The sequence below is a fragment of the Devosia sp. Micro-HW1 genome, assembly GCF_056341075.1.
Genome location: NZ_CP094375.1, coordinates 3,375,185 through 3,487,512, shown reverse-complemented (window position 1 = coordinate 3,487,512; position 112,328 = coordinate 3,375,185). Strand labels below are relative to the sequence as shown.

107 protein-coding genes, 3 tRNA genes and 1 other RNA gene (2 of these 111 running past the window's edge) are annotated in these 112,328 nt (G+C 63.3%); 50 read left to right on the top strand and 61 right to left on the bottom strand.

The window, feature by feature from the left end:
- Positions 1-35 carry the 5' portion of a hypothetical protein gene (locus MQW79_RS16795; RefSeq protein WP_476585607.1) on the bottom strand. 346 nt of this gene lie to the left of the window's left edge, so 35 of the gene's 381 nt are visible here — the first part of the coding sequence; it begins with the start codon at positions 33-35; its stop codon lies off the left edge, out of view.
- Positions 36-152: 117 nt separating this feature from the next.
- On the opposite strand from MQW79_RS16795, the gene MQW79_RS16790 reads away from it, so the two are divergent.
- Positions 153-689 (top strand): dihydrofolate reductase family protein, encoded by a 537-nt coding sequence (locus tag MQW79_RS16790; protein ID WP_476585606.1) that lies wholly within the window; start codon positions 153-155, stop codon positions 687-689.
- On the opposite strand, the gene MQW79_RS16785 is transcribed toward MQW79_RS16790, so the two are convergent.
- The 3 genes from MQW79_RS16785 to MQW79_RS16775 form a co-directional block, all read right to left on the bottom strand.
- On the bottom strand, positions 686-1,654 hold the full coding sequence (locus MQW79_RS16785) for a DMT family transporter (RefSeq protein WP_476585605.1): 969 nt from the start codon (positions 1,652-1,654) through the stop codon (positions 686-688). The genes MQW79_RS16790 and MQW79_RS16785 overlap by 4 nt on opposite strands.
- A 46-nt stretch (positions 1,655-1,700) precedes the next feature.
- Positions 1,701-1,892 carry a hypothetical protein gene (locus tag MQW79_RS16780; protein ID WP_476585604.1) on the bottom strand — a complete coding sequence of 64 codons (192 nt, stop codon included), beginning with the start codon at positions 1,890-1,892 and terminating at the stop codon, positions 1,701-1,703.
- A gap of 168 nt (positions 1,893-2,060) precedes the next feature.
- The gene (locus MQW79_RS16775; RefSeq protein WP_476585603.1) at positions 2,061-2,408 is read right to left on the bottom strand and encodes a DUF427 domain-containing protein; all 348 of its coding nucleotides are present in this window, start codon (positions 2,406-2,408) and stop codon (positions 2,061-2,063) included.
- A gap of 183 nt (positions 2,409-2,591) precedes the next feature.
- Between MQW79_RS16775 and MQW79_RS16770 the strand changes: the two genes are divergently transcribed.
- The 3 genes from MQW79_RS16770 (at position 2,592) to MQW79_RS16760 (ending at position 5,048) form a co-directional block, all read left to right on the top strand.
- Positions 2,592-2,882, top strand: a complete 291-nt coding sequence (locus MQW79_RS16770) for a co-chaperone GroES (protein ID WP_198876031.1) — start codon at positions 2,592-2,594, stop codon at positions 2,880-2,882.
- A gap of 48 nt (positions 2,883-2,930) precedes the next feature.
- The gene (gene groL, locus MQW79_RS16765) at positions 2,931-4,571 is read left to right on the top strand and encodes a chaperonin GroEL (protein WP_476585602.1); all 1,641 of its coding nucleotides are present in this window, start codon (positions 2,931-2,933) and stop codon (positions 4,569-4,571) included.
- Between the two features lie 231 nt (positions 4,572-4,802).
- Positions 4,803-5,048, top strand: a complete 246-nt coding sequence (locus MQW79_RS16760; RefSeq protein WP_476585601.1) for a BrnA antitoxin family protein — start codon at positions 4,803-4,805, stop codon at positions 5,046-5,048.
- 153 nt (positions 5,049-5,201) lie between these two features.
- Here the strand turns inward: MQW79_RS16760 and MQW79_RS16755 are convergent, their stop codons facing one another.
- From MQW79_RS16755 to MQW79_RS16725, 7 genes are all read right to left on the bottom strand, one after another.
- Positions 5,202-5,951, bottom strand: a complete 750-nt coding sequence (locus tag MQW79_RS16755; protein ID WP_476585600.1) for a TSUP family transporter — start codon at positions 5,949-5,951, stop codon at positions 5,202-5,204.
- Positions 5,952-5,978: 27 nt separating this feature from the next.
- Entirely contained in the window at positions 5,979-7,196 is a 1,218-nt protein-coding gene (locus tag MQW79_RS16750) for a glycosyltransferase family 2 protein (RefSeq protein WP_476585599.1), read from the bottom strand.
- An 85-nt stretch (positions 7,197-7,281) separates the two neighbouring features.
- A complete protein-coding gene (locus MQW79_RS16745; protein WP_476585598.1) occupies positions 7,282-7,461 on the bottom strand; it encodes a hypothetical protein in 180 nt (59 codons plus the stop codon).
- A gap of 1 nt (position 7,462) precedes the next feature.
- Positions 7,463-8,155, bottom strand: a complete 693-nt coding sequence (hisG, locus tag MQW79_RS16740) for an ATP phosphoribosyltransferase (RefSeq protein WP_476585597.1) — start codon at positions 8,153-8,155, stop codon at positions 7,463-7,465.
- Positions 8,156-8,309: 154 nt separating this feature from the next.
- Complete coding sequence (locus tag MQW79_RS16735) at positions 8,310-9,374, bottom strand: ATP phosphoribosyltransferase regulatory subunit (RefSeq protein WP_476585596.1); 1,065 nt, start codon at positions 9,372-9,374, stop codon at positions 8,310-8,312.
- 172 nt (positions 9,375-9,546) lie between these two features.
- Entirely contained in the window at positions 9,547-10,965 is a 1,419-nt protein-coding gene (gene hisS / locus MQW79_RS16730) for a histidine--tRNA ligase (RefSeq protein WP_476585595.1), read from the bottom strand.
- A gap of 157 nt (positions 10,966-11,122) precedes the next feature.
- Complete coding sequence (locus MQW79_RS16725) at positions 11,123-11,386, bottom strand: hypothetical protein (RefSeq protein ID WP_476585594.1); 264 nt, start codon at positions 11,384-11,386, stop codon at positions 11,123-11,125.
- A gap of 447 nt (positions 11,387-11,833) precedes the next feature.
- Between MQW79_RS16725 and MQW79_RS16720 the strand changes: the two genes are divergently transcribed.
- From MQW79_RS16720 to MQW79_RS16710, 3 genes are all read left to right on the top strand, one after another.
- Positions 11,834-12,241, top strand: coding sequence for a response regulator (locus MQW79_RS16720; protein ID WP_476585593.1), 408 nt, complete (start codon positions 11,834-11,836; stop codon positions 12,239-12,241).
- 117 nt (positions 12,242-12,358) lie between these two features.
- On the top strand, positions 12,359-13,054 hold the full coding sequence (locus tag MQW79_RS16715) for a L,D-transpeptidase (RefSeq protein WP_476585592.1): 696 nt from the start codon (positions 12,359-12,361) through the stop codon (positions 13,052-13,054).
- Positions 13,055-13,094: 40 nt separating this feature from the next.
- Positions 13,095-14,918, top strand: a complete 1,824-nt coding sequence (locus tag MQW79_RS16710; protein ID WP_476585591.1) for a ubiquitin-activating E1 FCCH domain-containing protein — start codon at positions 13,095-13,097, stop codon at positions 14,916-14,918.
- 19 nt (positions 14,919-14,937) lie between these two features.
- Here MQW79_RS16710 and MQW79_RS16705 read toward each other — a convergent pair.
- Positions 14,938-15,014: transfer RNA gene (locus MQW79_RS16705), tRNA-His, on the bottom strand.
- A 277-nt stretch (positions 15,015-15,291) separates the two neighbouring features.
- Here MQW79_RS16705 and MQW79_RS16700 point away from each other — a divergent pair.
- The 5 genes from MQW79_RS16700 to MQW79_RS16680 all read left to right on the top strand — a co-directional run bounded on the left by MQW79_RS16700 (position 15,292) and on the right by MQW79_RS16680 (position 22,962).
- On the top strand, positions 15,292-17,922 hold the full coding sequence (locus MQW79_RS16700; protein ID WP_476585590.1) for a sensor histidine kinase: 2,631 nt from the start codon (positions 15,292-15,294) through the stop codon (positions 17,920-17,922).
- A 75-nt stretch (positions 17,923-17,997) separates the two neighbouring features.
- On the top strand, positions 17,998-19,476 hold the full coding sequence (locus tag MQW79_RS16695) for an ABC transporter substrate-binding protein (RefSeq protein WP_476585589.1): 1,479 nt from the start codon (positions 17,998-18,000) through the stop codon (positions 19,474-19,476).
- 144 nt (positions 19,477-19,620) lie between these two features.
- Positions 19,621-20,571 (top strand): ABC transporter permease, encoded by a 951-nt coding sequence (locus MQW79_RS16690; protein ID WP_476585588.1) that lies wholly within the window; start codon positions 19,621-19,623, stop codon positions 20,569-20,571.
- A complete protein-coding gene (locus MQW79_RS16685; RefSeq protein WP_476585587.1) occupies positions 20,568-21,416 on the top strand; it encodes an ABC transporter permease in 849 nt (282 codons plus the stop codon). Before MQW79_RS16690 ends, MQW79_RS16685 begins: the two co-directional genes overlap by 4 nt.
- Complete coding sequence (locus MQW79_RS16680) at positions 21,403-22,962, top strand: dipeptide ABC transporter ATP-binding protein (protein WP_476585586.1); 1,560 nt, start codon at positions 21,403-21,405, stop codon at positions 22,960-22,962. Before MQW79_RS16685 ends, MQW79_RS16680 begins: the two co-directional genes overlap by 14 nt.
- 98 nt (positions 22,963-23,060) lie before the next feature.
- On the opposite strand, the gene MQW79_RS16675 is transcribed toward MQW79_RS16680, so the two are convergent.
- The 10 genes from MQW79_RS16675 to MQW79_RS16630 form a co-directional block, all read right to left on the bottom strand.
- On the bottom strand, positions 23,061-23,642 hold the full coding sequence (locus MQW79_RS16675) for a UPF0149 family protein (protein WP_476585585.1): 582 nt from the start codon (positions 23,640-23,642) through the stop codon (positions 23,061-23,063).
- A 45-nt stretch (positions 23,643-23,687) separates the two neighbouring features.
- Positions 23,688-25,001: a GH1 family beta-glucosidase gene (locus MQW79_RS16670; RefSeq protein WP_476585584.1), complete on the bottom strand. Its 1,314-nt coding sequence runs from the start codon at positions 24,999-25,001 to the stop codon at positions 23,688-23,690.
- Between the two features lie 113 nt (positions 25,002-25,114).
- Complete coding sequence (locus MQW79_RS16665) at positions 25,115-25,330, bottom strand: type II toxin-antitoxin system PrlF family antitoxin (RefSeq protein ID WP_476585583.1); 216 nt, start codon at positions 25,328-25,330, stop codon at positions 25,115-25,117.
- A gap of 33 nt (positions 25,331-25,363) precedes the next feature.
- A complete protein-coding gene (locus tag MQW79_RS16660) occupies positions 25,364-26,422 on the bottom strand; it encodes an Mrp/NBP35 family ATP-binding protein (RefSeq protein ID WP_476585582.1) in 1,059 nt (352 codons plus the stop codon).
- Between the two features lie 149 nt (positions 26,423-26,571).
- A complete protein-coding gene (fsa, locus tag MQW79_RS16655; protein ID WP_476585581.1) occupies positions 26,572-27,225 on the bottom strand; it encodes a fructose-6-phosphate aldolase in 654 nt (217 codons plus the stop codon).
- Between the two features lie 80 nt (positions 27,226-27,305).
- Positions 27,306-28,490: an amino acid aminotransferase gene (locus MQW79_RS16650; RefSeq protein ID WP_476585580.1), complete on the bottom strand. Its 1,185-nt coding sequence runs from the start codon at positions 28,488-28,490 to the stop codon at positions 27,306-27,308.
- Positions 28,491-28,568: 78 nt separating this feature from the next.
- Entirely contained in the window at positions 28,569-29,492 is a 924-nt protein-coding gene (locus MQW79_RS16645) for an electron transfer flavoprotein subunit alpha/FixB family protein (RefSeq protein WP_476585579.1), read from the bottom strand.
- Positions 29,492-30,250, bottom strand: coding sequence for an electron transfer flavoprotein subunit beta/FixA family protein (locus MQW79_RS16640; RefSeq protein WP_476585578.1), 759 nt, complete (start codon positions 30,248-30,250; stop codon positions 29,492-29,494). Before MQW79_RS16640 ends, MQW79_RS16645 begins: the two co-directional genes overlap by 1 nt.
- 219 nt (positions 30,251-30,469) lie before the next feature.
- The gene (locus MQW79_RS16635) at positions 30,470-31,432 is read right to left on the bottom strand and encodes a Tim44 domain-containing protein (RefSeq protein ID WP_476585577.1); all 963 of its coding nucleotides are present in this window, start codon (positions 31,430-31,432) and stop codon (positions 30,470-30,472) included.
- Positions 31,433-31,527: 95 nt separating this feature from the next.
- Positions 31,528-32,115, bottom strand: coding sequence for a DUF6969 family protein (locus tag MQW79_RS16630; protein WP_476585576.1), 588 nt, complete (start codon positions 32,113-32,115; stop codon positions 31,528-31,530).
- 186 nt (positions 32,116-32,301) lie between these two features.
- On the opposite strand from MQW79_RS16630, the gene MQW79_RS16625 reads away from it, so the two are divergent.
- Together MQW79_RS16625 and MQW79_RS16620 are read left to right on the top strand one after the other, a co-directional pair.
- Positions 32,302-33,468 (top strand): M20 aminoacylase family protein, encoded by a 1,167-nt coding sequence (locus MQW79_RS16625; protein WP_476585575.1) that lies wholly within the window; start codon positions 32,302-32,304, stop codon positions 33,466-33,468.
- Between the two features lie 204 nt (positions 33,469-33,672).
- On the top strand, positions 33,673-34,734 hold the full coding sequence (locus MQW79_RS16620; RefSeq protein WP_476585574.1) for an AbrB family transcriptional regulator: 1,062 nt from the start codon (positions 33,673-33,675) through the stop codon (positions 34,732-34,734).
- Positions 34,735-34,795: 61 nt separating this feature from the next.
- On the opposite strand, the gene MQW79_RS16615 is transcribed toward MQW79_RS16620, so the two are convergent.
- Positions 34,796-36,430: an alpha-glucosidase family protein gene (locus MQW79_RS16615; protein WP_476585573.1), complete on the bottom strand. Its 1,635-nt coding sequence runs from the start codon at positions 36,428-36,430 to the stop codon at positions 34,796-34,798.
- 200 nt (positions 36,431-36,630) lie between these two features.
- Here MQW79_RS16615 and MQW79_RS16610 point away from each other — a divergent pair, with 200 nt between their 5' ends.
- Positions 36,631-36,969: a cupin domain-containing protein gene (locus MQW79_RS16610; protein WP_476585572.1), complete on the top strand. Its 339-nt coding sequence runs from the start codon at positions 36,631-36,633 to the stop codon at positions 36,967-36,969.
- A gap of 178 nt (positions 36,970-37,147) precedes the next feature.
- Here the strand turns inward: MQW79_RS16610 and MQW79_RS16605 are convergent, their stop codons facing one another.
- Complete coding sequence (locus MQW79_RS16605) at positions 37,148-38,077, bottom strand: 2-hydroxyacid dehydrogenase (protein ID WP_476585571.1); 930 nt, start codon at positions 38,075-38,077, stop codon at positions 37,148-37,150.
- Positions 38,078-38,380: 303 nt separating this feature from the next.
- Between MQW79_RS16605 and MQW79_RS16600 the strand changes: the two genes are divergently transcribed.
- Positions 38,381-39,805 (top strand): circularly permuted type 2 ATP-grasp protein, encoded by a 1,425-nt coding sequence (locus tag MQW79_RS16600; protein ID WP_476585570.1) that lies wholly within the window; start codon positions 38,381-38,383, stop codon positions 39,803-39,805.
- A gap of 376 nt (positions 39,806-40,181) precedes the next feature.
- Positions 40,182-41,126, top strand: coding sequence for an alpha-E domain-containing protein (locus MQW79_RS16595; protein WP_476585569.1), 945 nt, complete (start codon positions 40,182-40,184; stop codon positions 41,124-41,126).
- A 72-nt stretch (positions 41,127-41,198) separates the two neighbouring features.
- Here MQW79_RS16595 and MQW79_RS16590 read toward each other — a convergent pair whose 3' ends face one another.
- The gene (locus tag MQW79_RS16590) at positions 41,199-42,134 is read right to left on the bottom strand and encodes an AEC family transporter (RefSeq protein WP_476585568.1); all 936 of its coding nucleotides are present in this window, start codon (positions 42,132-42,134) and stop codon (positions 41,199-41,201) included.
- 161 nt (positions 42,135-42,295) lie between these two features.
- Here MQW79_RS16590 and glpD point away from each other — a divergent pair, with 161 nt between their 5' ends.
- Together glpD and glpK are read left to right on the top strand one after the other, a co-directional pair.
- Positions 42,296-43,777, top strand: coding sequence for a glycerol-3-phosphate dehydrogenase (gene glpD / locus MQW79_RS16585; RefSeq protein ID WP_476585567.1), 1,482 nt, complete (start codon positions 42,296-42,298; stop codon positions 43,775-43,777).
- A 162-nt stretch (positions 43,778-43,939) separates the two neighbouring features.
- A complete protein-coding gene (gene glpK, locus MQW79_RS16580) occupies positions 43,940-45,430 on the top strand; it encodes a glycerol kinase GlpK (RefSeq protein ID WP_476585566.1) in 1,491 nt (496 codons plus the stop codon).
- Positions 45,431-45,584: 154 nt separating this feature from the next.
- Here glpK and MQW79_RS16575 read toward each other — a convergent pair whose 3' ends face one another.
- Together MQW79_RS16575 and pdxH are read right to left on the bottom strand one after the other, a co-directional pair.
- Positions 45,585-46,409 (bottom strand): DUF1499 domain-containing protein, encoded by an 825-nt coding sequence (locus tag MQW79_RS16575; protein WP_476585565.1) that lies wholly within the window; start codon positions 46,407-46,409, stop codon positions 45,585-45,587.
- 257 nt (positions 46,410-46,666) lie between these two features.
- The gene (gene pdxH / locus MQW79_RS16570; RefSeq protein WP_476585564.1) at positions 46,667-47,299 is read right to left on the bottom strand and encodes a pyridoxamine 5'-phosphate oxidase; all 633 of its coding nucleotides are present in this window, start codon (positions 47,297-47,299) and stop codon (positions 46,667-46,669) included.
- Between the two features lie 109 nt (positions 47,300-47,408).
- Here pdxH and MQW79_RS16565 point away from each other — a divergent pair, with 109 nt between their 5' ends.
- A complete protein-coding gene (locus MQW79_RS16565) occupies positions 47,409-48,368 on the top strand; it encodes a DnaJ C-terminal domain-containing protein (protein WP_476585563.1) in 960 nt (319 codons plus the stop codon).
- Positions 48,369-48,502: 134 nt separating this feature from the next.
- Here the strand turns inward: MQW79_RS16565 and MQW79_RS16560 are convergent, their stop codons facing one another.
- Positions 48,503-49,441, bottom strand: a complete 939-nt coding sequence (locus MQW79_RS16560) for an L-threonylcarbamoyladenylate synthase (RefSeq protein ID WP_476585562.1) — start codon at positions 49,439-49,441, stop codon at positions 48,503-48,505.
- A gap of 74 nt (positions 49,442-49,515) precedes the next feature.
- On the opposite strand from MQW79_RS16560, the gene MQW79_RS16555 reads away from it, so the two are divergent.
- The 4 genes from MQW79_RS16555 (at position 49,516) to MQW79_RS16540 (ending at position 52,195) form a co-directional block, all read left to right on the top strand.
- Positions 49,516-50,442: a histone deacetylase family protein gene (locus MQW79_RS16555; RefSeq protein WP_476585561.1), complete on the top strand. Its 927-nt coding sequence runs from the start codon at positions 49,516-49,518 to the stop codon at positions 50,440-50,442.
- 30 nt (positions 50,443-50,472) lie between these two features.
- Positions 50,473-50,724 carry an exodeoxyribonuclease VII small subunit gene (locus MQW79_RS16550; RefSeq protein ID WP_476585560.1) on the top strand — a complete coding sequence of 84 codons (252 nt, stop codon included), beginning with the start codon at positions 50,473-50,475 and terminating at the stop codon, positions 50,722-50,724.
- Positions 50,725-50,864: 140 nt separating this feature from the next.
- Entirely contained in the window at positions 50,865-51,464 is a 600-nt protein-coding gene (locus tag MQW79_RS16545) for an SCO family protein (protein WP_476585559.1), read from the top strand.
- A 41-nt stretch (positions 51,465-51,505) separates the two neighbouring features.
- Positions 51,506-52,195: a TlyA family RNA methyltransferase gene (locus tag MQW79_RS16540; protein WP_476588256.1), complete on the top strand. Its 690-nt coding sequence runs from the start codon at positions 51,506-51,508 to the stop codon at positions 52,193-52,195.
- A 108-nt stretch (positions 52,196-52,303) separates the two neighbouring features.
- Here the strand turns inward: MQW79_RS16540 and MQW79_RS16535 are convergent, their stop codons facing one another.
- The 4 genes from MQW79_RS16535 to uxaC all read right to left on the bottom strand — a co-directional run bounded on the left by MQW79_RS16535 (position 52,304) and on the right by uxaC (position 56,329).
- Positions 52,304-52,810 (bottom strand): CAP domain-containing protein, encoded by a 507-nt coding sequence (locus MQW79_RS16535; RefSeq protein WP_476585558.1) that lies wholly within the window; start codon positions 52,808-52,810, stop codon positions 52,304-52,306.
- 3 nt (positions 52,811-52,813) lie between these two features.
- Positions 52,814-53,662, bottom strand: coding sequence for an aminoglycoside phosphotransferase family protein (locus MQW79_RS16530; protein WP_476585557.1), 849 nt, complete (start codon positions 53,660-53,662; stop codon positions 52,814-52,816).
- A 107-nt stretch (positions 53,663-53,769) separates the two neighbouring features.
- Complete coding sequence (locus MQW79_RS16525) at positions 53,770-54,708, bottom strand: IS481 family transposase (RefSeq protein ID WP_476585556.1); 939 nt, start codon at positions 54,706-54,708, stop codon at positions 53,770-53,772.
- Positions 54,709-54,910: 202 nt separating this feature from the next.
- Positions 54,911-56,329: a glucuronate isomerase gene (gene uxaC / locus MQW79_RS16520; RefSeq protein ID WP_476585555.1), complete on the bottom strand. Its 1,419-nt coding sequence runs from the start codon at positions 56,327-56,329 to the stop codon at positions 54,911-54,913.
- Positions 56,330-56,547: 218 nt separating this feature from the next.
- Between uxaC and MQW79_RS16515 the strand changes: the two genes are divergently transcribed.
- Positions 56,548-56,706, top strand: coding sequence for a hypothetical protein (locus tag MQW79_RS16515; RefSeq protein WP_476585554.1), 159 nt, complete (start codon positions 56,548-56,550; stop codon positions 56,704-56,706).
- Between the two features lie 211 nt (positions 56,707-56,917).
- Here MQW79_RS16515 and MQW79_RS16510 read toward each other — a convergent pair whose 3' ends face one another.
- From MQW79_RS16510 to MQW79_RS16490, 5 genes are all read right to left on the bottom strand, one after another.
- Positions 56,918-58,711, bottom strand: a complete 1,794-nt coding sequence (locus tag MQW79_RS16510; RefSeq protein ID WP_476585553.1) for a bifunctional diguanylate cyclase/phosphodiesterase — start codon at positions 58,709-58,711, stop codon at positions 56,918-56,920.
- A gap of 212 nt (positions 58,712-58,923) precedes the next feature.
- Complete coding sequence (locus MQW79_RS16505; protein WP_476585552.1) at positions 58,924-59,904, bottom strand: sugar phosphate isomerase/epimerase family protein; 981 nt, start codon at positions 59,902-59,904, stop codon at positions 58,924-58,926.
- A complete protein-coding gene (locus tag MQW79_RS16500; RefSeq protein ID WP_476585551.1) occupies positions 59,901-61,394 on the bottom strand; it encodes an FGGY family carbohydrate kinase in 1,494 nt (497 codons plus the stop codon). Before MQW79_RS16500 ends, MQW79_RS16505 begins: the two co-directional genes overlap by 4 nt.
- Complete coding sequence (locus tag MQW79_RS16495; protein WP_476585550.1) at positions 61,391-62,350, bottom strand: transketolase family protein; 960 nt, start codon at positions 62,348-62,350, stop codon at positions 61,391-61,393. Before MQW79_RS16495 ends, MQW79_RS16500 begins: the two co-directional genes overlap by 4 nt.
- Positions 62,350-63,102 (bottom strand): transketolase, encoded by a 753-nt coding sequence (locus tag MQW79_RS16490; protein ID WP_476588255.1) that lies wholly within the window; start codon positions 63,100-63,102, stop codon positions 62,350-62,352. Before MQW79_RS16490 ends, MQW79_RS16495 begins: the two co-directional genes overlap by 1 nt.
- Positions 63,103-63,442: 340 nt before the next feature.
- Here MQW79_RS16490 and MQW79_RS16485 point away from each other — a divergent pair, with 340 nt between their 5' ends.
- The 6 genes from MQW79_RS16485 (at position 63,443) to MQW79_RS16460 (ending at position 70,816) form a co-directional block, all read left to right on the top strand.
- Entirely contained in the window at positions 63,443-64,075 is a 633-nt protein-coding gene (locus MQW79_RS16485; RefSeq protein ID WP_476585549.1) for a DUF2291 family protein, read from the top strand.
- The gene (locus MQW79_RS16480; protein WP_476585548.1) at positions 64,072-65,595 is read left to right on the top strand and encodes a sugar ABC transporter ATP-binding protein; all 1,524 of its coding nucleotides are present in this window, start codon (positions 64,072-64,074) and stop codon (positions 65,593-65,595) included. Before MQW79_RS16485 ends, MQW79_RS16480 begins: the two co-directional genes overlap by 4 nt.
- A 9-nt stretch (positions 65,596-65,604) precedes the next feature.
- Positions 65,605-66,654, top strand: a complete 1,050-nt coding sequence (locus tag MQW79_RS16475) for an ABC transporter permease (RefSeq protein ID WP_476585547.1) — start codon at positions 65,605-65,607, stop codon at positions 66,652-66,654.
- Positions 66,655-66,778: 124 nt separating this feature from the next.
- Complete coding sequence (locus MQW79_RS16470) at positions 66,779-67,603, top strand: DeoR/GlpR family DNA-binding transcription regulator (protein ID WP_476585546.1); 825 nt, start codon at positions 66,779-66,781, stop codon at positions 67,601-67,603.
- 429 nt (positions 67,604-68,032) lie between these two features.
- A complete protein-coding gene (locus tag MQW79_RS16465) occupies positions 68,033-68,974 on the top strand; it encodes a substrate-binding domain-containing protein (protein WP_476585545.1) in 942 nt (313 codons plus the stop codon).
- Between the two features lie 336 nt (positions 68,975-69,310).
- The gene (locus tag MQW79_RS16460; RefSeq protein ID WP_476585544.1) at positions 69,311-70,816 is read left to right on the top strand and encodes a DUF5060 domain-containing protein; all 1,506 of its coding nucleotides are present in this window, start codon (positions 69,311-69,313) and stop codon (positions 70,814-70,816) included.
- 105 nt (positions 70,817-70,921) lie between these two features.
- Here the strand turns inward: MQW79_RS16460 and MQW79_RS16455 are convergent, their stop codons facing one another.
- Positions 70,922-71,938 carry a LacI family DNA-binding transcriptional regulator gene (locus tag MQW79_RS16455; RefSeq protein ID WP_476585543.1) on the bottom strand — a complete coding sequence of 339 codons (1,017 nt, stop codon included), beginning with the start codon at positions 71,936-71,938 and terminating at the stop codon, positions 70,922-70,924.
- Between the two features lie 193 nt (positions 71,939-72,131).
- Here MQW79_RS16455 and MQW79_RS16450 point away from each other — a divergent pair, with 193 nt between their 5' ends.
- The 5 genes from MQW79_RS16450 to MQW79_RS16430 all read left to right on the top strand — a co-directional run bounded on the left by MQW79_RS16450 (position 72,132) and on the right by MQW79_RS16430 (position 78,698).
- Complete coding sequence (locus MQW79_RS16450; protein WP_476588254.1) at positions 72,132-74,447, top strand: alpha-L-rhamnosidase; 2,316 nt, start codon at positions 72,132-72,134, stop codon at positions 74,445-74,447.
- 61 nt (positions 74,448-74,508) lie between these two features.
- Positions 74,509-75,798, top strand: coding sequence for an ABC transporter substrate-binding protein (locus MQW79_RS16445; RefSeq protein ID WP_476585542.1), 1,290 nt, complete (start codon positions 74,509-74,511; stop codon positions 75,796-75,798).
- Between the two features lie 70 nt (positions 75,799-75,868).
- Positions 75,869-76,783, top strand: coding sequence for a carbohydrate ABC transporter permease (locus tag MQW79_RS16440; protein ID WP_476585541.1), 915 nt, complete (start codon positions 75,869-75,871; stop codon positions 76,781-76,783).
- Positions 76,780-77,607: a carbohydrate ABC transporter permease gene (locus MQW79_RS16435; RefSeq protein WP_476585540.1), complete on the top strand. Its 828-nt coding sequence runs from the start codon at positions 76,780-76,782 to the stop codon at positions 77,605-77,607. Before MQW79_RS16440 ends, MQW79_RS16435 begins: the two co-directional genes overlap by 4 nt.
- 5 nt (positions 77,608-77,612) lie before the next feature.
- Positions 77,613-78,698: an ABC transporter ATP-binding protein gene (locus MQW79_RS16430; RefSeq protein ID WP_476585539.1), complete on the top strand. Its 1,086-nt coding sequence runs from the start codon at positions 77,613-77,615 to the stop codon at positions 78,696-78,698.
- A gap of 104 nt (positions 78,699-78,802) precedes the next feature.
- On the opposite strand, the gene pcaF is transcribed toward MQW79_RS16430, so the two are convergent.
- From pcaF to MQW79_RS16415, 3 genes are read right to left on the bottom strand one after another with little or no spacing between them, the layout of a single operon-like run.
- Complete coding sequence (gene pcaF / locus MQW79_RS16425) at positions 78,803-80,005, bottom strand: 3-oxoadipyl-CoA thiolase (protein WP_476585538.1); 1,203 nt, start codon at positions 80,003-80,005, stop codon at positions 78,803-78,805.
- Between the two features lies 1 nt (position 80,006).
- Complete coding sequence (locus tag MQW79_RS16420; protein ID WP_476585537.1) at positions 80,007-80,678, bottom strand: 3-oxoacid CoA-transferase subunit B; 672 nt, start codon at positions 80,676-80,678, stop codon at positions 80,007-80,009.
- The gene (locus MQW79_RS16415; RefSeq protein ID WP_476585536.1) at positions 80,675-81,397 is read right to left on the bottom strand and encodes a 3-oxoacid CoA-transferase subunit A; all 723 of its coding nucleotides are present in this window, start codon (positions 81,395-81,397) and stop codon (positions 80,675-80,677) included. Before MQW79_RS16415 ends, MQW79_RS16420 begins: the two co-directional genes overlap by 4 nt.
- A 126-nt stretch (positions 81,398-81,523) precedes the next feature.
- On the opposite strand from MQW79_RS16415, the gene MQW79_RS16410 reads away from it, so the two are divergent.
- Positions 81,524-82,279, top strand: a complete 756-nt coding sequence (locus tag MQW79_RS16410) for an IclR family transcriptional regulator (protein ID WP_476585535.1) — start codon at positions 81,524-81,526, stop codon at positions 82,277-82,279.
- Positions 82,280-82,327: 48 nt separating this feature from the next.
- Here MQW79_RS16410 and MQW79_RS16405 read toward each other — a convergent pair.
- The 9 genes from MQW79_RS16405 to murA all read right to left on the bottom strand — a co-directional run bounded on the left by MQW79_RS16405 (position 82,328) and on the right by murA (position 88,848).
- Positions 82,328-82,403 (bottom strand) — tRNA-Phe (locus tag MQW79_RS16405).
- 236 nt (positions 82,404-82,639) lie between these two features.
- A complete protein-coding gene (yacG, locus tag MQW79_RS16400) occupies positions 82,640-82,819 on the bottom strand; it encodes a DNA gyrase inhibitor YacG (RefSeq protein WP_476585534.1) in 180 nt (59 codons plus the stop codon).
- Positions 82,819-83,457: a Maf-like protein gene (locus MQW79_RS16395; protein WP_476585533.1), complete on the bottom strand. Its 639-nt coding sequence runs from the start codon at positions 83,455-83,457 to the stop codon at positions 82,819-82,821. Before MQW79_RS16395 ends, yacG begins: the two co-directional genes overlap by 1 nt.
- Positions 83,458-83,561: 104 nt before the next feature.
- The gene (gene infA / locus MQW79_RS16390) at positions 83,562-83,780 is read right to left on the bottom strand and encodes a translation initiation factor IF-1 (protein ID WP_046103343.1); all 219 of its coding nucleotides are present in this window, start codon (positions 83,778-83,780) and stop codon (positions 83,562-83,564) included.
- A 172-nt stretch (positions 83,781-83,952) separates the two neighbouring features.
- A complete protein-coding gene (locus tag MQW79_RS16385) occupies positions 83,953-84,894 on the bottom strand; it encodes a UPF0262 family protein (RefSeq protein ID WP_476585532.1) in 942 nt (313 codons plus the stop codon).
- 8 nt (positions 84,895-84,902) lie between these two features.
- Positions 84,903-86,195 carry a histidinol dehydrogenase gene (hisD, locus tag MQW79_RS16380; RefSeq protein WP_476585531.1) on the bottom strand — a complete coding sequence of 431 codons (1,293 nt, stop codon included), beginning with the start codon at positions 86,193-86,195 and terminating at the stop codon, positions 84,903-84,905.
- 9 nt (positions 86,196-86,204) lie between these two features.
- The gene (locus MQW79_RS16375) at positions 86,205-86,636 is read right to left on the bottom strand and encodes a DUF2948 family protein (RefSeq protein ID WP_476585530.1); all 432 of its coding nucleotides are present in this window, start codon (positions 86,634-86,636) and stop codon (positions 86,205-86,207) included.
- 267 nt (positions 86,637-86,903) lie between these two features.
- Positions 86,904-87,284 (bottom strand): VOC family protein, encoded by a 381-nt coding sequence (locus tag MQW79_RS16370; RefSeq protein WP_476585529.1) that lies wholly within the window; start codon positions 87,282-87,284, stop codon positions 86,904-86,906.
- Positions 87,285-87,555: 271 nt separating this feature from the next.
- Positions 87,556-88,848, bottom strand: coding sequence for a UDP-N-acetylglucosamine 1-carboxyvinyltransferase (murA, locus tag MQW79_RS16365; protein ID WP_476585528.1), 1,293 nt, complete (start codon positions 88,846-88,848; stop codon positions 87,556-87,558).
- Between the two features lie 475 nt (positions 88,849-89,323).
- On the opposite strand from murA, the gene MQW79_RS16360 reads away from it, so the two are divergent.
- Positions 89,324-89,398, top strand: a tRNA-Thr gene (locus tag MQW79_RS16360).
- An 86-nt stretch (positions 89,399-89,484) separates the two neighbouring features.
- Here MQW79_RS16360 and MQW79_RS16355 read toward each other — a convergent pair.
- Positions 89,485-90,111, bottom strand: coding sequence for a hypothetical protein (locus tag MQW79_RS16355; RefSeq protein WP_476585527.1), 627 nt, complete (start codon positions 90,109-90,111; stop codon positions 89,485-89,487).
- Positions 90,112-90,536: 425 nt separating this feature from the next.
- Between MQW79_RS16355 and MQW79_RS16350 the strand changes: the two genes are divergently transcribed.
- A complete protein-coding gene (locus MQW79_RS16350) occupies positions 90,537-91,457 on the top strand; it encodes an SMP-30/gluconolactonase/LRE family protein (protein ID WP_476585526.1) in 921 nt (306 codons plus the stop codon).
- Between the two features lie 103 nt (positions 91,458-91,560).
- Here the strand turns inward: MQW79_RS16350 and MQW79_RS16345 are convergent, their stop codons facing one another.
- The gene (locus MQW79_RS16345) at positions 91,561-91,950 is read right to left on the bottom strand and encodes a PRC-barrel domain-containing protein (RefSeq protein ID WP_476585525.1); all 390 of its coding nucleotides are present in this window, start codon (positions 91,948-91,950) and stop codon (positions 91,561-91,563) included.
- A gap of 185 nt (positions 91,951-92,135) precedes the next feature.
- On the opposite strand from MQW79_RS16345, the gene MQW79_RS16340 reads away from it, so the two are divergent.
- Complete coding sequence (locus MQW79_RS16340; RefSeq protein WP_476585524.1) at positions 92,136-92,393, top strand: hypothetical protein; 258 nt, start codon at positions 92,136-92,138, stop codon at positions 92,391-92,393.
- Positions 92,393-92,719, top strand: coding sequence for a hypothetical protein (locus tag MQW79_RS16335; protein WP_476585523.1), 327 nt, complete (start codon positions 92,393-92,395; stop codon positions 92,717-92,719). Before MQW79_RS16340 ends, MQW79_RS16335 begins: the two co-directional genes overlap by 1 nt.
- 53 nt (positions 92,720-92,772) lie before the next feature.
- Here MQW79_RS16335 and MQW79_RS16330 read toward each other — a convergent pair whose 3' ends face one another.
- Together MQW79_RS16330 and MQW79_RS16325 are read right to left on the bottom strand one after the other, a co-directional pair.
- Positions 92,773-93,438, bottom strand: a complete 666-nt coding sequence (locus MQW79_RS16330) for a YiaD family glycine zipper/OmpA-like lipoprotein (protein WP_476585522.1) — start codon at positions 93,436-93,438, stop codon at positions 92,773-92,775.
- 98 nt (positions 93,439-93,536) lie between these two features.
- On the bottom strand, positions 93,537-94,307 hold the full coding sequence (locus MQW79_RS16325; RefSeq protein ID WP_476585521.1) for an SDR family NAD(P)-dependent oxidoreductase: 771 nt from the start codon (positions 94,305-94,307) through the stop codon (positions 93,537-93,539).
- Positions 94,308-94,511: 204 nt separating this feature from the next.
- Between MQW79_RS16325 and MQW79_RS16320 the strand changes: the two genes are divergently transcribed.
- The gene (locus MQW79_RS16320) at positions 94,512-95,072 is read left to right on the top strand and encodes a DUF4334 domain-containing protein (protein ID WP_476588253.1); all 561 of its coding nucleotides are present in this window, start codon (positions 94,512-94,514) and stop codon (positions 95,070-95,072) included.
- 19 nt (positions 95,073-95,091) lie between these two features.
- Here MQW79_RS16320 and MQW79_RS16315 read toward each other — a convergent pair whose 3' ends face one another.
- Entirely contained in the window at positions 95,092-96,417 is a 1,326-nt protein-coding gene (locus MQW79_RS16315; RefSeq protein ID WP_476585520.1) for a hypothetical protein, read from the bottom strand.
- 373 nt (positions 96,418-96,790) lie between these two features.
- Between MQW79_RS16315 and hemA the strand changes: the two genes are divergently transcribed.
- On the top strand, positions 96,791-98,071 hold the full coding sequence (gene hemA / locus MQW79_RS16310) for a 5-aminolevulinate synthase (protein ID WP_476585519.1): 1,281 nt from the start codon (positions 96,791-96,793) through the stop codon (positions 98,069-98,071).
- A gap of 295 nt (positions 98,072-98,366) precedes the next feature.
- Here hemA and MQW79_RS16305 read toward each other — a convergent pair whose 3' ends face one another.
- On the bottom strand, positions 98,367-99,089 hold the full coding sequence (locus MQW79_RS16305) for an alpha/beta fold hydrolase (RefSeq protein WP_476585518.1): 723 nt from the start codon (positions 99,087-99,089) through the stop codon (positions 98,367-98,369).
- A gap of 90 nt (positions 99,090-99,179) precedes the next feature.
- Here MQW79_RS16305 and MQW79_RS16300 point away from each other — a divergent pair, with 90 nt between their 5' ends.
- Positions 99,180-100,121 (top strand): LysR family transcriptional regulator, encoded by a 942-nt coding sequence (locus tag MQW79_RS16300; RefSeq protein ID WP_476585517.1) that lies wholly within the window; start codon positions 99,180-99,182, stop codon positions 100,119-100,121.
- A 236-nt stretch (positions 100,122-100,357) separates the two neighbouring features.
- Here the strand turns inward: MQW79_RS16300 and MQW79_RS16295 are convergent, their stop codons facing one another.
- Together MQW79_RS16295 and mscL are read right to left on the bottom strand one after the other, a co-directional pair.
- The gene (locus MQW79_RS16295; RefSeq protein ID WP_476585516.1) at positions 100,358-100,993 is read right to left on the bottom strand and encodes a response regulator transcription factor; all 636 of its coding nucleotides are present in this window, start codon (positions 100,991-100,993) and stop codon (positions 100,358-100,360) included.
- Between the two features lie 272 nt (positions 100,994-101,265).
- Positions 101,266-101,661: a large-conductance mechanosensitive channel protein MscL gene (mscL, locus tag MQW79_RS16290; RefSeq protein WP_476585515.1), complete on the bottom strand. Its 396-nt coding sequence runs from the start codon at positions 101,659-101,661 to the stop codon at positions 101,266-101,268.
- Between the two features lie 178 nt (positions 101,662-101,839).
- Here mscL and MQW79_RS16285 point away from each other — a divergent pair, with 178 nt between their 5' ends.
- Complete coding sequence (locus MQW79_RS16285) at positions 101,840-103,438, top strand: ATP-binding response regulator (RefSeq protein ID WP_476585514.1); 1,599 nt, start codon at positions 101,840-101,842, stop codon at positions 103,436-103,438.
- Positions 103,439-103,666: 228 nt separating this feature from the next.
- On the opposite strand, the gene sthA is transcribed toward MQW79_RS16285, so the two are convergent.
- Together sthA and MQW79_RS16275 are read right to left on the bottom strand one after the other, a co-directional pair.
- Positions 103,667-105,148: a Si-specific NAD(P)(+) transhydrogenase gene (sthA, locus tag MQW79_RS16280; protein WP_476585513.1), complete on the bottom strand. Its 1,482-nt coding sequence runs from the start codon at positions 105,146-105,148 to the stop codon at positions 103,667-103,669.
- Positions 105,149-105,266: 118 nt separating this feature from the next.
- On the bottom strand, positions 105,267-106,196 hold the full coding sequence (locus MQW79_RS16275) for an LOG family protein (protein ID WP_476585512.1): 930 nt from the start codon (positions 106,194-106,196) through the stop codon (positions 105,267-105,269).
- A gap of 24 nt (positions 106,197-106,220) precedes the next feature.
- Between MQW79_RS16275 and MQW79_RS16270 the strand changes: the two genes are divergently transcribed.
- Positions 106,221-107,078 (top strand): DUF817 domain-containing protein, encoded by an 858-nt coding sequence (locus tag MQW79_RS16270; protein WP_476585511.1) that lies wholly within the window; start codon positions 106,221-106,223, stop codon positions 107,076-107,078.
- Positions 107,079-107,218: 140 nt separating this feature from the next.
- Positions 107,219-108,250, top strand: coding sequence for an HD-GYP domain-containing protein (locus MQW79_RS16265; protein ID WP_476585510.1), 1,032 nt, complete (start codon positions 107,219-107,221; stop codon positions 108,248-108,250).
- A 98-nt stretch (positions 108,251-108,348) separates the two neighbouring features.
- Here the strand turns inward: MQW79_RS16265 and MQW79_RS16260 are convergent, their stop codons facing one another.
- Positions 108,349-109,884: a DUF6600 domain-containing protein gene (locus MQW79_RS16260; protein WP_476585509.1), complete on the bottom strand. Its 1,536-nt coding sequence runs from the start codon at positions 109,882-109,884 to the stop codon at positions 108,349-108,351.
- Positions 109,885-110,116: 232 nt separating this feature from the next.
- Between MQW79_RS16260 and ffs the strand changes: the two genes are divergently transcribed.
- The 3 genes from ffs to MQW79_RS16245 all read left to right on the top strand — a co-directional run.
- Positions 110,117-110,212, top strand: an RNA gene (gene ffs / locus MQW79_RS16255) — signal recognition particle sRNA small type.
- 122 nt (positions 110,213-110,334) lie between these two features.
- Entirely contained in the window at positions 110,335-112,095 is a 1,761-nt protein-coding gene (locus MQW79_RS16250; RefSeq protein ID WP_476585508.1) for a DNA polymerase III subunit gamma/tau, read from the top strand.
- Positions 112,092-112,328: the 5' portion of a YbaB/EbfC family nucleoid-associated protein gene (locus MQW79_RS16245; RefSeq protein WP_476585507.1), read on the top strand. 87 nt of this gene lie beyond the right edge of the window; 237 of the gene's 324 nt are visible here — the first part of the coding sequence; it begins with the start codon at positions 112,092-112,094; its stop codon lies beyond the right edge, outside the window. The genes MQW79_RS16250 and MQW79_RS16245 overlap by 4 nt, the downstream gene beginning before the upstream one ends.

Genomic DNA, 112,328 nt, shown 5'->3' with positions numbered 1-112,328 from the left:
AGAATGGTGAAGATGATTGCGGCCGTCGCTGCCATGTTGCCCCCCTGACGCCGCCCTCAGATTGGGTAGAACCGACCCGTCTTCAACCCTGCTGCCAGGGGCTGACGCAGGATCAGGCGATCAGAAAATCCATTCACTGACGGAGAATTGCCATGACCACCGGCCACGTTTTCATCGGTACCAGCCTTGATGGTTTCATCGCGCGCAAGAACGACGACATTGCCTGGCTGACCGAATATCCGACCCTTGGCGAGGACCATGGCTTCAACGCCCATATGGACCGCGTCGATGGCGTCATCATGGGTCGCGGCACCTATGAAGTCATCAAAGACATGCGGCCCTGGTATTATTCCAAGCCGGTCGTGGTGCTGAGCCGTTCGCTCGGCCAGACAGACATCCCCGTTGAAATTGCCGACAAGGTCGAGGTGATGAATGCCGGGCCGGAAGAGGCCATGCGGATTGTCGGTGAGCGCGGCTGGAAGGCGGCCTATGTCGATGGCGGGACGGTCATCCAGTCCTTCCTGCGCGCGGGGCTGATCGAGGACCTGGTCATCAGCCGCATCCCGGTGCTGATCGGCGAGGGCATTCCGCTCTTCGGGCCGTTGGAACGCGACCTCATGCTGGAGCATGTGCGCAGCCAGGCCTTTCCCTCGGGCTTGGTGCAGTCCGTGTACCGCGTCAAACGCTAGGGCGTGTTGGCTTCGCGAGCTCTGGCGCGGTCGAGACCCAGCCAGCGCTCGCGCAGGATGACGGCAATGCCGGAGCCAACGATGATGATGGCGCCGACGACCATGGTCAGGGTTGGCACGTCGCCAAAGATGGCGAGGCCGATGACGATGGTGAGGATCAGCGAGACATATTCGAAAGGCGCGATGACCGACATGTCGGCATGACGATAGCAGTTGGTCAGCAGCAGCTGGCCGATGCCGCCGAAAAAGCCGGCACCAACCAGCAGCGCCGCCTGCTCGGGCGTAGGCCAATGCCAGCCCAGCGGCAGCGTCATCAGGCTCAGTAGGCTGGCGCTGATGAAAAAGTAGGTGACGATGGCCTCGCTGCGCTCGGTCTGCACGAGGGTACGGACCTGCAGCATGGCAAAGGCGGAGAGGATGGCGCCGAACAGGGCCGCCACTGCGCCGATGGCCTCGGCATCGCCCAGCCCGGTATCGCTCGAAAAGACCGTGAGGCGCGGCCAGAGGATGATCATGACCCCGACCAGGCCGACGAGAACGGTGGTCCAGCGGAAAATTTGGACCCGCTCCTGCAGCAGCACGGCCGAGAGGATGACGATGATCAGCGGCGAGGCATAGCCGATGGCGGTGGCTTCGGGCAGCGGCAGGCGCGTCAGGGCAAAGAACCCCAGGCTCATCGAGGTGACGCCGATCAGCCCGCGCAGCACGTGACCAAGAGGACGTTTCGTCCTGAAGGCATGGCCGAGATTGCCGCGCCAGGCAAGCCAGGCGAGAACTGGCAACAAGGCAAAGAAAGAGCGGAAGAACACCATCTGCCCCGAGGGGATGGTTTGCGTGGCCTTGAGCATCGTCGCCATGATGACAAAGCAGAAGACCGAAGCGACCTTGAGCGTGATACCGCGAAGCGGGCCGCCGGAAGGTCCGGCGGCGGGCTTGGTTTCGGGCGCAGCGGCAGGCGCGGTCACGTCAGGTCCTGTTCCGGGGCCGGCTGGCGGCCCCGTCGTTCAAGGCTTACTTGCCGGAAGCTTCCAGCTTTTCCCGGGCGATACGCGCGGTGGCGAAAGCCTTGTGCTCTTCCCCGACGGCGCTGCCGGTCTTGACGACCTTGCCATCGGCATCCTGGATGACCCAGTGCCAGTTGGTGTTGGGACCGACGCCGCCCTTCCGGGTCAGCTTGATTTCGTAGTTCGATTTTTCGCTCATGAGGGTGCTTATGGCCCAGAGTTGGGGGTGGGGGAAGGGGTAAATTGCGGTCGCCATCGGCGAACTGTCGTGAAGCGTCCGTGTCGATAATCCCTACGGGGCCGCCATCCACGACCGACGCAACCCGCCTTGGCACATGGCCCTCAGGTCAAGCCCGAGGGCGGAGCACTAGACTTCTGTCACGCTCAGTTTCACCCGCTCGCCACCAAAGGTCAGCAGATCGCGGATGGGTTCGTATTCACCATCGGCAAAGGGATAGTACCAAGCTTCGTCGACGCCGTCGGCGGTGAGCGTCTTGATGGTGTAGTAGTGAGCTGCCCCCAGGCCATCGTCGTCGCGCTTGGTATCGGACGCTTCCAGGATCTGGGGATGAACGTCCTCGAGGGGCAGGAAGATGCGCGGTTCGCGGTCCGGCCGTTCCAGACGCATGGCCTTGACCGAACTGGCGATCTCGGCGTCATCGAAATAGACGTGGACCCTGCCCGGGACAGGCGTGACGGTGGCGGTTTCGGCCATTGAGCGGCTCCTTTGACCCAATCATCGTTCTGTCTTTAACGCATGAGAAAAAACATAGGTTCACGCGCCTTGACTCTGCTCCTGCGCGATCCCTATATCCCGGACAGCCTGTTAGCACTCATGCTTTGCGAGTGCTAACAGGTCCGAAATTGCATTCAGAAATGATGCCAAGAGGAAAAAATCATGGGCTTCCGTCCCCTGCATGACCGCGTGGTCGTCCGTCGCGTCGACAGTGAAGAAAAGACCAAGGGTGGGATCATCATTCCCGATACCGCCAAGGAAAAGCCCTCCGAGGGCGTGATCGTTTCCGTGGGCCCCGGCGCCCGCGACGAGAATGGCAAGGTTGCCGCTCTCGACGTCAAGGCCGGTGATCGCGTGCTCTTCGGCAAGTGGAGCGGCACCGAGGTCAAGCTCAATGGCGAAGACCTGATCATCATGAAGGAAAGCGACATCATGGGCGTGATCGAGGCCTGAGGCTTCGCTCTCCCCTTGTCGTTCAACTCATTCTAAGGAGCGCCTCACATGGCCGCTAAAGAAGTAAAGTTCTCGACCGACGCCCGCGAAAAGATGCTGCGCGGCGTTAACATCCTCGCCAATGCGGTGAAGGTCACCCTTGGCCCCAAGGGTCGTAACGTCGTCATCGAAAAGTCCTTCGGCGCCCCGCGCATCACCAAGGACGGCGTCTCGGTGGCCAAGGAAATCGAACTCGAAGACAAGTTCGAGAACCTCGGCGCGCAGCTGCTGCGCTCGGTCGCTTCCAAGACCAACGACATTGCCGGTGACGGCACCACCACTGCGACCGTCCTGGGTCAGGCCATCGTGGTCGAAGGCGTCAAGGCCGTCGCCGCCGGCTTCAACCCGATGGATCTCAAGCGCGGTATCGACCTGGCCGTTGCCGACGTGATCGGCTCGCTCAAGGGCTCCGCCAAGAAGATCACCTCGTCGTCCGAAGTTGCCCAGGTCGGCACCATTTCGGCCAATGGCGAAGCCTCGATCGGCGACATGATCGCCGAAGCCATGCAGAAGGTCGGCAACGAGGGTGTGATCACCGTCGAAGAAGCCAAGACCGCTGAAACCGAACTCGATGTCGTTGAAGGCATGCAGTTCGACCGTGGCTACCTCTCGCCCTACTTCGTGACCAATGCTGAGAAGATGACGGCGACCCTCGAGGACCCGTACATCCTGCTGCACGAAAAGAAGCTCTCGAACCTGCAGGCCATCCTGCCGATCCTCGAAGCCGTTGTGCAGTCGCAGCGCCCGCTGCTGATCATCGCCGAAGACGTCGATGGCGAAGCCCTGCCGACCCTGGTCGTCAACCGCCTGCGCGCCGGCCTCAAGGTCGCTGCCGTCAAGGCCCCGGGCTTTGGTGACCGCCGCAAGGCCATGCTGGAAGACATCGCCGTCCTGACCGGCGGCCAGGTGATCTCGGAAGACCTCGGCATCAAGCTCGAGAACGTGACCCTCGACATGCTCGGCACTGCCAAGCGCGTTGAAATCACCAAGGAAAACACCACCATCGTCGATGGCGCCGGCACCCAGGAAGATATCCAGGCCCGCGTCGGCCAGATCAAGGCCCAGATCGAAGAGACTTCTTCGGACTACGACCGCGAGAAGCTGCAGGAGCGCCTGGCCAAGCTCGCCGGTGGCGTTGCCGTGATCAAGGTCGGCGGCTCGACCGAAGTGGAAGTCAAGGAACGCAAGGACCGCGTCGATGACGCGCTCAACGCGACCCGCGCTGCCGTTGAAGAAGGCATCGTGCCGGGTGGTGGCGTTGCCCTGCTCCGCGCTGCTGCCGCCATCAAGGCCAAGGGCGCCAATGCCGACCAGGAAGCCGGTATCGCCATCGTGCGCCGCGCTCTCCAGGAACCGGTGCGCACCATTGCCAATAATGCCGGCGCCGAAGGCTCCGTCGTCGTGGGCAAGATCCTCGAGAACAATTCGGCCACGTTCGGCTACAATGCCGCAACCGGCGAATATGGTGACCTGGTTGCCACCGGCGTCATCGACCCGGTCAAGGTTGTCCGCACCGCGCTCGAAGACGCTGCTTCGGTCGCATCGCTCCTGATCACCACCGAGGCCACCATTGTGGAAGCCCCGAAGGCTGACGCTCCGGCAATGCCGGGCGGCGGCGGCATGGGCGGCATGGGCGGCATGGATTTCTAAGGCTGACGCCTTAGATCCTTCTCGCTCACGGGCCGTATCGTGGTCGGCGCACTGCCGACCACTGGCCCTCCGCGTGGGCGGCCGACGGCCGGGCGACCTTGTCGCCTGGAGAACAAGACTTCGAGGTTCGTCTCTTCCCAGTCACGAACTTCGTGGAAGGCCCCGGTGGAAACACCGGGGCTTTTTCGTATTCGTGCGCTAGAATGGCCCGCAACAACGCCAGAGGATTTCATGCGTACACCCCGGCGCGGAAGCGCTATCGATCAGGCTGAAGCCGCCTTCAAGGCCGCAACAACCCGCCCTGCGGAACAGTCTGCCGAAAAACCTGAAAGCAAGCCGGCCACACCGCCCCCGTCCAGGGAAATGGTATCGCTGCGGCTCGACCGCGCCGTGCTCGAATATTTCCAGGACGATGGCCCGGGCTGGCAGGACCGGATCAATGCCGCCTTGCGCGTGGCGGCGGGACTGGACGAGTAGCTGAAAGCGCGATCCACCCCCACCCGGCCTCCCCCTGAAACAGGGGGAGGGGCCGGCCGGCGTGCGCTCCTCTATCGAAGCAAACTCGATACATCCCTCCCCCTTCTTCAGGGGGAGGTTAGGTGGGGGTGACTGCGCAGGCGGCCTTCTCGCCTAAGGGAAAAACAGCAGTTTTACAGCCAGCGCGATGGACACCACCACCACGAGTGGCCGGATCACCCTGGCGCCGTAGCGAATGCCTGTGCGCGCGCCGGCATAGCCGCCGATGATCTGGCCCAGGGCCATGACGAGCGCCACCGGCCAGACGACATTGCCCTGCGGAATGAACACCGCCAGCGCCGCGAGGTTGGAGGTGAAGTTGAGCACCTTGGTGCTGCCGGTGGCGCGCGTCAGCCCGAGGCCGAAGAGCAGCACGAAGCCGATGGTGAAGAAGGAGCCGGTGCCCGGCCCGAAAATGCCATCGTAAAAGCCGATGACAAAGCCCATGGCCGGCACGAAGGGCTTGAAGGGCAGGCGCGCCGCGCTGTCGGCGTCACTGAGCTTGGGCGCGAACAGAAAATAGAGCGCGATGGCAATCAGCGCGACCGGCACGGCCACGGTGAGCAGGCTGGTGTCAATCTTGCTCACAATCATGGCGCCGATGAAGCTGCCTGCAAAGGTGAGCGCGATGGCCGGAACAAGGCTTGGCAGGTCGACGAAACCGCGCCGCCAATAAGTGAGCACGGCCATGCCCGTGCCGACAATGGACTGCATCTTGTTGGTGCCCAGGGCCGCCACGGGCGGCAGGCCCGCCGCCAGCAGGGCCGGCACCGTGATCATCCCGCCGCCGCCGGCAATGGCGTCGACAAAGCCGGCAAGCATGCCGACTGCCATGAGGGCGAGCAGAATGAGGGGGTCAAGCATTGGCTTGTCTTTTCTTGGCGATTGCCGTCAGGCGTCGGTATGGCGGCGATGGAACCGGTCGTCGGGCGCAGGCTGATCGACCAGGCGCCGTTCGTCGATGGGAATATTGATCATGGACGACATGAAGGCACTCATCATCAACTGGAAGCCGGTGACAAGGGCCGTCATGGCCAGGATCACCGCACGCAGGGTGGCGGTGGAGTTGAGCGGCCCGAAATCGCGCCTTGCCCATTCCAGCACGCCCCAGCCCATGGCGACAAAACCCGCCAGCATGAGCAGCAGGGCCACCAGCAGGATGCGTTCAAGGCTCAGGCTTTCGAGCAGCCGGTCATAGGAACCGGATCGGGGAATGAAGCCATAGCGCGAGGCAAAGCGCCGCCCGATAATGGCAAAGGCAATGGCCTGAGTACCGGTGATGACACAGAGCGCAGCAACCAGGAGGGTGTGGACGCCGAAGGTCACATTGCCGATCTGGAGCGGACCGCGGAGCAATTGCGTGCCCACGAGAAGGCCCGCACAGAGCAGAACCAGGCCGGGATAGAGAAACAGCCAGCGCGGCGAAAACAGCAGCAGGAAGCGCAGATGCCGCCAGCCGTCGCGGAAGGACCGCAGATGCGGTGGGCGCGAGCGGCCGTCCTTTTTCAGCGTCGTCGGCACTTCGCGCACGTCCAGCTGGCCCAGCGTCGCCTTGACCACCATCTCCGAGGCGAATTCCATGCCCGTGGTGCGCAGGTTGAGATCGCGGATGGCGTCGCGCCGAAAACCGCGCAGACCGCAATGGAAGTCGCGGATCCGGGTCTTGAAGAATAGCCGCCCGAGAAAGCTCAGGACCGGATTACCGATATAGCGATGGTGCCAGGGCATGGCCCCGGGGGCAACGCCCCCGGCAAACCGGTTGCCCATGACGAGGTCGGCGCCGTCGCGCAGGGCCGCGATGAAGGCATCGAGATTTGCGAAGTCATAGCTGTCATCGGCATCGCCCATGATGACGAACCGGCCGCGGGCATCGGCAATGCCGGCGGCAAGCGCCGCCCCATAGCCGCGCTGCGCCGCCGGGACGACACGTGCACCATGCTCTTCGGCAATGGCCTGGGACCCGTCGGTGGAGCCGTTGTCCGCGACCAGCACTTCGCCGGAAATGCCTGATCGCGCTAGAAAGCTGCGTGCCTTCTCGACGCAGACGGCCAGCGTCTCCGCCTCGTTGAGACACGGCATCAGAATAGTCAGTTCAAGCTCTTCGGCCACGACGCCCCTCGCCGCATGATTGGGCCCTTGTGCCGTGATTTGGGCACGCGAGGCAATGGCTTGCCCCCGGGGAGCAATGGCCGTGTCAGTCGCCGCCGCCGCCGTCGCCATCGTCGCCGCCAACAGCCTCGGGGCGGGGATCGGTCGCGACGACGGGCTGGCCGTCATCGACAGCCGTGGGTTTGGCAGCGGGCCTGTGCATACCGGCATAGACGATGGCACCGGTGCCCAGCAGCACGAACAGCAGGACGAAGGCCAGTTCCATTTTACTGCCCCAGCCTGGCGAGCAGGTCGTCGAGCACGGCCTTGCGCCCGGCAGACCAATCGGCGGTCCTGGACACGATCAGATTGGCCTCGCTCTTGAGCATCACGCCATCTTCGAGCACACGCAGGCCATTGGCTGCCAGCGTCGAGCCTGTCGAGGTAATGTCCACCACGATGTCTGCCACACCCGAGGCCGGTGCCGCTTCGGTGGCGCCGAGACTTTCGACAATCCGGTATTCGGCAATGCCGGCATTGGCGAAATGCTGACGGGTGATGGTGATATATTTGGTGGCGATGCGCAGCCAGCGGCCATGGCGCGAGCGGAAATCCGAGGCGACGTCGGCCAGGTCGTGCATATGGGTCACGTCGATCCAGGCTTCGGGCACCGCGATGACCACGTCGGCATGACCGAATTCGAGGTCACGCGCAAAAGTGACGGAGGCCGGCCCCGCCTCGCTGGTCTCGTGGATAAGGTCGCGCCCGGTAACGCCCAGATCGATGCTGCCGCGGATCAGTTCGCGGGCAATTTCCGAAGCCGGGAAGAAGCGCACCGTCACCTCGGGCAGGCCTTCAACGGCCCCCAGATAGGACCGGGCGCCGCCCGGGCGCGTAATGGTGAGTCCACGCTGGGCGAACCATTCGCGGGTCAGTTCTTCAAGGCGCCCCTTGGAGGGTACGGCAAGGGTAATGGTCATGGCGCCGCTCCTCGATAGGCTTGACAAACCCCCACCCAACCTCCCCCTGAAGGAGGGGGAGGGGCGGACCGGTGCAAGGCCGCTGGCTCTGTCAGAGACTCGATGGGGCTCCTCCCCCGTCTTCCGGGGGAGGCTGGGTGGGGGTCTTGTATCTTCATTTCGGCCACTCCGCTTCCAGGCGATCGACCCAGAGGGCGCAGCCCGAGGCCGCGATGGGGGCCTTGGCACCGAGGCGTTCGAGCAGACGGTCATACTGCCCGCCCGAGACCAGGACCGTATCGCCCTGCCCTCGCATCTCGAAGACGATGCCGGTGTAATAGTCGAGGCGCGGCGAAAAGCTCGCGTCGAACGTGACCCGCGCTTCGCCCAGGACATCGAGATGGCGGCGAATGGCCTTCATCGGCGGCCCGAGGAAAAGGCGGTGCTTTTCGGCCAAAGTCTCGATCTGGCGCAATGCCGAGAGTGCATCGCCCTTGATGGCGAGATAGTCGCGCAGCAGTTTCAGCGTCGCGGCCGGAACATGCGCTGCGTCGAGCGCCTGTTGCTCCAGATAGCGGTCGGCAATCTCGTCGGGCGTGCGACCATCGGAAAGGCTGAGGCCCGCCGACACCATGCGGGCGGTGACGTCCTCGACCAGTTCCTCGCGCGAAGGCTGCTCGCTACGCGGCAGGTCCGGCGCCTGTTCGAGGCGTACCAGCAACCGGTCCATGGCCTCGGTGTGGCCGAAGCGATGGCGGATGCGCGAGCGCCAGGCATCGGGCATGTCGGCCTGCGCCAGCAGGGTCTCGAACATGCCGACACCGCCGAGCTTGACCTGCGGGGTGATGCCGTAAAGCGAGAGCGCGGCGCGGGCGAAGGTCAGCACCTGATCGAGGGCAATATCGCCGTCAGGCTGGGCCAGAAGCTCGATGCCGGCCTGATCGAACTCCGCCGGCCCATTGTCGCGCTGGCGGAAGATGGGGCCGAGATAGGAAAAAGCGGCCGGCTCACCCGCGCCCTGCTCGATATAATCGGCCACGATGGGCAGTGTGAAATCGGGCCTGAGGCAATATTCGGCCCCGGTCAGGTCCGTGGTCAGCAGCAGCCGGCGACCGAACTCTTCACCCGCCAGATCGAAATAGGGGTCGGCATCGAGCAGCAGCGGCGGGGTGGCGCGGCAGCCTCCCTGGGCCTCCACCAGCGCTTCGAGCTGGGAGCGGCGATAGGCGGCATTGGTCATGCGAACCCCCTCTTCACCTCTCCCTGGGGGGAGAGGTCGACCCTCTTGGGTCGGGTGAGGGGGCCTTCAGAAGTACCAGCGATTGCCAAAGGCCCCCTCACCCGGCGCAATGCGTCGACCTCTCCCCCAAAGGGAGAGGTGAAGGGGGTGCCCATTGCCGAGGTCTGTCGCATCATTGCTCGCTCAGCAGTTTCTTGACAGCAAAAACCAGATCTTCGCGCTTGATCTCGAACTGGCCGGGGCGCGCGGCTTTCCATTCGGCATTGTCGGTAATGGCCTGGGCGGCCTCTTTGCCGGCGATCAGGTCCTTGATCTGCAAGATGCCCTGCTCGCGCTCCTGCGATCCTTCAATGATGACCACGGGCGAGTTGCGCTTGTCGGCATAGGCGACCTGCTTGCCGAAATTCTTGGTGGAGCCCAGGAACATCTCGGCGCGGATGCCGGCCTGGCGCAGCTCGGAGACCATGGCCTGGTAGCGGGCGGTCTGGTCCTTGTCCATGACGAGGACCACGACAGGCCCGGCGGGCTCGGTGGCACCCAGATTGCCAGTGAGCTTGAGCGCATTGGCGAGGCGCGAAACGCCGATGGAAAAGCCGGTGGCCGGCACCGGTTCGCGGCGAAAGCGGGAGACGAGGCCGTCATAGCGGCCACCGCCACCGACCGAACCGAAGACCACGTCCTGGCCCTTTTCGTTCTGCACCTTGAAGGTCAGTTCAATCTCAAAGACCGGGCCGGTGTAATATTCGAGGCCGCGGACGACCGAGGGGTCGATCTTGATTTTCTCGGGGCCGTAGCCGGCGGCGTCAAAGAGCGACTGCATCGCCGCCAGTTCGGCCACGCCAGCATTGTCGGCCGGCGGCTTGCCTGAGACATAGTCGAGCACCACGGCGGCCTGCGCGTCGGTCAGCCCTGCGCCTTTGGTGAAGTCGCCGCTCTCGTCCTTGCGGCCGGCGCCGAGCAGGAGCTTGACGCCTTCAGGACCAAACTTGTCGAGCTTGTCGACAGCACGCAGCACGGTGAGCTTCTGTTCGTCCGAGGTGACACCGGCGGCTTCGAGCACGCCGTCGAGCACCTTGCGGTTGTTGACGCGGACGACGTATTTGCCCTGCAAACCCAGCGCATCCATGACGTCGGCCATCATCATGCACATTTCGGCGTCGGCCTCGGGGCCGGGCGCGCCGACCGTGTCGGCGTCGAACTGCATGAACTGGCGGAAGCGGCCGGGGCCGGGCTTTTCGTTGCGGAACACATAGCCCTGACGATAGGACCGGTAGGGCTTTGGCAGGGTTTCGAAATTCTCGGCGAAAAAGCGGGCGAGCGGCGCGGTCAGGTCGTAGCGCAGGCTCATCCACTGCTCGTCATCGTCCTGCAGAGAAAACACGCCGGCATTGGGCCGGTCGGTGTCGGGCAGGAACTTTCCGAGCGTCTCGGTATATTCGAACAGCGGCGTCTCGACCGGATCGAAGCCATAGCGCTCATACACATGCTTGATCTTGTTGATCATGGCGCCGACGGCGGCGATTTCGCCCGGCGTGCGATCTTCAAAGCCGCGCGGCAGGCGGGGCGTGATGAGCTTGGTCTTTTCGGTCATTTTTCTGCCCTGGAAAGTCGGCCCGTTGTTAGACGATCAGGGCCGGGGAGACAATGGCGGATGGCGGTGCTGCCCCCGGATCAGGTCCGAGGGCAGCACGCTGGGATGTGGTGCCTGGGTCAGGCAACCGGGGGCGGACCCCGGTTGCCTCTCTCAGTCACGGACTGCTCCGGTCGGGGGCGTGCAACCGATAGGCGTGCAGATCAACGCCAGCCCATCGAAAGCGGTCTTCTGCTTCAGGCAGACCGACGTCCTTGCGGAGGTAGGCAGGTACGGGGGCATAGCGGACCGGCCGCTGCGCCCACCAGGCGCCGATGGCACTCATCAGCACCGATCCGAGGCCGCGCTGCCGCACAGCATCGGCGATGGAGAATTCAAGACGCAGCACAATGCTGCGCTCATCGAGCACGTTCGAAGACATTGCATTATCCGGCGGACAGCTCCGCCGGCCTCTAATGACGATTCAGGAAGGGAGAAAAACGGAATCCGGACGCAATACGGGCCGGTTCAGAATTTCAGTTTGGGGGTTGATCGTTCGCGGCCATATGTCGGCCGGAGAGCATCAGCGGTCCGAAATCAGGTTCGGACGAGATGATTGAGTTTTGGCCCCGAGTGGCGGACGGATACAGCAATCATGAAACGCCTCCCTCGGTTGGCTTTGCGAACGAGAGGCTGGATAACTCACGAAGCCGTGAGCCGCAAGCGCTGATGTGGCAGCGTGTCGCAGGAAGCGCCGTCCTGTTGCATCCATGCCACTGTCAGCACTGGGAAAAGACGTCCGCACGTAGTTACCCCAAATTGACCGGCCGCAGACCGCCGCACCAGCATGGGGTGCCTTGGAGCGGTGAATGGGGGAGCAGCATGGCCTATGGGGCTGCGGGCGCTTGTTGTCGATGACAATGCCTATGCGCGCGCCATCTGCCTGTTGTGCCTGCGCAAGCTTGGCCTTCCCCATGGCGAGGAAGCGGCCGGCGGCGCGGAAGCGATCCTTCGGCTGATGAGCCGGCCCTATGATCTGGTGATGATTGATTGGTACATGCCCGAGATCAGCGGCGCGGGCGTCATGCAGGTGCTGCGCGATCCCCGCTTCGGCGCTGCGGCAGTGACGCCGGTCATCCTGATGACGGCCTATCCGTCCGAAGACAATCTGCTCCGGGCGCGGGAACTGGGCATCAGCGAGGTGCTACCCAAGCCCTTCTCGGTCGCCCATCTGGGCGCCGTCCTCACCCGCGTGCTGACCGTCCCCGCGCCGCTTGACCAGGTGGTGCTGCTGTAGCTGCGTGAAAGGAATTGTTATCCTTTGCAGGCGACCGGGGGTTAACCACGCGGCTTGACCTCTCTTTTCCGCTTCTACGGGACAATACGGGGAACAGCATTTTGGGAAATGCAGGCCATGAACATCCGTATAGTCCGCGTACTGGTTGCGAGCCTCGCAATCGCGTCAATCTTGCCCATGCCCATCCAGGCACAGGAGCCCTTCTGGAAATCCGACCGTCCGGCCTGGAATTTCGGCTCTTCGCCGCGCATCGGCGTGACCGAGAGTCGCCCGCGCCCCATGGTGGTGCAGCAGGGCTTTCCCCGCGCCGTAGCAACGCAGCAAGCCGCCCCGCGTCCTGCCCTCGTCCAGCACAACCAGGCGATATCGCCGATCTACCAGCGCCAGGAAGTGGCCTATGCCTCCTCCGAGCGCAGCGGCACCATTGTCGTCGATACCCGCCAGCATTTCCTCTATCTCGTGCTCGGAAATGGCCGCGCCCTGCGCTACGGCATCGGCGTCGCCCGCTCGGGATTTGAATGGAGCGGCACGCATCGGGTCACCCGCAAGGCCGAATGGCCAAGCTGGACACCGCCGGCCGAGATGCGCAAACGCCAGCCGGGCCTGCCCACCTTCATGCCCGGTGGTCCGGGCAATCCCATGGGCGCGCGCGCCCTCTATCTCGGCTCCACGCTCTATCGCATCCACGGTACCGTTGAACCCTGGACCATCGGCCAGAACGTCTCCTCGGGCTGTATTCGCATGGTCAACGAAGACGTCATCGACCTCTACGAACGCGTGCAATTGAACGCAAAGGTGGTTGTCCTTTCCTAACGAGTTTGCGCGACAGTCCGCCGACTTGAGGGTGCCGGTGATGTTTGAGTTCAAGACACTTCTGAAGCGTTTCGCGACGGACGAGAGCGGCGTATTCGCCGTTCTTTTCGGGTTGATTGCCGTGGTGCTGGTCGCGCTCGGGGGCGCCACCGTGGACTATGTGTCCCTCGAACAGGCCCGGCAACGCGCCCAGGTGGCGCTCGATGCCGCAGCGCTCGCCCTGCACCCGGATATGTACACGCCCGGCATGACCGACGCGCTGCTGCTCGAAAGGGCACAAGCCATGGTGCTTGAACGGATTGGCGATCCTGATCGTATCGAGGCCACGGTCGATCGCATCACGATGGATTCCGTCAACGGTCGCCTGTTCCTGGGCGGCGACCTGAAAATGCCCACCATGTTCGTCCGTCTCGTCGGCGTGAACGAGCTGGGTTCGGGGTTTTCGGCCGAGGCGACGCGCGGTTCGGTGGACATCGAGGTGGCCGTCGCGCTCGACGTGACTGGCTCGATGGGTGGCGCACGCATCGCTGCCCTCAAGGATGCGGTGGCAGACCTTGTTGACGTGATCGTCCAGGACGTGCAGGTGCCCACCTATTCCAAGGTCGCGCTCGTGCCCTATTCGCAGGCGGTCAATGCCGGCCCCTATGCCGAGGCCCTGCGGGGGCCGGTGCGTGGTCCCAAGGCCATCAGCTCGATGAGCTGGGCCACAGGCTCAACCAAAACCGTCACGGCAGCTTCCAAAACCAATACTGTCGTCCTCACGTCGGGGAATCACGGCTTTTCCACCAATGACTGGGTCTTTGTCTTCGAGGTCGACGGCATGACGCAGATCAACGAGAAGGCCTACAGAATTACCAGGGTAGATAAGGACCGCTTCAGCCTCAATGGAGCGGACGGACGTTATTACTCCACGTTCACCTACGACGCCAAAGTGGTGAAGTGTCATGTGGCCAATTGCGACACGGTCTTTACTTCCGACGGTCACGGCTACGCCAATGGCGACTATGTCCACGTTACCGATGTTGGGGGTACAACCCTGGGCGATGGTATCAACAATGGGACCTACCAGGTTACCGCAAGGACCACCAATACCCTGCAGTTGTCCGGCTACACGACCAACCACAAGGCCAGCTACACTGCAAATTCCGGCAAACTGCACTGCACCTGGCAAAATGCTACCGAGGGCTGCACCTATTTCCGCTATCAAAATCCGTCGAACAACTGGCGAACCTTTGCGCTCACCGACTGCGTCACGGAACGCGTAACCCCGATCAATGACCGGGCGCCCAATGTTACCTATGTTGGTCGCAACTACCCGCCCACCGGCGCATGCCCCAATACTCAGATTGTGCCGCTCACCGACAATCGCGACACGCTGCATGCCACGATCGATAACCTGCCCGCAGCCGGCAATACGGCCGGCAGCCTTGGCTTTCTCTACGCATGGTACATGCTCGCGCCCAATTTTGGATACATCTGGCCCGAGATCAGCCGGCCCGCCCCTTATCGCCAGGCCAATTTGATGAAGGCCGCGATCATCATGACCGACGGCGAATTCAACACCGTACACTACGAGGGCACGATCTCGCGCGAATCCAGCGGTGGCAATGACCGGAACAAGCAATATGCCCATAACAACGAGCCATATACGCAGTCGCGTGCCTATTGCGACGCCATGAAGGCCGAGGGCATCATCGTCTACACAGTGGGCTTTGGCATCACCACGGGCAGCGCCGCTGCCAATGTGCTGAGCTATTGCGCCACCAGCAGCAGCCACTATTTCCTGGCACAGAATGCCTCTGGCCTGTCGCAGGCCTTCGACCGGATCGCGCGCGACATCGCAGCGCTGCGCCTGACACTGTGACAATGGCGGGATGGGTGGGTGGTACCGCCTCTCCGGATTGAACGGAGGACCTCTAGATCCACAATCTAGCGCTCTAACCAACTGAGCTAAGGCGGCAAGCCCCGCATCGGAGCCCGGCGCAGGACCGGCTTCCGAAAGCGGGCGGAACATAGGTCGAGAAGGTCCGTATGACAAGCACCGATTTTCAGCTGTGGACAGAGGTCATTTTCGGGCCCGTCAGCCGCAAGTTTGGCGCCCTCTGTGACCAATCCTTAGGAAAGCCGACTTAACCATCGAACGCAAAGCTGCGCCCACAACAGGTGGTTGGACTGGATTCGCCCAACGCCGCACGATATTGAAGAACACTTAAGGAACTTCGGACGTTTGTGCCGATATGGCACAGACCAACGCAGTCACGACCACACAAAGGCAGTCCATGAATGACCGCTGGAACAAATTGCCGGATGCGCGCCGCGTGCAGCAGCACGAGGACGATTCACGCCCGGCATGGCTGTGGTCGCAAGACGGGCAGACCCTGATCTGGTCCAACCCGGCCGCCGACCTGTTCGGCGCCAAGCTCAAGAAGCATGGCCTCAAGCGCGCGGCCCCGGCCGTGCCGATCAAGGGACAGGTTTCCCGCATCATCCGGCTCGGCTCGGCCGGCCGCTCCAGCCTGGCGCGCATCCAGTTCCTTGCCGGCGAGAAGCCGGTTTCGGCCACCTGCGCGACCACGCCCCTCCTGCAGGAGGACGGCGAGGCGGTGCTGCTGATCGTTGGGGTCGACGCCATCGCCCAGGAGGTGCTCGACGCCAACAGGGAAGTAGAGGCCATCGCGCCGGCCAGCGACACCCCGACCTCCGAGCCGCTGGTGAGCGACGCCGAAGCGCCGGCGAAGGAGCCAGAGGCAGAAGGCGGGGCTTCGCCTGAGGACAAGGCGCCCGAGCCAGATGCTCACCCCATCGCGGCTGATGACGCCTATGCGCATGAGCTACAGAGCTGGCGCGATACCGACGCCGAGGCGGCCTATGAGCCGGTGCAGGTCGATCATGCGGATCCTGCCGATACGGATCATCCCGATGCTTGGATGGAAGCGCTCGGCGATGCGCCCATGGAGGTTATCGAAGAGACCGAGGCCGCGGCACGTCCCGAGAGCGACAGCGATGCCTCGGGTGTCCCTGCGGAAACGAGTGATACCGACCTCGCTGACGTCTCGCACCGGTTGAGCAATCTCGTGGATCGACTTGCCGCGGATGACGCCCTGTTCGCGCCGCTCACTGAAGAAGACGACCTGATGCCTGCCCCGGCGGAGCCGTCGCCGGACGCTCTGGCGGCCGAGGACGACACCGAAACCCAGGCTATTGCGCCGTCTCTCTACAAGGTCACCGGTCGCGGTTTCCGTGCCTTTGCAGGAGAGGCCAGCACCAGCCAAGAGCCGCCTGCCCTGTCCGAGCCGGCGCCCGATGCGGAAGCGGTGGAACGCGTCTCGCGCTACAATTTTGATGAACTCTCCCGCATCCTCAATGATCGCGTGGGTGACCGCCGTCCGGCGGTGGAGAGTTCAGGCAGTTCCGGCGAGGCTCCGGTCCCGGCGACAGTCGCGTCCGGCGCGCTGATCAATCTTGGCGGGGAAACACTCGTTCTCAACCGGCTGCCGCTGGGCATCATGGTGTTCCGCGACCAGCAGGTTCTCTTCGCCAACCGGGCCATTACCGAAATGGTCGGCTATGACTCGGTTGAAAGCCTGCGGCAGGCTGGTCTTGCCGCGATCTTCCCCGTCATGGGTGACGATGGCCGCGAGGCCGGTCCGGTCAATCACCTGGTGCAACGCGATGGTACGCTGGTGCCGGTGACGGCGCGGCTGCAATCCATTTCCTGGCATGGGCGCCCTGCCCTCATGCTCTCGGCCAGCACGACCGAAGTGCGCACCGGCCATGAGGACGCGGTCAAGGCTTTTGCCCAGACCTTTGCCGATGTGCGCGGCGATGGCTTCATCGAGGCGACCCGCAACGGCATGGTCAGCGCCGCCAACGCGCCGGCCCTGACCCTGCTTGGCGGTGGCAAATCGCTGATCGGCCGGACACTGGCTTCAATTGTTGGCGAAGACGATGCCGTGGCCCTGCGCGCCTTCCTCGAGCGCCCGGCACGCTTTGCTGAAACGGCACGTCCCTGCCTGACGCTGCGCGCCACCGATGGCAAGGCCGACGTGCAGCTCTTTGCGCTCGGGCAGGCCGGCGTGATCTCGGGTTATTTTGGCCTCGTCAATGCGCGCCAGACGACGCCAGTGCGGCTGAGTGGCCCTGAGGCCGATCCCGCCTTGCTGGGCCGCATCAGCCGTGGCGTGCGCCGCCCGCTCAATACGGTCATCGGCTTTTCCGACATTATCCGCTCCAAGGCATTTGGCGCGCTCGACAATGAGCGCTATGCCGCCTATGCGGACGACATTGCCCAGGCCGGACAGGAAATCGCGGCCCTGGTCGACGAGCTCGACGATTATGCGCGCCTGCGTGATGGTCGCTACCTGCCGCAACGCGCCAGCCTCGACCTCACGGACCTGCTCGAGCAATGTGTCCTGCGCATCCGCAATCAGGCAAATGCCGCGCGGGTCATCGTCCGCAACGCCATTTCCGAGCGCCTGCCGCGCGTCACCGCCGATCGGGCCTCCCTGGCGCAGGCGGTGCTGAACCTGCTCGCCAGCGCCATCGACCAGACACCCGTGGGCGGAGCCGTCGTCATTTCGGCCCAGCGCCATGACGACGGGTCCATCGCCATTCAGGTGCGCGACAGCTCGGCCCATGCCGTGGACATGGCAGAACGCTTTGTCGTCTTCCGCGATGGTGTCGGAAGAGACGGTCGCGTGCTGGCGCCGGTGCGCTCCAGCGTCGGGCTGGCGCTGACAAGGTCACTGCTCGCCGTCAATGCGGTTTCCCTGGCGGTCGACCCTGCCGGCGCCGAGGGCCTGCTGTTTACGCTGCGCATCCCGGCCGACCTCGTCGATGAGCGCCCGACGGTGCAGGAAGCCGACTAATTCGGCTACTGCGCTTTGCCGCAGCATTTTCTATATATGATCGCAGGGCGTGTGGCGCGCCGCGGAGGAAATACGATGCATTCTCGCAAGTCCCTTGTCCTGGCCCTTGCCGGCCTCATGCTGGCCACTGCAACGGCGCTGGCGCAGCCGACCGAAATCCGCATCGGCGTCGCTCTGGAGCCACCGGCTCTCGATCCGACGGCCGGGGCAGCCGAGGCCATCGACGTCGTGGTCTATCAGAACATTTTCGAGGGGCTCACCCGTATCGACCAGACAGGCGCGGTACAGCCGGGCCTCGCCTCCAGCTGGACGATTTCCGAGGACGGCCTCAGCTACACCTTCACCCTCAACGAGGGCGTCACCTTTCACGACGGCACGACCTTTGACGCCGAGGACGTGAAATTCACCTTCGATCGCCTGTTGGCGGAAGACAGCGTCAATGCCCAGAAGGCTCTCTATGAGCCGATCAGCGCCGTAACCGTTGTCGACCCGGCCACTGTTGAATTCACCCTGTCCCGGCCGGATGGCCTCTTCCTCTTCAATCTCGGACGCGGCGACGCCGTTATCGTGGCGCCGGAAAGTGCCGACAACAACGCGTCCGAGCCGATCGGCACCGGTCCCTTCGCCTTCGTGCAGTGGGATCGCGGCAGCCGTGTCGTGCTTGAGCAGTTCGCGCCCTATTGGGGCGAGAAGCCTGCTCTCACCAAGGCGACCTATCTCTTCATCGGTGACACCGCGACCATGACCAATGCGCTCCTGGCCGGGGATGTCGATGGCACCAACAATTTTGCACCCGAGGCGCTGGCGGTGTTCGAGGGCAATCCGCAGTTCACCGTCCTGGTGGGGTCGACCGAGGGCGAGACGATCCTTTCGACCAACAACAAAAAGGCGCCGTTCGACAATCTCAAGGTCCGGCAGGCCATGGCCCATGCCCTTGACCGGCAGGAAGTGATCGACGGTGCGACCTATGGCTATGGCGTGCCGATCGGCACCCATTTCGCCCCGCATCATCCCTATTATCTCGACCTCACCGGCACCTATCCGCATGACCTGGAGAAGGCCAAGGCGCTGCTGGCCGAGGCCGGCTATCCCGATGGCTTCTCCGCAACGCTGAAGCTGCCACCGGTGGCGTATGCCCGTCTTTCCGGCCAGATCATCGCCAGCCAGTTTGCCGAGGCCGGGATCGAGCTCGAACTGATCAACATGGAATGGGCGCAATGGCTGGAAGACGTCTTTGCCAACAAGGACTTCGACCTGACGATCATCAGCCATGTGGAGCCGTTCGATATTGGCATCTATGCCAACCCCGACTACTACTTCGGCTATGACAATGCGGAAGTGCAGTCGCTCAACGAGACGCTCAATGCCACGACGGACGAGGCCGAGCGACTGGCGCTCGCACAGCAGATCCAGACCATTATCGCCCAGGATGCGGTCAACGGCTATCTCTTCGAGCTGGCCCAGACTGGCGTGTGGAACGCCAAGCTCGAGGGCATGTGGCAGAACGCCCCCGTCGAAGGCGTGGTGCTGCGCGATATTCACTGGGTGGAGTGAACCCGTTCGTCGAGGCCCTGCGTCAGTTACATACACTGCTCCGTCCTCGGGCTTGACCCGAGGACCACTTGAGGCTGGCGCTAGCAGTGAGTGGCCCTCGTATCAGGTCCGAGGGCGGTATCGTGTTTATGCGGACCTCAACTCATGACCCTTTATCTCCTCCGCCGCTTTGCCGGGTTCGCGCTAACCCTGTTCGCGGCGGCGCTGATCATCTTCCTGCTGCTCGACCTGCTGCCGGGCGACCCGGCGCGGTTCATCCTGGGCATCAATGCCTCGCCCGAGGCCGTCGCCGCGCTGCGGGTGCAGATGGGGCTCGACGCGCCCGCTCATGAGCGGTTCATCCGATGGGTCCTGGACATGGTCCGGGGAGATTTCGGCATTTCCCAGACCCAGCGCCTGCCGGTCGCCCAGCTCATTGCCGAGCGCATGGCGGTCACGCTCCCGCTCTCAGTGTTCGCCATGATCGTGTCAGTCGCGGTGGGCCTGCCTATCGGCATATTCGCGGCCATGCACCGTGGCAAGGCGACCGATACGGCCTTGATGGTACTGGTACAAATCGGCGTGGCGATCCCCAATTTCTGGTTCGGCATGCTGCTGACGCTGCTGTTTTCGGTCACCCTGCACTGGCTTCCCACCGGCGGTTTCGTCCCCTGGCATGAGGACCCCATCGCGGCTCTGAAAAGCTTGATACTGCCCGGGCTTGCCCTGGCCCTGCCCCAGGCATCGATCCTCGCCCGCGTCATGCGCACCGCCCTCGTCGACGTCACCGAACAGGATTTCATCCGAACCGCCCGAGCCAAAGGGCTCACCAAATCTGAGGCGGTCTGGCGGCACGGCGTGCGCAATGCCCTCCTGCCGGTCCTGACCATTCTCGGACTGCAATTTGCCTATCTGATCGCCGGCACGATCATCGTCGAAAACGTCTTCTACCTGCCCGGCCTGGGCAGGCTGATCTTCACGGCAATATCCGAGCGCGACCTTGTGCTGGTGGCCGGCGCGACCATGGTGCTGGTTCTGGTCACCACGATCACCATGCTGGTCGTCGACCTCGCCTATGCCCTTGTCGACCCACGTCTGAGGGGGCGAAACGCATGACCTGGCAGACCCTCAAGCACAATCCCAGCCTCGTCATCGGGCTCGCCGCCACTCTGGCTTTCGCCTGTCTTGGGCTCGTTTCAATCTGGTGGACACCCTATCCCATCGATCAGATCGCCATCGCCCAGCGCTTCCAGGGACCTTCGCCAGCGCACTGGCTGGGCACGGACCATCTCGGGCGCGACATGCTCTCGCTGGTGATGAGCGGTACGTTGACCAGTTTTGTGGTGGCGTCGCTCGGCGTGCTGATCGGCGTGGGAATCGGCGTACCCATGGGCCTGGCCGCCGTGGCCTGGGGCGGGACGGTGGAATGGCTGGTGCTGCGCTTCTCCGATCTCACTTTCGCTTTTCCGGCTGTCATCGTGGCCATTCTCATCGCCGCCCTGGCAGGGCCGGGCGAGACCAACGCCATCATTGCCATCGGCATTTTCAACATTCCGGTCTTTGCCCGCGTGGCCCGCGGCGGTGCGCTGGCCGTGGCCACGCAGGACTATGTGGCGGCCGCACGCCTTGCTGGCCTCGGGAACGGGGCTATCGCCTATCGCCACCTGCTTCCCAACATCATGAGCCTCCTCATCGTCCAGGGCACGATCCAGCTTTCGCTCGGCATACTGGCGGAAGCGGGTCTGAGCTATATCGGTCTCGGCACCCAGCCTCCCGCGACCAGCCTCGGCCTGATGCTGCGCGATGCGCAAAGCCTGTTCCTCATTCACCCCTGGCTCAGCGTCGTGCCTGGCCTCACCATCGTCCTCATCGTCATTGCGCTCAATCTTGCGGGCGACGGGTTGCGCGACGCCATGGACCCGCGCCTCAGGCATGAAGGATTGAACCATGGCGCTGGTTGATATTGACGACCTGACCATCGCCTTTGGCGGCCGTCCGGCTGTATCGGGCCTGTCGCTCAGCATCGAGCGTGGCGATCGGTTCGGCATCATTGGCGAGAGCGGTTCGGGCAAGTCACTTACTGCGCTGGCGATCGCCGGCCTGCTGCCGGAGACAGCGACGGTTTCGGGCGAGGTTCAGTTCGATGGCGTGTCCCTGCCAGAGAGCGAAAGGGAGCTGGCGCGACTGCGCGGCAAGCGCATCGGCATGGTGTTCCAGGAACCGATGACGGCGCTCAACCCGCTGATGACCGTGGGCGAGCAGATCGAGGAGGCCATCGGGCTGGCCGAGGTCGCTGACGCCGTGTCCCTGGCCGTGCCAGGCCTGCTCGAGGAAGTTGGCCTGTCTGCTGGCCATGCAGGGCGCTTTCCTCATCAGCTGTCGGGGGGGCAGAGGCAGCGGGCGATGATCGCCATGGCGCTGGCCAGCCGTCCCGAACTGATGATTGCCGACGAGCCAACGTCCGCGCTGGATGTGATCACCCAGCGCACTGTGCTCGATCTCATTGCCGAGGTTTGCGAGCGCCGGCAGATGACCCTGTTGTTCATCAGCCACGATATCAGGGCCGTCGCCGCACTGTGTTCACGCCTCGGGGTCATGCGCGGCGGTGTTCTGATCGAGAGTGGCGATACCGAGACGGTGCTCCGCGCGCCGCGGACGGACTATACGCGCAAGCTCCTTGCAGCCAGCCGAATGGACCGGCGGCCTTCTCCACCGGCGATACAGGACGCGACCTTGCTCGAGGTGGATGGCATCAGCCGCGTTTACGAACACGGCGGGTTCTGGCTGTGGCGCGACCCGCCGCTGAGGGCCGTCGACGCGGTCAGCCTGACCATCGGGGCCGGGGAATGCGTGGCACTGGTCGGCCCGTCGGGCTGTGGCAAGACCACGCTGGCCCGCATGATTGTCGGGCTCGACAGCGCCAGTGGCGGGCAGATGCGCTTTGACGGCGCGCCCTATCGCGGGCGTGACCTGCCGCCGCTGTTGCGGGCAGGCATGTCGCTGGTCTTCCAGGACCCGTTCAGCAGTTTTGACCCGCGCATGCGCATCCGGGCTTCGCTGGGAGAGCCCTTGCACCTGCTGGGGGCGATGGCGCCAGCGGACCGCGAGGCGCGGCTCACCGAAGCAATCAAGGCGGTCGGACTTGAGGTCGGCATGCTGGACCGGTATCCGCATGAATTTTCGGGCGGGCAGCGGCAGCGCCTGGCCATTGCCCGCGCCCTCGTCACGCGGCCCCGGCTGGTGGTGCTGGACGAGCCGGTGTCGGCGCTCGACGTGTCTCTCCGCGGCGAGGTCCTCAACCTTCTCGCGCGCCTCAGGGCGGAGCATGGCCTCAGCTACCTCATCATCAGCCACGACCTCGACATGGTCGCCGCCATGGCCGATCGCGTCCTGGTGATGGAAGCAGGCAAGATCGTCGAACAGGGTACGCCGGAGAGCCTGTTTACCCACCCCGAACACCGCCTCACCCGCGCCCTGATGGACGCCAGATTGCCCGACGTCGCCTAGATCATTTCCCCGTTTAGTAGAAACGGCAAAATGATCTAAGTCTTTTTTTGGTCGCGCTTCCGAACCGCAAAACCGTCGCCAATTTTGCTGGAAGCGCTCTAGTCCTGGCGATGCAGCCTATAGAGCAGCACCGCGACCTGAGCCAGGATTTCCGGCATGGCGGCAACGGCCGCGTCATATTGCGCCCAATCCTCGTCGCTGGCGGTATCGTCGGGATGATTTGACGGATCGGACAGCATCAGGCCGGTCGCGAGGCCCATAGCTGCCTCGCCGCGGGGGTCATCGCCGGTATCGCGCAGCAATTCGTCCCAGGCATCGAACCGCAGCAGCATCCCCTCCTGGAAGCCGGAGACCCAGGCCTGCCAGATGATTTCGTCGGTATCGTCATCTACCTCATAGAGCGGGCCATATTCGCCATCCGCCAGTTCCCGGACGATGTCGGTGAGGCGCGCATCGACCAGCGCTTCCAGTTCCTCATAACCGGGCTTGATCACACCGCGCTCGTCCGCGGCCCAGTCGAAGGGCCAGTATTCCGCCTTGGCAACCGGGGTCGGGCTTACTGCAATGGCGCAGAGGAAGCCGTCGAGTTCAGTGAGCAACATGGCTTCGTCGCCACCATCGGCCAGGACGTCATCAAGGCGCAGCAGGGATTCTGGCAGTTCGCTGAATTCTGAGGTCATGGCAGGTCGGGCTCCGTGGTCACGAAAACCCGACCTTACACCCGATCAGCGGCTGTTATGCAACAGGCCCTGGAAGGCACGGAAGCTGGCCTTGGGCGTCCGCTTCTGGGTCTTGTAGTCGACATGCACCAGACCAAAACGCTTGTTGTAGCCTTCGGCCCATTCGTAATTGTCGAGCAGCGACCAAGCGAAATACCCGCGGACATCAGCACCCGCGGCCTTGGCGGCGAGCACGGCCTTGAGGTGATCTTCGTAATATTTCACGCGGCGCGGGTCGTCATCGCCTTCGACCTCGGCCATGCCATTCTCGGTCACGAAAATCGGCTTCCTGGTGTATTCGTTGGAGACGCGCACCAGGAGGTCCGACAGTCCCTTGGGGTAGATTTCCCAGCCAATATCGGTGCGTTCGAGATCGCCCTTGACCTGCTCGACCGGACGGCCGGGCTCGCTCGCTGCCTTGTAGAGGCCGCGGGTGTAGTAGTTGATGCCCAGCCAGTCGAGCGGACGGGACACCACGTCCATGTCGGCCTGATAGTTGGCCGGCAGGTAGGGTTCGAGCCACTTGGTGAGCACTTCGGGATATTCGCCCTTGAAGACGCCGCCCAGATACCAGCGATTGAACAGCGCATCGCCGAAATCGCAGGCCTGCTTGTCGGCATCGCTATCGGTGGCCGGCTCGGACTTTTCGAGATTGAGCACGATGCCAAGATTCTTCGCGCCATTGGCGCGCAGGGCATCGATGGCCGTGCCATGGGCGAAGAGCACGTGGTGCATGGCTCGGGCAGCGGCGCGCAGGTCGCGATAGCCTGGCGCATGGATGCCGAGGAAATGGCTGAGGAAGGCGACGCACCAGGGTTCGTTGATGGTGGCGGTCGCTTCAAGACGGTCGCCGAACTTGTTGGCGACGAGGGTCGCATAGTCGGCGAACCAGCTGGCGATGTCGCGGTTCATCCAGCCGCCGCGATCCTGCAGGGTCGACGGCAGGTCCCAGTGATAGAGCGTGGCATAGGGCTTGATGCCGCGCTCGAGCATGCCGTCGATCAGACGATCATAGAAGTCCACGCCCGCCTGGTTGACGGCGCCAGTGCCCTCGGGGATGAGGCGTGGCCAGGCGAAGGAGAAGCGATAGGCATCGAAGCCGCCGTCGCGGATCAGGTCAAGATCCTGCGGCCAGAGCTCGTAGTGATTGCAGGCATCGATACCGGTATCGCCATTGTGGACATTGCCCGGCGTGGCCGAAAACGTGTCCCAGATGCACGAGCCGCGGCCATCGCCCTGCCCGCCTTCGATCTGATAGGCGGCGGTGGCGACGCCGAAGGTAAAGTCGGAACCGAAGTCCCGGCGATCAAATGAGAACATGTCCCCTCCAAGTGGCCTTAAGGCTCAATGGGGAAGGCGGATAACAAGGCCGGAAATGTTATGCAATCGATTTCAGCAATCGATTTAAATGGTGTACGTGCGTCAAAGGCTTCTCACAGATGCGCGTATGCACGCCGATCTGCGTCGCTGTCCCACTCAACAAACACACCAAGAGTGTCCTCATGAGGCCCTGGCGACTGTCGCGTAAGAACTGCACGACCATCTTCGATTGCATAGGCGAGCGTGTCGCCCTGGCGCAGGTGCAGCGCATTTCGGACAGCAAGAGGAATCGTTGTCTTTCCCATCTTGTTCAGCTTGCTCGTAGTCATATTGAGACCTCCTGCTCTCGGTGGGGGTTCCAATCACGCCAAGGTGGCTATCAGCTTTCGCGCAATCAGCCGATATGCAGCGGCCTCCTGCCCATCCGGCGCCAGTGCAACAGGCGGAGTACCTGCATCTGACCCTTCGCGGATCGACATGACCAGGGGAATGGGGCCGAGGAAGGCAATATCGAGCCGTTCCGCTGCCTTCTCAGCGCCGCCGCTACCAAAGATGTCGTAACGGTGGCCGGTATCGGGAGCGATGAAATAGCTCATGTTTTCGACCAGCCCGAGCACGGGCACGGACATGCGGCGGAGCATGTCGATGGCCTTTTGCGCGTCGATCAGGGCGAGGTCCTGTGGGGTGGAAACGATGACCACGCCGTCTACAACTGTCTGCTGGAAGAGGGCGATGTGAATGTCGCCGGTGCCGGGCGGCAGATCAATGATGAGCACGTCGAGCCCACCCCAATCGGTCTCGCGCAGCAACTGGCGGAGGCCTGACGTGGCCATGGGGCCGCGCCAGACTACGGCCTGGCCGGGCACGAGCATGGAGCCGATGGACATGGCTCTAAGGCCGAAGGCCTCGTGCGGCGTGAAGATGCCGTCGTCGCGGATGGCCGGACGACCCTCGATGCCGAGCAGTTTGGGAACGGAGGGGCCGTAGAGGTCGGCGTCGAGGATGCCGACCTTCAAACCCTCGGCCGCCAGCGACAGGGCGATGTTTACGGCGGTGGTGGACTTGCCCACTCCGCCCTTGCCCGAGCCGACGGCGATGATGCGCTTGACGCCATTGACGCGGGACTTGCCTTGCGGCTGGGCGCCGCCATGGCCGAATTTTGGACTGTTGGACTTTTCGGCGGTCAGCGAGACCATGACTTTGCGGGCACCACCAAGCGCCTGGGCGCGCTTCTGGGCGTCCTCACGAGCCGGACCGAAGGCGGCCTCCATACCGGGGGCGACGGCGATGGCGAAGGCGATGGCGCCGGGCGTGACGATGATTTCGGAGAGCCCGCCATAAGTCGCCAGATCGCCACCGCCGGGAATTTCCACATCGGCGAGGGCAGTTTTTATCTGGGCGGCGAGATCTGTGTCGGCCATGCGGCATGTTGAGCGCCGGAAGCGCAACAACTCCAATGTCATGCCGGCGCAGGCCGGCATCCATCCTGAGTTCTATCCCCGCGGGCGCATCTCAGGATGGACCCCGGCCTGCGCCGGGGTGACATCGCGTTTGCGGGAACTGTCGAGAGCTAGAGAATGCTCTGGCCGGTGCCGGCCCAATCCTTGAGGAAGCCTTCAATACCCTTGTCGGTCAGCGGGTGCTGGGCCAGCTTCTTGATCACGTCGGGCGGAATGGTCGCCACGTCGGCACCGGCCAGCGCGGCCTGAGTGACGTGATTGGCCGAACGGATCGAGGCGGCCAGGATCTGGGTTTCGAACTGGTAGTTGTCGTAGATCTGGCGGATGTTCTCGATCAGCTCCATGCCATCGAGATTGATGTCATCGAGGCGGCCGATGAAGGGCGAGATATAGGTCGCGCCGGCCTTGGCGGCCAGCAGGGCCTGATTGGCCGAGAAGCACAGGGTAACGTTGGTCGGAATACCCTTGTCCTTGAAGTACTTGGTTGCCTTCAGGCCATTGAGCGTCAGCGGCAGCTTGATGACGACGTTCTTGGCGATCTTGGAGAGCAGCTCACCCTCGGCGACCATGCCGTCGTATTCGAGGCTGGCGACTTCGGCGGAAACCGGATCAGGCGTGATGCCGCAGATTTCCTTGATGACTTCCTTGAAGTCACGGCCGGACTTGGCAATCAGCGACGGGTTGGTGGTGACGCCATTGATGAGCCCGGCATCGTTGAGCTCCTTGATGGCGGCGGTATCTGCAGTGTCGACGAAGAACTTCATCGTTCCCTCCTAAAACTCTAATTTTGTCTGGCGTTTACACCAGATGTAGCCATGGCGGCGCGCTGCCGCAAGGCGTCGGATCAGCGGATGGCGCCCAAAAACGCGTCCGCCAGATCACCCACGCGATCTTCCGGAATGCCGGCGACATTGATGCGGCTATCCCCGGTCATATAGACCCCGTTTTCGGCCTTAAGATGTTCCACGGCATCGTTGCTGAGCCCGAGCAGCGAAAACATGCCGCGGTGATCGGCGACGAAATCGAAATCGGTGGAATTGGACCGCTCACGGATCGCGTCGGCAAGCTTTTTGCGCAGCGAGATCATACGGTTACGCATTTCCGCCAGTTCCGTCTCCCATTCGGCGCGCAGGGCGGCGTCCTCGAGGATGGTGCGGATAATCTCGGCACCGTGATCGGGGGGCTGCGAATAGGCGCCGCGGATGATATTGAGCAGCTGCGAATTGGTGACCTCGGCTTCCTCGCCATTGCGGGCGACGAGGATGGCGGCGCCGACGCGCTCGCGATAGAGGCCGAAATTCTTCGAGCCCGAAAAGGCGATCAGCGCTTCGGGAACCGAGGCCAGAATCTTGCGGGTGCCGTAGGCGTCCGGTTCGATGCCATCGCCAAAGCCGAGATAGGCGAGGTCGATGAAGGGGAGCGCGCCGGTGCGTGCAAGCGAGGCGGCGACCTGGTCCCACTGGGCGTTCGAGAGGTTGGCGCCGGTGGGGTTGTGGCAGCAGCCATGCAGGAGCACGACGTCGCCCGCGCCCAGTTTATCAAGCGCGGCAAGCATTTGCGCGAACTTTACGCCACGCGTTTCAGCGTCGAAATAGGGGTAGGTCGCGACTTTGAGGCCGGAATTTATGGCGATCGGGTTGTGGTTGGCCCAGGTTGGATCGGAGACATAGACCGTCGCGCCAGGACGGGCACGGTTGATGAGCTGCATCAGCACCCAGAGCGAACCGGTCCCGCCCGGAGCCTGGGCGATGCGGACGCGGGCGCGGTCGATGGTATCGGCCAAGACCAGGTCGAGCACGGCATTGCCGAAGCCCTTGTTGCCGGCGATGCCGAGGTAAGTCTTTGTTTTCTCGTTCGAAAGAATGCGCTCTTCGGCCTTGCGCACCGAAGTCATGACCGGGGTCACGCCCTTCTCATCCTTGTAGACACCGACGCCGAGGTCGATCTTGGTGGAACGGGGGTCGGCCGCATACTCGCCCATGAGCGCAAGAATCTTGTCGCCAGGGGCCTTGGTGAGGGTTTCGAACATTTTCGGGAGGTCCGGTGGGAAGGCGCCGTCTTTATAGGACGGCAGGGGATTTTTGCAATTGAAAGAAGGGACGTGGCCTCAGCGTTTGAGGCCCAGTTTTTCCAGCTCTGTTGTCAATTGCGGAACGATTTCAAAGAGATCGCCGATGATTGCGACATCTGCGATCTTGACGATGGGCGCCTCGGGATCGGAATTGATGGCAATGATCTTCTTGGCGCCCTGAATGCCGGCGAGGTGCTGGAGAGCACCGGAAATGCCGATGGCAATATAGAGGTCGGGGGCGATGATCTTGCCGGTCTGGCCCACCTGCCAGTCATTGGGGGCATAGCCGGCATCGACCGCAGCGCGGGTCGCGCCAACCGCAGCACCCAAGGTTTTCCCAAGCTTTTCAATCAGCTGGAAGCCATCCGCAGAGCCGACCGACACACCGCCACCAACGACGATCTGTGCCGTAGCAAGATCGGGAACATCGCTTTCAGTGCGATGGGTGGCGATGAGGCGGGCAGCAGATTGTGCTGGCGTTTCAATCACTTCGACCGGGGCGGCATTGCCCGGGGCGGCGGGACGGAAAGCCGAGGCGCGGAAGGTCAGGACGTGCCTTGCCTGAGAATCCGTAACAGTTTCAAGGGCATTGCCGGCATAGATGGGCCGGACGAAACGGTTCGGCCCCTCGATGGCGACGATGTCGGTCACCGGCTGGATGTCGAGCTTGGCCGCAAGACGCGGCATGACATCCTTGCCAAGAGTGGAGGCCGCTGAAGCGACAATTTGATAACGGACTGCTAGCGCGAGCAGTAGCCTGGTGACGGAATCGGCCAGCAGATTGCCATCGGCCACGAGCACTTTGGTGACGCCAGCGATCGCGGCCGCGGAATCGGCAGCCGAACGCGGGCCGACGACCAGCACATCGACCGGCCCCAGTTGCGACGCAGCGGCGACGACGCGGGCGGTGGCGGGCGAGAGGATGCCGTTGTCGACTTCGGCGAGAACCAGGACGCTCATCAAATCGCCTCCATCGCGTTGACGTCGGCCGCAATGACGGCGACCAGTTCGGACACCGAGCCGACTGTTTTGCCCGCGACGCGCTCGGGCGGTGGGGATACTTTTTCGACGGTCAGGCGCGGGGAGAGGTCGACGCCGAATTCGGATGCCGGGCGGACGGCCAGCGGCTTGGATCGGGCCTTCATGACCATGGGGAGCGCGGCATTGCGCGGGGTGTTGAGGCGGAGGTCGGCGGTGACGATGGCTGGGAGCGGAAGGGAGACGGTTTCGCGGCCGTAATCGACCTCCCGGACAACTTCGAGCTCAGCGCCGGCGAGATTGATCTCGGAAGCGAAGGTGGCCTGCGGGCGATCGGTCAGCGCGGCCAGCATCTGGCCGACATGGTTGCTGTCATCGTCGACGGCCTGCTTGCCGAGAAGGACCAGGTCCGGCTTTTCCTCTTCGACCACCTTGGCCAGGAGCTTGGCAATGGCGAGGGTTTCGAGGGCGGCATCGGTCTCGATCAGGATGCCGCGATGGGCGCCGATGGCGAGAGCAGTGAGGATGACGTCATTGCTGGCCTTGGGGCCAATGGAAACAACCACGATCTCGCTGGCCTGCCCCGCTTCCGCCAGCTGCACGGCGGCTTCCACCGCGTGCTTGCAGAAGGGGTTCATCGACATGCGCACGCCATTGGTCTCGACGCCGGTGCCATCGGGACGGACCCGGATGCGGACGTTGTGATCGACCACGCGCTTGACCGCGACGAGGATTTTCATGAGCAGCTCCGTCAGGTTGGCGCTTCAATGGCAAAAAGGGCCGGAACGGGCAAGGCGAGAAGAGGGTATTTTGGTCTAGTTCGGGACGATATGTTGGAATGGTGTGGCATTCAGCGTGAGCCGCACCCCCACCCTCAATCCCTCCCCACAAGGGGGAGGGAGGCGATGAACACCGGCGACCCAGTCCTTTGCATCCCCCCTTGCGGGGAGGGTGAGTATCTACGCTTCCTGAATGGCCGACAGGCGCCAGTCGCTGTCGCCGCGATTGCGGACAAAAGTCCAGATCTCGGTGGACTGGCCGGGATTTTCTGCGTCGCCTTCCACCACGGCGCCGGTCTGGCGATTGACCATGTAGTCAACGGCCGAATAGCGCATGGCGACGGTGGCGTATTCAACCTGACCCTCGCGCCAGCTTTCGGCGAGATCACCCTGGAGCAGGGTGACGTCGGAGACCTGGTTCTTGACGCCATTGGTGGCGTTGGTCGCCAGTTCCTCGGAGAGGTAGCCCATGACTTCGGGCGTGGTCAGGGTGCGGAGAGCCGCATAATTCTCGCTGGCGAAGGCCGCCTGAACGCGGGTGAGCATGGACTCGAACTTTTCGAGATCCTCCATGCCGATACCGAGCTGGTTGCGGTCGGCCGGACGCGCGGGGGATGGGCGAGCGGTGCCGGCACTGCCAAACATGCCACTGAAATCCGGCTTGTGGCTGGACGGGCGCTCATAGGCGGCCATATCGGGGCCGCCGGCTGGGGCCGGACGCGGACGGAAGAGGCGCAGGGCCAGCCAGATAATGCCGCCGATGATGGCGATCTGCGCCAGCAGGGCGAAGACGCCGCCAATGCCGCCAAAACCGCCACCGAGCAGCAGGCCGAAGAGGCCGCCGATGAAGAGGCCGCGCATCAGCGAACCTCCAAAGCCATTCATGAAGCCACCCCGCGGCTGGGTGGCCTGAGCCGACGGCGACGGCGCGGTCTGCTGCTGGTTCGGCGTCATGGTGCGCTGGATCGGCGCGGCCGGGGCCGGGGCCGTCTGGGTGGGCGCAGGGCTGTTGAAGGTGTTCATGCCGCGGCTGCCGAAGCTGCCGCCCTTGCGGGCCTCGGCATCGCCGACGGACACGAAGGAGAATGCGACGATGAGGCAGGCCATGAGACTGGTGAAACGGAAGCCGCGAGAGGCGAACATTGAAAGGACCCGATTGAACTTTATCGGGACCGATATAGGGAGCCCTGGCCCCGCCGTGTAGATGGCAGCGGCGGAATTGGCTGCGACCGATGCGCCTAGCCTGACACGGACGGCCGAAATTCGGAGGTGACTTCCAGCGTACGATCCTCAAGGGTCTGCGCAAGATCACCCGATGCATGGGCCGCGAGCACTGAATCGCGCTGGCGGATCAGGTCGGCGATCTCGGCTTCGTAGCGTACGAAAATGGCGGTGAGCCAGCGGTTGACGAGATAGGATGGCCGCGCCATCTGCATGTCGAATTTTTCGAGCAGCGGCACAGTGGCAGCGGCATCGAGCCAGTCATCCCCAACCACCCAGTGATTGACGGTGAAGATGCGCAGCAGTTTCCCCTGCGGCGTGACCCCAATGGCAGCGAGGTGATGCACGGGCCCTTCTCGCCCTTCGGGGCGGACGAAGCAGTGGAAATGGCCGTGCTCCTCTTCATCGCCTGCGGGAGCATGGCAGTGATAGTACCATTGCGCGCCGCTATCGGGGTCGAAGACATCGCCCTCGGGATAATGGGACCAGGCGGAGACGTCGGGGGCGTCGCGCAGGGTTTCGAGCAGTATTGTGGTTCCGCTCTTGGCGAGGACGGCTTCGCAGAAGGCAATCTCCTGATCAGCGCGGTCGGTGGCTTCGCTCATGATATGCCTTTCCTGCCGGAGGACCGTTCTGGGCTAGCGCAGCGACGGGGGCGAAGCAAGGGCACGTGCTGGGATGGTGGGACCGCGTGCGGCCCTTCCAGCATGGCTGCCGTGGCTCCATTGCCTTGACGCGGGCGCCGGGGGCGGAGACATTGCCGCTTTCTTGTTCCTGCTTCGGTCCTCTATATGCCTGTTCTCAACCGCGTCGCCGAATTCCAGCCCGAAATCGCAGCCTGGCGGCGCGATTTCCACGCGCATCCCGAAGTGCTGTTCGATGTGCACCGGACGGCGGGCATCGTGGCGGACAAGCTGCGGGAATTCGGCTGCGACGAAGTGGTCAGCGGCATCGGACGCACCGGGGTCGTCGGTATCATCAAGGGCCGCGGTACCAGCACGCGCCGGATCGGTCTTCGAGCCGACATGGACGCCCTGCCGATGACCGAGAAGACCGGCCTGCCGCATGCCTCGACCACTGATGGCAAGATGCATGCCTGCGGCCATGACGGACACACGGCCATGCTGCTGGGTGCGGCGAAATACCTGGCCGAGACGCGCAATTTCGACGGCGAGGTGGCGCTGATCTTCCAGCCCGCCGAGGAAGGCGGCGGCGGCGGCCGCGTCATGCTCGAGGACGGGCTGTTCGAAAAATTCGACGTGGCCGAAGTCTATGGCATGCACAACTGGCCCGGCATGCCTGTGGGCACATTCGGTATCCGCGCCGGCGGCATCATGGCGGCCACGGATCGCTTCTATATCGACATTACCGGCAAGGGCGGCCATGCGGCGCGCCCGCAGCAGACGATCGACCCGATCATCGTCGCCGCGCAGATGGTGACGGCGCTGCAGACCATCGTCTCGCGCAATCTCGACCCGCTCTCCAGCGCCGTATTGAGCGTGACCATGGTGGAGGCCGGCGAGGCCGACAATGTGATCTCGCGCACCGCCAAGATCACCGGCACGGTGCGCACGCTGGATGGCGACGTGCAGGATTTCATCGAGGCACGACTGGCGGAATTCGTTCCCGCCTTTGCCCTCAGCTTCGGGGCCGAGGCGAGCGTGCGCTATGCACGGGGCTATCCGGTGACCGTCAATGCCGAGGACCAGACCCGCTTTGCGGCGGACGTGGCGCGCGATGTGGTGGGCGCCGCCAATGTCGATGACGACACGGCCCCCTCCATGGGCGGGGAAGACTTTTCCTTCCTGCTCAACCAGCGGCCAGGCGCCTATATCTTCATCGGCAATGGCGACAGCACCGAGCTCCATACCGATACTTATGATTTCAACGACGAAGCCATTCCCGTCGGCGTGAGCTATTGGGTGCGGCTGGTGGAGAAGGCACTTCCTTTGGGGTAAGGCCGCAGGCCCCCTCACCCGGCCTTCGGCCGACCTCTCCCCCAGAGGGAGAGGTGCCGCTGCGCGGCCTTCCTTCTTCACCTCGCCCTTGGGGGAGAGGTCGGATTGCGCAGCAATCCGGGTGAGGGGGCCTTGAGCCATGCCACATTGATCCTTCCCATCAACCTTTCGCCCGGGCGATGCATGGGGTAAGGCTCTGGCATAATGCCTGCCCTGTTCTCCCGATCCGATATTTTGCCCGTTGCGCTGACCCTCTGCATTGCTGCCGTGGGCGGGGGACTTGCCACACTGATCGGCCTGCCGGCCGGGTGGCTGATGGGTGGGGCGCTGGCGGTGACCATTGCGGCCATGCTGGGCGCGCCGGTGAAAATGCCGGACGGACTGCGCAATGTGGCCTTCGTGCTGATCGGCATGTCGATGGGCGCGAGTGTTGCGCCCGATAGCCTGACACTTCTCGCCAGCTGGCCAATATCGCTGGCGGCGCTGGCGCTGGAACTGGTGATCATCGTTGCCACCACCGGCTGGATGCTGACCAAGGTGTTCAAGCTCGATGCCGGCACGGCCTATCTCAGCTCGTTTCCTGGGCATTTGAGCTTTGTCATGGGCATTGCGGCAACGGGCGTGGGCAATTCGCGGCAGATCGTCATCATCCAGGTCATTCGCATATTGATGCTCACCATTGCCGTGCCCATCGGCTCGGTCTTCCTGCCCATCGACCATTTTGCTCCACCGGTGGTAAGCGACGTCCTGAGCCCGCTGCAGCTGGTGCTGCTGGCGGCAGGCTGCGTGGCGGCCGGGCTCGTCTTCATCAAGCTCAAGGTGCCTGCCGGCATGGTGCTGGGGGCCATGGCCGCAGCGACCGCCGCCAAGCTGGGCGGGCTCTATACCGAGGCCATGCCGGCCCCGCTGGTGGTGGGCACATTCATCCTGACCGGGGCGCTGATCGGTTCGCGCTTCGTGGGCATCACCCGAACGGAATTCATGGCAGCGGCCAAGGGCGGTCTGATTGCCACGGCCATGACGGTGAGCATTGTCACGGTCATGGCCTTGGTCGTGGCGCAGCTGGTGGACATGCCGTTTGGGCAGATCTGGCTGGGCCTGTCGCCGGGGGCCCTAGAGGGCATGGGCGCGCTGGGCATTGCGCTGGGCTATGACACGGCATTCATCGCCGCGCATCACGTCATCCGGCTGCTGATGCTGAGTTTTGCGATCCCGGCGGTGGTGGTGCTGATCCGATGGTCGGAGCGGCGGGTGGGCCTTCAATAAGGCCCCCTCACTCGGCCGACCCCTCCCCCAAGGGAGAGGTGGCACGGACCGCGTTGAAAATTCAGAGCGCCTTGAAGCTGACCTTGCCCTCGCCGGCCGGGGCGGGAAGGATGGCGAAGCCGTTGGGGCCGAGCTTGAGCGACGAGCCTTCGAGCTCGGCATTGTTGCTGACCGGTTCGAGCGCCAGTTCCACCTTTGACAACTTGACCGTCAGCGGGGAGCCCGAGAGGTTGAAGACGCAGATCAGGTCCTTGTTGCCGGCGGAGCGGCGATAGGCCAGCACGGGTTCGGATGTGTTGAAGAACGTAATGTCGCCGGTCACCAGCTGCGGGTGGCTTTTGCGCCAGGCGAGGATCGCCCGGTAATAGTTGAGCGTGGAATTGGGATCGGCATTCTGCTGGTCGACGCTCAGCGCGGTGTGGGCCGGCTTGACCGGCAGCCAGGGCTTGCCGGTCGTGAAGCCGGCATGGGCGAGATCGTGCTGCCAGGGCATGGGCGTGCGGCAGCCATCGCGGCCCTTGTCGCCCGGCCAGAAGCGGATGCCGCGCGGATCGGTCAGTTCCTCATAGAGAATATCGGCTTCGGGCAGACCCAGTTCCTCGCCCTGATAGAGGCCGACCGAGCCCTTGAGCGTGAGGCCAAGGGCCGCCGACTGGCGCGCCAGATCGGCGGGGGTGACGCTATGGGGCGCCCAGCGGGTCATGGGGCGGATGACGTCGTGATTGGAAAAACTCCAGCAGGGCCAGCCCGTCTCGCCACCGGAAAAGAAGGCTTCCACCTTGGAGCGGAAGTGTTTGGCGGTGAATCTGGGCCCAAGAAAATCGAAGGAATAGCACATGTGGAGCAAGGACTTGCCCGACGTATAGGCCTTCATCAGCTCCAGGCCGCGCTCGTCATCGCCCACTTCGCCAACGCTGGTGGCGCCGGGATACTTGTCGAGCATCTTGCGCACGCGCCTGAGCCAGCCGACATTTTCGGGCTGGCTCTTGGAATATTTGTGGCTCTGCATGTCATAAGGGTTGGTGGCCGGCAGGCCCTTCAATGACTTGAGCGGCGGGTTGGACCGGAGCTGCGCGTCGTGGAAGTAGTAGTTGACGGTATCGAGGCGGAAGCCATCGAGGCCGCGATCGAGCCAGAAGCGCATGACCTCTAGCACCGCATCCTGCACCGCAGGATTGTGAAAGTTGAGATCGGGCTGGGAGGTGAGGAAGTTGTGGAGGTAATACTGCTTGCGGGCAGTGTGCCATTCCCATGCCGAGCCACCAAAGACCGAGAGCCAGTTATTGGGCGGGGAACCATCGGGCCTGGCATCGGCCCAGACATACCAGTCGGCCTTGGCATTATCGCGGGAAAAGCTGGATTCGCCGAACCAGGGGTGCTGGTCGGAGGTGTGGGACACGACCTGATCCATGATGACCTTGAGGCCCAGTGCATGAGCCTTTTCGATCAGCTGGTCGAAATCCTGCAGCGAACCGAAGAGCGGATCGACGGCCATGTAGTCGGAAACGTCATAGCCCATATCGGCCTGGGGCGACCTGGTCAGCGGCGAGAGCCAGATGCAATCGACGCCAAGGCTGGCAATGTGATCGAGCCGGTCGATAATGCCGGGCAGATCGCCGACCCCATCGCCATTGCTGTCCTGAAACGAGCGGGGATAGACCTGATAGATCACTCCGCCACGCCACCATTCGGTCATTCAATACGCTCCAAGATCGGTCCAAATCACCGCGAGGCTAGCGGGTTCAGACCTTGGTGTTAATGGGGACTTTGTGCGTGGAAGCTATGTCGGGGCATAGCAAAGTGCAGCTGCCCGGGTCGAGCCCGAGGGTGACTATCACGAGGTACTGTCGAAACGCGGCGCCCCTAATCGTCGCATTGGCAATGAGGAGAAAAGACATGGCCCATATCCTGCGCGCCACTGACCGGCCGCCGAGCAAAAGCCGGACTATCCGTTTCGAGGGCGAGGCCTATGGCACGCCGATCTCGTTCTTTGCCGTGGACAATGAGCCGGGCCAGGGGCCTGGGCTGCATACCCATCCCTATGCCGAGACCTGGGTGGTGCGGCGGGGCCGCGCCGAAGTGGTGATCGGCGACGAGCGGTTCGAAGTGGGGCCGGGCGACATTGCGGTGGCACCGGCCAACACGCCGCACAAGTTCACTAATCTGGGGCCGGAGCGGCTCGATATCGTGTGCATTCATGCGGCGGGTGTGATGGAGCAGGTGGATCTGGAGTAGCGTTTAGCTGGTGATGTTCATCGTCACCACCCGGCTTGACCGGGTGGTCCAAACAGGCTGGATGGATTGCCGGGCCAAGCCCGGCAATGACGAAGGGTGGCGGGGCTCGTGCAGGGCCCCCTCACCGACTCGGCTTCGCCGAGCCACCTCTCCCTGATGGGGAGAGGAATAGAGGGGCCTACACCACCGCTGAAATCAGCGGCTCGCCGGCAAAATGCTTTTCGAGGTTGGCGACCAGCAGGGCGCCCATGGCGTCGCGGGTCTGGTGGGTGGCGCTGCCCTGGTGGGGGGAGAGGACGACATTGTCGAGGGCGAAGAGCGCCTCGGGAACCTGAGGTTCCTTCTCGAAGACGTCGAGCGCTGCGCCGCCGAGGCCGCCGTTGAGCAAAAGTTCGACCATGGCCTGTTCATCGATCAGGGTGCCGCGGGCGACATTGACGATGCGGCCTTCGGGGCCGAGGGCTTCGAGCACTTTTCGCGACACAATGCCTTCCGTGCCCTTGCCGCCGGGGGCGATGACGACGAGCCAGTCGCTGTCGCGGGCCATGTCTTCGAGCTTGTCGTAGTAGATATAGGGCGAGGCCGGCTGCTGGTGGCGGCCGTGATAGACGACGCGCATCTTCATGGCCTGGGCGCGGGTGGCGATTTCCTTGCCGATGCGGCCCAGGCCGAGAATGCCGACGGTCTTGCCGGTCAACTCGGAAAAAAGGCCGAAATTGCCATTGGACCATTTGCCCTGGCGCACGAACTGGTCGGACTGGGGGATGCGGCGGGCCAGCGAAATCATCAGGCCGATGGTGAGTTCAGCGACGGCATCATTGAGCACGTCGGGCGTATTGGTGACGCGGATGTTGCGGGCCTTGGCGGCGCCCACGTCGATATTGTCGTAACCGACCCCGAAGCTGGCGATGATTTCGAGATTGGGGAGCCTGTCCATGAGATCGGCCTGCACGCCGGAGCCGGCATGGGCGCGGATGCGCGCGCCGTTTTCCCTGAGCCAAGCGTCCTTGTCGGTCTGCTCGTGCAGCTTGTGCACGGTATAGCGCGTGGCCAGCGCCGCTTCGCAGGAGGCGAGAAGGGGATGGGTCTGAAGGATTTCGATGGTCATGGGAGTGCAGTTTCCTCGTCTGCGGGACCAGAGGCATTTACCGCCGCCTCCGCCTCGTCACCACCGGGTGGTCCAGTGGATGGCCCAGCATCGCATGGATTGCCCGGTCAAGCCGGGCAATGACCAAGTATGGTGAGGACCACTTGTTTGATTGCGCGCGAAGCTTAGCGAACGAGGCGCGATGTGCAAGCCAGACCTGCATCAAAAAGCGGCAGGGGTCGGTTTTGAGTGTCTGGACGGCAGATTTCAAATGTGTAGCAATGGCATGGCGATGGGAACGCCGTATCACTCGAGCGGAGAAGCATGGGCGACAAGACGCCGTTTGATGAAATGTACAATCCGGACGGGTCCGTTCGCGAACCTTACCGCGCGCTGGCCGGCTGGCTCAGCGAGCAGCCGGACAAGGCCCTGGCGCTGATGCAGGCGGATGCGGAAGCGATTTTCCGCAAGCTGGGCATCACCTTTGCCGTCTATGGATCGGAAGAAGGCGCCGAGAAGGTCATTCCCTTCGACGTCATTCCGCGGATCATCGCCGCCAATGAATGGCGCAGGCTCTCCAAAGGGATCGAGCAGCGCGTCAGGGCGCTCAATGCCTTTCTGCATGACGTCTATCACGACCAGGAAATTCTCAAGGCCGGGCGGGTGCCGGAAAAGCTGATCCTCAAGAATGCGGCCTTCTGCCCGCAGATGATGGGGATCAATCCGGCAAAAAATGTCTATGCCCATATCATCGGCGTCGACATTGTCCGCGTCGGGCCCGACGATTTCTACGTGCTGGAAGACAATCTGCGCACGCCGAGCGGGGTCAGCTACATGCTGGAAGACCGCGAAGCGATGATGCTGCTGGCGCCGGACCTGTTCCACCGCAGCAAGGTGGCGCCGGTGGAGACCTATCCCGAAAACCTGCGGCGGACCCTGGAAAGCGTGGCGCCGGACGGGTTCAAGGGCAGCAACCCCAATATAGCGGTGCTGACGCCGGGGATCTACAACTCGGCCTATTTCGAACACTCGTTCCTCGCCGACCAGATGGGCGCGCAGCTCTGCGAGGGACCCGACCTCTTCGTCGAGGACGGCAAGGTCTATATGCGGACCACTGTCGGCCCCAAACAGGTGGACGTGATCTACCGCAGGATCGACGACGAATATCTCGACCCTCTGACTTTCCGCCCCGACAGCATGCTGGGTGTGCCGGGCCTTTTCGACGCCTATCGCGCCGGCAATGTGACCCTGGTCAATGCGCCCGGTACCGGGATTGCCGATGACAAGGCCGTCTATACCTATGTGCCTGATATCATCGAATTCTATCTCGGCGAAAAGGCGCTGCTGGCCAATGTGCCGACCTATAACTGCACCGACGAGGACCAGCGCGCCTGGGTGCTCGAGAACATCGCGGACCTGGTGGTCAAGGAAGTGCATGGCTCGGGCGGCTACGGCATGATGGTCGGGCCCACGGCCACCAAGACGCAGCACGAGGAATTCAAGCAGAAAATCATGGCGCGGCCGGACAATTACATCGTCCAGCCGACGCTCGATCTGTCGACCTGTCCCACGCATATCGACGGCGACGTGGCACCGCGACATGTCGATCTGAGGCCCTATGTGCTGGTGGGCGACGAGGTGCGGATCACCCCGGGTGGGCTGACGCGCGTGGCGCTGAAGAAGGGCTCGCTGGTGGTGAACTCGTCGCAGGGCGGCGGCACCAAGGATACGTGGGTGCTGGAAGATTGATGATTTCGTTTTTCGTTCAGCCCGCTTCCGGGCACCGCGCACGTGGCTTCACCCCACCCTCATTCCCTCCCCCTCGAGGGGAGGAATGCAATGGACAGGAACGCCACTGCTCATCGCCTCCCTCCCCCTTGTGGGGAGGGAATGAGGATGGGAATGTCGAGGTCTCGGCAGGCTCCGGCTCAGGTCGAAAGGCCGACACCCCCACCCTAGTTTCGCCAGGCCTTCGGCCAAGCTCCACTACCCTCCCCTCAGGGGGGAGGGTGAAGGGGACTGCGTGCGCGGGATTGTCGTGCCATTCGAGCATAGCTCTCATGGCCTTCTCGCCTCAAAACGCTCCACTGGAGCGTTTTGCCCTCCGGGAGGGCTCGAAGTGAGAATGCTCGGACGCACCGCACAGAACCTGTTCTGGCTTTCCCGCTATGTCGAGCGGGCCGAGAACATGGCCCGCCTGCTCGATGTCGGCTATCGCATGTCGCTCACCAGCCACCGCGAAGGCGGGGCGAGCGAACACCTGATGTCGATGATGCAGGCCGCCGAAGTCGATGAAGGTTTTACCGCCAAATATGACGTGGCCGATGTCGACACAGTCGCCCATTACATGATGTTCGACCCGGACAATCCCAGCTCGGTCTATTCGTGCCTGCAGGCCGCCCGTACCAATGCCCGCTCGGTTCGCACCGCCATCACCAGCGACATGTGGCAGAGCATGAACGGGGCCTGGCTCGAATATGCGCAGATCAAGCCGCGGGACGTGCGCGGCGCCAAACTCCTGGGCCTCCTGCAATGGGTCAAGCAGCGCAGCCACGAATTTCGCGGCGCCCTGCTCGGCACGATCCTGCGCGATGATGGCTTCAACTTCCTGCAGGCGGGCAATTTCGTCGAGCGGGCGGACAATACGGCGCGCATCCTCGACATGAAATATTACGTGCTGCTGCCGCAGGCGACGCAGGTGGGTGGCGATCTCGATATCCAGCAATGGACGCTGATCCTGCGCGCAGCATCGGCGCACCGGGCCTATCGGCATGTCTATCACGAAAGCTACAAGGCCAAGAACGTTGCCGATTTCCTGATCCTGCGGCCAGAAATGCCGCGGAGCCTGGTCTATTGCGCCAGCTTCGTGCAGCAGAATCTCGATAATCTGGCCAAGCTCTATGGCCGCCAGGAAAAGTGCCACGAGGCAGCGGCGAACCTGATGGCCATGGTGGAAGGGACCAGCATGGACGAAATATTCGCGCGGGGCCTGCACGAATTCCTCGAGGACTTCATCGCCCGCAACAACCACGTCACCGACACGCTTTCGGAGAGCTACAACTTTTTCTGATCGGGCATGTCCAAGGCCCCCTCACCCGGCCCTTCAGGCCGCCTCTTCCCCAAGGGAGAGGTGCGCTTCGCGCTAAAGGCTGAGCACGAACAGCCAGCCGGAAATCGTCACCGCCGAGAGCACCGTGGAGATCAGGATCGTGTTGGCGGCGACGCTGACGCCGCGATCGTAGAAGGTGGCAAAGACATAGATGTTGATGCCCGCCGGCATGGACGACAGCAGGATACCGTAGCGGGCAATATCCATGGGCACATGGAAGACCCAGATCATCAGCGCATAGGCGATGGCCGGGTGGATGACGAGTTTTATCAGCGAGGCGACCAGCGCCTGTTTCCAGTTGTCTGAGAGCTTGAACTCGTTGAGCGCGCCCCCGATGCCGAACAGGGCGGCGGGGACCACCGCCTGGCCCAGCATGGAAAAGAAGGCGGCGACCGGCTCGGCCAGGGTAATGCCCGACAGCGAGAGGGCAATGCCTCCCAGAATGCCCCAGATCAGCGGATTGGAGCCGACGCGCTTGATGGCGAGGACCAGGGTGCGGCCCAGAGGCTGGCCGTCGCGGCGGGTCAGTTCCATGGTGACCATGCCCAGGGTGAGAAGGATGGCCCCATGCAGGCCGATGATGGAGAGCGTCACCGGCAGCGCGCCGTCGCCATAGGCGCGGGACATGATCGGCAGGCCGACCAGCACGGTATTGGTGAAGGTGCCGGCAAAGCCCACCGAAACGCTTTCGCCGGGACGGTTGGCAAAGATCCTGCGCGCCACGACGATGCCGATGGCAAAGCAGGCGAAGGCGCCCAGGTAGAAGGGCGCGATGATGCCGATATTGAAGGCGGAGCGGAAATCGCTGCTGCCGATGGAATAGAATAGAAGGCAGGGCGTCGCGAAATTGTTGACGAAGGCGATCAGCGCCTTCACCCCCTCGGCCGGATAGAGACGATAGCGCACAGCCAGATAGCCCAGCGCGATGAGCGCGAAGATGGGCGCGATAACGGCAAGAATGGAGAGCATCGGCCAGCGATCCGGGCCAGGAGAAGGGATGATGCAGCCCTAGACCTCATCGCGCGGGAGGTCAATCACGATCTTGTATGGTAGAACAAACGAAACAAATATCCTCCACAAACGAAAGGCAATGGCGTATAAACGAACCATACTGACAACGGGGTGGCGGGATGCTGGACATTTTCGTGATTGGTGGCGGCATCAACGGCGCGAGCGTGGCGCGCGACGCGGTGGGACGCGGCTATTCGGTGGCGCTGGCGGAAATGAACGACCTGGCCTCGGGCACCAGTTCGGCCGCGACCAAGCTGATCCATGGCGGACTGCGCTATCTCGAACATTACGAATTCCGGCTGGTGCATGAGGCCCTGGCCGAGCGCGAAGTGCTCTGGGCGGCGGCGCCGCATATCATCTGGCCGCTGCGTTTCGTGCTGCCGCACCACAAGGGCTTGCGGCCCGCCGCCGTATTGCGGGCCGGGCTGGCACTTTATGACTATATGGGCGGGCGCCGTCTCTTGCCGCCGACCAAGACGCTCGACCTCAAGCATGACGAGGCGGGCAAGCCGCTGAAGCCGGGCTATGGCCTCGCCTTCGAATATTCGGACTGCTGGGTCAATGACGCGCGCTTCGTGGTGCTCAATGCCCGCGACGCCGCCGATCGCGGCGCCAATGTGCATGTGCGCACCAAGGTGGTTTCGGCCCGGCGCGAGGATGGTGGCTGGACGGTCGACCTCGATGGCGAGGGCGGCCGGCAGAGCGTGCGGGCAAAGATGCTGGTCAATGCATCCGGGCCATGGGTGGACCAGGTGATCGGCGACACGCTGGGCAAGACCGGCGCGCACAATGTGCGGCTGGTCCAGGGCAGCCATATCGTGGTGAGAAAGCTCTACGACCACGACCGCTGCTATTTCTTCCAGAACAGCGACGGCCGCATCTTCTTTGCCATTCCCTATGAGGGCGAGTTCACCCTGATCGGCACCACCGACCGGGATTATCATGGCGACCCCAAGGACGTGAAAATCACGCCCGAGGAGACCGATTATCTGCTCAAGGCGGCGAACGAGTATTTCGCCCGGCAGGTGGGCCGCGATGACATCGTCTGGTCCTATTCGGGCGTGCGGCCGCTCTACGACGACGGCGCCAGCGCCGCGCAGGAAGCGACGCGCGACTATGTGCTCAAGGTCGATGACGACGCGACCACGGGCGCCGTGGTCAATGTGTTCGGCGGCAAGCTCACCACGTCGCGGCGACTGGCGGAATCGGTGCTCGAAAAAATCGAGGACGTGCTGGGCAAGAAGGGGCCTGCCTGGACCAAGGGCAGCACCCTGCCCGGCGGCGATTTCGGACCCAAGAGCTTTGACGCGGAAGTGCGCCGGCTGGGCCTCGACTATCCAGGCTTGCCGCCGAGTCTGCTCAGGCGGCTGATGCGGCTCTATGGCACCCGGGCACGCATGGTTCTGGGCGACGCAAAAGGCGTGGACGCGCTGGGACAGAATTTCGGCGCGGATTTGTATGCGGCCGAAGTCGTGTATCTTGCCGAGCACGAATGGGCGCGGACGGCACAGGATGTGCTGTGGCGGCGCACCAAGCTGGGGCTGAAGGTCGGCGCGGAGGATGTGGCGCGGCTGGAGGCGTTCTTGCGTGCGCGGAAGTAGGCATCGTCACACCGGCTGACAGCCCCGGTTGATGGTCTCGCCGTCACCACCGGGCTTGTCCCGGTGGTCCACGACTGCAGCAAGATGGATTGCCGGGACAAGCCCGGCAATGACGATGGGTCGGAAAAATCGAGGAACCGACGAGTTCCGGAGGACAATGCGTTGACCAAGTATATTCTCGCCATCGACCAGGGCACCACTTCGAGCCGGGCCATTGTGTTCGATGGCGACCGGAAGATCGCCGGGTCCGGGCAGAAGGAATTTACCCAGCACTTTCCGCAGGACGGCTGGGTGGAGCATGAACCGGAGGAAATCTGGGAGAGCGTGGTCTGGTCGGTGAAGACGGCGCTGGACAAGGCGGGCGTTGGCGCGGCGGATATTGCCGCCATCGGCATTACCAACCAGCGCGAAACCGTCGTCATCTGGGACCGCAAGAGCGGCAAGCCTATCCACAACGCCATTGTCTGGCAGGACCGGCGGACATCTGCCTTCTGCGCTGAGCTGAAAAAGGCCGGGCACGAGGACGACGTCACCGCACGGACCGGACTGCTGCTCGACCCATATTTTTCCGGCACCAAGGTCAAGTGGCTGCTCGATCATGTCGAGGGTGCACGGGAGCGGGCCAACAAGGGCGAGCTGGCTTTCGGGACGGTGGACAGTTTCCTCATCTGGCGGCTGACCGGGGGCGAGGTGCACGCCACCGACGCCACCAATGCGGCGCGGACCCTGCTCTACAATATCGGCACCAACATGTGGGACGACGACCTCTGCAAGCTGCTCGAAGTGCCCCAGGCGCTGCTGCCTGAGGTGAAGGATTGCGCCGATGATTTCGGCGTGGCGGAAGCAGGCCTGTTCGGGGCGGCCATTCCCATTCTCGGAGTGGCAGGCGACCAGCATGCGGCCACTATCGGCCAGGCCTGTTTTGAGCCGGGCATGCTCAAATCCACCTATGGCACGGGGTGCTTTGCGCTGCTCAATACCGGAACGGAAATGGTGGCGTCGAAAAACCGGCTGCTCACCACCATCGCCTACCGGCTCGATGGCAAGACCACCTATGCGCTGGAAGGCTCGATCTTCATTGCCGGGGCAGCCGTGCAGTGGATCCGCGACGGATTGAAACTGGTCAAGCATGCCAGCGAGACCGGCCCCCTCGCGCAATCGGCGGACCCGAGCCAGAATGTCTATATGGTGCCCGCCTTTGTGGGCCTGGGTGCGCCCTGGTGGGATGCCGAAGCACGCGGCGCCATTTTTGGCATTACCCGCAATACCGGTCCGGCCGAGATCGCCAAGGCGGCGCTGGAAGCGGTGAGCTACCAGACGCGCGATCTGCTCGAAGCCATGCGCAAGGACTGGCAGGGCGGCGCCGGGGACACGGTGCTGCGGGTCGATGGCGGCATGGTAGCCTCTGACTGGACCATGCAGTTCCTGGCCGACATTCTCGATGCGCCGGTGGACCGGCCGACCATCCTCGAAACCACGGCGCTTGGCGCGGCCTGGCTGGCGGGCATGAAGGCGGGCGTATGGCCTGACATGGCTGAATTCGCCGCGGGATGGGCGCGGGACCAGCGATTTGAGCCGAAGATGGACGGGCAGACGCGTGAGGCGAAAGTGGCCGGCTGGGACGATGCCGTGCGGCGGACGCTGACACAGTAGGGGCTAAAAGCCCCCACCCTTGATCCAGCCATTCGAGCACAGCTCTCATGGCCTTCTCGGCGACGATGAACACAGCTCCAGCCCCCGCGCCTCCCTCCCCTCGATGGAGAGGGACTGAGGGTGGGGTGTTGCCGGAGTACCAAGTCCAGCCGCTCTATCCGCCCGTCTCGACTTCCGGCGCGGGTTCTTCGCGTTCGGTAGGGATGGGCTGGTTGGTGTTGGGATTATCGCGGAGGAAGGCGGTGACCTCGTCATCGAGGGTGACGAGAAAGCTGGAAATGCGCTCACCGTTGGAGCCCAGATCGTGTGGCGCGCCGATGGAGGCAGAGCGCATGTCGACGGCGCTGCCGCCCGGGGTCGAAGACACACGCAGCACGGCCTCTTCGCGCCAGCCCGGAATGGTCACGATGCGTGCATTGATGCGGCCCGGCCTGCCGTCGATATCGGGCTCGCTGCTCTGGCGGATGTCCCAGCCCTGTTCCTCGACCAGGTGCTGGACAATGGCAAAGAGCTGCAGCGGATCCATGGGATAGGTGCGGGTAGTGGCATTGGGAAAATAGAGCTGCTGTTCTTCCGGCGTGAGCATGCGGGAGGCGGGCATGACCGCCGTATCCGGCTCAAAGATCAGCGGCAGTTCACCGCGCGACACGGTCGAAATGTCGGTGACGACGGGATTGCGCAGGGCGAGCGAGCCATACCAGGCGAAAGGCGTGAGACAGAGAAGACCGAGAAACATGCCGGTCAGCGCCCTGCCCCAGCCCTGATCCCCGGTATGCCAGAGTCGCACCAGCCCGACGAAGCCGACAAGCACCGCCAAGGCGGCGACGGCACAGGCGAAGAAGGCGACAACCAGAAAGGTGCGCGAATCGAGAAAGCTCTCGCGGTGCATGAACACCGGAATGATGGTGAGCGGCACGGCCAACCAGCCCAGCCGCCGCGACAGGGTCGCCCATTTCGAGGTTCTGACCAGTATACGCACGAAGACTCATTCCCCAAACCGGGGCCGACAATAGCGGCAAGGTGTTTCGCTAGGTTGAATAAAATGCGGGGTCGGGTGGATAACGGCGGCCCTCATGGCACCGCCCATCTAACGCCACTGGACCGCCCTCGGGCCTGACCCGAGGGCCAGCCGGCGCGCCTGCCGACATTTCGGTTTGGCGGAGAGTGGCCCTCGGGTCGAGCCCGAGGGCGGCACTGAGCGTCGTACGGGTCCGTGGACAATGACTGGCGGCAGTCCTACGGATACAAGCGGTCGCTCGACCAGGGGCTGCCCTCGCCCGCGCGGGTGAAGCGGACGCGGTCGTGGAGGCGGAATTCGCCATCCTTCCAGAACTCAATGCTTGTGGGCACAAGCCGGAAGCCGGACCAGTGGGCGGGGCGCGCCATGTCGCCATCGCCCACCATGGCGGTGAGGGTCGCCACTTCGTCCATCATCTGCTGGCGGCTGGCGAGGGGGCGGGACTGTCTGGACGTAGCCGAGGCAATGCGACTGCCCCTGGCGCGTGAGGCGAAATAGGCATCGGCCTCATCTGGCGTCACCTGCTCGACAGGACCGCGCATGCGCACCTGGCGGCGGAGGCTCTTCCAGTGCATGACCGTGGCGGCCTGCGGATTGGCCAGCAATTGCTGGCCCTTGGCACTCTCGAAATTGGTGAAGAAGCAGAAGCCGCGCTCATCCCGCCGATTGAGCAGCACCATGCGCACATCGGGCAGGCCCGACGCATCAGCGGTAGCCAGCGCCATGGCATGGGGGTCGTTGGGCTCGCTCTCCTCGGCGAGGGCAAACCACTCCTCGAAAAGGGCGAATGGATCAAGTTCGGTGCGATCGCTGTCATCGAAGAGGCGTTCGGTGAGGGTCTGCAGCATCATGATTATTCCTGCGCACGAACCCCGCCGCAACTGGACAAGGGCGGGGGTCGTGGCCATATAGGACTTCAAATGCGGGACAAACAATGTCCCATTTCAAAGATTGGACCCAATGCGCGATCCTTACACCGTCCTTGGGGTGACGCGGTCCGCAAGCGAGAAGGACATCAAGTCCGCCTATCGCAAGCTGGCCAAGAAATTCCACCCCGATCAAAATCCCGACGACCCGAGCGCCCACGGCAAATTCGCCGAGGCGACGCATGCCTATGACCTGCTCAGTGACGCCGAAAAGCGCGGCCAGTTCGACCGTGGCGAAATCGACGCCGATGGCAATCCGCGCTTTGCCGGCTTCGGCAATGGCGGCTTTGGCGGTGCCCGTCCAGGCGCACGCCCTGGCGCCGGGCCCGGCGCAGGCGGCTTTTCAGCCGAGGATATTCTGAAAGAGTTCATGAGCGGCTTTGGTGGCCAGCCGCGCGGTGGCGCCGGTGGCCGTGGACCGGCCGGTGGCGCCCAATGGGACCCCTTCGCCGGTGCGGCGGGCGGCGGCGCCGGCGCGCGCATGGGCAAGGGCGACGATGTGGTCGTCAACGTTGCCATCTCGCTCGAGGACGCCCACAAGGCGGCTTCGGTGCCGGTGCGCATGCCCTCGGGCAAGGTGCTGTCGGTCAAGCTCCCCGACAAGGTCGAGGAAGGCCAGCAGATCCGCCTCAAGGGCCAGGGTTCGCCCAGCCCCTATGGCGAGCCGGGCGACGCGCTGGTGACGGTGAAATTCGAGAAGTCGAAGACCTTCCGCAAGGACGGCCACGACGTTCGCACCGACGTGCCGGTGACACTTTATGAAGCGGTGCTGGGCGCCAAGGTGCGGGTGCCGACGCTGGATGGTTCGGTTGAACTCACCCTGCCGCCGGGCGTCGACACGTCCAAGGCGCTGCGCCTCAAGGGCAAGGGCCTTTATGGCGACGGCGACCTCTATGTGAATATCCGCGTCGTGCTGCCGCCGGGCGGAGACGCGGATCTTGAAGCGCTGGCCCGCTTCATGCGCGACCAGAAGCCTTACAAGGTCAGGGACTAACAGGCGAACCGCCCATACCTGACCTTACACGAAGCCGTCCTCGGGCTCGACCCGAGGACCCGCCGCAGCTCACTCGTGCGTCGCGAGTGGCCCTCGGATCAAGCCCGAGGGCGGCACAGTGGACTTTGACGGCTTCAGCTCCGCGGAGCGGCTGCCCGCCTCAAGCGGTCGTTGATGGCCTCGCCCAGGCCGTGTTCGGGAATGGGCGAGACGGCAATGCTCGGCGCGCCGGTCGCGTCGAGTTCATGCAGCATGGCGAAGAGATTGCGCGCGGCTTCGTGGAGATCCGCAGCTTCCGAGAGATTGCGCATTGGACCGGCAAAAGGCGGAGTGGGTCCGAAAGCAAGCCAGGCTTCGCCGGCTTGCGGGGTCGTGTCGAGGCGGATCTGCGCCTCGGGCGCATAGTGACTCAGCATCATGCCCGGGGCGGAAATGGCCGCGCCTTTTTTGGCACGTTCGAGGGGGCGAACCATGCGGCGCTCGATTTCGTCCAACGCCAGGGCGCCGGCGCGCAGCTGGATGAGCCGTTCACCGTCGACCGCGACAATGGTGGATTCCACACCCGACTTGCACGGACCGCCGTCGAGCACGGGCACCTTGCCTAAAAAGCCCTTGCGGACCTGCTCGGCGCTGGTGGGCGAAAGCTTTCCCGATGGATTGGCTGATGGAGCGGCCAGTGGCCGATCGGCGGCGCGCAGCAGAGCGAGCGCGACCGGATGATCGGGCACGCGCAGGGCCACCGTATCGAGGCCCGCCGTGACGATGTCGGAAAGGCCGTGGCCCGGCCGCAGCGGCAGGACCAGGCTCAGGGGCCCAGGCCAGAAGGCTTCGGCCAGCTGCCGGGCCAGGGGCGAGAAGAGCGCATAGCGTTCGGCCATATCCAGATGGGCGCAGTGCACGATCAGCGGATTAAAGCGCGGACGGCCCTTGGTTTCGTAGATCGAGAGCACCGCATCGGCATTGGTGGCATCTGCCCCCAGACCATACACCGTCTCGGTTGGGAAGGCGCAAAGCCTGCCTTCGCGCAGCAGCGCGGCGGCCTCGGCAATGGCGTTCTGGTCGAGCTTGGTCATGAGCGGTGTTTGACAACAGGCCTTGCCCGCGTCAAGACGGAGCATGCCTGGCGCAGTGCCGCGCGGAGAGCGAAGTGACAACACTTCTGGTCAGCCAGCCCAATTTTGCCGATCACCTGACGCCGCAGGGGCATCCCGAGCGCGCCGACCGCATCCGTGCCGTGGAGGACGCGCTGTCAGGACCCGATTTCGCCGCGCTGGTGCGCCGCAACGCGCCCTATGCCGACCTGATGCTGGCCGAGCTGGTGCATGACGGGGACTATCTCGGGCGGCTGCGCGATGCGCGCCCGGCCGAGGGAATCGGGCAGATCGATACCGATACGTTCATTTCGGACGGGTCGATGGATGTCATTGCCACCGGGCTGGGCGGCGCGCTGGCAGGGCTCGATGCGGTATTGCTGGGCGAGGTGGACAATGCCTTTTGCGCCATCCGCCCGCCCGGCCATCATGCGGAAATCTCCATGCCCATGGGCTTTTGCCTGATCAATACCGTGGCCATCGCGGCGCGGGAGGCGCAGCGCAAATATGGGGCGGAGCGGATCGCCATTGTCGATTTCGACGTGCATCACGGCAATGGCACTCAGGATATTTTCAAGGACGATCCCAGCGTCTTCTACGCCTCGAGCCACCAGATGCCGCTTTATCCCGGCACGGGGCGACCGGATGAAACCGGGGTGGGCAATATCGTGAATGTCGCCCTGCCCGGCCATTCGGGCGGCGAGGCAATGCGCGCGGCCTATACTGACAAGATCTTGCCGGCGCTGCATAATTTCGCGCCGGACCTGCTTCTGATCTCGGCCGGATTCGATGCGCATATCCGCGATCCGCTGGCGCAGCTTGAATGGGTGGACGCGGATTTTGCCTGGGTCACGGGAAAGTTGATGGAGGTCGCCGAGCGGCGCTGCGGCAACCGCATTGTATCGCTGCTCGAAGGTGGCTATGACCTCAAGGGCCTCGCCGGGGGCGTGCGCCAACACCTGGCCACCCTCCAGGGCAGGTAAGATGAACGTGTTTTGAATGGGCGGGACCAGATGGCCGAAACGGCACATGACGATGTGAAAACGCTGAGCTTCGAGGCCGCGCTGGAACAGCTCGAGCAGATTGTGCAGAAGCTCGAAAGCGGCCGCGCGCCGCTGGCCGAGAGCATCGCCATCTATGAACGCGGCGAAGCGCTGAAGGCGCATTGCGAGACCCTGCTCAAGACCGCCGAGGCGCGGATCGAGAAGATTACGCTCAATCGCGACGGCAGGGCCGTGGGCACCGAGCCGCTCGACGCGAACTGAGTTTGCGACTGCCACCCGTCGTCACCACCGGGCCTGGCCCCGGTGGGCCATGCCTTCCTCAAGATGGATTGCCCGGACAAGCCGGGCAATGACGGCGTGGATAGAGTGTGGTCCACCACGGACACCCAGAGACCTGACGAATGACCACCAACAACACTCTCCGCAATTTTCGCATCGTGCTTTGGGTACTGGTGGCCGTGGCGGCGATCGGGGCGACGATGCTCTATGTGTTCCGGCCGCCACAGCGGCCGCTGGGCGTGACGGGGCAGGAATTTGCGCTCAATTCCACCCAGGGCGGTACTTTCACGCAGAATGACCTGCGCGGCAAACCGAGCCTGGTCTTCTTCGGCTTTACCTTCTGCCCGGATGTGTGTCCGACAACTCTTGCGCAGACGACGGCTTGGCGCGAGCAGCTTGGCCTTACCGCCGATGACCTCCGGATCATCTTCGTGACCGTGGACCCCGAGCGCGACACGCCTGAAATGGTCAAGAGCTATGTGGAAGGCTATGACCCCAGCATTATCGGCCTCGTGGGCAGCCTCGAAGAGACCGAAAGGGCCAAGGCGGCCTTCGGGGTCTTCTCGGAAAAGGCGGGAGATGTCGAGAGCGAGTTCTACCTCGTCAACCACACGGCACTGACCTTCCTCATTGACGACGATGGAACGTTCGAGGGCACGATTGCCTATGAGGAGGCCAGCGAGACGGCCCGCGCCAAGATCGAGCGGCTGGTCAAGGGGTGAGCCGCATCCGGCTCGACCTGGCACTCGAGGCGCGCGGGCTGATGCCCAGCCGGGCCAGGGCGCGCGACGCCATTCTGCGCGGCACGGTGACGGTGAATGGCGAGGCGGCCAAAAAGCCCAACCAGATGGTGGGCGAGAGCGATGTGCTGGCGATTGACGATCCAGCTGCCGGCTATGTGTCGCGTGCGGCGCTGAAGCTGATTGCCGGGCTCGATGCCGGTGGGATCGATGTGACGGACACGGTGTGTCTCGACGTGGGATCATCCACCGGCGGCTTCACCCAGGTGCTGCTGGAGCGCGGCGCGGCAAAGGTGTTTGCCGTGGATGTGGGGCACGACCAATTGCATGCGAGCCTGCGCGGTGATCGGCGGGTGGTGAGCCTTGAGGGTTTTAACGCGCGGGAACTCGGCCGCGAGACAATCCCTGGTGTCATCGACCTGCTGGTCTCGGATGTGAGCTTTGTGTCGGTGACGAAAGTGCTGGCCGCGCCCCTGGGGCTCTGCGGCCCGAATGCGCAAGCCGTGATCCTCTTCAAGCCGCAGTTTGAAGTGGGACGCGATTTCGTCGGCAAGGGCGGGATTGTCACGGATGCCGAAGCAAGCGAGCGGGCACTGGGCGAAGTGGTGGCGTTTGTCCAGGGCGCGGGTTTCGCGCTGCAGACAAGGGTGACCTCGCCGATTGCCGGGGGCGACGGGAATGTCGAGACGGTGCTGGTGTTCGGGCGGGGATAGCTCTCCCCTCACCATCGTCACCACCGGGCCTGTCCCGGTGGTCCATGTCTTCCCGGGATGGATTGCCGGGACAAGCCCGGCAATGACGAAGGAATTACTAAGGCTGAGCTACGCCTGCTTCCACGCCTCATACGGTCCACCCGCGATGAGGGTCCAGTAAACCTTGCCGGAACTGGTGCGGGCGAAGGCGAGGCCGAATTCGGTGAAACGATCAGACAGGAGGGTGTTACGGTGGCCTGAGGAGGCCAACCAGCCCTCGATCGTGGCCGGGAGGGTCTTGTAGCCCTTGGCGACATTTTCGCCCACGGCCAGGACATAGCCCGCCTCGGTCACCCGCTGGCGCAGGGTGACGCCGAGATCGTGGCTGAGCGTGTCCTTGCTGGCCATGAGGCGGGACTGCGAGCGGGCGGCGGATTCCAGCGCCGGATTATAGGTCCAGGGGCCGGCGCCATTGGCGCGGCGCACGGCATTGATGGTGGCCACGATCTGATCGCGCGTCAGGTCCTCGGGCTGGTCGGAGACCTTGGCGGGCAATGGCGGAATGGTCGATGCGCAGGCCGAGAGCAGCGAGGCCGAGCCCAGCACAAGGACAGCGCGGCGGGAGATTTTCAGCATGGATCAGGCCTGGTCGTATGCACTGAGGAGATTGGGGAGACAGGCCAAAAGGCCCGTTATGGGCTGGCCATCGGCCAGGTCCCAGCAGGCGGACAGCGCGGCGTGGGCGGCGGCCCAGCCCAGGATGCGCTTGCGCGGATAATTCAGCCGCTGTGACAGGATGTCGGCGCGGGCAGCGATGCGCTGCGGATCGGCCGCCATATTGTTGGCATTGATGGGATTGATGAAGACATTGGCGAGCTCGTAGGCCGGATCGCCCAGCACGCCCTTGGGGTCGATGGCGAGCCAGCCCCGGCCGGACGACATGATATTGTCGTGATGCAGGTCGCCATGGAGCGGCACCAGTGCGGTCGGGCGGTCGAAGAGGCGCAGGGCAATGCCGCTGGAGCGCGCATAAAGATCGCGCGCGGTATGCGGCCAGGCCCGCACGTCGGATTTGAACAGAGGCTCGAAGCGCTCCCGCAGCGGCTGCAAGTCGGGCAGCTCGCCATCGCGCGGGCGATGCAGCTGGCCGACCAGGGTGGCGATGGCAATGGTCGCCTCGTCGTCGCGGCCAGCGCGGACGGCGTCGCCCAGCGTGCCGCCATCGAGCCATTCCATGAAGATGGTATTGCCGTGCATGTCGAACACGGTTGCAGCGCCCTCGCCGGCATACCATTGCAGCAGGCGCGACCCCCTGCCCTCTTCCTCGGCCACGACGGGTTTTAGAATCTTGAGGGCGGCCAGGTTGCGGCCGTTCTGCTCGACCCGGAAGATCCAGCTGCGCGGCGTTTCGGCCACGGGCGTGGACTTGGTCAGCGACCAGCGGATCATGGCGCGGCTAAGAGCCGTTTCGGCGGGAGACTGATTCATCATGTCGCCATTAGAGCAGAAGCGGGCGGTCGATTCGACGGGGCAATCGCTCTTGGCGCGAGAAGGTGATCGAAGTGAGGCGGGGGCGGGTTCGAGAAGACCCCCAGCTAGCTGTCGTTTCCAAGTAGGTTGTTCAGTCTTTGGAACGGAGTTTTTCCGCCGATGGCGGAGTGAGGTCTGTTCAGATTGTAGTCGTCGGTCCAAGGGCCGATGGCCTGTTTGCGATGTTCTGAGGTCTCGTATGGCTGTGCATAGGCCCACTCCCTCAGAGAAGTCTGGATGAAGCGCTCGGCCTTGCCATTGGTTTGGGGACGGTAGGGTCGGGTGCGGATATGGCGGATGCCGGCAGCCTGGATGGCGTTGGCAAAGAGCTTTGAGCTATAGGCCGAGCCATTGTCGGTCATGATGCGCTCGACGGTCACGCCGAGCCGCTCGAACCAGCGCACAGCCCGGTTGAGAAAGGCGGTGGCGTCCTCCTTGCCCAGGCTGGGCAGCACCTCGGTATAGGCCAGCCGGCTCGCATCATCGATTGCCACATGCAGATGTTCCCAGCCAATGCCTCGCCCCCTGTTGTGCTCGATCCGCGCGCCCGTGATGCGGTGCCCCGTGCGTTTGAAGCGTCCCAGGGTCTTGATATCAATATGCACCAACTCGCCGGGACGCTCGCGTTCGTAGCGGACGGCCACTGGCTTGGGGTCCAGCCGGTCCAGGCGGTTCAGTCCAAGCCGACGCAGAACCAGCCCCACCGTTGAGCGGGCCAGCCCCAGGGCCTGGGCGATCATTGGACCGGTTTGACGCTGGTGGCGCAGCTGTGCGATCGCGGCAACATGCTCCTGAGCCAGGCGATGCGGACAATAACGGGGAGCCGAGCTGCGGTCACGCAACTGCCGGTCGCCAGAACGATACCGCGCCAGCCAGCGATGCGCCGTTCGAGACGACACACCGGCGGCCTCGGCGGCACGTTTGGCTGGCCAGCCTGCTTGCATACGGTTGACCAAAAGCACTCGACCTGAGGGCGTCAGGCGCGCATTCTTGTGCACGTTCATTCGGGGAGCTCCGAGACAGATGGATTGGTTTCGCAACCCCAGCTTCTCAGTCCTTCTCCGAATGAACAACCTTCATAGCTTCGACAGCTAGCCTCCCCCTGTAGAAGGGGGAGGGACCATCGTGGTTGCTTCAACATTGCGGCAAGCACCGGAGCAGCTCCTCCTCTGTTTCAGGGGGAGGTCGGGTGGGGGTGCATCAGGCTTACTTGATCTTGTAGGCGTCCTTGGCGGCCTGGTAGCTCAGATGCACCGCGATGTCCCGGGCGGTGGATTTGCTGATGCGGTTTTCGCCGACCCACGTCCCCAAGAAGCCGCAGACTTCGCGGCGCCAGACATCGTGGCGGGCGGGAATGGAGAGCAGCGCGCGGGTGTCGTCGTTGAAACCGGCGAGATTGTAGAAGCCCGCGGTTTCAACGACCTGATCGAGATAGCGGCGGATGCCCTGCGGGCTGTCGTGGAACCACCAGGGCGGGCCGATCATCAGTGAAGGCCAGTAGCCGGCCATGGGCGCCAGTTCGCGCGCATAGGTGGTTTCGTCGAGGACGAACATGATGAGGCGCAGGTTCGGCTCGTTGCCGCAGCGGCTCAAAAGCGCGCGCAGGCCACCGACATAGTCGGTGGGGCCGGGAATATCGGCGCCGAGATCGGCACCGCGTTCGCCGAAGAGCAGTGGATCGGTATTGCGGCGGGAGCCGGCATGGATCTGCATGACCATGCCGTCCTCGACCGAGAGCAGCGCCATTTCGGTCATCATCTGGGCGCGGAACAATTCCGCGTCATTGGCGTCGTGCTTGCCGGAGAGGACCCTGTCGAGCAGAGCCTGCTTTTCCGGAGCCGAGAGATCGGCGGTACTGGCGGTGGGCACGCCATGGTCGGTGGCGACGGCGCCGAAGCGGCGGAAATATTCGCGGCGGTTGCGATGGGCGTTGATGAGGCCGGCCCAGTTGGACACATTCTCGCCGGTCAGTTCGCCGAACGTATTGAGGTTCTCGACAATGGCGGCGCGGCTGGGGTCGCAGACGTCATCGGGGCGATAGGTGGTGCGGACCTGGCCGATGAGACCCTGGTCGAGCATGGACTGGTGATGGGTCAGGGGATCGAGCGCGAATTCGGTCGTGGCGATCACCTCGACCTTGAAGCGATCGAGAATGGCGCGCGGCAGCAGATCCGGCGAGGCCAGCCTTGCGTCGATGGCATCATAGATGCTGTCGGCAGTGGCGCCGGACAATTCCTCGGTGATGCCGAAGACGGCATGAAGGGAATGATCGATCCAGGTCTTCGAGGGGGTGCCGGCAAAGAGATAGTAGTTGTCGGCAAAGAGCTTCCACGCCTTGTGCCCATCGGCCTCGACGGGCTTGCCATCCTTGCGGGGAATGCCCAGCGCGTCATAGGAAATGCCGCGACTCTTGAGCATGCGCAGCACATAGTGATCGGGCGTCAGGAACAGCGCCGTGGGGCTGGCAAAGCGCCCGTTCTGGGCGAACCAGGACGGATCGGTATGGCCATGCGGGCTGACGATGGGAAGATCCCGGACCGAAGGATAAAGATCGCGCGCATGGGACTGCGCCGGCTCGGAAGCAGGAAAAAGACGATCAGGATGGAGATGGCTTGGCTGGGTCATGGCAGGGTTTTGCCATGTTCGCCGGCTGTTTTCAATATCTTCCATACAAGATGAACATAGATCGTGTTTGAAACAAATTAACCGCGTTCCAAGGCTTTGGTTCGGTCACGGGACGGCGCGTCGTAGGCTCACGCGAAGAGGGTGAGAACAGCCCAGCAAGGCGGCGACCCGGCAGGACTTCAGGCGTTCGGAAGAACGCGCAAGCGGCGGGACGGAACATGGCCAACCTTGAGACCCATGGCGATCTAGACAGTATCAGACGCGCGGTGCGGCGCAGCGCGCACGCGCAACAGGCCCGCATCATGCTGGTGGCGGCCGGGCTCTGCGCCTTCGGGCTGGTGGCAGTAGCCGCGACCCTGCTGACCAACCTGATCTAGTCCCCGCTGCGCCCCTCTTGAACGCGGGGGAATCGCACCTATCTCATTGGGCAAGGAAGCAGGCGCCCTAGCCGGCGCGCTTCCCAAGTGCTCGGCCAAGAACTGCATGCGGGGCGCGGTCCCCTCCCCCAGCGACCCGTGGCGCAGCCGCCAGAGCCAAAGGCCCGGATTCCTCCCCAGGAATCCGGGCCTTGTTTTTTGCGCTGGCGGATCAGCTGGCCTGGGCGCGGCGGCGGACGGGCTGCTTCTGGCCGAACAGGCGCAGCAACTGGGTAATGTCTTCTGCCGGCACCGGACGGGAGAACAGATAGCCCTGCCCCATCAGGCAGCCGAACTGGCGCAGGGCCGAGACCTGCTGGCTGGTCTCGATGCCCTCGGCGATCACCCGCATGTCGAGGCGCCGGGCAATTTCGAGAATGGCGCGGACCACAACTTCGCTGGGCTGATCGCTGCCCAGCCTGTCGACAAAGCTGCGATCGATCTTGATGACGTCGACCGGGAAGCTGAGGAGGTGGGTCAGCGAGGCAAAGCCGGTGCCGAAGTCATCGAGCGCGACAAGGATGCCCTGGTCACGCAACGCCTCGACGGCGCGAGCCACGGACTGGTCCGCACCACCCATGAAAACGGACTCGTTGACCTCGAGCACGATATGGCTGAGCGGCACTTTGCGGGCCGCAAAGAGCGTGGTGAGGCGCTCGGCCAGATCGCCGCGCAGGAAATCGCCGGTGGTGACATTGACGCCCACATGCTGGAAGGGAATGCCTTCATCGAGCCAGAAGCGCACGTCGCGGGCGACCTGTTCGAACATCTGTCCGGTCAATTGATAGGCGATGCGCGGATCGCTGAGCGCGGCCGAAAAGGCCCCGGCTGACACAACCGTGCCATCGGGCATGACCAGACGCGCGAGGGCCTCGAGCCCGACGATCTCGGCCGTTTCGAGCCGCACGATGGGTTGGTAATGCGGAATGAGCCGGCCTTCGGCCATGGCGCTGCTCACCTGGCGGACGCTGGCAATGCGCTCGACAATGGCGGTGCGCAGATCGGGACGGAACCCGACATAGCCGCCGCGATGGGTCTGCTTGGCCTGATAGAGCGCAAAATCGGCATTCTGACAGATCGTATCGGGGTCGGCCCCATCGACGCCGAACAGGGCACCACCCATGGTGACATGGGCATCGACGCTCTGGTCGCCGACGCTGACCATGCCGGAGACAGCGGCAAGGACGCGCTCGGCCACGGCTTCGAGCGCGGCATGGCTGGAACAGCCATCGACCAGCATGGCCATTTCATCGCCACCCAAACGGCAGGGCAGGATTTCCGGCCGGCAGGCGCAAAGGCGCTCGGCAATGGCGCGAATGAGCGCATCGCCGGCGGCGTGGCCGATACTATCGTTGACCAGCTTGAGGTGATCGATGTCGAGAAGCAGCAGGCCAAAGGGCTTGCCGAGCCGCGTATGGGCCGCGAGCTGATCGTTGAAAAGGGCGCGGTTGGGCAGGTCGGTTAGGGCGTCGTAGAAGGCGAGATGCCGGTTGCGGGCGTGGACGCGATCATGCTCGATGGCCAGGGCGCACAGATGCAGGCAGGTCTCCACGATCTGCCGCTCGAAGTCCGTAGGGCCGCGGCATGTGTCGTAATAAAAGGCGAAGGTGGCCATGGCCTGCCCCTGCGCATCGAGAATGGGGCTCGACCAGCTGGCGACGAGGCCAAGCGGCAGCGCCAGCCCCTTGTAATCGGCCCAGAGCGGATCGTTGGCAATATCGGTGACGATGACGGGTTCCCTGCGCCAGGCGGCGGTGCCGCAGGAGCCGGCACTTGGACCGATAGGCGCGCCATCCACGGCGGCGGAGAATGCGTGCGGCAGGCTTGGCGCCGCCAGCGGATGCACCTTGCCCTGTTCATCGACAAGCAGAATGGAACAGGTGACGCCTGACGTGATGGCCTCGATCTGCCGGCACAGAATGGTGCCGACATCGCCCAGTGGCCTGCCCCGCGCAACAGCCTCCAAGACTTCTGTCTGTATACGGAGCAATAATTCTGTATCGCCCGCCAGCATGATCCATCCCCTGATGCAGAGGAGATCAATCTAGTCACACCGATGTAAAGGGAGCGTTTGCGGGTGGCTAAAAATCGAATCAATTGAGCAGGCAATATAGCCATGAGAAAGGGGCCGCGAACTGGTGTTCGCGACCCCCAAATGGGTCGAGCGCGGGCGGGGCGTCACATGGCGCCGAAGAGCGCCTTCTGGGCAATCTTCAATGCGCCGATGGCGTCGTGACGGCTCTGGGCTTCCTGGAGGGCATGGATGTCGAGGGCGTCGAGGCCCCTGGCGGCGGCCTTGAGGAAGTCGATGGCATGGGTGGCCGTGGCGACGGAGTCTTCGCGGAACGGGAACTGGTCGAGCTGCCAGACGCCTTCCCACTTGTTCTTCTTGAGCACGTAGAAGAACTCGAACAGCTCGATGGGGTGAAGGCTGCCGGCGACAAGGTCGTCGTCCCAGGAGCGGTAATTGTCGTTGACGTCCATGCCGAAGAGCCGGCCGTGGTCGATGGCGAGCTGGGCGCTGTCGGCGGCGGATTCACCGCCCATGATGGCGTGGCCGAAATCGAGCAGGATGCCGACATTGGGCAGGCCGATCTTCTCGATGCCGAGAATGGTGCGGGCGACCGAACCAAAGCTCATGCGCACACGCGGCTCGCGCGGCTTGTATTCGATGACAAACTTCAGGTCCGGATTTTCGGATGCGAGCTGGCCGACGCCGTCGAGCGAGCGCTGCCACTGGGTCGAGTAGTCGACCTGGAAGGGATAGTCCCAGCCGTCCTGGCCGGGCCAGAGCTTGACATAGTCGGCCTTGTGGAAGCGGACCACGTCGCAGGCGGCGGTGACGAGTTCGTGGGCCTTGCGGCGGATGCCGGCATCGGGATTGGTGAAGGCGCCCTTGACGAAGTCGCGGGTGTAAATCTCGGGCGTGATGCCGATGACGGAGAGATTGTTCCGGTCGAGCGCGGTCTTGATCTCGGCGTTGGAGAACTCGCCGCCGAAATAGGGCCAGTTGAGGTCGACGACCGAGAGGTCCCTGACCTGGCCGGCGAGATCGATGGCGTCGATGATGGTGCGTGGCGTGCCATAACCATCGGTGGCATAGCGATCGAGATAGGTGGCGAAGTGCCAGATGCCGGCGCCGAAGCGTGGGGTGGTCATGTTGTTCCTCCGGAAGTCTGCTTATCGTTGATGGCGAGCGTCTGGGTCACGGCGGATGCCCAGCGCTGGCGATGATTTTTGCGGGTCGGCTCGTCCATCTGCGGGGCGAAATGACCGGCTGCCGGCACGCCGGGCATGGCCATGCCGAGAGACGCAAAGGCCAGAGCGGCAGCGCCAAGGGCACTGACTTCGGGCGCGGCGGCAGCGGCGACCGGGCGGTCGAGAATGTCGGACTGGAACTGCATCACGACAGGGTTTCGCGAGGCGCCCCCATCGGCACGGAGTTCCCCGAGATCAGACCCCATATCGGCTTCCATGGCCAAATAGACATCGGCGACCTGGAAGGCGATGGCTTCCAGCGCGGCACGGGCGAGATGCGCCGGCCTGGTGCCCAGCGTCATGCCGGTGATGGTCCCCCGAGCGTCGCTGCGCCAATAGGGTGCGCCGAGACCGACAAGGGCCGGAACGAAGGCGACGCCATTGCTGTCGGGGACGGTTTCGGCGAGGGCCGAAAGTGCGGCGGCGTCGGGCAGGCCCAGCAGTTCGGCGACGAAGGCGGCGGTCTGGCCGGAGACGGAAATATTGCCCTCAAGCGCGTGCTGCACGACCCCGTTCTGGCTCCAGGCGATGGTGCTGGACATGCCGTGGCGCGAGCGCACCCGCTGTGGCGTCAGCGCCATCAGCGAGGTGCCCGTGCCATAGGTGGCTTTGACCGTGCCCGGCGCGCGAACGCCATGACCGAAAAGGGCTGCGTGGGAATCCCCGATCATGGCACGTACCGGCGTACCAGGAGGCAGGGCACAGACCCCGGCGGCGACACGGCCAAACTCGGAATCGGAGGAGCGCACGTCGGGCAGCATGGAGAGCGGCACATCGAAGAGGGCGCAGAGATCGGCGTCCCAGCTCAGCGTCCCGGTATTGAAGAGCTGCGTGCGGGAGGCGTTGGAGTGGTCGGTGGCATGGACTGCGCCGCCGGTGAGCATCCAGAGGAGCCAGGAATCGACCGTGCCGACGCGGAGTTCACCGGCCTTGGCGCGGCTGCGGGCGCCGGAGACATTGTCGAGCAGCCAGGCAATCTTGGCGGCGGGGAAGAGCGGATCGAGGGCGAGACCGGTTTTTCCCTCGATGGCGTCGGCGTGTCCGGCGGCACGGAGGGCATCGCATTTGGGCGCGGAGCGGCGGCACTGCCAGATGATGCAGGGGCCGATGGGCTCGCCCGTCGCGGCATCCCAGACGACAATGGATTCGCGCTGGTTGGAGATGCCGATGCCAAGGATTTCGGCGTTACCGGCCCTGGCCACGACGTCTGATATCACCTGCTTTACACCATCGACCAGCGCAGTGGCCGATTGCTCGGCCCAGCCGGGCTGGGGATAGGTGACGACGTTCGGCACCGAGGCCTGGTGATGCACGCGACCCGAGGCATCCACCAGCAAAGCCTTGGTGTTGGTCGTGCCCTGGTCGATGGCGAGGATCAGGCCTGAGGTCATTTCTTGCGGGCGATGGTCTGGCGAACGGCGTCGGCGATACCTGATGCGTTGAGGCCGAAGTGGTCAAAGAGCCATTCGGCCGAGCCTGTCGGCACGAAGCCGGGGAAGCCGAGAATGCGCATGGGTACGGGATTAGTGCCGATGACGACTTCGGCCACGGCGCCCCCGAGCCCGCCGCGCACGGAATGTTCTTCCACGGTGACGATGGCGCCGGTTTCGGCGGCAGAGGCGATGACGGCTTCGTCGAGGGGATTGACCGTGGCCATGTTGACGACGCGGGCGGAGATACCTTCGGCGGCGAGCGCCCTGGCGGCGGCGACGGCGCGGTGCACCATGGTGCCATTGGCGATGATGGTCGCTTCACTGCCTTCCACCAGCGTCTCGGCCTTGCCGATCTCGAAGACGGCGCCCGCCGGGCGCTCCAGTGCGGGCACGGCCATACGGCTGACGCGGACGAAGACCGGACCATCATAAGCAGCCGCAGCCTTGATGGCTTCGGCGGTCTGCCAGGGATCGGCCGGAACGATGAGTTTGAGATTGTTGAAGAGACGCAGCCAGGCGAGATCTTCGATGGAGTGGTGGGTCGGGCCCAGCTCGCCATAGGCGACGCCCGAGGACTGGCCGATGAGCTTCACGTTGACATTGGAATAGGCGATGTCGGCCTTGACCTGCTCAAGGGCGCGGCCGGTGATGAAGCAGGAGGCGGCAGAGACGAAGGGCACCTTGCCGCCATTGGCGAGGCCGGCGCCGACGGCGACCAGGGTCTGTTCGGCAATGCCGACATTGACCATGCGATCGGGGAATTTTTTGCGGAAATTGCCGAGCTTGGATGAGCCGACGCTGTCGCTGACCACGGTGACGATGCGCGGATCGGCTTCGGCCAGTTCCTCGATGGTTGAGGCAAAGCTGTCGCGGCAATCGAAGAAACCGGACTTGGAGGGGGCGGCAGCGCTCATCAGACCAGTTCCCGCATGGCTTGTTCGTATTGTTCCTTGTTGGGCACGCCATGATGCCAGGCGACATTGTCATGCATGTAGCTGACGCCCTTGCCCTTGACCGTATTGGCGATGACGCAGAGCGGCTTGCCGCGCCCCTTGGGCGAGGCGGAGAGGACCTCGAGCAGCGCGGCATGATCGTGGCCATCGACCACTTCCACATGCCAGCCGAAGGCGCGCCACTTGTCGTCGAGCGGGTCGAGCGAGGCGGTGTCCTCGGTGCGGGCGCCCTGCTGCAGACGATTGCGGTCGATGATGAGGGTCAGGTTTTCCAATCTGCGATGGGCGCAGGTGAGCGCCGCTTCCCAATTGCTGCCTTCCTGCAATTCGCCATCGCCTGTGAGGACGAAGGTGCGGAAATCGGCATTGTCGATCTGGCCGGCAATGGCAATACCGGTCGCGACGGGCAAGCCATGGCCGAGCGGACCAGTATTGGTTTCGACGCCGGGCAGATAGTTGCGGTTGGGGTGGCCGTTGAGCTTGCTCAACGGCTCCATATAGGTCGAGAGGTCGGCCTCGGGGAAATAGCCGGCGCGGGCGAGCACCGAATAGAAGGCACCGGTGCAGTGGCCCTTGCTCATGACGAAGCGGTCGCGCCGGGGATCGCGCGGATTGGCCGGGTCGTAGCGCATGACCCCGAAATAGAGCGTGGCGAGGATGTCGGTGGCGCTGAAATCCCCACCGGGATGGCCCTGCTGGGCCTCATAGACCATCTGGAAGCTGCGGCGACGAATCCACAGCGCCTGAGCGGCAATGGGAGCAACCAGGTCGTTGCTGAAATCTGGGGCGGTTGAGGTCACGAAAAACTTTCCTGTCGCGGCACTTCGGCCGGCCTGACATGTGCCGTAAACGTACCGCCCGGCCAGCGGTCCTGGCAATGAGAAAATTCGCGATTTTTTGCGTTTTGTATTTTGCCATTTTGATCCAGTGACTTAACAACAATATTGGGCCCATTCCTTGCTGGGCACAGCATTGACAGGGGCGGTGTTGCGTGTTGGTCATGGGCAAAACGAAAATAATCGCAATGTGAAGTTGCGAATGAGGAGTGCCACAATGGGAAAACAGTGGCTGGCCCGCATGGCCGTGACGCTGGCCCTTGCCCTGCCCCTTTCGGGCTGCAAGATCGTGCAGATCGCTGACCAGGAGGCCGCGGCGCCCGCTGGTTTCAATGCTGCCGCCTATGCCGAAGGGCTCTGGAGCGAGCAGGCGCTGCCGCATTTTGCGCAATCGGCACGACCGGTGACGGAGGTGGTGCCGGCCATAGTGGCAGACCTGCCGGCGGCGGGGGCGGAATTTGGCTATCGGCCGGGTGAGGGTTCGCCATGGGCCTTCGTGGTGACCGGCACGGGCGTCGTCGCGGCCAAGAATACCGAATCGCGGGCCGGCACGCTGGACGTGACCGTCGAGGGACTGCCCGAGCCGGTGGTGCTGCAGATCGGGCCGGTCATTCGCGGCAATGCGGTGCGTGACGCCCTGCCCTTCGTGTCGTTCCAGGATTTTACCAACCAGCTTGAATTTGCCGATGCCGGCAAGGCGCTGACGGCGATTGCGCTGTCCGGGGTCGCGCCAATCTCCGAAACCCTCGCCGTTGGCGATGGCGTGACCTTTACCGGCTCGATCAGCATGGCCAATGCGTCGGACCGGTTGCAGATCACCCCGGTCATCCTGGAAAAGGCCGCGCCATGAGCGACGTGGTCCTTTCGGCGCGCCGCATCACCAAGGCCTTTCCGGGCACGCTGGCGCTCAACGAGGTGGATTTCGACGTCCATGCCGGGGCAGTCAATGTGCTGATCGGGGAGAATGGCGCAGGCAAATCGACGCTGATGAAGATCCTCGCCGGGGTGGAGCAGCCGACGCTGGGCACGATCACCATGGATGGCGGGACGGTGAGTTTCGGCTCGATCCGCGATGCCGCCAAGCATGGGATCGGCATCGTCTTCCAGGAGCTCAATCTCTGCCTCAATCTCAGCGTTACCGAGAACATTTTCCTCGGTCGTGACATTACCAGAGCCGGTTTTCATATCGACCGGGCGGCGCAGAAGGCGCGGGCGAGCGAACTGATCGGGCGGCTCGAGCACGATATCGACCCCGACGCGCTGGTGGGCGACCTGATGATCGGCGAACAGCAGATCGTCGAAATCGCCAAGGCGCTGGCCGAGGATGCGCGCATCCTGATCATGGATGAACCCACTTCGGCGCTTTCCGCATCGGAAGTGGAAGTGCTGTTCAAGGTGATCGGCGAACTCAAGCGCTCGGGTGTCGCCATCATCTACATCTCCCACCGCCTGGAAGAGTTGATCCGCATCGGCGACCATTTCACCGTGTTGCGCGACGGCAAGTTGGCCGCCACCGCCGGGCGCGCGGAAGTGACCATTCCTTGGATCATCGAAAAGATGCTGGGCGCCGGCGAGGTGGTGGCCAAGCGCCCTGCGGCCGTTGCGGTGGGGGCGGCCATTCTCGAAGTGAACGCCCTGTCCCTGCCCGGGCGCGGCCAGGGCCTCGCACTCGACGATGTGTCGGTGTCGTTTCGATCAGGGGAAATCACCGCCATCTATGGCCTGCTCGGCGCCGGACGCACGGAGCTGTTCGAGAGCCTCTATGGCCTCCGGCGCAATGCCAGGGGCTCGGTGCGGCTCCACGGGATCGAGCTGGGCGGACATTCGATCACCAGCCGCATGAAGGCCGGACTGGTGCTGGTGCCAGAGGACCGGCAACGCGACGGCCTGCTGCAGAACCTTTCGGTGGGCGGCAATCTGGGCATTGCCAGCCTCAAGCGTTTCACGAAATTCTTCTCGATTTCCAAGGCCGAGGAAGCGCCGCTCCTCAGGCAGGTGATCGAGCAGCTGCGGATCAAGACGGCCGGGCCGGATGCGCCCATCACCTCGCTGTCGGGCGGCAACCAGCAAAAGGTTGTCATCGGCAAATCGCTGCTCACTGAACCACGCGTGCTGCTGCTCGACGAGCCCAGCCGTGGCATCGATATCGGCGCCAAGGCCGAGGTGTTCTCGACCATGCGGGACCTGGCCGACCAGGGGCTCTGCGTCGTTTACACGACCTCGGATCTGAAAGAGACCCATGCCGTGGCCGACCGGATCCTGGTGATGGCCTATGGCCGGATCACCGCCGACCTGCGGGCCGAAGAGGCCACCGACGAGGCGCTGGTGCGCGCTTCAACACTCAAAACCGAAGAACCGGCTTTTGCCTGAGGAGCCATGATGTCCACTGCTACCGTTCCCGCAAAATCCGGCGCCAATGGCACTCAGTCGGCCCTGCTGCTGGTGCTCAAACTGCGCACCTTCATCGCGCTGATCGCGGTGACGCTGTTCTTCGCGCTGATGGCGCCGAACTTCGTCTCGGTGGCCAATGCCATCATCATTTCCAAGCATGTGGCGATCAACGCGATCCTGGCCATCGGCATGACCTACGTCATCCTGACCGGAGGCATCGACCTCAGCGTGGGCTCGATCGTGGGCCTGACCGGCATGGTGGCCGGGGGCCTGCTCGCTCATGGGCTGCAACTGCCGATGCTGGACATCATCATCTATCCCAATGTGCTGGAGGTGATCTGCATCGCCCTGCTGGTGGGTACGGCGATCGGAGCGATAAACGGGCTCCTTGTCACCAAACTGGGGGTGGCACCCTTCATCGCCACGCTGGGCACGCTCTATGTGGCGCGCGGCGCGGCGCTGCTACTGTCGGGCGGGTCGACCTTCTCCAACCTCGTGGGCAAGGAAGAACTGGGCAATCAGGGCTATCCGATCATCGGCTCGGGCAATGTTCTGGGCATTCCGGTATCGGTGCTCATCCTCATCGTGCTGGCGCTGGTGGCCGCCTATGTTGCGCAGCGCACGCCCTTTGGCCGCAAGGTCTATGCGGTGGGCGGCAATGAACGGGCGGCGGCCCTTTCGGGCGTGCGCGTCGACCGCATCAAGATCGCCGTCTACATGATTTCCGGCTTCTGCGCCGCGGTGGTGGGGCTGATTGTCTCGTCGCAGCTGGTGGCCAGCCACCCGGCGAGCGGGGAGACCTTCGAACTCAACGCCATTGCTGCAGCAGTGCTGGGCGGGACGTCGCTCTCGGGCGGGCGCGGTCTGATCGGCGGGACCATCATCGGCGCCTTCGTCATTGGCGTGCTCAGCGACGGACTGGTGATGATGGGGGTGTCGGAGTTCTGGCAGATGGTGATCAAGGGCCTGGTCATCATTGCTGCGGTCGTGCTGGACCAGTTGCAGCGACGCCTGGCCGCCAACACCCGCCAGGGCTGAGGTTTTCGGGGAGTTTTGGACCTCCGGGCTTTCGGTGGCGGCGTCGCTGACATAGGTTGCGCCGACGACCGTGTAACTGGCATCCGACTCAGCAGAGCCGGATCCAATCATGCAGGAGCCGAGATTGGCCGAGACCAGGGCAAGCAGGGGCCGCAAGGCGGCGGCGGAGACCACGCGCCAGAACCTGCTGGCCGAACCGCGCCGCATGAAAATTCTTGAATGGCTGCAAGAGGAAGGCAGCGCCCGCGTGCGCGACCTCAGCGTGGCTTTTGCCGTCTCGGAAGCCACGATCCGCCAGGACCTCGAAAGGCTCGACAATGACGGCTATGTGGTGCGCGAGCATGGCGGGGCGTATCTGAAATCGGTGCCGCAGCAGGTGCAGTCGATGTCGCTGCAGCACCTGACCAATATGGATGCCAAGAAGCGGATCGGCCGGGCCGCCGCCGCCCTGGTGGGCAATGGCGACACAATCATTCTCGACTCCGGCTCGACCACGACCGAGATCGCCAACGCGCTGGTCGGGCACCAGAACCTCAACGTCATCACCAATGCCATCAATATCGCGTTGACCCTGGGCGCCCTGCCTTCGATGTCTGTGCATCTGTCGGGTGGGCTGTTCAAGGCGCCAACGCTCTCGGTGACGGGCGAGAAATCGGGTGATTTCTTCACCGGCATCTTTGCCGAAAAACTGTTTCTCGCCACGGCTGCCGTGTCGTTCGAAGCGGGGCTGACTTTTCCCGCCATGGCCGACCTCTATGTCAAGCGGGCGATGATCAAGGCGGCCTCAAAGGTGTATCTGGTGGCCGACAGTTCCAAAATCGGGCGGACCTCGTTTTCCTCGCTGGGTCCGATCAACCTGATTGGCGGCTTCATCACTGATGAAGGCATTTCCGATGCGGACCGGGCCGAGTTTGAACGGCGCGGCATCGAGGTCATCATCGCCAGGTAGGCGGCACCTAAAGACACCCCCACCCTAGCGCCGCCAGGCTCCTTCGTCGCCAAGCTTTGCTTGCCCTCCCCACATGTGGGAGGGAGGGATGAACATTGACGTTTCGGTCCTGCGTCTCCCTCCCCTTGATGGGGAGGGACCGAGGGCGGGTGATCGGCGCATGCATTGCCGCTGACAACTGGTTTCAAATCCCCGCGATTTCTGCGGATGACCGCACCGGCCCCTTTCACCCAATTTGCTAGCACGCTGTTAGCGCGTGGCATCACCTCGCTATGGGCAGAGCGTGAGAGAATCGTGGCTGGCCCCAATTCGATCTCATTGACTCCTTCGCATTTGATTTGTAACCATCAACAAACGCAAAAAATACGAAGTAGCCGAAAAGGCAACGTTTGCGAAACCGACCCTGACAGGGTCAACCGGAGGACCACAATGAAACTGCACAAGACACTTGCTGCGCTGGCTCTGGCTGCGATGGCTGGCGTGGCGATGGCCATGCCCGCTGCGGCGCAGGACCTGATCGTGATCATCACGCCCAGCCACGACAATCCGTTCTTCAAGGCAGAGGCCGACGGCGCCAAAGCCAAGGCGGAAGAGCTGGGCTACACGACCCAGGTCTATTCGCATGACGACGACGCCAACAAGCAGAACGAGCTGATCGACTCGGCCATTGCCGCAGGCGCCAAGGCCATCATCCTCGACAATGCCGGGGCCGACGCTTCGGTGGCCGCCGTGCAGAAGGCCAAGGATGCGGGCATTCCAAGCTTCCTGATCGACCGCGAAATCAACGCCACCGGCGTCGCCGCCGCACAGATCGTGTCCAACAACTACCAAGGCGCCACGCTGGGCGCGGAAGCCTTCGTCGAAGCCATGGGCGAGGCCGGCAACTATGTCGAACTCGTGGGCAAGGAGTCCGACACCAATGCCGGCATCCGCTCCTCGGGCTATCACGACGTGATCGACCAGTATCCTGACATGGTGATGGTTGCCCAGCAGTCGGCCAACTGGAGCCAGACCGAGGCCTTCACCAAGATGGAATCGATCCTGCAGGCCAATCCGGACATCAAGGGCGTGATCGCCGGCAATGACACGATGGCCATGGGTGCGCTCGCCGCGCTGGAAGCGGCCGGCCGCAACGACGTGATCGTGGTGGGCTTTGACGGCTCCAACGACGTCCGCGACGCCATTACCGCGGGCAAGATCCACGCCACCGTCTTGCAGCCGGCTTACCGCCAGGCCCAGTGGGCCGTGGAACTGGCCGACAAGTATCTCAAGGAAGGCTCGACCGGCGAAGACGAGAAGATCTCGATGGACTGCGTGCTCATCGACGCGAGCAATGCAGGCAGCCTCGAGACTTTCGCACTGGCCAGCTAATCGTCCTCCCCGACGTGTAGGGGCCGGGCCGCAGGGTCCGGCCTTTTTTTGGGGGTGATGAGTCTCCTGCAACACAAGCAGCGTCGCTTTTCTTCATTTCCCGGCTTGACCGGGCAATCCAGTGCGGTGCGAGGTGGACCACCGGGTCAAGCCCGGTGGTGACGATGGAACCAGAGATTGGGGATGTCGAGGAGATGATGGCGATGTCATCCCGGCGAAGGCCGGATCCATGCGCGGTACAATTCCAACGCTGGATGCATGTGGCCACCTACGGATATGGATTCCGGCCTTCGCCGGAATGACGCTGTGGGTGGCGCAAATGGAGTGGACTACCAAATGACCCAAACCATTGCCCAGTGGGACATGTTTGAAGCTGAGCTTGCCGGGCCGAGCGCCGGCAATCCTTTCATGGACGTGAGCCTGGAGGCAGAGTTTCGGCAGCGTGGGCGCGTGGTGCGGGTCCCCGGTTTTTATGATGGCGAGGGGGTCTACAAGGTCCGCTTCATGCCCGACAATCCGGGCAGCTGGGAGTTTGTAACCAAGTCCAATGTTGCGGAGCTGGACGGACGGACGGGCGCAGTGGAAGTGACGGGGCCGCGAACGGGCAATCATGGGCCGGTGCAGGTGGCCAACCGCTTTCACTTCGCCCATGCCGATGGCACGCCGTTCCTGAGTTTTGGCACGACCTGCTATGCCTGGACGCATCAGCCGCTCAGCGAGCAGCACAAGACGCTGGCGACGCTGGAAAGGGCGCGGTTCAACAAGATCCGCATGGGCATTTTTCCAAAGGACTACCCATACAATACCAATGAGCCGCTGCATGACGTCTATCAGCGCGACGCGGCGGGCAATCTCGATTTCGACCGGCCCAATCCGGAGGCCTTCCGGCATTTCGAAAGCCAAGTCGCGGCGCTGGGCGCATTGGGCATCCAGGCGGACATCATCATGCTCCACCCCTATGACCGCTGGGGCTATGCCGGCATGAGCGAAGAGCAGGACTACCGCTATTTCGCCTATGCGACGGCGCGGCTGGCGGCCTATCACAATGTGTGGTGGGCGCTGGCCAATGAATATGACTTCATGCTCGACACCAAGCCGATGCGGCAATGGGATCGATACTTCCACATCATCGAGGAAAACGACCCCTATGGGCATTTGCGCTCGATCCACAACGGCGACCCCAAGGCCAATTACGATCACCGCAAGGCCTGGGTGAGCCATGTGTGCATCCAGCACTGGGATGTGAAGCGGACCGGTGAATGGCGCGCCGCCTATGGCAAGCCGGTCGTCAATGACGAGCCCGAATATGAGGGCAATATCACCGAGGCCTGGGGCAATATCTCGGCAGAAGAGCTGGTAGGCCGGTTCTGGACCACGGTGCTGCGCGGGGGCTATGCCGGGCATGGCGAAACCTATCGCCACCCCGAGGATCTCATCTGGTGGGCCAAGGGCGGCGAATTGCGCGGCGAGGCATGGAAGCGCATCGGCTTCATGCGCGACCTGCTCGAAGAGGATGCGCGCAACGGCTTCGAGCCGATCGAGACCGGGATGCGTTTTGCCGGACGGGTCTCGGCGGCGCGCGATGGCGACACAACCATCATCTATCTCGGCGAGCACCAGCCGGAAATCTGGCCCTATGGCCTGCCCAAGGATGATGGGACCTACCAGGTAGACGTGATCGACACCTGGGCCATGACGGTGACGCCGGCCGAGCGTGTGGCGGCGCCGGAGAACCATTCGGTGCGGCATGGCGCGGTGGTGCTGAAGAAGGAGCCTGATGCGGCTTTCGCGGTGAAGCTGCCGGTGAGGCCGTATCTGGCGATACGGGTGCGGAAGGGGTGAGGGCGGGGGTGAGCTGGCCAAGGGCGGCCAGGCCCATCTCCATGCACAAGGCCCCCTCACCCGGCGCTACGCGCCGACCTCTCCCCCAGAGGGAGAGGTGAAGTGTCAGCCCCGCTTGCGGGAGCTGGCGCGGGCGACGATGCGGGGGGTGACGACGAAGTGTTCGGCTTCGGTGCGGCCTTCGATGCGTTCGATGAGCAGGCGCGCGGCCTGGAGACCCAACAGTTCCCCGGATTGATCGACGCTGGTCAGCCGGTTCTGGGCGAAATCGCAATACATGGTGTTGTCATAGCCCACGATGGCCACGTCATCAGGGATGGAGAGGCCCATTTCGGTGACGACGCTGATGGCCTCGAAGGCCATGAGATCGGTCCAGCAGAAGATGGCGTCGGGGCGATCGGGGCTTTCGAGCAGGCGCTTGACGCTCAATTGCACGTCGCGGGCCACCTGGGTCGCACGCACCACATTGATGTCGGCGCCCAGCCCCTGCTCCATCATTTCGAGCCGATAGCCGAGCTCGCGCTCGCGCACCACCGTGGAGGGCTGCTGCAGCAGGCTCAGCATGGCGATCTTGCGGTGGCCATTGGCGATGAGGTGGCGAACCACAAGGCGCGCGCCGAGCTGGTCATCGTTGTTGACCGTGTCGAAGGGCATGGGCGTCAGGTCGTCGTGATGGCCGATGGCGACGATGGGTTTGCGCAGGGCGAGTTCGCTGAGATAGGCCGGCTGCTCATTGGGGCCGATGAGGATGATGCCATCCATCTGCCGGTCGATCATGGCCTCGGCCAGAGCCTCGATGGAGGTACTGATGCCCTGCATGGCCTGATACTGCGTGCGCTCGAGCGCCGAGTTCACGCCGGCAAAGACATCACCGAAAAAGGGATTGCGCAGATCGGGAAAAATCAGCCCGAGCGTATAGGTGCGGCCACGCAGTCCGCGCGCCGAAGCGAGCGGGCGATAGTTGAGCTTGCCCATGGAGGTGCGCACTTTTTCGCGCAGTGCATCGCTCACCCCATAGGCATCGCGCAACACCTTGGAGACGGCAGCCACGGAGACGCCGGCATCCTCCGCCACTTCCCGGATGGTGACCCTGCCCGGCCTGCTGGTCTTCCGCTCACTCATGACAACTTTCCTCCGCTCCATCGCATAGCCGCCCAATTTCCCTATTGCAAACGCCGTCATTTTGTAGAACGCTACACGTAGAACAGTTTACAACAGCAATCCAAGCTGTCGAGGAGACTACGCCGTGTTGAATGAAACTGCCGCCGAGCTGGCTTCCGGCTCGCGATCGCCGTCGCGTAACTGGGTCGCCAAGATGGTGCGTCCGCTTGCCGACAGGGGCGTCGGCACGCCGGCGAGCTTTGTCGCCAAGACGTTCCACCTGGACACGGTTTCGGGCAGCGAAGTGCTCGATGTTACAGCGCTCGGGCTCTATGTGGCCTTCATCAATGGCACCAAAGTCGGCAAGGACGTGCTGACGCCGGGCTGGACGGCCTATGATGCGCGTCTGAGCTACCAGACCTACGACGTGGGCTCGCTGCTGGTGGCGGGCGAAAACCGCATCGAAATCTGGCTGGGCGATGGCTGGCTGCGCTCGGCGCTGATGTGGGGCAAGCACCCGATCTACAATACCTGGGGCAGCGAAATCGCCGCCATGGTCGAGCTGCGCAGCGCGCCTGATGATGCCGAGCCAATCCTGGTCACCGATGCCAGCTGGGAAAGCGGCGAGCTGCCGATCCGCAAGTCGGGCATCTATTTCGGCGAAACCTTTGACGCCCGCATCGCACCGAAGGTATCGGCCGGCACAGAAGCGATCAGCTTCGATACGGCCCGCCTTGTGGCGCACGAAACGACGCCGGTGCGCGAACTGGCGCCGCTCACAGCAAACAAGACCTGGACCGATGCCGAGGGTCGCACAGTTTTCGACTTTGCGCAGAATGTCGGCGGCTATGTCGCCATCGAGGTGTCCGGTTCTGCCGGCGCGGTGGTGAAGGTCGAGCATGCCGAAGTGCTCGACAAGGACGGCAATTTCTACAACGTCAATTACCGCACCGCCGAGGCCACCATCACCTATGTGCTGGCCGGCACAGGCACGGAAAGCTACCGCCCGCACTTCACCTTCCAGGGCTTCCGCTATGCCCGCGTGACCGTGGAGGGTGACGCTGAGATCATCGACATCAAGTCGATCCCGATCAGCTCGGTGACTGAGCAGAAGGCCAGCTTCACCTCGGGCAATGCGCTGGTGAACCGGCTGTTCCTCAACACGCTCTGGAGCCAGCGCGGCAATTTCATCGAAGTCCCGACCGACTGCCCGCAGCGCGACGAGCGCCTGGGCTGGACCGGCGATGCGCAGGTCTTTGCCGGCACGGCTGCCTATCTGGGCGATGTGCATGGCTTCTTCCATAAATGGGTGCGCGACCTGATGGTCGATCAGCGCGACGACGGCGCGGTGCCCCATGTCTGCCCCGACCCGACCCGCATGCAGCCGGAACACTATCCAGGCTTTTTCGGCTCAACCGGCTGGGGCGACGCCATCTACCAGGTGCCCTGGCAGGTCTACCTGCACTATGGCGACACGGCTTTCCTCAAGGAAGTGCTGCCCAATATGGTGCGCTGGGTCGATTTCGTCTGGTCGATCAGCGATGGTCCCATCGTCAACCCACCGCGCGAATGGGGCGCCCGTGGCTTCTCGTTCGGCGACTGGCTGCAGCCCAAGGGCCCGAGCGCCAAGCCGCTGCCGACCATTGGCGACGATGCTGCGGCCACGATCTATCTTTATATCGCGGCCAAGCAGGTTGCCGAGATTGCCCGGATCGTCGGCGACGCCGCCATTGCGCAGCGCCTCACGCAGATGGCCGAGGAGGTGAAGACCGCCTTCCAGCGTGAATTCATCACCACTTCGGGGCGCCTGGCCTATGACGACCAGACCTCCTATGCGCTGGCGATCGTCCACGACCTCATTCCCACCGACAAGTTTGAAGCGGCCAAGGGCTATTTCAAGAACACCATTGCCCGCGCCGAAGGGCGTATCGGCACCGGCTTCATCGGCACTCCCGCTCTGCTTCCGGCGCTGATCAGAATTGGCGAATGGGGTCTGGCGAGCGAAGTGTTCCTGCAGGAGGAAGTGCCGGGCTGGCTCTATCAGGTGAAGATGGGCGCCACCACGATCTGGGAACGCTGGGACGCAATCCAGGCCGATGGCACGATCTACAATCCGCAGATGAATTCCTACAACCACTATGCCTATGGCGCCGTCTGCCAGTGGCTGCTCGAAGGGGTTGCCGGCTTCCGTCCGGACGAAAAGGACCCCGCCTTCAAGACCGTGATCTTCGAGCCGCTGATCCTGCCCGACCTGTCGCCGGTCAAGGCGGACCACCAGAGCCCGGCCGGCCTCGTCCGCGCAGAATGGAGCATCGAGGGCGAAGCCGTGCGCTACGAAATCGAGGTTCCGGCGGGATCGAAGGGCGTGCTGAAGCTCGCCGAGACCTATCGCGACGCCATGCTCGACGGAGCAGCAGTAAGCGGCACCGAGGCCGCCCTGACCGCCGGCAAGCACGTCGTCACTTTCAACTACACCGCGCCCAAGCGCACCGCGCGCCAGAAGTCGCTGGTGAATGCCAACACGCCCTGAGGGCGGGTATCCGAGGACTAACCACTGCCCGCACAATGCGGGTTTTCCAGGGAGGAAGACCATGACCAAGACCAAACTCATCGCCCTGATGGGCGCCAGCACGCTAGGGCTGATGCTGTCGGCCAGTGCCGTCAGCGCCCAGCAGTCCGGCAACCTGACATTCCTGATCGACAACGGCCCGCAGTCGGTGGCCGTCGCCGAAGCCTGGGTGGCCGCCTATACCGAGAAGAACCCCGATGTGAGCATCGACATCGAAGTGCGCCCGGGTGGCGGTGAAGGCGACAATATCGTCAAGACACGCCTGGCCACCGGCGCCATGGCCGACGTGTTCTTCTACAATTCGGGCTCGCTGTTCCAGGCCATCAACCCGACCCAGAACCTCCTGCCGGTGACCAACGAGCCCTGGCAGGCCGGCATCCAGGACAGCTTCAAGTCGGTGGTTTCGGCCGGCGGGGAAGTCTATGGCACCCCGTTTGCCCCGGCGATGGGCGGCGGCATTTTCTACAACAAGCCGATCTATGAAGAGCTTGGCCTCGAAATCCCAACGACCTGGGACGAGTTCATGGCCAATAATGAAAAGATCAAGGCTGCCGGCAAGACGGCCGTGATCCAGACCTATGGCGAGACCTGGACCAGCCAGCTGTTCGTATTGGCCGACTTCTTCAACGTCCTGGCCGCCGAGCCGGACTTTGCCGAGAAGTTCACCGCCAACGAAGCCAAGTTCGCCACCTCCCCGGCAGCCTTGCGCGGCTTTGAAAAGCTGCAGGAAGTCTATGAAGCGGGCTACCTCAACGCCGATTTCGGCGCGGCGACCTATCCCGATGGCCTGCGCATGGTCGCCACCGGCGAAGGCGCGCACTATCCGATGCTGACCTTCGGCATCGGCGCCATTGCCGAAACCCTGCCCGACAACCTCCAGGACGTGGGCTTCTTCGCCCAGCCCGGTGACAGCGCCGAGAGCAACGGCCTGACCACCTGGATGCCGGACTCGATCTACATCGCCAAGTCCACGGCGAACCCTGATCTGGCCAAGGATTTCGTGGGCTTCATCGGTTCGCCCGAAGGCTGCGACATCCGCAATGAAGCCGTTGGCGCCACCGGCCCCTACATGATCGAGGGCTGCACCCTGCCCGACGACGTGCCGCCGGCCCTGGCCGACATGCTGCCCTACTTCCAGGAAGGCGGCCAGAACGCTCCGGCGCTTGAGTTCCTCAGCCCGGTCAAGGGCCCGGCGCTCGAGCAGATCACGGTTGAAGTCGGCTCCGGCATCCGCCCGGCCGCCGAGGGCGCCGCGCTCTATGACGAGGACGTCAAGAAGCAGGCCCAGCAGCTTGGCCTTGCCGGCTGGTAACCACGTGTCATGATGCGGCCCGGGATGCTTTGCGGCACCCCGGGCCATTCCACTTTCCGAGGAGAAGGCGATGGCTGTTTCAAGCATTGCCGGTGTAGCCGAAGCCCCGCCCGAAAAGCGGCAACTGCGTTCGCGCTCGCCCTATCCGGGCTGGTTCTTCCTGCCCGCAGCCATCATCTATTCGGTGCTGTTCCTGGCGCCGACCTTTGCCTCGCTGTATTTCAGCCTGACGCGATGGACGCTGTTCGACTCGACGTTCATCGGGCTCGACAACTTCATCCAGTTCTTCCGCGAGCCGTTCCTGATCAAGGGCCTTGTCAACACGGTGATCTACGCCGTGGTGACATCGAGCCTCAAGGTGGTCATCGGCATGCTGCTGGCGGTGATGCTGACCAGCCAGATCATGGCGCGCGGCTATCTCCGCTCGGTCATCTTCTTCCCGGTGCTGGTGTCCACTGTCGGCGTGGGCATCACCTTTACCGTCTTGATGCACCCAACCGCCGGCGCCATCAACCAGGGTCTGGCCATGATCGGCATCAAGGGTCCGGGCTGGCTAGTCGACCCCAACCTGGCGCTCTATTCGGTGGCGCTGGTGGATGTGTGGAAGGGCGTGGGACTTGCCACCGTCATCTACATTGCCGGGCTCGTGGCTATTCCCAAGGACTATTACGAGGCCGCGCGCATCGACGGCGCAACGCCCTTGCAGAACTTCTTCTATGTGACGCTGCCGCTTTGCCGCCCGGCAACGGCGACCGTCATCACCCTCTCCTTCATCGGCGGCCTTCGTACCTTTGACCTGATCTGGGCGATGACCAAGGGCGGGCCGGGCTTTGCCTCCGACACCGTGGCCTCGGTGATCTACAAGCAGTACCAGGCCGGCTTCTATGGCCTCTCGACCGCGGGCAATGTGGTGCTCTTCGTGCTCATCGCCGTGCTGGTGGTGCCGCTGACCATGTTCCTCAATCGCAAGCAGGGTCACGAATGATGAAGCGCGCCTCTTTTTTGGGCGGCGTTGCCGCCATTGCCGCGACTTTCGTGGTCTTCGTGATCCCGTTCATCTTCATCGTGCTGATGGCCTTCAAGGACCGCCAGCAATCGGCCCTGCGCGACTTTTCCTGGCCCAATGGCTTCCATCTCTGGGACAATGTGGTCGAGGTGGTGCAGACACGGAACTGGATGATGGTCACGGCCTTCGTCAATTCCACCCTGATCACCGTGGCAAGCGTGACGCTGCTGATCGTGCTGGCAGCCATGGTCGGCTTCGTGCTGGCGCGGCGCAAGACGCGCTTCAACGGGCTGATCGAATTCCTGATCCTGGCCGGGTTGATGATCCCGCCCGCCGTGGTGCCGACCATCTGGCTGCTGCAGGGGCTAAAACTTTTCGGGACGCTCCATGGCATGGTGCTGATCCAGGTGGCCTATAACCTGCCCTTCTCGATCATCCTCTACCGGGCCTTCATCGCCACCATTCCGCGCGAGCTGGACGAGGCGGCGGTGATCGACGGCGCGCGGCCGCTCGACGTCTTCTTCCGGGTGATCCTGCCGCTGCTCTGGCCGGTGACCGTCACCAATATCGTGGTGCAGTCGGTGGGTATCTTCAACGACTTCACCAACCCGCTCTACTACCTGCCGGGCAACCAGAATGCGACGGTGCAGCTGACGCTCTATAATTTCCAGAGCCAGTTCAACACCGCCTACAACCTGCTCTTCACCAATATCCTGCTCATTACCATTCCGCCGCTGATCGTCTTCATGTTCTTCAATCGACAGATCGTGGCCGGAATGACCGCAGGCGCCGTCAAGGGATAACTGATATGGCCGGGCTGGAACTGAAATCGCTGCGCAAAAATTACGGCGGCGTCGAGGTCATCAAAGGTGTCGACCTCAATATCGAGCATGGCGAGTTCGTGGTGTTCGTGGGCCCTTCGGGCTGCGGCAAATCCACCCTCTTGCGGATGATTGCGGGCCTTGAAGACATTACCGGTGGTGAACTCGTCATCGGGGACCGGGTGGTCAACCATGTCGAGCCGCGCGACCGCGGCATTGCCATGGTGTTCCAGAGCTACGCGCTCTACCCGCATATGACGGTCTACGACAATGTGGGCTTCGGGCTGAAGCTGGCGCGCACGCCCAAGGATGTGCGCGACAAGAAGATCCGCGACGCCGCCCGTATCCTGCAAATGGAACACCTGCTCGACCGCAAGCCGAGCCAGCTTTCGGGCGGCCAGCGCCAGCGTGTCGCCATCGGCCGCGCCATCGTGCGCCAGCCTGAAGTCTTCCTGTTCGACGAGCCGCTGTCCAATCTCGATGCGGCCCTGCGCGTCGACATGCGCATGGAGCTGAGCAAGCTTCACAACGACCTGGGCGCTACCATGATCTATGTGACGCATGACCAGGTGGAGGCCATGACCCTGGCCGACAAGATCGTCGTGCTCAATGGCGGCGTGGTGCAGCAGGTGGGCAGCCCAATCGAGCTCTACAAAAAACCGGCCAATCTGTTTGTTGCCGGGTTCATAGGCTCTCCGAAGATGAACTTCATCGACGTTTCGGTTCAGGCCGTTGCCGCCGACAGCGTGACCATTGCGGGCAAGGACATTTCGCCGGTCGCCATTCCGGCTGACCCTGCTGGTATCCGCGTGGGCGACACCGTGACCCTGGGCATCCGCCCGCATGAGCTCACCAATGCATCGTCGGGCACGATCGTGGGCCAGGTCGTGCTGGTGGAGCGGCTGGGCAACGAGACCATCGTCAACATCGCCCTGCCCTCGGGCAATTCGTGGCTGGCCGTACTCGATGGCGACCACAGCCTCTCGATCGGGCAGAGCTTTGCCTTGGCCTTCGACGCCAGCGCCGGGATCATTTTCGACAAGGACGGCAAGGCGCGGCACAAGCCGGAATAGGCTGATCGGGGCGGAGCAAAGCTGCGCGTTCGAGGACTACTCTGAGGTCCGAGAATGGACCCCGGCCTTCGCCGGGGTGACATCGTGGGTGTGCAGAGTCTGAGTCAAACGCGCTCAAGGCCGATGGCGATGCCCTGGCCGACGCCAATGCACATGGTGGCCAGCGCCCGGCGCTCGCCCGAAAGGGCCAGCTCCAGCGCTGCAGTGCCGGTGATGCGGGCGCCGCTCATGCCGAGCGGATGGCCAAGGGCAATGGCGCCGCCATTGGGGTTCACGCGGGCGTCGTCCTCGGCAATGCCGAGGTCGCGCAACACGGCAATGCCCTGGCTGGCGAATGCCTCGTTGAGTTCGATGACATCGAAATCGGCTTCGGTGAGCCCCAGCCGTGCGAACAGCTTCTTGCTGGCCGGCGCCGGGCCCATGCCCATGATGCGCGGCGGCACGCCCGAAGTGGCACCGCCGAGAATGCGGGCAATGGGCGTGAGGCCATGCCGCTTCGCGGCGGCTTCGGAGGCGATGATGAGCGCAGCCGCGCCATCGTTGACCCCCGAGGCATTGCCGGCGGTGACCGTGCCATTGGGAAAGAGCGGGCGCAGTTTTGCCAGCGTCTCGAGCGTCGTGCCGGCGCGCGGATGCTCGTCGGTATCGACGACTGTTGGGTCGCCCTTTTTCTGGGGGATGGAGACCGGGACGATTTCCCTGGCGAGGCGGCCGGATTTCTGCGCGGCGACGGCCTTGTCCTGACTACGGACCGCGAAGGCGTCCTGCGCCTCGCGCGAAACGCCGAATTCCTGCGCCACGTTCTCGCCGGTTTCGGGCATGGAATCGACGCCGTACAGCGCCTTCATCTGCGGATTGACGAAACGCCAGCCAATGGTGGTGTCGTAAATCTCGGCATTGCGCGAAAAGGCCGTGTCGGCCTTGGGCAGGACGAAGGGCGCGCGCGACATGCTTTCGGTGCCGCCGGCAATGACGAGGTCGGCCTCGCCGGACTTGATTGCCCGGGCGGCTGCAATCACCGCATCCATGCCCGAGCCGCAGAGCCGGTTGATCGTGGTGCCGGTGACGCCGACCGGAAGACCCGCCAGCAGCAGGCTCATGCGTGCGACATTGCGATTGTCCTCGCCCGCCTGGTTGGCATTGCCGAAAATGACGTCGTCGACGGCGTCCCAATCAACGCCGGCCAGTTCGGCCATCAGCGCCTTCAGGGGGATGGCGCCGAGATCGTCGGGACGGACCGCGGAGAGCGAGCCGCCAAAGCGACCGATGGGGGTGCGCCTATAGGCGCAGATAAAGGCTTCGGTCATATCAAAGCTCCGGGGCGACGAGGTCGCCAATGGTCGAGGGCAGGACCAGCTCGGCGCCAGTCACCGCCTGCAGGTCCGCGACACTCATGGAGGGCAGTTTTTCGCGCAGCACGAAGCGGCCGTTTTCGATGTCGAGTACGGCAAGGCTGGTATAGACGCGGGTGACGCAGCCGACGCCGGTCAGCGGCAGGGTGCACTTTTTCACCAGCTTCGGCTTGCCGTCCTTGGTGACGTGATCGGTGATGACGGCGACGCGCCTGGCGCCATGGACCAGATCCATGGCGCCACCGACGGCCGGTACGCCCTTGGGACCGGTCGACCAATTGGCGAGATCACCGTTTTCGGCGACTTCATAGGTGCCGAGGATCGCCACGTCGAGATGGCCGCCGCGCACCATGCCAAAGCTGTCGGCATGATGGAAAAAGGCGGCACCGGGCCTGAGGGTGATGGCCTTCTTGCCGGCATTGATGAGGTCCCAGTCCTCCTCACCCTCGGGCGGCGCCTCTCCGAAATTGAGCACGCCGTTCTCGGTGTGGAAGATGGCCTGCCTGCCGGGCGGCTGGAACTTGGCCACCATTTCGGGAAAGCCGATGCCGAGGTTCACATAGGCACCGTCCTCGATGTCCTGCGCGGCGCGCCAGGCGATCTGGGCGTTGGAAAGTTTGTCGCTCATGCGTAGGCCACTCCTTCGCGCATCAGGGCTTCTTCCTGCTTTGCATCGGCCACTTCGACGATACGGTTGACGAAAATGCCCGGCGTGACGACCTGTTCGGGGTCGATGTCCCCCGGCTGCACGACCCTGGTCGCCTGCACGATGGTGACCTTCGCGGCGGCGGCCATCAGCGGCGAGAAATTGCGCGCCGCCTTGCGATAGGTGAGATTGCCCATCGTGTCGGCCAGCTCGGCCTTGATGAGAGCGGCATCGGCCTTCAGCCAGCGCTCCTGCACATAGTGCTTGCCGTCGAATTCGGCGACCGGCTTGCCCTTGGCGACATCGGTGCCATAGCTGGCGGGCGTATAGAAGGCCGGAATGCCGGCGCCACCGGCGCGGATGCGTTCGGCCAGAGTGCCCTGTGGCACCAGTTCGAGCCCGATCTGGCCAGCGAGGTATTTCTCGGTGAAGGCGCGCGGATCGGCCGAGCGCGGGAAGGAACAGACCATCTTGGCGACCATGCCGGCATCGATCATGGCGGCGATGCCGATGCGGCCATTGCCGGCATTGTTGTTGACCACGGTGAGGTTCTTCGGGCTCCCCGTGGCCTTGAACCGGTCGATGAGGGCGTGGATCAGCTCGATCGGCGCGCCGGAGCCGCCGAAGCCGCCCACCATCAGCACCATGCCATCCTCGATGCCCGCCACTGCCGTGGCCAGGTCCGGGACTGTCTTGTCCATTGACGTGTCATTCCTTCTGCATGAGCCAGAATTGCCTGAAATCGATTAGGCCCGGGCGATGGTTGAAGGCAATGCGGTTTGTGCGATATGTTCCATTTGTTGATATATCGCACAAACGAGACCAGAATGCTGGAACGCGACATCATGGGCGGGCTGGCCAAGGGGCTTCTCGTCATCGAGAGTTTCACCGCCGACAAGCCGCGCCAGTCGATCTCGGAAATCTCGGCCACTTCCGGGCTCGACCGGGCCACGGCGCGGCGGTGTCTGCTCACCCTCGCCCATCTCGGCTACGCCGATTATGACGGGAAATACTTCACCCTGACGCCGCGCATCCTGCGGCTGGGCACGGCGTGCCTCGCCACCATGCCGCTGCCGCAGATGGTGCAGCCGCTGCTCGACCAGCTCTCGGATCGGCTCGGCGAGAGCTCGTCGGTGTCGATCCTCGATGGATCAGAAATCGTCTATGTGGCGCGGGCGGCGCAGCGCAAGGTCATGTCCATCGCCCTGATGCCCGGCTCGCGCCTGCCGGCCTTCTGCACCTCGATGGGACGGGTGATGCTGGCCGCAATGCCCGAGGCGGAGGCGCGGGCCTTGCTGGAAGGGGCGCCGCTGCTCGGGCGCACACCCTATACGGTCACCGACGTGGAGCGGCTGATGGCCATTCTCGGTGAGGTGCGGGAACAGGGTTTTGCGTTGATCGACCAGGAGGTGGAGCTGGGGCTGCGGTCCATTGCCGTGCCGGTGCACAATGCACGGGGCAAGGTGATCGCGGCGCTCAATATCGGGCTGCCAGCCAATCAGACTGAAATCGGCGCCCTGGCAGAGCTTTATCTGGCGCCAATGCGCGCCGTTCAGGCAGAGCTGCGGGGCATGCTGAACTAACGGCGGGCGCCGATCAGCGTTGAACAGCGCTTCGATGTGAGAAAGGAGTGGTGCCCAGAGCCGGAATCGAACCAGCGACACGCGGATTTTCAATCCGCTGCTCTACCAACTGAGCTATCTGGGCATCGGGCTTTTGCAGCTGATGCTGCGAGCCACGGGCCTTATAGGGGAACGGTTTTTGCCGCGCAAGCGGGAAAAGGGGATGTGGATAAAGGGATTTTTGGTGGGGCGGTGATGAGGCGCTCGTGTGCGGCAACACCCCCACCTCGCTCTGCTACGACCCTATGGGCCTAGCGACGCTCCCCGTTCAGGGGGAGGTGACGAAGGAGCCGAGAGGCTTCTCGTCGGGGAAGCGAAAAACTAGTTCTCTTCGTCGTCACTGTCCGGCAGGGGTTCGTCGTCCCGGGCGGGGATGACGTAGTTGCCCGTGAGCCAGCGGTTGAGGTCGACGTCGGCGCAGCGTTTGGAGCAGAAGGGCTTGAACGCTTCTACGGCGGGCTTGCCACAGATGGGGCATTTCTTTGCTGGTGTTTCCGGCATCAGACGCCCGAAAGGCTCGACTGATTGAGCCAGTTGAAATGCACGGGATAGCCCTCGCCGGCCAGAAGCTGGGCAGTTTCGTGCAGGGGCAGGCCGACGACGGCGGAATAGGAGCCGACGAGCTTGACCACGAAGGAGCCGGCAATGCCCTGGATGGCATAGCCGCCGGCCTTGTCGCGCCATTCGGCGCTGGCAAGATAGGCTTCCATTTCCTTGGCCGACAGGCGCTTGAAACGGATGCGGGTTTCGACCAGGCGATGACGGCGGGCGCCGGACGGGGTGATCAGGGTCATGCCGGTATAGACGCGATGCGCGCGGCCCGAGAGCAGGCGAAGGCAATCGGAGGCCTCTTCCATGGTCTCGGCCTTGGGCAGGACGCGACGTCCGACGGCAACGACCGTATCGGCCGCCAGCACCAGGGAATTGGAGCCGAAGCCGGCGACCCGCGCCTTGTGCTGGGCGGTGAGCGCCTTCAGATCGGCCAGGCGCTGCGCCAGCTTGCGCGGCAGCTCGCCCTTTTCGGGGGTTTCATCGACATGGGCCGGCACCAGATGTTCGGGCTCGATGCCGATCTGGTTGAGCAGAGCCAGCCGACGCGGCGAGGCGGAAGCCAGAATCAGGTCGGGACGGCCGGCCATCTATATCGTGCTCCTGGAAAACCCGGGCCCTTCGCATGGCTCAGGGCGTTCGTTGCTCAAAACGATCCACTGGATCGTTTTGCCCACCTTTCGGTGGTCGCGCCTCACTTGAATCGGTAGGTGATGCGACCCTTGGTGAGGTCGTAGGGGGTCATCTCGCACAGCACCTTGTCGCCGGCCAGAACGCGGATGCGGTTCTTGCGCATGCGCCCAGCGGTGTGAGCGATGATCTCATGATCGTTCTCGAGCTTCACGCGGAATGTCGCGTTGGGAAGCAATTCTGTGACGACGCCCGGAAATTCGAGCACTTCTTCCTTCGCCATACTGTCTCCTGATGGACCCATAGGGGCATTGCTTGCCGGCCACGGGTCGGAAAGTGGCCTCTACCTACTGCAATTCAATGGATTTGTGAACCACCTGCCCAAGGCGGCGTCACATTGTGCGCAAAAGCGGGTGAAAAGGCCTGAATTCGGGCGCTCTTGTCGGGCGATGGGGTCAGGTGACCAGGGTTTCCAGCCGCGCCCTGACCTTCTTGCGAAGGCTGTCGCGCAGGTCGCGATAGGCATCGAGCACCAGCGCCCGATTGCCTTCGACCAGCGATGGATCGGCCACCTGCCACTCTTCGAGCGCGCCTGCCTCCAGTCCCTTCCGCCGAACGGCCTCGGGCGCATCGTCGGAGAGCGTGATGACGAGATCGAAATGGTTGGCGACCAATTCGTCCAGGATATGGGGCGTGTGCACGCTCATATCAATGCCGACCTCTTCCATGACCTCGTGCACGAACTGGTCGGCCTTGCCGCCATTGACACCCACCGAGCGGGCGATGACGCGACCGGGAAAGGCCTGGCGGGCGAGCGCGGCGGCAATGGGCGATCGCACCGAATTCATCGAGCAGACAAAGAGCACGGTGGGCAGCTCGCTGGTCGCCTCGTCGATGCGGCTGGCATAGGGCTGGACGGCACAGATGAGGGTAAAGAGGCGCCGCGCGGTGTTGAGATCGAGGATGATCTTGTTGTTGAGCCGCGTGCGCAGCAGCTCGGCCGCCTCGTTGTGCATGCCGCGCCGGGCCATATCGACGGTTTCGATCTGAAAGGGCTGGGCCGAGCGGATGGCCTCGTAATAGGCGTCGCGGATGCGGAAATAATCGCGAATCAGCCGGCGGAACGGGGTCAGCGAAAGATAGTGCGCGGCGATCGGCTGGAAGGTCTCGGGATTGCGCACGTCGAGCAGGATGTAATTGCCGATGATCGACATGTGCAGCGCATAGGGGCCCTCGGCGCTGACCCGGGCAGGCTTGAAGCTGTTGTTTTCCAGCAGGTCATAGATGGCGATGCGCCATTCATGCACCTCGTCGGGATTGATCGAGGTAATGGTATTGGGGTCGAGCGTGACGGTGACGAGCCTGTTCTTTTCTGTCGCCACCGGCTCCTTGCCCATGGGATTGCTCACCGGTTGAGCCGAATGGAAATGGACCGCCCATGGCCGTCGAGGTCCTCGACCCCGGCAATGGTCACGGCGGGTTCGGCCAGAGCCGACAGCGAAGAGGGCGTGCACCCCAGGATCGAGGTGCGCTTCATGAAATCGAGCACGCCGAGACCCGAGGCGAAACGCGCCGACCGGGCGGTGGGCAGAACGTGGTTGGACCCACCGACATAGTCGCCGATGGCCTCGGGCGTGTGGTGGCCAAGAAAGATAGCGCCGGCGTGGCGGATCTTTGGAACCAATGCTTCGGGGGCGTCGGTGGCGATCTCGACATGTTCGGAAGCGATGCGATTGGCGAGGTCCGCCGCCTCGTCAAGCGAGGACACGGTGATGATGGCGCCCAGCTCGTCCCAGCCGTCGCGGGCCAGTTTCTGCTTAGGCAGCAGCGCGAGCTGGCGATCCATTTCCGCTGCAACCGCATCGGCGAGCCGCGGATCGGTGGTGACAAGAATGGACTGGGCCCCTGCCCCATGCTCGGCCTGGGCGATGAGATCGGCCGCGACCCAGGCGGGATTGGCGGAGCTATCGGCAATGACCAGGACCTCGGAGGGGCCGGCGATCATGTCGATGCCGACCTGACCAAAAACCTGGCGCTTGGCGGTCGCCACATAGGCATTGCCGGGACCGGTGACCTTGTCGACCCGCGGAATGGTTGCCGTGCCATAGGCCAGGGCCGCCACGGCCTGGGCGCCGCCGATGCGATAGATCTCGGTGGTGCCTGATATCTGCGCGGCCGCCAGCACGGTCGGGTTGATCTCGCCGTCGGGCGTCGGCACGGCCATGGCTATGCGGGAGACGCCGGCGACGCGCGCCGGCACGGCATTCATCAGCACCGAGGAGGGATAGGAGGCCAGCCCCCCCGGCACATAGATGCCGACGGCATCGACCGCCGTCCAGCGCGAACCCAGGGTAACGCCAAGCGCATCGGTATAGATATGATCCTCGGGCTTCTGCTTTTCGTGATGGGCCTTGATGCGATCATGAGCGGTTTGCAGCGCCGCACGCACATGGGTCGGGACCGCGGCCGCCGCAGCGGCGATCTCGTCGGCGGTGAAGGCGATGTCCGATGTGGTAAAGCTGGTGCGGTCGAACTTGTTGGTCAATTCGACCACGGCCGCGTCACCGCGCAGGCGCACATCGGCAATGATGGCGGCAACGGTGTCGCTCACATCCTTGCTGGATTCACGCTTGGCGCCGAGCAGGTCGACGAAACGCTGTTCGAAATCGGGCTGCGCACTATCGAGGCGAAGAGGCATTGCTGGCTTTCAATCGAGGTTGTGGGACGGCCTTGCCGCGGCGGCCCAGGCACCGCCGAGATCGGCCAGGCGCACTTCGAGATAGTCGACGCTGAGGCGCACCGTGCCGCCGCCGGCGAGGCGCAGCTCGACAATGCCCGAGGGCGCGTCGGTCGGCGTGAAGGCGATGTCGAGCAGCTCCACCACGCCTTCGGGCGCGGCAGGATCAAAGCCGGCAAAGGCGGCATGGGTGACGCCGCTGAAATAGAGCGCAGAGCGCTTGCGCAGGCCCTTGGAGCGCGGCTTGTCGCTGGCCCAGTCGAACCGGTTCATCAGCAGCGCGAAGCGCTTGTCGCCCTTGGCATAGCCCATGTCGGCTGTGCGGATGATGGCATCCTGCACGTGGGCGGAGACGATTTCGAGGTCTTCGGTATCAAGCGCTATCAGCTTGAGATCGGTCATGTGCGAGGCCCTGTTGGGATGCGATGACCCTATCTGGTCACGACAATTCCGATCTACAAGTTTGCGAGCAGAGGGGCAATGCTTTGCCGCTGCATTGGAGAGCACCGCCACGGGACCGGCATACGCGAATGATGGCTAGCCCACGCGCGCCGTCACCCCACCCTCATTCCCTCCCCATCAAGGGGAGGGAGGCGCAGGACCGCGGCGCCGGTGTTCATCGTGCAGGGATCAAGTGTGGTGGTCTATGGCGCAGCGGCGCTACCGAACTCAAGTCCGGGCCGACTGCATCCAGCCTATGGCCGCACCGGTGGGGTCGCGCAGGACGCAGACCCGGCCAATGCCTTCGACGTCGTGCGGCGGGCGGATGGCGATGGCGCCGGCTTCGAGCGCGGTGGCGAAGCGCTCGTCGATGTCGGTGACTTCTATGAAGCCGATCCAATAGGAATATGTCGTCTCAACATCGCCATGCTCGATGGCGCCGAGGCCACCGACCATTTCTGCGCCAGAGCGGATGACGAAGTATGGGTGACCTTCAAGGGTAAAATCCTCAAAGGTCCAGCCCAGGGCTCGGGCGAAGAAGGTTTTCGCCTTTTCGACATCCGTGGTGAGCAGGTCGTTCCAGACGAATGTGCCGTGGGGTCTTGTCATAGTCCGCGCTCCCTCCACGATCGTCATTGCCCGGCTTGTCCGGGCAACCCATCTTGCGGCGGCATGGACCACCGGGACAAGCCCGGTGGTGACGATTTGGGATGTATCGAGAGACCCCGCCATTCGAGCTGCCACTCAAGCATAGCTTTCGTGGCCTTCTTGGCTCGAAAGGCTCCACCGGAGCCTTTCGTCCTTCGGATCACCCGCGAAGTCTCATGGCCTGCCCGCCTCCAATCGCTCCACTGGAGCGATTAGCCCTTCGGGACGGCTCTCAGCCCGCCACGCGTTCAATCTCCGCCCCGCAGCGGCCGAGCTTGTCTTCGAGCCGCTCGAAGCCGCGATCGAGGTGATAGATGCGGTTGACGACGGTCTCGCCCCGGGCGGCAAGGCCGGCAATGACCAGCGACACCGAGGCGCGCAGGTCGGTCGCCATGACCTGGGCTCCCCGAAGCTGGGACTTGCCGGTAATGGTGGCGACCTGGCCGTTGACGGCAATATCGGCCCCGAAGCGGGCAAGTTCGGCCACATGCATGTAGCGGTTCTCGAAAATCGTCTCGCGGATATGGCTCACGCCGTTGCTCATGGTCATCAGCGCCATGAACTGGGCCTGCAAGTCGGTCGGGAAGCCGGGGAAGGGATCGGTTTCCACATCGACCGGCTGGATGCCGTTGCCATTGCGGCGCACGCGCAGCCCGCCGGCTTCCGGGGTGAGTTCGACCCCGGTCCGGGCGAGAATGTCGAGGGCGGCCTGCAGGTGTTCGGGGCGGGCGCCGGTCAGCAGCACGTCACCCCCGGTCATGGCCGCAGCCATGGCGAAGGTGCCGGTTTCGATGCGATCGGGAATCACTTCCACCGTGGCGCCATGGAGCTTTTCGACGCCTTCGATGGTCAGGGTACGCGTGCCGATACCGGAAATCTTCGCGCCCATGGCCACGAGGCATTCGGCGACATTGGTGATTTCGGGTTCTTGGGCGGCGTTCTCAATGACGGTGGTGCCCTTGGCGAGGGTTGCCGCCATCAGGATCGTATGGGTCGCGCCGACCGACACTTTGGGGAAGGTGATGGTCGCACCGACAAGTCCCCCCTTGGGCGCCTTGGCAACGACATAGCCCTCGTCGATGTCGATCTCGGCGCCCAGCGCCTTGAGCCCGAAGAGGAACAGATCGACCGGACGCGTGCCGATGGCGCAGCCGCCAGGCAGCGAAACGCGGGCCTCGTGGCAGCGGGCCAGCAGCGGCCCGATGACCCAGAAACTGGCGCGCATCTTGGAGACGAGGTCATAGGGGGCGGTGGTGTCGACGATGTCGGCGGCATGAAAGGTCATGCGCTGGCCCACGCCTTCCTCTTCGCCGCGACGACGGCCATGCACGGCAATATCGACACCGTGATTCTCGAGAATGCGCTCGAGCTGCTTGACGTCGGCGAGGCGAGGCACATTGGTCAGAACCAGCGGCTCGTCGCTCAGAAGCGATGCAATCATCAGCGGCAGGGCGGCGTTCTTGGCGCCCGAAATCGGGATTTCGCCGCGCAGCTCATTGCCACCAATCAAACGAATACGATCCATAAGAAGTCCTCAAAAATGGCCCCCTGGGGCCTGCTACCTGGTGGGAGGTAGGCGAGGTCTTCGTTGCCACGTAGGCCAGACCAGCCGTTCTCTAGAATGGGTTGGAACCTTGCGGCCCCGTTTAGCCTGTCGCGCGATGGTCATCCACTGATGGCCTCGGCGCCCGACACGCTAGAATCGCCCGAAAATGGTTTACGGTTTCTTGTCCGTGCCCGTTTCTGGGTGCCGGTCATCAAGCGGGGCGGCATCGGTTGCCGATCGCGCCCGTGCCTGATCCTTGCGGCGTTTCAGGTTCTCACGCAGCTTTGCGGCCAATCTTTGCTCGCGCAACTGGTTTTGCTCCGATTTGCCCATGGCTCCGGCCCGTCGATTCCAACGGGGCGGTTGATAGGCGCTTTTTGGTCTTGCGTCGAGTGAGACGCTATGGCAAAGGAGCCCCCGTCGCCGCGCCGGATCACCGCGCCAAAGACAAAACGCTGCCGTAGCTCAGTGGTAGAGCACTCCCTTGGTAAGGGAGAGGCCGACAGTTCAATCCTGTCCGGCAGCACCAGTTTCCTCACATTGTAGTTTGCCATCACCAGTCCGGGCCGCTCGTGCCTTTTGGCGCCGAGCGACCCGGACGAGTGGTGGCTGCTGTCAGCCCGGGCTGAGTTGCGGCGTGGTGCGGCGGGCGATCCTGGATTCCAGGGCGAGGCCGGCCGTGATGGCGAGGAGGTTGGCGCTCACCAGAAGGGCACAGAACAGGGCCCAGAGCTGGTCGGCCGGAATGGAATTGTTGAATTGCGGAATGGTGGCGAGCGCCACCGGGACATACCAGCAGGTCACGGATGTGGTGCCGCCGATGATCATGCGGATCCGCTGACCGCGCGTCAGGTCACCGAACAGCGTGCGCGATACCTGCGCCTGCACGATGGGGAGCACCAGCTTGTGCAGATAGACGGCATTGGCCGTCAGAACGCCGACAATGCTCAGCTTGGCCCAGATCTTGGGGTTGCCGAGCTTTTCGGGATCAAAGCCCCAATAGTAGACCAGGAAGCCCAGGCCGCTGATCCACAGCATGACCAGGCCCGCCGTCACTACCTTAGTGCCAAACTCGAACGCCTCGGCATGGGACTTGCGCACCCGGTCGCGGACCATGAAGCGCAGGATCATCAGATCCAGAAACGTCGCCGTACCGAGGCCCAGGGCAAGGCCGATGAAGTGCACGATCCGGATTCCCCCTTTGAAGAAGGTTGGATCGCCAATCAAATCGCTAATGTTCATTTTATCTCCAAGCGTAATTCATCGCGCGCCGGAATGGCGCGTGGATTGTATTTCTTCAGTTTTTGGTAAAATCCCCGACGAACTCTTCAGTCTTCGAAGGGGCGAGCAACACGCGACAACCACGCCACTTCGACGCGCTCACTTAAATGTGAGATAGCGGCCGCTTTGTGAACTTTTGTTCCCTGTCGGAATGAATGGGAGAACCGAGCAATTCATCCCCACTTAAATAGTGCACACTGCGTGATTCTTTTTTGCGCGGAGGGTGCGACACCGGGTGGGGAGATTGTGGATTACGCACCCGCCCGCCTCGAACCGTGGCGAAAACGTGCCGAAATGGGCGCGGGAAACGAGGGAGAAATAGCCCGGCATCGTGCTTGTGAGCCCGATGAGCAGAGGCTAATCCTGAGCCAGATGGGGAGACCGCAATGACAGCAGAGGCGCTTTACGACATCCACGACCAGCGGTTTGCCCGAAAGATCCTGGGCAGCGCAAAGCTGGAAGAACTGCATTCGGGCTGTCGCTGGACAGAGGGGCCGGTATGGTTCCCGGACCACGACTGCCTCTATTTTTCCGACATTCCCAACGAGCGCGTGTTGCGGTTCCTCGCCGCCGACAATTCGGTGACGACCTACCTGGCTCCGTCCAATTTCGCCAATGGCCACACCCGAGACCGGCAGGGGCGGCTGATTTCGTGCGAGCATGGCACGCGAAGCGTGACCCGAACCGAGCCTGACGGTTCGATCACCGTGCTAGCGGACCGGTTCGAGGGAAAGCGGCTCAATTCTCCCAATGATGTCGTGGTGCGCTCGGACGGCTCGATCTGGTTCACCGACCCCAGCTACGGGATCATCTCGGACTATGAGGGCTATCAATCGCCCCAGGAGCAGCCCGTGCATGGCGTCTACCGGATCGACCAGGAGACAGGGGAGGTTACGCTCGTCATTGCCGATTTCATCCAGCCCAATGGCCTGGCCTTCTCGCCCGACGAAAGCCGGCTTTACGTGGCCGATTCAGGGGCCAGTCACGACCCTGAAGCGCCCCGTCACATCCGCGCCTTCGATCTGCTCGAAGAGGGCAGACGGGTCCGTGATGCCGGGCCCTTCGCCGTGATCGACAACGGGATTCCCGATGGCTTCCGGGTGGACAGCGACGGCTGGATCTGGTGTTCGGCCGCCGACGGCGTCCATGTGTTCGATGATCGGGGTACGCTTTGCGGAAAAATCCTCGTGCCGCAGCGGGTCTCCAACCTGACCTTCGGCGGCAAACGGCGGAACCGGCTGTTCATCACGGCCACGACTTCGCTCTATGCGATATATGTCAATGCGAGAGGCGTTCAGACACCCTGAGGCATGATGCGAAGGGGCCGGTGCCTGAAGCATTCCGAGAAAGAGGCCGGTGCCTGAGGGCACCGGCCGCGCAATTATCAGGTCATTGAAAAACCTGGACTGGTTAGATCCAGTATGGGGTTACGCCGTAATAGTCGTGGACGCGACGGCCGTTTTCAGCGGTCCAGAAGTTGTCGTCCATATCGTCATAACGCGGGGCGCCTTCGATCTGCTCCTTGGAAATATCGATGCGGTAGCCGCCGAGATTTTCATCATATTCGAGCTTGGACCAGGGCAGCGGATAATGCTCGTGGCCCATGCCGAGGAAGCCGCCAAAGCTGAGCACAGCATAAGAAACCTTGCCGCCACGCTTTTCGACGAGAATGCGCTCGATCGAGCCGATATGCTCGCCGTTGAGCCCATACACCTTGGTGCCCTCTACCTTGTCGGAAGCGATGAGGTCGTGGGTTTCCTTGACGTCGGCAGAAGCGACGCGATTGTCATCATAAGCCATCTTATCCTCCTAACTTGGTTGTGCGGGGTGAACGCAACGATCGCGCTGAGGTTTCGCCGCATCGGGAAAATGTGATCGGTGCCGAGACAGCCGATGCCGGAGGGCCTTTTCAGGAACCGCGCGGCTTCCACTGCATTGACTCCGGATGGCCGAATTCGGCCGAATCCATTGAAAGGAGACGATAAATGGTCTTCGACACGCTCAGGCAGCGCATGGGAGGCACCGATGAGCTCAATCCCATGTTCATCGCGCACCACACCCTGTTCACTGCACGTGAAAAGATCGAGCTTCTGAACGAGCTCAAGGCCGAGGCGACAGGTGCCATGGCCGAGGGCCGCCCGGTCGACTTCGAGCCGGAAGAAATCGACCGCGCCATCGCAGAAGTCCGCGAAGGTGTGGAAAGTGGCGTCGGCACGGAAACCGTATTGCGGGGAGACTTCTGATGGCCGAGCCCAGCGACTTCCGCTCACCACAGGTTGCCAAGGTCGACTACCTGATCGACGAGAAGGGGTCGCGCATCGATGTCCCCGATGATTCCGGCGTCAAGGTTGCGGGCGAACACGAGGAATCCGTAGGCGCCGCCGGACCCACCAATTGGTGGCTCTATGGCATGGTGGCCCTGGGGATCATCGTCGCAATCCTGTTCCTGCTGCAGCTCTTTTCGGGCGCGCCGGGGACAGATGTGGAACCCGGTTCGCCAACTGCCGCCCCGATGGTGGAGTCCCCGGCCCAGGAACGGGCCGCGGAAGAGGCCTTGCCGCCGCAATAGAAAAGGCGCAGCCCGCGGGCTGCGCCTTAGTTACGGGTCGTGCGGAACGGAACTTAGCCGCGGATCGGCGAGAGCTGGATTTCAACGCGACGGTTCTGAGCGCGGCCGGCTTCGGTGGCATTGGAAGCGATGGGGCTCGTTGCACCCTTGCCTTCGATATAGAAGCGGCGCTGATCGATGCCCTGGCTGGACAGGACCGTGGCCACCGAAACGGCACGGCGCTGGCTGAGTTCGAGATTGTGCTGGGCGCTACCGGTGGAATCGGTGTGGCCGTAGACGTCGACAATGGTCTTGTCGAACTTCTTGAGCACGAGCGCCACCGAGACCAAGGTCTGGTTGAACTGCGGCTGCACGGTTGCCTGATCGGTGGCGAAGGTGATGTTGGACGGCATGTTGAGGATGATCTGGTCGCCCACGCGGGTGACCGAAACGCCGGTGCCCTGGAGCTGCGCACGCAGCTCGGCTTCCTGCTGATCCATGTAGCTGCCGATGGCCGCACCCGTGAGACCGCCGACACCAGCACCGATCAGCGCACCGACGCGCGGGTCACCGCCCACGGCCGTGCCGACAATGGCACCGGCAATGGCGCCGCCGCCGGCGCCGAGCAGGGTGCCGCCCGCCGTGTTGGAGAGCTGGCTCTGGCCGGTATAGGGATTGGTGGTGGTGCAGGCGCTGAGCGCCAGCGTCGCTGCAAGAGCGACGAGTACCTTCGACTTCATGATTCCCCCAAAAGGATTCGTGGTTGGTGGCCTTGTGTTGCCATTGAATAAGGCAGGAGCGTGATGAGGGAAAGGGGATGAACAGGCGATGAATGGGCTCAGACGTTGGCCCAGCCGGCATCGACGAGGAATTGCTGGCCGGTGATCATGGCGCTGTCGTCGGCGGCAAGGAACAGGGCCATGCGGGCACAGTCGTCCGGAGCCAGAGTCTTCGGGATCGCCTGGCTCTGCTTGATACCTTCAATATCCGCGTCGGTCACCCAGAGGTCGCGCTGGCGTTGAGTCATGACGGCACCGGGCACCAGCGTGTTGACGCGGATGCCGGAGGCCCCCAGTTCGCGGGCGAGGGACCGGCTGAGGCCATGGGCGGCCGCCTTGGCAGTTTCATAGACCGGCAGCTTGGGTACGAGGATCATCCAGCTCACCGAGCCGAAATTGATGATGGCGCCCTTGCCGGCCTTGATCATGCCCGGCGCCACGGCCTGCGCGGCAAAGAAGGCATGCTTGAGATTGACGCCCATGCGCTGGTCCCAGCTTTCAGGAGTGACGTCTTCCCAGTCGTGACGATCATCGTGTGCCGCATTGTTCACCAGCGCCAGCGCATCGCCATGGAGACGCGCAAACTCGGCGATGGCGGACTGATAGGCGGCGATGTCAGTGACGTCGCAGCGGATGAAGTGGACCACTTGCCCCTTCTGGGTCAGCTCCTGTGCCAGCGCGGTTCCGGCCTCGGTCGCGATATCCACAAAGCCGACACGAGCGCCCTGCCCGGCAAAGGCACGCACCATGGCTTCGCCAATGCCCGTGGCGCCGCCGGAAATGACGACGGCGCGATCCTTGAGGCTGGGATAGAGGGCAAATTCAGTCATGGCGGGACATCCGACGGTCAGTATTATTGGCGCCAGATAGCCTTATCGCGCCCAGGGAGCAAGGGCCTGATGTACGTGCATCAGAACCGCGCAGCCCACTTCCGACCGGGCAGGCCCTTGCCAAGGGTGGAGCGGCGGGTTTCAAGACGGTCCGTGGGCGGCCGGATCGGGGCCGCAAGCGAGCCGGGAAAGCGTGTGGCAGACATGACGACATCAGGGCGCGAGCGACTTGCGGTAATCGAACACGGCACCGATGCGCAGACCGCACTCGCCTATTTCGACAGCCTGCCGGCCGTGACCATCGCCAACATGCTTGGAAACTGGCGCGGCAGCGAATTGCCGACCGGGCACGGACTGGATGGGCTGCTCGGCAAATCCGGCTGGCACGGCAAGCGGTTCGACGACAGTGAAACCGTCCACCCCCTGGTCTTCAAGCGCAGGGATGCCAGCCTCTTTGCCCTCGACCCGGCCTGGCTGCCGATGTCGCTGCTGACCTCGAGGGTTGGGCTCGCGCAGCGCCTGGCCCGGCCGGGACTTGTGCAGCTGGCATCGGCCTTTGCAGCAACGACGAAGCCCAAGGCCAGGCTGCGCATGACGATGTTCCGGGACGTGGTTTCGGCGACCATGATCTATGACACGTTGCCGATCAACGACGTGTTCCGCATGGTGGACGCGGACACTGTCATCGGCGCCATGGACATGCGCGGCCATGAGGCGCCGTACTTCTTCGTGCTGCGGCGGGAACCGGCGCGGCCCCCAGGCTGATGCCGGTAGATTACCTGCCTTAACGCAGACGTTCTACCGACGGGGTCATGGTATGCGGCGTGACCTCGCGCTGTTCTACCTCGTCCAGAAGCCCCAGGATCTTGTCCACATTGGCAATGTGGCGCTGTTCCATCGAGAAATTGAGCGTGACGAAATCGCGGCCCGGGCAGAAGGTGCAGATATTCACCTCGGTGTGCCAGGCCCCGCAATAGAGCGGCTCCACCATGCCATGGGTCATGGGACCATAGGTGCGATGGGGCGGGACAAGCGTCAGCACGATATGCATCCCGCCATTGAAGCGCCAGAAGCGCTTGTTGGGCAGCGAGGGGATGAACCGGTTGAGGGTGCGCATCGCCTTGAACATCGAATTGATGACCACCTGGAATGAGGTGATGTCCTTCTGCTCGATGCCGGCGACGGTGTCGTCCACGGCCCGGACATACGCAACGAAATCGTCCATGACGGTGAACTTGGCTTCCAGCGCGCGGACCCGGAAAAAGTCGTCGTCGGTATTGTTCCGCTTGGTGTCGAGCATGGTGTAGGCGGCGCCGATCACCTTCTTGCTCATGTGCTTTTCGGCGCCATCGCCGTTGAGCGCATGGGTGACGAGCGCGAACATCAGCGAGCGCTGGCGAACCCCGAGTTTGTTGGCAAGGCGACGCAGGCGGTGTCGCTCGATGGCCAGGGTCCTGAAGCCCCAGGGCTGTTCCTTGGGAGCCAGGACATTGGCCAGGACCAGGTAGATGAACGTGGTCAGCCAGCCGCGCAGGGCACTCTTGAGGCGCTCGCCGAAGGGCAGCTTGTTGGCCTTGTCCGACTGCACGCCATGGCCGGCGGCGGCCGAACGGGTCAGGAGGGCGGAGTCCGACCCTTCGAGCAAAGCGTGGCTTGAGCGCACCTGCAGGATGGCCGCCCGCCCCTCGGCATCGGGTCCGCTGCGGCGCACGGCCGCCATGACGCGGAACAGCGGCAGGTCCTCGCGCTCAAAAATGTCGGTCGACTTGCTCAGCCACTTGTCGGGATAGCCGTCGAACTCATCAACCATTTCCACCGAAGTGATGGCATCGAGCAGGTGCTTGGGGAAGGGCTGTCCGGGTTGGGCGCCGACAAAGCCGTGCGTCAGCTGCGGCGCGAGGGCGATCATCTCGGCCACCATATTGCCCAGACGATCCTTGTCGTAGCTTTCGGTGGAAAAGGCGGTGAAGAAGACCGTGTCCTGCCCCTTGAACAGGAACCACTGGAAATCGGTGAACAAGGCCTGAGGGTTCCGCTCCACCGCGGCATTGGCCAGGGCCAAGGCATCACTCTGCTGACCAGCAAAACTCGACGACGAAAAACTCTTCACGCCAATATCCCCCACACGCCCCCTCCGGGACCTGCCGATCTAAGCGCAGTCGGCGCCGAACCGCAACATTTTGCCGCATGAGCGGTTAACCTGGGAGACTGCGATCTGCCGGCCGGTCCCTGCCTGTGCCAAACGGGGAAACCGCACCGACTTTGGCCCAATCACACGCCAGACCATTGCCGGGTGGCGCGGCGGTTCATCACAGTTTAGAATTGCTCTCAATGTTGAGAGTGCGCCCGTTGCAAACCAATGGGTTAGCAAGAGGACGCGTCGAATTGACCTATATCAAAGTGACGCCCAGGGGATTAGGTAGAGCTCAATGAGCCAGGATCGGCCGCCCCGCCGTATCCGCGCTCGCAAAGGAATGGCTCCCATGGACTATCGCGGAATTTTCGAGGATGCAGTGGACACGCTGCGGTCGGAAAAGCGCTATCGCGTGTTTGCAGACCTTGAGCGGATTGCTGGCCGATTCCCCCGCGCGGTCTATCGCGATGACGCCGACAATGCCCGCGAAATCACCATCTGGTGCTCCAATGACTATCTGGGCATGGGCCAGCACGACAAGGTCGTGAAGGCCATGCAGGACACGGCGGGCACGATGGGCGTGGGCGCCGGCGGCACCCGCAATATTTCAGGCACCAACCGCCCGCTGGTCGAGCTGGAGCGTTCGCTCGCCGACCTGCATCGCAAGGAAGCGGCCCTGGTCTTCACCTCGGGCTTTGTCTCCAACGAGGCGGCGATCTCGACCATTGCGCGCCTCCTGCCCGACTGCATCATCTTCTCGGACCAGCTCAACCACGCCTCGATGATCCAGGGCGTGCGCCAGAGCGGCATGGAGAAGAAGATCTTTCGGCACAATGACGTGGCGCATTTGCGTGAGCTGCTGAGCCAGGTCGACCGCAAGCGACCCAAGCTGATCGCGTTTGAATCCGTCTATTCGATGGATGGCGACATCGCCCCGATCAAGGACATCTGCGACCTGGCCGAGGAATTCGGCGCCCTCACCTATATCGACGAAGTCCATGCCGTGGGCATGTATGGTCCGCGCGGCGGCGGCATTGCCGAGCGCGAAGGCGTGATGGACCGGATCGACGTCATCGAAGGCACACTGGCCAAGGGTTTTGGTGTGATGGGCGGCTATATTGCTGCCAACCGCGCGATCATCGACGCCGTACGCTCCTATGCGCCCGAATTCATTTTCACCACAGCCCTGCCTCCGGCGCTCTGCGCGGCCGCCCGCGCGTCGATCGAGCATCTCAAGGGCAATGGCGAAGAACGCCTGATGCACCAGCGCCAGGCACGGCTGACCAAGGCGATCCTGGCCGATGCCGGCCTGCCGGTCATGGAGGCCGCCACCCATATCGTGCCGCTGATCGTGGGCGATGCGCGCGCCGTGAAAGCCGCCAGCGACATGCTGCTCGACAAGCACAACATCTATATCCAGCCGATCAACTATCCGACTGTCCCCAAGGGCACCGAGCGCCTGCGCATCACCCCGACGCCGCTGCATACGGACGAGATGATCTTCGAGCTACGCCACGCGCTGGTCAGCGTCTGGACCAGCCTCGAATTGCCACGCGAGCCCGCCGACGCGGCCATTACCGCGAGCAAGCTGACCAGTGGCGACCTGACCCTGCCCAGCCTGGGGGGCTGAGGCCCGCATCAAAGGCTTCAGTAAGGCGCCCATCGCAGGCCGATCCGTCGGACGGCACGGGCGCCTCCGGGTGTATGGATATGATGGTTGGCTCGAGACGGCCTCCGCCCCCGAGTGAAGTATGGTGAGACGGTTTCTGTCTCTGGGCGTCCGGCATGCTTGCAGGGGTTAGCCAGAGGACATTGCTGCCCGAACCCATCTTCGGACACCGGCTCCGCAAGGATTCAGAACCTTCCCGACTGTCGCAGGGCGGTGGGTCTCTCCGACCGCCAATCGCGCCTCTCTCCAGAGCGTTTTAGTCCTGTCCAGCCAAGAGGATTGCATCTGCCGCCCGCGCTGGATTGCTAAAGCAAACTTCGTGACTCCCCGGCGCCTGAACCAGTCGAAACAGTCCCAGCTTTTGCGACAGGCGCGGATGCCAGGGCATTGAGGGCGGCATGCCGGTATCTTCGGTGAAATTGATGTAGGATTTTGGAATGTCGAAGGCGGCAGGTGGACGCGACAAACGGATCTTGTCGGTGAAGGTCTTGTAGGGTTGCGCGACAAGTTGCCCATACGCTGCTTGTGACGCTGCCTGGGTCATGTCGTTGGTCAGGGCGTCTCGCCAGATTGGGAACGGCATCATGACCGTGCCATCATGCTTCGCCATCTCATCGAACATCGCTAGAAAGTAGTCAGGGACAAGGTCATTGAGGCTCTCACCGTCATTGGGGACGAATGCGTTCCAGTAGACCAGCCGTCTAATGAGGCCAGCGGGCAAACGATCCGCCGCGCCAGTAATGAGCATACCGCCATAACTGTGCCCCACGAGAACGACGTCTCTTAGGGCTTCTCGTTCAATGAACTCCACAATTGACTGGATGGCAGCATCGAGACTGGTCTCGATGCCATCGCCTGGCCGGTTGCCCGCGGCAGTGGGGGTGTGGACCTCATGCCCATGCGCGGAAATATGCTCGGCAACCGCCAGCATCAATTCGCCCGTGTGCCAGGCTCCATGTACAACGACGAAAGTAGCCATCTGCTTGCTCCTTGCCAGTAGGGAGGGCCTGGTTCAGGCCGTGCTTGAGATTACCTGCGAGCTGCATCAAGCTGGAAATCCAATGATGATATGGGGCCAATTGACCAGATGAATATCGCCTCGCTCGATCTCAACCTGCTGCGTGTGTTCAATGCTCTTATGCAGGAGCGCAGTGTTACTCGTGCCGGCGAACGCATTGGCCTTAGCCAGCCTGCGGTCAGTTCGGCGCTTAACCGCCTGAGACATTTGGTCGGCGATCAGCTTTTTATCCGCGAGGGCAACAATATGGTGCCGACACCGCGCGCCCTCGCGCTTGGACCGGCTATCCGCGATGCCATGGCAAGCATTGACACGGTTCTGTCCGAGCACTCCTCGTTCGATCCCCTAACGGCTGTCCGGACCTTCCGAATTTTGGGATCGGACTATTTTTCGACGATGCTGATGCCAGAGCTGTCGCAGCGTGTCCTTGCGCAGGCGCCAATGGTTTTGCTGCAGTTTCTGGATGGCGGACCACGTGCCATGCCTCATGTGTTGTCTGAGGGCACAATTGATCTTGCGCTTTCGCCCCCAGTTGACATCCCGGAATGGGCAACCTTTCAGTTTCTCTTCAAGTCCCGCCTTGTGTTGGTGGCGAAGCTTGGTGACCCTGCGCTCACTATGGCGGGTGTTGAAGCAGGAGCCGTCGTGCCGATGGACGTATTCTGCGACCTGCCTCAGGCGATCTGCTCTACCGATGGTGGACTTTCAACTGCGATCGATTCAGCGCTCGCACGCTGGGGACGCAGGCGTCATGTCTCTCTGACGATGCCACATTTCCATGCGCTCGCTATGGCGATTGCCCAAGGCCACGTGGTGGGCTCGCTTCCCGTGCAGTTTGCACAAGCCACGGCCATGTCCCACGGACTGGCGCTCTATGAACTCCCTGTTGGCGGCGAAGAACTGGCCATGGGGATGTACTGGCATCGCCGATACGACGGTGACAGTGCTCATGCGTGGCTTCGTGAACAAGTTCGTGCCGTGCTCGGACCCTAGACCGGGCTTGGGTGCGACGGGGCGTGCAGTGGCACCGCCCAAAGGGAGCCCACAGGGCGTCACCGGGGCCGGCTACAAACCGATAGCTTCAGCAGCCGCACGCGGGATAGCTGCCATTGCGCTGCAGTTCAGCCCCAGCAGCTTCCCACACCATCCCCGCGATGCCGCGCGTTCTCTCCAGCCGACTCTATAGCGGCGCCGATGGCGCCGACCGGGCGGGTGCAACAACCTGCAGCCTAGCTCGTAAGCACGATCCTCATGAGATCGGCCGTGTTGCGGGCGCCGAGTTTTTCCATGACGCGGGCGCGATGCACTTCGATGGTGCGGGGGGAAATGCCCAGCTCGCGCCCCGCTTCCTTGTTGGACTGGCCATTGGTGATCAATTGCAGCACTTCGCGCTCGCGCGGGGTCAGCTGGGCAAAGCCGCGCACCTCTACGGGGCGGCTGCCCGACTGCATGGCGCCGACATGGACATCCTTGCGCAGGGCATCGCGGATGACCGTCAACAGGCGCTCGCTGTCGATGGGCCTGACGAGAACATCGGTGGCCCCCAGTTTCATGGCGGTCACCGCCGCCTCGACCTGCGGGCTATTGGCCAGCATGACAACAGGCACACCGGTGCGCAAAGCCTTTACGCGTCGCAGGATGGCGAGCCCGCTGTCTTCGCCCTGCTCAAGATTGGCGACCACCACATCGGGCTGCCGCCGATCCAGGGCCGCGAAGAAATGTGCCGTCTCCAGCGAGAACACCGTCTGAAACCCCTCGAGACGGAACAGAACGCTCAGCGCCTCGCAGATTCCCGGATCGGGATCGACGATGTGGACCATGCGGTCCCGATTGAGAAAGGCGTGGTAGTAAGAATGCGAGTTCATGCCTAAACCCCTTCCAGCAAGTTCTTCCCCAGAACTGGACGGCCCGGCGCAAAGCGGCTCGCATGGCAACGAGGTTTAGCCCGCCGCCGCTGCACCTCTGCCCAGGTGTCCCGCAAGTGTATTTTGATCTAAGTGGTCGCTCTGTCCGATACGATGAATCCGTAGGATGAACTACCTAGTTATAGGGATCTTTTCATTTACTCTGCGTGTCAATGACTTTATTCCTATATCTCGTGTAAAGAAAAGCCGGCGCATTTTGCCGGCTTTTCAGATCAGACAGTGGATTTGGCGCGCAGAGCGTCGCGAATTTCGGTGAGCAGCACTTCTTCCCTGGTCGGGGCGGGCGTGGTTTCCACCGGCTCCTCGGCTGCCTTGCGCTTCATGGCATTGATACCCTTGACCACGAGGAAGAGCGCGAAGGCGATGATGGTGAACTTGACCACAGCGTTGATGAAGAGGCCGATATTGACCTGCGCCGCGCCGACGGTCAGCACGATGCCGGAAAAATCCACCCCGCCGATGAGGATGCCGATCAGCGGCATGAAGATGTCATCGACGAGCGAGGAAACAATTCCGCCGAAAGCGGCACCAATAACCACGCCGATAGCCAGATCAATCATGTTGCCCTTGACGGCGAAGTCACGGAATTCCTTGAGAAAGCCCATCATCGAGGTCCCCTAATACGTCCCTGCAGGTCCCACACTCACTGGCGGGAACGGTTAATCGGACTTAACGATTGCCGGGGATTGGCGACAATTGCAATGGGCCCAATGACCAGCTTGCACCGGCATCGGCGCAGGCCGATAAAGACACAGACGCTTTTCAAAGGCCCGGGCGCAAACCTAGATGACCCTGCTCGACCACGACCCTGTCCGGGCCCTCACTCTGGCCATGGATCATATTCCGCAAGGCATTGCCGTATTCGATGCGGGGCTGCGGCTGGTCGTCTCCAACCGGCGCTACAACACGCTGCTCGACCTGCCTGACGACCTGGTGCGACCCGGCTCAGCCCTGTTCGATATTGCCCTGTTCATGGCCGAACGCGGCGATCTGGGGCAGGGCGATGCGGCGCAGCTGGCGATAGAGCGAATCAAGGTGCTGACCGGGGCACCAACGACCGTGACGCAGCGCATGGGCAATGCCGGACAGTCGCTGGAATTTCATTCGAGCCGCCTGCCCAACGGGGGCCTCGTGGTCAGTTTTACCGATGTGACGGCGCGGGTGCGGGCCGAGCAGCAGATCGAGCAGCGCGTCGAGGAGCGCACATCGGCACTCAAGCTGGTCAATGCCGAGCTGGAAACGGCGCGGGCAAAGGCCGACGCGTCGAACCACGACAAGACGCGTTTCCTGGCCGCCGCCAGTCATGACCTGCTGCAGCCGCTCAACGCAGCGCGGCTCTATACATCGACCCTGATCGAACGCGCCAAATCCACCGCCTTTGGCGAACTGGCCAATTCCATCGAGGCGTCGCTGACGGCCGTGGAAGACATCATGTCGGCCCTGCTCGATATTTCGCGCATCGACAGCGGCGCGCTCAAGCCGGCGCCCAAGCCGATCCAGGCGCAGGACCTCCTGAGGAAAACCGAGGTGGAATTCGCGCCCATGGCTCGGGAACGCTCGATCTCGCTGCGTATCGTGCCGACCCGGGCCACCGTGCTGGCCGACCGCTCGCTGGTCGGGCGCATCGTGCAGAACCTTGTCTCCAACGCCATCAAGTATACCCCGGTGGGCGGCAAGGTGCTGGTGGGCCTGCGGCGTCGCGGCAATCGCTGGCGGCTCGACGTGATCGATACCGGGATCGGCTTCAACCGCGACCAGCACAAGCTGGTCTTCGCCGAATTTTCCCGGCTCGAGCGTGGCGCGCGCATGGCCCAGGGGCTGGGCCTGGGTCTCTCGATCGTGCAGCGCCTCGTGGCGGCCCTGGGCCTTACCCTTGAACTCGACAGCCAGGAGGGCAAGGGCTCGCGCTTCTCGCTCTACCTGCCTGCGGTGCGCAATGCCCGCCCGGCCAGCGAAAGCCAAGCCCCGGCCAACGAGCCCAGCTTCGGCACGCTCAACCTCAAAGTGCTATGCGTCGACAACGAACGCGCCATTCTGGAGGCCATGGAGGGCCTGCTGGTGCATTGGGGATGCGACGTCCGCACGGCCCTGTCGCTCAAGCAGATCGACCGGGAACATCTGCTCGAGGGCTGGTACCCGGACCTGGTGCTGATGGACTATCACCTCGACCAGACATCGGGGCTGGATGCCATCGAGTGGCTGCGGCACAATCTGGGCGGGCACCTGCCGGCGGCGCTGGTGACGGCAGACCGCAGTCCGGCCGTGCGGGCCCTGGCCGAGGATCGCGGCATCGCGGTGGTGACCAAGCCGGTCAAACCGGCCGCCTTGCGCGCCACGATCAGTGGCCTTGCCAATCAGGGCCGGGTTGGCCCAAGGGCGGGGTAGGCTACCCAAACAGTAACACCCCACCCTTGATCCTTCCCCTCAACCAGCGTGTAGCCAAAGCTCCAGATCACCCCGCCCTAGCGTCGCTGGGCGCCTAGCGTCGCCAAGCTTTGCTTGCCCTCCCCCTCCAGGGGAGGGAGTGGATGAACACCGGCGACTGATGCCTGCGCCTCCCTCCCCTTGAGGGGGAGGGAATGAGGGTGGGGTGACCTAAGTTCTCGGAGATCGCTAGCCCTTAACCTGCTCGGGTGCCAACGTTTCCGGGCTGGAATCCGGCGTGGCCGTGGCCTTGTCCACGACCGGCGCCATGGGGGTGACGCGGGGCATGCGGTTCCAGGCGTCGAGGGCGGCGATCTTGTAGGCTTCGGCGAGCGTGGGATAATTGAAGGTGTTCTCGACGAAATAGTCGAGCGTGGCCCCGAGATTGAGCACGGCCTGGCCGATGTGAATGAGTTCGGTCGCCCCCTCGCCCACGATATGCACCCCGAGGAGCTTTCGCGTTTCGAGCGAAACGATCATCTTCATCATCCCCGATTGCAGGCCCATGATGTGGCCGCGCGAAGTCTCGCGGAACCGTGCCACGCCGCATTCATAGGGAATGTTCTGGGCGCGCACCTGTGCCTCGGTGAGACCGACCGTGGAAATTTCGGGCACGGCATAGATGCCATAGGGAAAAAATTCCGGTGCCGGCGGCATGCGCGCATCGAAGGCATGGAGCGCCGCAATGCGGCCCTGTTCCATCGACGTCGAGGCCAGCGAGGGAAAGCCGATGACGTCGCCGGCGGCATAGATATGGGGAATCTGGGTCTGGAAGGTGGTCGGATTGACCTTGAGGCGACCGCGGTCATCGGGCACGACGCCGCATTTTTCGAGGCCGAGATTGCTGGTCGCGCCGACACGGCCCGCCGCATAGAGCAGCATGTCGGAGCGGATCTGCCTTCCATCGGTGAGGTGGGCCATGGCCCAGCCCTGCCCGTCCTTTTCGACGCGCTCCACCTTGGCGCCGAGGCGAATGGTGACGCCGCGCTGCCTCAAGTCATGGGTGAACTCCTCGATGATTTCGCGATCGATGAATTCGAGAAAACTGTCGCGCGGCTCGATAATGGTGACCGGCACGTCGAGAGCGGAAAAGATGGTGGCATATTCGATACCGATGACGCCGGCACCCACCACGGTCAGGCTGCGGGGGACGCGAAGCTGATCGCCTACCAGACTGTCGCTGTCGAGAACGGTGTGCTCGTCGAAGGGGATATTGGCCGGGCGATAGGGGGCGGTGCCGACGGCGATCACGGCGTAGTCAAACCCGAAGACATGATCGTCGCCCTGGGGATCGGTGACCACGACATGGTGTTCGTCGCGGAAATGGGCCATGCCGCCAAAGGTGCGTACGCCATTGCGGGCGAACTGGTGCTCGAGCACCTCGATCTCGTAGTCGAGGGTCTTGCGCAGCCGAGCGCCCAGGTCCCTGCCCTCGATGTCCTTCTTGACCCTGTAGGCTAGACCATAAAAGCCGCGTTCGCGCCAACCCGAGAGGTTGAGCACGGTTTCGCGCAGGGTTTTGGAGGGAATGGTGCCGGTGTGGACAGAAACGCCACCCAGCCGGAGACGGTTCTCCACCACCAGCACCGACTTGCCGAGCTTGGCAGCCTGAATGGCGGCGCGGCGCCCGGCGGGCCCCGAACCAATGACGACGAGATCGAAACGTTCCACGAGATTAGCCCCCAAAGCCCATGGGCACCCTAGCGAGCCAGTGTGACAGCGGGGTTAAGAGGCGAGGAGGCCCCGGACCGCAAGGCAGGCCTGCAATACGGGGGCACGGATTGCGCTCTTACTCGGCGCGCGGCGCTGGCGCACCCAGATCGGGCAGGTCGTAGAATTTGCGCACGACCTCCCAGCCTTCCTCGGCCGTGTCGACCACGGTGAAGAGCTCCGGATCGGTCGGCGAGATCGTGCCCGCTTCGGCCAGGGCCTCGAAATTGATGACGCGGCTCCAGAACGCCTTGCCGAAGAGGAGCATGGGGATCTTGTCCATGCGGCCGGTCTGGATCAGGGTCAGTGCCTCGAAAAATTCGTCGAGCGTGCCGAAGCCGCCCGGGAACACAGCGACCGCCTTGGCTCGCATCAGGAAGTGAATCTTGCGCGTCGCGAAGTAGTGGAAATTGAAGCTCAGGTCGGGCGTGACGAACAGATTGGGCGCCTGCTCATGGGGCAGGACGATATTGAGCCCGATCGAGGGCGCACCCATGTCGGATGCGCCGCGATTGCCCGCTTCCATGACGCCTGGCCCGCCACCCGTGGTGACCACAAATTCCTTATAGTCCATGGAAGCGGAGGTTTGGGAGGCGAATTGGGCAAACCGGCGCGCTTCCTCGTAGTAGCGCGATGCGGCTTCGAGATTGCGGCGCTGCGTCTCGTTCTTGGCCGCCCAGGCCGGCTCGCCGGGTTCGGGGATGCGCGCGCCCCCGAAGAGCACGATGGTGGAATTGATGCCGTGTTCGCGCAGGCGGAATTCGGGTTTCAGATATTCCAGCTGGAAGCGCACGCCGCGCGTGTCCTCGGAGGTCATGAACTCATCGTCGGCGAAGGCCAGCCGATAAGCGGGGCTGCGCGTCTGGGGCGTATCGGGCGCCTTGCGCGAAACGACGACGTCCTCGCTCGAGGTGCGCAGGGATGTCGGATGGCGGCGTTTGGCCAAGTCGAACTCCGTATGGACTGTTGCGCCACAATTCGGCGCCGTTCTAAACGGCATAACCAGCATGGATGGTCGGGGCAAGGGCGGGGCATGGCCAATCGGTTCACGAGTGTGGAAGCGGCGATCGACCATGCGGCGCATGGCGTATTGGCGCGCATGCCACGCGGGAAGGTCGCCGACGGTCTTGTGGAGTTCCTGGTCTTTGGGCTCAAGCAGGCCTGGGGGTGCCTGTTCGGCGGGCTGATGCTGGGCATGATCCTTGTCACGCGCCTCTGGTGGCCCGATATCGGGCTCAATCGCTACGACTTCTGGTTCCTCGCCGCACTGGGCATCCAGGCAGCCATGATCCTCTTCCGGCTCGAAACCCTCGAGGAAGCGCGCGTCATCCTGATCTTCCACCTCGTGGGTACCGGGATGGAAATCTTCAAGACCGGGGTCGGGTCGTGGATCTACCCTGACGATGCGCTGTTTCGCATTGCCGGCGTGCCACTGTTTTCCGGCTTCATGTATGCCTGTGTCGGCTCCTACATGGCCCGTATCCAGCGCATATTCGACATCGAGTTCACGCGCTACCCGCCGATCTGGATGACGGTGATCCTGGCTGTCGCCATCTATGTCAACTTCTTCACCCACCACTATATTTTCGATTTCCGCTGGGCGCTGTTCGCCGCTATCGCGCTCCTCTACGGGCGCAGCTGGATGCACTATCGCGTTTTCCGCTTTCGTCATCGCATGCCGATGCTGCTTGCCTTCCTGCTGGTCGCCCTGTTCATCTGGATCGCCGAAAACATCGCCACCTGGTCACGGGCATGGATTTATCCCGATCAGGCGGACGGCTGGGCGGTGGTCAGCTGGAGCAAGCTGGGCTCCTGGTACCTGCTGATGATGATTTCCGTCGTGCTGGTGACACTGGTCCACACGCCCAAGCAGCACGAGCCCGCACGATAGCCACGCAGCCGCCGTCACGAGCAATGACTGAAGTAGTCATAGTCTAAATTGATCATAGAGCAAAAATAGCGACAACAAACTGCCGATATTCACGAGTCATCAACAGTCATATGCACTTCTAAGCAAAGGAGGGCACTGAGTTGTTGCTGTTTACGGATCGGCATCTGGCACCACAGGGGGAACTCAAGCGCCTGGTCGCGCGCGGCATCTGCCGGATGTTTCCGCTCCACTCAGCGCCAACCATCAAGGTCGAAAACGCCCTGATCCTGTGCGACGTGGACCTCGAGAACTTTTCCAGCGCCCGCATGCTGCGCCTGGCACTGGCCGTTCACCGTACAGCTGATAGTCCGCTGGTTTTCCTGCTGCGCGAACGCAACCATCACACCGAATCCCAGGCGCGGGCGCTGGGCGCCACCGACACGCTGGACGGCGCCCAAGGTCTCGATGCGGCGCTCGGGCACCTGCTCGAGAAATACCCGTTCCTCAATGCGCACAAGTCCTGCGTACCGCCAGAGGCGCGGCTGGCGATCGAAGGCCTGCTCGACGCCAATAGCTGGACGGCGGCCGGCGATTGCAACGACATGATCGATGCCGGGGCACAGGCCGTGCTCGATGCGATCGAATCCAGGGGCATCCATCACTGGATGGACGAAGTCTGGTCCTATGACGACTTTACCTACCAGCACTGTCTGCTGGTGGCGGGCGCCGCTGCCGCCTTCGGCTCGTCGCTCGGCTTTTCGCGCGGGGACAAGATCCTGCTGACCACGGCGGGCCTCGTACATGATGTCGGCAAGGCCTTCATCCCGCGCGAAATCCTCAACAAGGATGGCGCGCTCGATGCCATCGAGCTGGCCAATATCCGGCGCCACCCGATGATCGGCTATGCCATTCTCAAGGAACATGGCGTGCGCAACAGCGATGTGCTGGGCTGCGTGCGCTCGCATCACGAAATGCTGGACGGCTCGGGTTATCCGGCGGGGCTGGTGGGCAGCGAGGTCCCTGACCTGGTCAAGATGATCACCATCTGCGACGTCTTCTCCGCATTGGTGGAGCGGCGCCCCTACAAAAACCCGATGTCCCGGGAGGCGGCCTTGGTCTACCTCGCCGAAAAGACCCAGTTCTTCGATCAGGATCTGTTGCGTGCCTTCCGCCCCTGCGTCGAGGCGGCATAGACACGAACTCTCCCCCTGTTCATGTATCCTGCCCCGAACAGCAATTGGGGAAGCCGGTCTGTGCCGGCTTCCCCTGCCCTTGCGTTCGGAAAGTATGCCTACTGTGCCGGGACCTCGCTCTCCGCCGGGGCTTCGCCCGCATCGTCGGTCAGCGGCACGCACAGACCTCGCTCATCAAGGATCTGGCCTTCGGGGCAGACAATCGGCTCAGGCGCCGGTGCAGCCTCCTCGGGCGCGGCCTCTTCCTCAGCCGGAGCGGCCTCTTCGGCTGGCTGTTCCTCGGCAGGAGCGGCCTCCTCCGGAGGAGCTTCATCGACTACAGGCTCCTCTTCAGGGGCCGCTTCCTCCTGAGCAGGCTCTTCGGGCGGTGCGGGCTCCTCGGCGGGGGCAGCTTCCTCGGCCGGGGCAGGTTCTTCGGCGGCCTCCTCGGCAGGCACCTCTTCTACAACCTCCTCTTCGGGGGTTGCGTCGTCGATCTCGGGACAGACGCCATCCACGAGCTCTTCTGGCGCGCATTCGAGCTCGGCTGGCAGGCCTTCACCGTCGGCCGGCACATCTGCGGCATCCGGATCCTCGGCGGGCGCTTCGTCGGCTGCGGGATCGGCCCCCTCGCCATCGGGCTCTGTAGCAGCGTCTTCGGGCGCTACGGCATCATCGTCGGCCGGGGCCTCCTCGGCAGGCTCAGCATCATCGGCGGTTTCGGGCACTGCCTCGCCTTCGGCCCCGGTCGTGTCTTCGGCCGGCGGTACGCTTTCTGCCTCTTCGACAGTCTCCGGTTCGGGAACCGGCTCCGTTTCATTCTCGGCTATGACCTCGGCGGCCTCATCGACTTCAACAGCGTCGGGCGGCACATCCTCCGGGGTCGGCTCTTCGACATTACCGGTATAGATTTCGAGCGTCGTGCCATCGACGGCCGGCGCAACAGGCTCAGTGGACTGCGCGACCGTGAAGACCGGAACGGTCACGTTTGTCTGCTCCTCGACGAAGTTCACGTTGATGACGTTGTTGATCACCACGTTGTTCTGCACGACGACAGGCCCGAGAAACTCGGTCTGCCTCACGAAAGTGGGATTCTGATCGGCGACGATCACCACCACACGCAGGTTTGGATCAACGAAGCGAACGACCGGCACGAAGATCCAGTTGGCATCTACAATGGTGACATTGACATTGACGTCGACGACAAAGCCAGGCCGGGTTGGCGGCAAAGGCGCCCAGCCGATAACGTCGCCGCTGCTGCGCCAGGTCACCCATGCCGGGGCCCATTGCGTGCCCGGAACCCAGCACCAGCCAAGGCGGGGATCGGCCAGCCAGCGGCCATAGTGGTAGGTGGCCCAGGCGAAGGGCTCATCGGACTGGAAGAACCAGCCAAACTCGCTCGTGAAGACCCAGCGGCCATTGGTATAAGGGCGCCAGTTCGCCGGAAGACCGGTTGGGCACCAGACAAAGTTGAAGTCGGCATGCCGCACCCAGACGCCGAGGGGCTGCAACTGGGTGAAGAAGACATTGAAGCTGACATTGACCTGTTGTGCCTGAACGGCCTGAAGGCCGAACATGGGCACGCCCGGCAGTCCCGTCGTCGCCACGGTCAAAGCTGCCGCGGCCATTCCGGCAAGAAGTCTGGAACGGATCATGATGTTCACCGTGAGGTTGTCGACAATGCCGCATGACCGCAATGACCCTGACCGCCCTGAGTTCCGTCAAATCGGCCGATCGGGCACCTTGTGATCGCCTGGTGTCGCGTCCTCCCGCTCCCGCCGGGCAGGACAGCGCCAGTTTTTGCGCATAGGCAAGCAGGCGCCGGCAGCGACCATGGCACCATTCGACCCCTTGCATCTCCGGCCAAGAATCCGCATATAGCCCTTCGGGAGGTTGGCGCGGACGTGTTCCTCGCCAACCGGGTCAGGTCCGGAAGGAAGCAGCCCCAACGAGATCCTCACGGGTCGATGCCAGCCTCCTACTCAATCTGTTCACAACTGGGCATATCGGACCCGCAACCGGCCTCTTGGCTTTTGCGGTCTCTTGCGGCTTGCCCTAAGGTCCGGGCATGAACAAAGGCAGATTCCAACGAGTGCGCGACACGGATGGACGGCATGGCTGAAAACCAGACCTCCCCCTATCTGGTGCTGGCGCGCAAATATCGCCCGCGCGACTTTTCGACCCTCGTGGGTCAGGACGCCATGGTGCAGACGCTAGGCAATGCCTTTGCGCAGAACCGGATCCACCATGCCTTCATCCTGACCGGGGTGCGCGGTGTGGGCAAGACCACCACCGCCCGCATCCTGGCCCGCGCCTTCAATTATGAAGATGAAAGCGGCCGCCACCCGACACTCGACCTTTCGAAGGAAGGCACGCATTGCCGCGCCATCATCGAGGGACGGCATGTGGACGTGGTGGAAATGGACGCCGCCAGTAATACCGGCATCGGCGATATCCGAGAGATCATCGACTCGGTCAAATACGGGCCGGTCTCTGCACCCTACAAGGTCTATGTGATCGACGAGGTGCACATGCTCTCGACGGCGGCCTTCAACGGGCTGCTGAAGACGCTTGAAGAGCCGCCGCCCTATGTGAAGTTCATCTTCGCGACCACCGAAATCCGCAAGGTGCCGATCACCATCCTGTCGCGCTGCCAGCGCTTTGACCTCAGGCGCATTCCGGCCGAGGTGATGTCTGACTATCTCGAGCAGATCCTTGCCAAGGAGAATATCGGCTTCGAAGCCGATGCCCTGGCCATGATCGTGCGCGCCGGCGAAGGCTCGGCCCGCGACAGTCTCTCGCTGCTTGACCAGGCCATCGCCCATGGCAATGGCACGGTGACCGCAGCGACGGTCAAAGCAATGCTTGGTCTGGGCGACCGGGCACGGATCATTGACCTCTTCGAGGACCTGATGGGCGGGCGGATTGCCGAGGCCCTGACGGCCTTGCGCGAACTCTACGATCTCGGCGCCGATCCCCAGACGCTACTGGCGGACCTGGCCGAATTCACCCATCTGGTCACACGCATCAAGGTTGTGCCGGCTGCGGCCGACGACGCCTCGCTGACACCGGACGAGCGCAACCGGGGCCGCGATCTGGCGCAGCGCCTGCCGATGCGGGCGCTGACCCGCGCCTGGCAGATCCTCTTCAAGGGCAATGAAGAGACGGCGCGTGCCGGCAATGGCCTGCAGGCCGCGGAGATGACGCTCATTCGTCTGGCCTATGCGGCCGACCTGCCGAGCCCCGATGAGGTGATCACCAAGCTGACCCAGCAGGGCAGCCTGCCGTCAGGCTCAGGCACGCCGCAATTGCCGCCGCGCGGGCCTTCGGGCGGTGCTTCAGCCATGCGAGTCGAGGCCGTGCAGACGGCGCCCGCCGCACTGTCGACAGCGCCCACGCCGGTCGCCATTCCGGCGACGCGCCCGCAGGCCGTGGTGCAGCCGGCCCTGGCGACGGTCGCCAGCTACAAGGACCTGATCGCCCTGGCCACGGCCAAGCGTGACATGCTGACCAAGCTGGCGCTCGAGAGCCAGATGTTGCCCGTCTCGTTCGAGCAGGGACGCATCGAGGTGTCACTGCTCCCCGGCACCAATCCCGCCGTGGTCAACAATCTGGCGGCGCGCCTGCAGACCTGGACCGGCGAGCGGTGGCTGGTGACCGTATCGACCAGGCCCGCCGAAGGCATGACCATCAGGCAGGAAAAGGAGCAGCGGCAGGAAGCGGCGACCGCCGCCGCCCATGACGATCCGCTGGTCAAAGCCATAATGGAAACATTTCCGGGCGCGAAACTTGTCAATGTGACGGTGCGCGAAGAAGCCGCCGCGCCAGACATGCCACCGCCCCCGTTTGAAGAGGACGACGAATGAAAGACATCATGAACATGATGAAGGCCGCCGGCGAGATGAAGGCCAAGATGGAAACCATGCAGGCCGAACTGGCCGAACTGGTTGTCGAAGGGCGTTCCGGCGGCGGTATGGTCAGCGTCTCGCTCTCGGGTAAGGGCGACATGCGCGCCATCAAGATCGACCCCACCTTGCTCAAGCCCGAAGACGCCGAAATGGTTGAAGACCTGATCATCGCGGCTTTCAGCGACGCCAAG

What these genes read in the sequence shown, in the direction of transcription:
- MQW79_RS16790 (WP_476585606.1), top strand. Translation starts at nt 153, where the DNA reads ATGACCACCGGCCACGTTTTCATCGGTACCAGCCTTGATGGTTTCATC.
- MQW79_RS16780 (WP_476585604.1), bottom strand. Translation starts at nt 1,892, where the DNA reads ATGAGCGAAAAATCGAACTACGAAATCAAGCTGACCCGGAAGGGCGGC.
- MQW79_RS16775 (WP_476585603.1), bottom strand. Translation starts at nt 2,408, where the DNA reads ATGGCCGAAACCGCCACCGTCACGCCTGTCCCGGGCAGGGTCCACGTC.
- MQW79_RS16770 (WP_198876031.1), top strand. Translation starts at nt 2,592, where the DNA reads ATGGGCTTCCGTCCCCTGCATGACCGCGTGGTCGTCCGTCGCGTCGAC.
- groL (WP_476585602.1), top strand. Translation starts at nt 2,931, where the DNA reads ATGGCCGCTAAAGAAGTAAAGTTCTCGACCGACGCCCGCGAAAAGATG.
- MQW79_RS16760 (WP_476585601.1), top strand. Translation starts at nt 4,803, where the DNA reads ATGCGTACACCCCGGCGCGGAAGCGCTATCGATCAGGCTGAAGCCGCC.
- MQW79_RS16755 (WP_476585600.1), bottom strand. Translation starts at nt 5,951, where the DNA reads ATGCTTGACCCCCTCATTCTGCTCGCCCTCATGGCAGTCGGCATGCTT.
- MQW79_RS16745 (WP_476585598.1), bottom strand. Translation starts at nt 7,461, where the DNA reads ATGGAACTGGCCTTCGTCCTGCTGTTCGTGCTGCTGGGCACCGGTGCC.
- hisG (WP_476585597.1), bottom strand. Translation starts at nt 8,155, where the DNA reads ATGACCATTACCCTTGCCGTACCCTCCAAGGGGCGCCTTGAAGAACTG.
- MQW79_RS16735 (WP_476585596.1), bottom strand. Translation starts at nt 9,374, where the DNA reads ATGACCAATGCCGCCTATCGCCGCTCCCAGCTCGAAGCGCTGGTGGAG.
- hisS (WP_476585595.1), bottom strand. Translation starts at nt 10,965, where the DNA reads ATGACCGAAAAGACCAAGCTCATCACGCCCCGCCTGCCGCGCGGCTTT.
- MQW79_RS16725 (WP_476585594.1), bottom strand. Translation starts at nt 11,386, where the DNA reads ATGTCTTCGAACGTGCTCGATGAGCGCAGCATTGTGCTGCGTCTTGAA.
- MQW79_RS16720 (WP_476585593.1), top strand. Translation starts at nt 11,834, where the DNA reads ATGGGGCTGCGGGCGCTTGTTGTCGATGACAATGCCTATGCGCGCGCC.
- MQW79_RS16715 (WP_476585592.1), top strand. Translation starts at nt 12,359, where the DNA reads ATGAACATCCGTATAGTCCGCGTACTGGTTGCGAGCCTCGCAATCGCG.
- MQW79_RS16710 (WP_476585591.1), top strand. Translation starts at nt 13,095, where the DNA reads ATGTTTGAGTTCAAGACACTTCTGAAGCGTTTCGCGACGGACGAGAGC.
- MQW79_RS16700 (WP_476585590.1), top strand. Translation starts at nt 15,292, where the DNA reads ATGGCACAGACCAACGCAGTCACGACCACACAAAGGCAGTCCATGAAT.
- MQW79_RS16695 (WP_476585589.1), top strand. Translation starts at nt 17,998, where the DNA reads ATGCATTCTCGCAAGTCCCTTGTCCTGGCCCTTGCCGGCCTCATGCTG.
- MQW79_RS16690 (WP_476585588.1), top strand. Translation starts at nt 19,621, where the DNA reads ATGACCCTTTATCTCCTCCGCCGCTTTGCCGGGTTCGCGCTAACCCTG.
- MQW79_RS16685 (WP_476585587.1), top strand. Translation starts at nt 20,568, where the DNA reads ATGACCTGGCAGACCCTCAAGCACAATCCCAGCCTCGTCATCGGGCTC.
- MQW79_RS16680 (WP_476585586.1), top strand. Translation starts at nt 21,403, where the DNA reads ATGGCGCTGGTTGATATTGACGACCTGACCATCGCCTTTGGCGGCCGT.
- MQW79_RS16675 (WP_476585585.1), bottom strand. Translation starts at nt 23,642, where the DNA reads ATGACCTCAGAATTCAGCGAACTGCCAGAATCCCTGCTGCGCCTTGAT.
- MQW79_RS16670 (WP_476585584.1), bottom strand. Translation starts at nt 25,001, where the DNA reads ATGTTCTCATTTGATCGCCGGGACTTCGGTTCCGACTTTACCTTCGGC.
- MQW79_RS16665 (WP_476585583.1), bottom strand. Translation starts at nt 25,330, where the DNA reads ATGACTACGAGCAAGCTGAACAAGATGGGAAAGACAACGATTCCTCTT.
- MQW79_RS16660 (WP_476585582.1), bottom strand. Translation starts at nt 26,422, where the DNA reads ATGGCCGACACAGATCTCGCCGCCCAGATAAAAACTGCCCTCGCCGAT.
- fsa (WP_476585581.1), bottom strand. Translation starts at nt 27,225, where the DNA reads ATGAAGTTCTTCGTCGACACTGCAGATACCGCCGCCATCAAGGAGCTC.
- MQW79_RS16650 (WP_476585580.1), bottom strand. Translation starts at nt 28,490, where the DNA reads ATGTTCGAAACCCTCACCAAGGCCCCTGGCGACAAGATTCTTGCGCTC.
- MQW79_RS16645 (WP_476585579.1), bottom strand. Translation starts at nt 29,492, where the DNA reads ATGAGCGTCCTGGTTCTCGCCGAAGTCGACAACGGCATCCTCTCGCCC.
- MQW79_RS16640 (WP_476585578.1), bottom strand. Translation starts at nt 30,250, where the DNA reads ATGAAAATCCTCGTCGCGGTCAAGCGCGTGGTCGATCACAACGTCCGC.
- MQW79_RS16635 (WP_476585577.1), bottom strand. Translation starts at nt 31,432, where the DNA reads ATGTTCGCCTCTCGCGGCTTCCGTTTCACCAGTCTCATGGCCTGCCTC.
- MQW79_RS16630 (WP_476585576.1), bottom strand. Translation starts at nt 32,115, where the DNA reads ATGAGCGAAGCCACCGACCGCGCTGATCAGGAGATTGCCTTCTGCGAA.
- MQW79_RS16625 (WP_476585575.1), top strand. Translation starts at nt 32,302, where the DNA reads ATGCCTGTTCTCAACCGCGTCGCCGAATTCCAGCCCGAAATCGCAGCC.
- MQW79_RS16620 (WP_476585574.1), top strand. Translation starts at nt 33,673, where the DNA reads ATGCCTGCCCTGTTCTCCCGATCCGATATTTTGCCCGTTGCGCTGACC.
- MQW79_RS16615 (WP_476585573.1), bottom strand. Translation starts at nt 36,430, where the DNA reads ATGACCGAATGGTGGCGTGGCGGAGTGATCTATCAGGTCTATCCCCGC.
- MQW79_RS16610 (WP_476585572.1), top strand. Translation starts at nt 36,631, where the DNA reads ATGGCCCATATCCTGCGCGCCACTGACCGGCCGCCGAGCAAAAGCCGG.
- MQW79_RS16605 (WP_476585571.1), bottom strand. Translation starts at nt 38,077, where the DNA reads ATGACCATCGAAATCCTTCAGACCCATCCCCTTCTCGCCTCCTGCGAA.
- MQW79_RS16600 (WP_476585570.1), top strand. Translation starts at nt 38,381, where the DNA reads ATGGGCGACAAGACGCCGTTTGATGAAATGTACAATCCGGACGGGTCC.
- MQW79_RS16595 (WP_476585569.1), top strand. Translation starts at nt 40,182, where the DNA reads ATGCTCGGACGCACCGCACAGAACCTGTTCTGGCTTTCCCGCTATGTC.
- MQW79_RS16590 (WP_476585568.1), bottom strand. Translation starts at nt 42,134, where the DNA reads ATGCTCTCCATTCTTGCCGTTATCGCGCCCATCTTCGCGCTCATCGCG.
- glpD (WP_476585567.1), top strand. Translation starts at nt 42,296, where the DNA reads ATGCTGGACATTTTCGTGATTGGTGGCGGCATCAACGGCGCGAGCGTG.
- pdxH (WP_476585564.1), bottom strand. Translation starts at nt 47,299, where the DNA reads ATGATGCTGCAGACCCTCACCGAACGCCTCTTCGATGACAGCGATCGC.
- MQW79_RS16565 (WP_476585563.1), top strand. Translation starts at nt 47,409, where the DNA reads ATGCGCGATCCTTACACCGTCCTTGGGGTGACGCGGTCCGCAAGCGAG.
- MQW79_RS16560 (WP_476585562.1), bottom strand. Translation starts at nt 49,441, where the DNA reads ATGACCAAGCTCGACCAGAACGCCATTGCCGAGGCCGCCGCGCTGCTG.
- MQW79_RS16550 (WP_476585560.1), top strand. Translation starts at nt 50,473, where the DNA reads ATGGCCGAAACGGCACATGACGATGTGAAAACGCTGAGCTTCGAGGCC.
- MQW79_RS16545 (WP_476585559.1), top strand. Translation starts at nt 50,865, where the DNA reads ATGACCACCAACAACACTCTCCGCAATTTTCGCATCGTGCTTTGGGTA.
- MQW79_RS16540 (WP_476588256.1), top strand. Translation starts at nt 51,506, where the DNA reads ATGCCCAGCCGGGCCAGGGCGCGCGACGCCATTCTGCGCGGCACGGTG.
- MQW79_RS16535 (WP_476585558.1), bottom strand. Translation starts at nt 52,810, where the DNA reads ATGCTGAAAATCTCCCGCCGCGCTGTCCTTGTGCTGGGCTCGGCCTCG.
- MQW79_RS16530 (WP_476585557.1), bottom strand. Translation starts at nt 53,662, where the DNA reads ATGAATCAGTCTCCCGCCGAAACGGCTCTTAGCCGCGCCATGATCCGC.
- MQW79_RS16525 (WP_476585556.1), bottom strand. Translation starts at nt 54,708, where the DNA reads ATGAACGTGCACAAGAATGCGCGCCTGACGCCCTCAGGTCGAGTGCTT.
- uxaC (WP_476585555.1), bottom strand. Translation starts at nt 56,329, where the DNA reads ATGACCCAGCCAAGCCATCTCCATCCTGATCGTCTTTTTCCTGCTTCC.
- MQW79_RS16515 (WP_476585554.1), top strand. Translation starts at nt 56,548, where the DNA reads ATGGCCAACCTTGAGACCCATGGCGATCTAGACAGTATCAGACGCGCG.
- MQW79_RS16505 (WP_476585552.1), bottom strand. Translation starts at nt 59,904, where the DNA reads ATGACCACCCCACGCTTCGGCGCCGGCATCTGGCACTTCGCCACCTAT.
- MQW79_RS16500 (WP_476585551.1), bottom strand. Translation starts at nt 61,394, where the DNA reads ATGACCTCAGGCCTGATCCTCGCCATCGACCAGGGCACGACCAACACC.
- MQW79_RS16495 (WP_476585550.1), bottom strand. Translation starts at nt 62,350, where the DNA reads ATGAGCGCTGCCGCCCCCTCCAAGTCCGGTTTCTTCGATTGCCGCGAC.
- MQW79_RS16490 (WP_476588255.1), bottom strand. Translation starts at nt 63,102, where the DNA reads ATGGTCTATGAGGCCCAGCAGGGCCATCCCGGTGGGGATTTCAGCGCC.
- MQW79_RS16485 (WP_476585549.1), top strand. Translation starts at nt 63,443, where the DNA reads ATGGGAAAACAGTGGCTGGCCCGCATGGCCGTGACGCTGGCCCTTGCC.
- MQW79_RS16480 (WP_476585548.1), top strand. Translation starts at nt 64,072, where the DNA reads ATGAGCGACGTGGTCCTTTCGGCGCGCCGCATCACCAAGGCCTTTCCG.
- MQW79_RS16475 (WP_476585547.1), top strand. Translation starts at nt 65,605, where the DNA reads ATGTCCACTGCTACCGTTCCCGCAAAATCCGGCGCCAATGGCACTCAG.
- MQW79_RS16465 (WP_476585545.1), top strand. Translation starts at nt 68,033, where the DNA reads ATGAAACTGCACAAGACACTTGCTGCGCTGGCTCTGGCTGCGATGGCT.
- MQW79_RS16460 (WP_476585544.1), top strand. Translation starts at nt 69,311, where the DNA reads ATGACCCAAACCATTGCCCAGTGGGACATGTTTGAAGCTGAGCTTGCC.
- MQW79_RS16455 (WP_476585543.1), bottom strand. Translation starts at nt 71,938, where the DNA reads ATGAGTGAGCGGAAGACCAGCAGGCCGGGCAGGGTCACCATCCGGGAA.
- MQW79_RS16450 (WP_476588254.1), top strand. Translation starts at nt 72,132, where the DNA reads ATGGTGCGTCCGCTTGCCGACAGGGGCGTCGGCACGCCGGCGAGCTTT.
- MQW79_RS16445 (WP_476585542.1), top strand. Translation starts at nt 74,509, where the DNA reads ATGACCAAGACCAAACTCATCGCCCTGATGGGCGCCAGCACGCTAGGG.
- MQW79_RS16440 (WP_476585541.1), top strand. Translation starts at nt 75,869, where the DNA reads ATGGCTGTTTCAAGCATTGCCGGTGTAGCCGAAGCCCCGCCCGAAAAG.
- MQW79_RS16435 (WP_476585540.1), top strand. Translation starts at nt 76,780, where the DNA reads ATGATGAAGCGCGCCTCTTTTTTGGGCGGCGTTGCCGCCATTGCCGCG.
- MQW79_RS16430 (WP_476585539.1), top strand. Translation starts at nt 77,613, where the DNA reads ATGGCCGGGCTGGAACTGAAATCGCTGCGCAAAAATTACGGCGGCGTC.
- pcaF (WP_476585538.1), bottom strand. Translation starts at nt 80,005, where the DNA reads ATGACCGAAGCCTTTATCTGCGCCTATAGGCGCACCCCCATCGGTCGC.
- MQW79_RS16420 (WP_476585537.1), bottom strand. Translation starts at nt 80,678, where the DNA reads ATGAGCGACAAACTTTCCAACGCCCAGATCGCCTGGCGCGCCGCGCAG.
- MQW79_RS16415 (WP_476585536.1), bottom strand. Translation starts at nt 81,397, where the DNA reads ATGGACAAGACAGTCCCGGACCTGGCCACGGCAGTGGCGGGCATCGAG.
- MQW79_RS16410 (WP_476585535.1), top strand. Translation starts at nt 81,524, where the DNA reads ATGCTGGAACGCGACATCATGGGCGGGCTGGCCAAGGGGCTTCTCGTC.
- yacG (WP_476585534.1), bottom strand. Translation starts at nt 82,819, where the DNA reads ATGCCGGAAACACCAGCAAAGAAATGCCCCATCTGTGGCAAGCCCGCC.
- MQW79_RS16395 (WP_476585533.1), bottom strand. Translation starts at nt 83,457, where the DNA reads ATGGCCGGCCGTCCCGACCTGATTCTGGCTTCCGCCTCGCCGCGTCGG.
- infA (WP_046103343.1), bottom strand. Translation starts at nt 83,780, where the DNA reads ATGGCGAAGGAAGAAGTGCTCGAATTTCCGGGCGTCGTCACAGAATTG.
- MQW79_RS16385 (WP_476585532.1), bottom strand. Translation starts at nt 84,894, where the DNA reads ATGGGCAAGGAGCCGGTGGCGACAGAAAAGAACAGGCTCGTCACCGTC.
- hisD (WP_476585531.1), bottom strand. Translation starts at nt 86,195, where the DNA reads ATGCCTCTTCGCCTCGATAGTGCGCAGCCCGATTTCGAACAGCGTTTC.
- MQW79_RS16375 (WP_476585530.1), bottom strand. Translation starts at nt 86,636, where the DNA reads ATGACCGATCTCAAGCTGATAGCGCTTGATACCGAAGACCTCGAAATC.
- MQW79_RS16370 (WP_476585529.1), bottom strand. Translation starts at nt 87,284, where the DNA reads ATGACAAGACCCCACGGCACATTCGTCTGGAACGACCTGCTCACCACG.
- murA (WP_476585528.1), bottom strand. Translation starts at nt 88,848, where the DNA reads ATGGATCGTATTCGTTTGATTGGTGGCAATGAGCTGCGCGGCGAAATC.
- MQW79_RS16355 (WP_476585527.1), bottom strand. Translation starts at nt 90,111, where the DNA reads ATGAACATTAGCGATTTGATTGGCGATCCAACCTTCTTCAAAGGGGGA.
- MQW79_RS16350 (WP_476585526.1), top strand. Translation starts at nt 90,537, where the DNA reads ATGACAGCAGAGGCGCTTTACGACATCCACGACCAGCGGTTTGCCCGA.
- MQW79_RS16345 (WP_476585525.1), bottom strand. Translation starts at nt 91,950, where the DNA reads ATGGCTTATGATGACAATCGCGTCGCTTCTGCCGACGTCAAGGAAACC.
- MQW79_RS16340 (WP_476585524.1), top strand. Translation starts at nt 92,136, where the DNA reads ATGGTCTTCGACACGCTCAGGCAGCGCATGGGAGGCACCGATGAGCTC.
- MQW79_RS16335 (WP_476585523.1), top strand. Translation starts at nt 92,393, where the DNA reads ATGGCCGAGCCCAGCGACTTCCGCTCACCACAGGTTGCCAAGGTCGAC.
- MQW79_RS16330 (WP_476585522.1), bottom strand. Translation starts at nt 93,438, where the DNA reads ATGAAGTCGAAGGTACTCGTCGCTCTTGCAGCGACGCTGGCGCTCAGC.
- MQW79_RS16325 (WP_476585521.1), bottom strand. Translation starts at nt 94,307, where the DNA reads ATGACTGAATTTGCCCTCTATCCCAGCCTCAAGGATCGCGCCGTCGTC.
- MQW79_RS16320 (WP_476588253.1), top strand. Translation starts at nt 94,512, where the DNA reads ATGACGACATCAGGGCGCGAGCGACTTGCGGTAATCGAACACGGCACC.
- hemA (WP_476585519.1), top strand. Translation starts at nt 96,791, where the DNA reads ATGGACTATCGCGGAATTTTCGAGGATGCAGTGGACACGCTGCGGTCG.
- MQW79_RS16305 (WP_476585518.1), bottom strand. Translation starts at nt 99,089, where the DNA reads ATGGCTACTTTCGTCGTTGTACATGGAGCCTGGCACACGGGCGAATTG.
- MQW79_RS16300 (WP_476585517.1), top strand. Translation starts at nt 99,180, where the DNA reads ATGGGGCCAATTGACCAGATGAATATCGCCTCGCTCGATCTCAACCTG.
- MQW79_RS16295 (WP_476585516.1), bottom strand. Translation starts at nt 100,993, where the DNA reads ATGAACTCGCATTCTTACTACCACGCCTTTCTCAATCGGGACCGCATG.
- mscL (WP_476585515.1), bottom strand. Translation starts at nt 101,661, where the DNA reads ATGATGGGCTTTCTCAAGGAATTCCGTGACTTCGCCGTCAAGGGCAAC.
- MQW79_RS16285 (WP_476585514.1), top strand. Translation starts at nt 101,840, where the DNA reads ATGACCCTGCTCGACCACGACCCTGTCCGGGCCCTCACTCTGGCCATG.
- MQW79_RS16275 (WP_476585512.1), bottom strand. Translation starts at nt 106,196, where the DNA reads ATGCTGGTTATGCCGTTTAGAACGGCGCCGAATTGTGGCGCAACAGTC.
- MQW79_RS16270 (WP_476585511.1), top strand. Translation starts at nt 106,221, where the DNA reads ATGGCCAATCGGTTCACGAGTGTGGAAGCGGCGATCGACCATGCGGCG.
- MQW79_RS16260 (WP_476585509.1), bottom strand. Translation starts at nt 109,884, where the DNA reads ATGATCCGTTCCAGACTTCTTGCCGGAATGGCCGCGGCAGCTTTGACC.
- MQW79_RS16250 (WP_476585508.1), top strand. Translation starts at nt 110,335, where the DNA reads ATGGACGGCATGGCTGAAAACCAGACCTCCCCCTATCTGGTGCTGGCG.